112 protein-coding genes and 6 pseudogenes (1 of these 118 cut by a window edge) are annotated in these 115,343 nt (G+C 53.1%); 28 read left to right on the forward strand and 90 right to left on the reverse strand.

Annotation, left to right across the window (positions count from 1 at the left end):
* Positions 1-121: 121 nt before the first annotated feature.
* From araA to SD70_RS00545, 4 genes and pseudogenes are all read right to left on the reverse strand, one after another.
* Positions 122-1,606 (reverse strand): L-arabinose isomerase, encoded by a 1,485-nt coding sequence (araA, locus tag SD70_RS00530; protein WP_041044755.1) that lies wholly within the window; start codon positions 1,604-1,606, stop codon positions 122-124.
* Between the two features lie 16 nt (positions 1,607-1,622).
* A pseudogene (locus SD70_RS00535) lies at positions 1,623-3,312 on the reverse strand (ribulokinase).
* An 18-nt stretch (positions 3,313-3,330) separates the two neighbouring features.
* The gene (gene araD / locus SD70_RS00540; RefSeq protein ID WP_041044756.1) at positions 3,331-4,035 is read right to left on the reverse strand and encodes an L-ribulose-5-phosphate 4-epimerase; all 705 of its coding nucleotides are present in this window, start codon (positions 4,033-4,035) and stop codon (positions 3,331-3,333) included.
* 145 nt (positions 4,036-4,180) lie between these two features.
* The gene (locus SD70_RS00545; protein WP_041044757.1) at positions 4,181-5,284 is read right to left on the reverse strand and encodes a GntR family transcriptional regulator; all 1,104 of its coding nucleotides are present in this window, start codon (positions 5,282-5,284) and stop codon (positions 4,181-4,183) included.
* 160 nt (positions 5,285-5,444) lie between these two features.
* Here SD70_RS00545 and SD70_RS00550 point away from each other — a divergent pair, with 160 nt between their 5' ends.
* Entirely contained in the window at positions 5,445-5,789 is a 345-nt protein-coding gene (locus SD70_RS00550) for a YojF family protein (protein WP_041044758.1), read from the forward strand.
* 26 nt (positions 5,790-5,815) lie between these two features.
* Positions 5,816-6,469 carry a bacillithiol biosynthesis deacetylase BshB2 gene (gene bshB2, locus SD70_RS00555; RefSeq protein ID WP_041044759.1) on the forward strand — a complete coding sequence of 218 codons (654 nt, stop codon included), beginning with the start codon at positions 5,816-5,818 and terminating at the stop codon, positions 6,467-6,469.
* Positions 6,470-6,653: 184 nt separating this feature from the next.
* Here bshB2 and SD70_RS40100 read toward each other — a convergent pair whose 3' ends face one another.
* From SD70_RS40100 to SD70_RS00605, 12 genes and pseudogenes are all read right to left on the reverse strand, one after another.
* Complete coding sequence (locus SD70_RS40100) at positions 6,654-6,740, reverse strand: putative holin-like toxin (protein WP_394297926.1); 87 nt, start codon at positions 6,738-6,740, stop codon at positions 6,654-6,656.
* A gap of 169 nt (positions 6,741-6,909) precedes the next feature.
* Positions 6,910-7,857: an aminopeptidase gene (locus tag SD70_RS00560; protein ID WP_041044760.1), complete on the reverse strand. Its 948-nt coding sequence runs from the start codon at positions 7,855-7,857 to the stop codon at positions 6,910-6,912.
* Positions 7,858-8,069: 212 nt separating this feature from the next.
* Positions 8,070-8,741 (reverse strand): AroM family protein, encoded by a 672-nt coding sequence (locus tag SD70_RS00565; protein ID WP_231570966.1) that lies wholly within the window; start codon positions 8,739-8,741, stop codon positions 8,070-8,072.
* Positions 8,742-8,785: 44 nt separating this feature from the next.
* A pseudogene (locus SD70_RS00570) lies at positions 8,786-9,732 on the reverse strand (DUF1177 domain-containing protein).
* 25 nt (positions 9,733-9,757) lie between these two features.
* On the reverse strand, positions 9,758-10,792 hold the full coding sequence (locus tag SD70_RS00575; RefSeq protein ID WP_041044868.1) for a DUF917 domain-containing protein: 1,035 nt from the start codon (positions 10,790-10,792) through the stop codon (positions 9,758-9,760).
* Positions 10,793-10,830: 38 nt separating this feature from the next.
* A complete protein-coding gene (locus tag SD70_RS00580) occupies positions 10,831-12,441 on the reverse strand; it encodes an OPT/YSL family transporter (RefSeq protein WP_041044869.1) in 1,611 nt (536 codons plus the stop codon).
* Between the two features lie 80 nt (positions 12,442-12,521).
* Positions 12,522-13,283 carry an IclR family transcriptional regulator gene (locus SD70_RS00585; RefSeq protein WP_041044761.1) on the reverse strand — a complete coding sequence of 254 codons (762 nt, stop codon included), beginning with the start codon at positions 13,281-13,283 and terminating at the stop codon, positions 12,522-12,524.
* Between the two features lie 112 nt (positions 13,284-13,395).
* Positions 13,396-14,055, reverse strand: a complete 660-nt coding sequence (locus SD70_RS00590; RefSeq protein ID WP_041044762.1) for an aspartate/glutamate racemase family protein — start codon at positions 14,053-14,055, stop codon at positions 13,396-13,398.
* 143 nt (positions 14,056-14,198) lie between these two features.
* Positions 14,199-15,743, reverse strand: coding sequence for a PucR family transcriptional regulator (locus tag SD70_RS00595; protein WP_041044763.1), 1,545 nt, complete (start codon positions 15,741-15,743; stop codon positions 14,199-14,201).
* A 220-nt stretch (positions 15,744-15,963) separates the two neighbouring features.
* Entirely contained in the window at positions 15,964-16,050 is an 87-nt protein-coding gene (locus SD70_RS40105) for a putative holin-like toxin (RefSeq protein WP_394297927.1), read from the reverse strand.
* Positions 16,051-16,124: 74 nt separating this feature from the next.
* Positions 16,125-16,721: an MFS transporter gene (locus SD70_RS00600; RefSeq protein ID WP_231570967.1), complete on the reverse strand. Its 597-nt coding sequence runs from the start codon at positions 16,719-16,721 to the stop codon at positions 16,125-16,127.
* A 4-nt stretch (positions 16,722-16,725) separates the two neighbouring features.
* Positions 16,726-18,159 carry an FAD-binding oxidoreductase gene (locus SD70_RS00605; protein ID WP_041044764.1) on the reverse strand — a complete coding sequence of 478 codons (1,434 nt, stop codon included), beginning with the start codon at positions 18,157-18,159 and terminating at the stop codon, positions 16,726-16,728.
* A 438-nt stretch (positions 18,160-18,597) separates the two neighbouring features.
* Between SD70_RS00605 and SD70_RS00610 the strand changes: the two genes are divergently transcribed.
* Positions 18,598-19,233: an FMN-dependent NADH-azoreductase gene (locus SD70_RS00610; RefSeq protein ID WP_041044765.1), complete on the forward strand. Its 636-nt coding sequence runs from the start codon at positions 18,598-18,600 to the stop codon at positions 19,231-19,233.
* A gap of 97 nt (positions 19,234-19,330) precedes the next feature.
* A complete protein-coding gene (locus tag SD70_RS35630) occupies positions 19,331-19,492 on the forward strand; it encodes a hypothetical protein (protein ID WP_156157820.1) in 162 nt (53 codons plus the stop codon).
* Between the two features lie 95 nt (positions 19,493-19,587).
* Here SD70_RS35630 and SD70_RS00615 read toward each other — a convergent pair whose 3' ends face one another.
* The 16 genes from SD70_RS00615 to SD70_RS00680 form a co-directional block, all read right to left on the reverse strand.
* Positions 19,588-19,980 carry a VOC family protein gene (locus SD70_RS00615; RefSeq protein ID WP_041044766.1) on the reverse strand — a complete coding sequence of 131 codons (393 nt, stop codon included), beginning with the start codon at positions 19,978-19,980 and terminating at the stop codon, positions 19,588-19,590.
* Between the two features lie 24 nt (positions 19,981-20,004).
* Positions 20,005-20,508, reverse strand: a complete 504-nt coding sequence (locus SD70_RS00620; protein ID WP_041044871.1) for a DinB family protein — start codon at positions 20,506-20,508, stop codon at positions 20,005-20,007.
* Between the two features lie 174 nt (positions 20,509-20,682).
* Entirely contained in the window at positions 20,683-21,588 is a 906-nt protein-coding gene (gene rbsK / locus SD70_RS00625) for a ribokinase (protein ID WP_041044767.1), read from the reverse strand.
* Between the two features lie 26 nt (positions 21,589-21,614).
* On the reverse strand, positions 21,615-23,720 hold the full coding sequence (locus SD70_RS00630) for an ADP-ribosylglycohydrolase family protein (protein ID WP_041044768.1): 2,106 nt from the start codon (positions 23,718-23,720) through the stop codon (positions 21,615-21,617).
* Positions 23,721-23,734: 14 nt separating this feature from the next.
* Positions 23,735-24,457 (reverse strand): ADP-ribosylglycohydrolase family protein, encoded by a 723-nt coding sequence (locus SD70_RS39615; protein WP_331436701.1) that lies wholly within the window; start codon positions 24,455-24,457, stop codon positions 23,735-23,737.
* Positions 24,346-24,894, reverse strand: coding sequence for an ADP-ribosylglycohydrolase family protein (locus SD70_RS39620; RefSeq protein ID WP_331436702.1), 549 nt, complete (start codon positions 24,892-24,894; stop codon positions 24,346-24,348). The genes SD70_RS39615 and SD70_RS39620 overlap by 112 nt, the downstream gene beginning before the upstream one ends.
* A 197-nt stretch (positions 24,895-25,091) precedes the next feature.
* A complete protein-coding gene (locus SD70_RS00640) occupies positions 25,092-26,579 on the reverse strand; it encodes an extracellular solute-binding protein (RefSeq protein ID WP_041044769.1) in 1,488 nt (495 codons plus the stop codon).
* Between the two features lie 28 nt (positions 26,580-26,607).
* Positions 26,608-27,492: a carbohydrate ABC transporter permease gene (locus tag SD70_RS00645; protein ID WP_041044770.1), complete on the reverse strand. Its 885-nt coding sequence runs from the start codon at positions 27,490-27,492 to the stop codon at positions 26,608-26,610.
* Between the two features lie 16 nt (positions 27,493-27,508).
* Positions 27,509-28,411, reverse strand: coding sequence for an ABC transporter permease (locus tag SD70_RS00650; protein WP_041044771.1), 903 nt, complete (start codon positions 28,409-28,411; stop codon positions 27,509-27,511).
* Positions 28,408-28,740 (reverse strand): DUF4387 domain-containing protein, encoded by a 333-nt coding sequence (locus SD70_RS00655; protein WP_041044772.1) that lies wholly within the window; start codon positions 28,738-28,740, stop codon positions 28,408-28,410. Before SD70_RS00655 ends, SD70_RS00650 begins: the two co-directional genes overlap by 4 nt.
* 2 nt (positions 28,741-28,742) lie before the next feature.
* Positions 28,743-30,071 (reverse strand): acyclic terpene utilization AtuA family protein, encoded by a 1,329-nt coding sequence (locus tag SD70_RS00660; protein ID WP_052486928.1) that lies wholly within the window; start codon positions 30,069-30,071, stop codon positions 28,743-28,745.
* A 54-nt stretch (positions 30,072-30,125) separates the two neighbouring features.
* Positions 30,126-32,060 (reverse strand): ribokinase, encoded by a 1,935-nt coding sequence (rbsK, locus tag SD70_RS00665; RefSeq protein WP_041044773.1) that lies wholly within the window; start codon positions 32,058-32,060, stop codon positions 30,126-30,128.
* Between the two features lie 125 nt (positions 32,061-32,185).
* Positions 32,186-32,362, reverse strand: coding sequence for a hypothetical protein (locus SD70_RS35635; protein ID WP_156157821.1), 177 nt, complete (start codon positions 32,360-32,362; stop codon positions 32,186-32,188).
* 28 nt (positions 32,363-32,390) lie between these two features.
* A complete protein-coding gene (locus SD70_RS00670; protein ID WP_041044774.1) occupies positions 32,391-32,816 on the reverse strand; it encodes a hypothetical protein in 426 nt (141 codons plus the stop codon).
* A 19-nt stretch (positions 32,817-32,835) separates the two neighbouring features.
* Positions 32,836-33,381, reverse strand: coding sequence for an NAD(P)H-dependent oxidoreductase (locus SD70_RS00675; RefSeq protein ID WP_041044775.1), 546 nt, complete (start codon positions 33,379-33,381; stop codon positions 32,836-32,838).
* A 157-nt stretch (positions 33,382-33,538) separates the two neighbouring features.
* Positions 33,539-34,393 (reverse strand): DMT family transporter, encoded by an 855-nt coding sequence (locus tag SD70_RS00680; RefSeq protein WP_041044873.1) that lies wholly within the window; start codon positions 34,391-34,393, stop codon positions 33,539-33,541.
* A 130-nt stretch (positions 34,394-34,523) separates the two neighbouring features.
* Here SD70_RS00680 and SD70_RS00685 point away from each other — a divergent pair, with 130 nt between their 5' ends.
* Positions 34,524-34,964, forward strand: coding sequence for a type IV pilus modification PilV family protein (locus SD70_RS00685; RefSeq protein ID WP_041044776.1), 441 nt, complete (start codon positions 34,524-34,526; stop codon positions 34,962-34,964).
* Positions 34,961-35,533 (forward strand): PulJ/GspJ family protein, encoded by a 573-nt coding sequence (locus SD70_RS00690; RefSeq protein ID WP_041044777.1) that lies wholly within the window; start codon positions 34,961-34,963, stop codon positions 35,531-35,533. Before SD70_RS00685 ends, SD70_RS00690 begins: the two co-directional genes overlap by 4 nt.
* A 56-nt stretch (positions 35,534-35,589) precedes the next feature.
* Here the strand turns inward: SD70_RS00690 and SD70_RS00695 are convergent, their stop codons facing one another.
* The 10 genes from SD70_RS00695 to SD70_RS00740 all read right to left on the reverse strand — a co-directional run bounded on the left by SD70_RS00695 (position 35,590) and on the right by SD70_RS00740 (position 45,505).
* Positions 35,590-37,236 carry a hypothetical protein gene (locus SD70_RS00695; RefSeq protein ID WP_041044778.1) on the reverse strand — a complete coding sequence of 549 codons (1,647 nt, stop codon included), beginning with the start codon at positions 37,234-37,236 and terminating at the stop codon, positions 35,590-35,592.
* On the reverse strand, positions 37,233-37,943 hold the full coding sequence (locus SD70_RS00700; RefSeq protein ID WP_041044779.1) for a hypothetical protein: 711 nt from the start codon (positions 37,941-37,943) through the stop codon (positions 37,233-37,235). Before SD70_RS00700 ends, SD70_RS00695 begins: the two co-directional genes overlap by 4 nt.
* Before the next feature lie 8 nt (positions 37,944-37,951).
* Positions 37,952-38,509 carry a PilN domain-containing protein gene (locus tag SD70_RS00705; RefSeq protein WP_041044780.1) on the reverse strand — a complete coding sequence of 186 codons (558 nt, stop codon included), beginning with the start codon at positions 38,507-38,509 and terminating at the stop codon, positions 37,952-37,954.
* Complete coding sequence (gene pilM / locus SD70_RS00710) at positions 38,506-39,660, reverse strand: type IV pilus biogenesis protein PilM (protein ID WP_197080889.1); 1,155 nt, start codon at positions 39,658-39,660, stop codon at positions 38,506-38,508. The genes SD70_RS00705 and pilM overlap by 4 nt, the downstream gene beginning before the upstream one ends.
* 31 nt (positions 39,661-39,691) lie before the next feature.
* Entirely contained in the window at positions 39,692-40,495 is an 804-nt protein-coding gene (locus tag SD70_RS00715) for a prepilin peptidase (RefSeq protein ID WP_082053019.1), read from the reverse strand.
* 24 nt (positions 40,496-40,519) lie between these two features.
* Entirely contained in the window at positions 40,520-40,915 is a 396-nt protein-coding gene (locus SD70_RS32650; protein WP_052486902.1) for a type II secretion system protein, read from the reverse strand.
* Positions 40,916-40,974: 59 nt separating this feature from the next.
* The gene (locus SD70_RS00725; RefSeq protein WP_041044782.1) at positions 40,975-42,189 is read right to left on the reverse strand and encodes a type II secretion system F family protein; all 1,215 of its coding nucleotides are present in this window, start codon (positions 42,187-42,189) and stop codon (positions 40,975-40,977) included.
* Between the two features lie 94 nt (positions 42,190-42,283).
* Positions 42,284-43,942: a GspE/PulE family protein gene (locus SD70_RS00730; RefSeq protein WP_041044783.1), complete on the reverse strand. Its 1,659-nt coding sequence runs from the start codon at positions 43,940-43,942 to the stop codon at positions 42,284-42,286.
* Between the two features lie 149 nt (positions 43,943-44,091).
* Positions 44,092-44,715, reverse strand: coding sequence for a bis(5'-nucleosyl)-tetraphosphatase (symmetrical) YqeK (gene yqeK, locus SD70_RS00735; RefSeq protein WP_052486903.1), 624 nt, complete (start codon positions 44,713-44,715; stop codon positions 44,092-44,094).
* Between the two features lie 295 nt (positions 44,716-45,010).
* Positions 45,011-45,505 (reverse strand): DinB family protein, encoded by a 495-nt coding sequence (locus SD70_RS00740; protein ID WP_041044784.1) that lies wholly within the window; start codon positions 45,503-45,505, stop codon positions 45,011-45,013.
* A gap of 359 nt (positions 45,506-45,864) precedes the next feature.
* On the opposite strand from SD70_RS00740, the gene SD70_RS00745 reads away from it, so the two are divergent.
* Positions 45,865-47,160, forward strand: coding sequence for a hypothetical protein (locus tag SD70_RS00745; protein WP_156157822.1), 1,296 nt, complete (start codon positions 45,865-45,867; stop codon positions 47,158-47,160).
* A 284-nt stretch (positions 47,161-47,444) separates the two neighbouring features.
* On the opposite strand, the gene SD70_RS32655 is transcribed toward SD70_RS00745, so the two are convergent.
* The 5 genes and pseudogenes from SD70_RS32655 to SD70_RS40110 all read right to left on the reverse strand — a co-directional run.
* Positions 47,445-48,077 carry a LytR/AlgR family response regulator transcription factor gene (locus tag SD70_RS32655; RefSeq protein ID WP_052486905.1) on the reverse strand — a complete coding sequence of 211 codons (633 nt, stop codon included), beginning with the start codon at positions 48,075-48,077 and terminating at the stop codon, positions 47,445-47,447.
* 181 nt (positions 48,078-48,258) lie between these two features.
* Positions 48,259-49,269: a response regulator gene (locus tag SD70_RS00755; RefSeq protein WP_041044786.1), complete on the reverse strand. Its 1,011-nt coding sequence runs from the start codon at positions 49,267-49,269 to the stop codon at positions 48,259-48,261.
* Entirely contained in the window at positions 49,241-52,297 is a 3,057-nt protein-coding gene (locus tag SD70_RS00760; RefSeq protein ID WP_041044787.1) for a hybrid sensor histidine kinase/response regulator, read from the reverse strand. Before SD70_RS00760 ends, SD70_RS00755 begins: the two co-directional genes overlap by 29 nt.
* Before the next feature lie 339 nt (positions 52,298-52,636).
* Positions 52,637-53,104, reverse strand: coding sequence for a polysaccharide deacetylase family protein (locus SD70_RS34395; RefSeq protein ID WP_197080890.1), 468 nt, complete (start codon positions 53,102-53,104; stop codon positions 52,637-52,639).
* A pseudogene (locus tag SD70_RS40110) lies at positions 53,046-53,210 on the reverse strand (polysaccharide deacetylase family protein); the annotation flags it as partial. The pseudogene SD70_RS40110 and the gene SD70_RS34395, both read right to left, overlap by 59 nt.
* Before the next feature lie 43 nt (positions 53,211-53,253).
* On the opposite strand from SD70_RS40110, the gene SD70_RS35640 reads away from it, so the two are divergent.
* The gene (locus tag SD70_RS35640; RefSeq protein WP_156157824.1) at positions 53,254-53,427 is read left to right on the forward strand and encodes a hypothetical protein; all 174 of its coding nucleotides are present in this window, start codon (positions 53,254-53,256) and stop codon (positions 53,425-53,427) included.
* A 128-nt stretch (positions 53,428-53,555) separates the two neighbouring features.
* On the opposite strand, the gene SD70_RS00770 is transcribed toward SD70_RS35640, so the two are convergent.
* The 4 genes from SD70_RS00770 to SD70_RS00790 form a co-directional block, all read right to left on the reverse strand.
* Positions 53,556-53,792 carry a hypothetical protein gene (locus SD70_RS00770; protein WP_041044788.1) on the reverse strand — a complete coding sequence of 79 codons (237 nt, stop codon included), beginning with the start codon at positions 53,790-53,792 and terminating at the stop codon, positions 53,556-53,558.
* Between the two features lie 254 nt (positions 53,793-54,046).
* Positions 54,047-54,877 (reverse strand): carbohydrate ABC transporter permease, encoded by an 831-nt coding sequence (locus tag SD70_RS00780; protein WP_052486907.1) that lies wholly within the window; start codon positions 54,875-54,877, stop codon positions 54,047-54,049.
* Entirely contained in the window at positions 54,877-55,758 is an 882-nt protein-coding gene (locus SD70_RS00785) for a carbohydrate ABC transporter permease (RefSeq protein ID WP_041044790.1), read from the reverse strand. Before SD70_RS00785 ends, SD70_RS00780 begins: the two co-directional genes overlap by 1 nt.
* A gap of 7 nt (positions 55,759-55,765) precedes the next feature.
* Positions 55,766-57,151 (reverse strand): ABC transporter substrate-binding protein, encoded by a 1,386-nt coding sequence (locus SD70_RS00790; protein WP_082053023.1) that lies wholly within the window; start codon positions 57,149-57,151, stop codon positions 55,766-55,768.
* Positions 57,152-57,341: 190 nt separating this feature from the next.
* On the opposite strand from SD70_RS00790, the gene SD70_RS00795 reads away from it, so the two are divergent.
* A complete protein-coding gene (locus SD70_RS00795; RefSeq protein ID WP_041044880.1) occupies positions 57,342-58,016 on the forward strand; it encodes a L,D-transpeptidase family protein in 675 nt (224 codons plus the stop codon).
* Between the two features lie 722 nt (positions 58,017-58,738).
* Here SD70_RS00795 and SD70_RS00800 read toward each other — a convergent pair.
* Complete coding sequence (locus SD70_RS00800; protein WP_041044791.1) at positions 58,739-59,446, reverse strand: hypothetical protein; 708 nt, start codon at positions 59,444-59,446, stop codon at positions 58,739-58,741.
* A 292-nt stretch (positions 59,447-59,738) separates the two neighbouring features.
* Between SD70_RS00800 and SD70_RS00805 the strand changes: the two genes are divergently transcribed.
* The gene (locus tag SD70_RS00805; RefSeq protein ID WP_041044792.1) at positions 59,739-60,518 is read left to right on the forward strand and encodes a gluconate 2-dehydrogenase subunit 3 family protein; all 780 of its coding nucleotides are present in this window, start codon (positions 59,739-59,741) and stop codon (positions 60,516-60,518) included.
* A gap of 14 nt (positions 60,519-60,532) precedes the next feature.
* Positions 60,533-62,247, forward strand: a pseudogene (locus SD70_RS00810) (GMC family oxidoreductase).
* Between the two features lie 150 nt (positions 62,248-62,397).
* Here the strand turns inward: SD70_RS00810 and SD70_RS00815 are convergent.
* Positions 62,398-62,601 (reverse strand): twin-arginine translocase TatA/TatE family subunit, encoded by a 204-nt coding sequence (locus tag SD70_RS00815; protein ID WP_041044793.1) that lies wholly within the window; start codon positions 62,599-62,601, stop codon positions 62,398-62,400.
* Between the two features lie 27 nt (positions 62,602-62,628).
* Complete coding sequence (tatC, locus tag SD70_RS00820; RefSeq protein ID WP_041044794.1) at positions 62,629-63,357, reverse strand: twin-arginine translocase subunit TatC; 729 nt, start codon at positions 63,355-63,357, stop codon at positions 62,629-62,631.
* Positions 63,358-63,576: 219 nt separating this feature from the next.
* Between tatC and SD70_RS00825 the strand changes: the two genes are divergently transcribed.
* Both SD70_RS00825 and SD70_RS00830 read left to right on the forward strand, forming a co-directional pair.
* Positions 63,577-63,945, forward strand: coding sequence for a c-type cytochrome (locus tag SD70_RS00825; protein ID WP_041044795.1), 369 nt, complete (start codon positions 63,577-63,579; stop codon positions 63,943-63,945).
* Positions 63,946-64,126: 181 nt separating this feature from the next.
* On the forward strand, positions 64,127-64,339 hold the full coding sequence (locus SD70_RS00830; protein ID WP_041044796.1) for a hypothetical protein: 213 nt from the start codon (positions 64,127-64,129) through the stop codon (positions 64,337-64,339).
* A gap of 139 nt (positions 64,340-64,478) precedes the next feature.
* Here SD70_RS00830 and SD70_RS00835 read toward each other — a convergent pair whose 3' ends face one another.
* Together SD70_RS00835 and SD70_RS00840 are read right to left on the reverse strand one after the other, a co-directional pair.
* Entirely contained in the window at positions 64,479-65,897 is a 1,419-nt protein-coding gene (locus tag SD70_RS00835; RefSeq protein WP_082053024.1) for an arsenic transporter, read from the reverse strand.
* Positions 65,898-65,956: 59 nt separating this feature from the next.
* Positions 65,957-66,997, reverse strand: a complete 1,041-nt coding sequence (locus SD70_RS00840) for a YeiH family protein (protein WP_041044797.1) — start codon at positions 66,995-66,997, stop codon at positions 65,957-65,959.
* 172 nt (positions 66,998-67,169) lie between these two features.
* Between SD70_RS00840 and SD70_RS00845 the strand changes: the two are divergent.
* A pseudogene (locus SD70_RS00845) lies at positions 67,170-68,050 on the forward strand (LysR family transcriptional regulator).
* Positions 68,051-68,245: 195 nt separating this feature from the next.
* Here SD70_RS00845 and SD70_RS32660 read toward each other — a convergent pair.
* From SD70_RS32660 to SD70_RS00890, 10 genes are all read right to left on the reverse strand, one after another.
* Positions 68,246-68,632, reverse strand: coding sequence for a carbohydrate ABC transporter permease (locus SD70_RS32660; RefSeq protein ID WP_331436703.1), 387 nt, complete (start codon positions 68,630-68,632; stop codon positions 68,246-68,248).
* Positions 68,593-69,078 (reverse strand): carbohydrate ABC transporter permease, encoded by a 486-nt coding sequence (locus tag SD70_RS32665; RefSeq protein WP_052486909.1) that lies wholly within the window; start codon positions 69,076-69,078, stop codon positions 68,593-68,595. Before SD70_RS32665 ends, SD70_RS32660 begins: the two co-directional genes overlap by 40 nt.
* Complete coding sequence (locus SD70_RS00855) at positions 69,075-69,953, reverse strand: carbohydrate ABC transporter permease (protein ID WP_041044798.1); 879 nt, start codon at positions 69,951-69,953, stop codon at positions 69,075-69,077. The genes SD70_RS32665 and SD70_RS00855 overlap by 4 nt, the downstream gene beginning before the upstream one ends.
* Before the next feature lie 76 nt (positions 69,954-70,029).
* Positions 70,030-71,319, reverse strand: a complete 1,290-nt coding sequence (locus SD70_RS00860) for an ABC transporter substrate-binding protein (RefSeq protein WP_041044799.1) — start codon at positions 71,317-71,319, stop codon at positions 70,030-70,032.
* Between the two features lie 161 nt (positions 71,320-71,480).
* On the reverse strand, positions 71,481-71,879 hold the full coding sequence (locus SD70_RS00865) for a helix-turn-helix domain-containing protein (protein ID WP_197080892.1): 399 nt from the start codon (positions 71,877-71,879) through the stop codon (positions 71,481-71,483).
* Positions 71,855-73,042, reverse strand: a complete 1,188-nt coding sequence (locus SD70_RS32670; RefSeq protein WP_052486911.1) for a response regulator — start codon at positions 73,040-73,042, stop codon at positions 71,855-71,857. The genes SD70_RS00865 and SD70_RS32670 overlap by 25 nt, the downstream gene beginning before the upstream one ends.
* Before the next feature lie 15 nt (positions 73,043-73,057).
* Positions 73,058-74,797, reverse strand: coding sequence for a sensor histidine kinase (locus tag SD70_RS00875; RefSeq protein ID WP_041044800.1), 1,740 nt, complete (start codon positions 74,795-74,797; stop codon positions 73,058-73,060).
* A 140-nt stretch (positions 74,798-74,937) separates the two neighbouring features.
* Entirely contained in the window at positions 74,938-75,720 is a 783-nt protein-coding gene (locus tag SD70_RS00880) for a ChbG/HpnK family deacetylase (protein WP_041044801.1), read from the reverse strand.
* A 258-nt stretch (positions 75,721-75,978) separates the two neighbouring features.
* Positions 75,979-76,290, reverse strand: coding sequence for a DUF4387 domain-containing protein (locus tag SD70_RS00885; RefSeq protein WP_197080893.1), 312 nt, complete (start codon positions 76,288-76,290; stop codon positions 75,979-75,981).
* A 5-nt stretch (positions 76,291-76,295) separates the two neighbouring features.
* Positions 76,296-77,657, reverse strand: a complete 1,362-nt coding sequence (locus SD70_RS00890; protein ID WP_041044803.1) for an acyclic terpene utilization AtuA family protein — start codon at positions 77,655-77,657, stop codon at positions 76,296-76,298.
* A 356-nt stretch (positions 77,658-78,013) separates the two neighbouring features.
* Here SD70_RS00890 and SD70_RS32675 point away from each other — a divergent pair, with 356 nt between their 5' ends.
* Positions 78,014-78,442 carry a DUF1980 domain-containing protein gene (locus SD70_RS32675; RefSeq protein ID WP_052486912.1) on the forward strand — a complete coding sequence of 143 codons (429 nt, stop codon included), beginning with the start codon at positions 78,014-78,016 and terminating at the stop codon, positions 78,440-78,442.
* A gap of 10 nt (positions 78,443-78,452) precedes the next feature.
* Here SD70_RS32675 and SD70_RS37410 read toward each other — a convergent pair whose 3' ends face one another.
* Positions 78,453-78,608, reverse strand: a complete 156-nt coding sequence (locus SD70_RS37410) for a hypothetical protein (protein ID WP_231570969.1) — start codon at positions 78,606-78,608, stop codon at positions 78,453-78,455.
* Positions 78,609-78,612: 4 nt separating this feature from the next.
* Between SD70_RS37410 and SD70_RS32680 the strand changes: the two genes are divergently transcribed.
* Positions 78,613-79,068 (forward strand): TIGR03943 family putative permease subunit, encoded by a 456-nt coding sequence (locus SD70_RS32680; RefSeq protein WP_052486913.1) that lies wholly within the window; start codon positions 78,613-78,615, stop codon positions 79,066-79,068.
* Between the two features lie 304 nt (positions 79,069-79,372).
* On the opposite strand, the pseudogene SD70_RS00900 reads toward SD70_RS32680, so the two are convergent.
* Together SD70_RS00900 and SD70_RS00905 are read right to left on the reverse strand one after the other, a co-directional pair.
* A pseudogene (locus SD70_RS00900) lies at positions 79,373-80,008 on the reverse strand (CobW family GTP-binding protein); the annotation flags it as partial.
* 71 nt (positions 80,009-80,079) lie between these two features.
* Positions 80,080-80,532: a Fur family transcriptional regulator gene (locus tag SD70_RS00905; protein WP_041044804.1), complete on the reverse strand. Its 453-nt coding sequence runs from the start codon at positions 80,530-80,532 to the stop codon at positions 80,080-80,082.
* A gap of 646 nt (positions 80,533-81,178) precedes the next feature.
* Here SD70_RS00905 and SD70_RS00910 point away from each other — a divergent pair.
* Positions 81,179-82,426 carry a D-alanyl-D-alanine carboxypeptidase family protein gene (locus SD70_RS00910; protein ID WP_052486914.1) on the forward strand — a complete coding sequence of 416 codons (1,248 nt, stop codon included), beginning with the start codon at positions 81,179-81,181 and terminating at the stop codon, positions 82,424-82,426.
* Between the two features lie 30 nt (positions 82,427-82,456).
* Here the strand turns inward: SD70_RS00910 and SD70_RS00915 are convergent, their stop codons facing one another.
* The 3 genes from SD70_RS00915 to SD70_RS00925 form a co-directional block, all read right to left on the reverse strand.
* Complete coding sequence (locus tag SD70_RS00915; protein ID WP_041044805.1) at positions 82,457-84,691, reverse strand: heavy metal translocating P-type ATPase; 2,235 nt, start codon at positions 84,689-84,691, stop codon at positions 82,457-82,459.
* 93 nt (positions 84,692-84,784) lie between these two features.
* Complete coding sequence (gene copZ / locus SD70_RS00920; protein WP_041044806.1) at positions 84,785-84,988, reverse strand: copper chaperone CopZ; 204 nt, start codon at positions 84,986-84,988, stop codon at positions 84,785-84,787.
* A gap of 16 nt (positions 84,989-85,004) precedes the next feature.
* Positions 85,005-85,337 (reverse strand): metal-sensitive transcriptional regulator, encoded by a 333-nt coding sequence (locus SD70_RS00925; protein WP_041044807.1) that lies wholly within the window; start codon positions 85,335-85,337, stop codon positions 85,005-85,007.
* A 246-nt stretch (positions 85,338-85,583) separates the two neighbouring features.
* On the opposite strand from SD70_RS00925, the gene SD70_RS00930 reads away from it, so the two are divergent.
* Positions 85,584-86,174 carry a sterol desaturase family protein gene (locus SD70_RS00930; RefSeq protein WP_041044808.1) on the forward strand — a complete coding sequence of 197 codons (591 nt, stop codon included), beginning with the start codon at positions 85,584-85,586 and terminating at the stop codon, positions 86,172-86,174.
* 39 nt (positions 86,175-86,213) lie between these two features.
* Here the strand turns inward: SD70_RS00930 and SD70_RS00935 are convergent, their stop codons facing one another.
* The gene (locus SD70_RS00935; protein WP_041044809.1) at positions 86,214-88,082 is read right to left on the reverse strand and encodes a copper resistance protein CopC; all 1,869 of its coding nucleotides are present in this window, start codon (positions 88,080-88,082) and stop codon (positions 86,214-86,216) included.
* Between the two features lie 233 nt (positions 88,083-88,315).
* Here SD70_RS00935 and SD70_RS39625 point away from each other — a divergent pair, with 233 nt between their 5' ends.
* From SD70_RS39625 to SD70_RS00945, 3 genes are all read left to right on the forward strand, one after another.
* Complete coding sequence (locus tag SD70_RS39625; protein WP_331436704.1) at positions 88,316-88,972, forward strand: family 43 glycosylhydrolase; 657 nt, start codon at positions 88,316-88,318, stop codon at positions 88,970-88,972.
* Positions 88,969-90,150 (forward strand): RICIN domain-containing protein, encoded by a 1,182-nt coding sequence (locus SD70_RS34400; protein WP_331436705.1) that lies wholly within the window; start codon positions 88,969-88,971, stop codon positions 90,148-90,150. The genes SD70_RS39625 and SD70_RS34400 overlap by 4 nt, the downstream gene beginning before the upstream one ends.
* Before the next feature lie 145 nt (positions 90,151-90,295).
* Complete coding sequence (locus SD70_RS00945) at positions 90,296-91,132, forward strand: helix-turn-helix domain-containing protein (RefSeq protein ID WP_231570970.1); 837 nt, start codon at positions 90,296-90,298, stop codon at positions 91,130-91,132.
* 2 nt (positions 91,133-91,134) lie between these two features.
* Here the strand turns inward: SD70_RS00945 and SD70_RS00950 are convergent, their stop codons facing one another.
* Positions 91,135-91,494, reverse strand: coding sequence for an ArsR/SmtB family transcription factor (locus tag SD70_RS00950; RefSeq protein ID WP_041044886.1), 360 nt, complete (start codon positions 91,492-91,494; stop codon positions 91,135-91,137).
* Between the two features lie 185 nt (positions 91,495-91,679).
* Here SD70_RS00950 and SD70_RS00955 point away from each other — a divergent pair, with 185 nt between their 5' ends.
* Both SD70_RS00955 and SD70_RS00960 read left to right on the forward strand, forming a co-directional pair.
* Complete coding sequence (locus SD70_RS00955) at positions 91,680-92,651, forward strand: cation diffusion facilitator family transporter (RefSeq protein ID WP_082053030.1); 972 nt, start codon at positions 91,680-91,682, stop codon at positions 92,649-92,651.
* 128 nt (positions 92,652-92,779) lie between these two features.
* Positions 92,780-93,745 (forward strand): FTR1 family iron permease, encoded by a 966-nt coding sequence (locus SD70_RS00960; RefSeq protein ID WP_231570971.1) that lies wholly within the window; start codon positions 92,780-92,782, stop codon positions 93,743-93,745.
* A gap of 110 nt (positions 93,746-93,855) precedes the next feature.
* Here the strand turns inward: SD70_RS00960 and SD70_RS00965 are convergent, their stop codons facing one another.
* Positions 93,856-94,722 carry a sigma-70 family RNA polymerase sigma factor gene (locus SD70_RS00965; RefSeq protein WP_041044812.1) on the reverse strand — a complete coding sequence of 289 codons (867 nt, stop codon included), beginning with the start codon at positions 94,720-94,722 and terminating at the stop codon, positions 93,856-93,858.
* 198 nt (positions 94,723-94,920) lie between these two features.
* Here SD70_RS00965 and SD70_RS00970 point away from each other — a divergent pair, with 198 nt between their 5' ends.
* Together SD70_RS00970 and SD70_RS00975 are read left to right on the forward strand one after the other, a co-directional pair.
* On the forward strand, positions 94,921-95,415 hold the full coding sequence (locus SD70_RS00970; protein WP_041044813.1) for a carboxymuconolactone decarboxylase family protein: 495 nt from the start codon (positions 94,921-94,923) through the stop codon (positions 95,413-95,415).
* A 101-nt stretch (positions 95,416-95,516) separates the two neighbouring features.
* The gene (locus SD70_RS00975) at positions 95,517-96,074 is read left to right on the forward strand and encodes a DJ-1/PfpI family protein (protein WP_041044888.1); all 558 of its coding nucleotides are present in this window, start codon (positions 95,517-95,519) and stop codon (positions 96,072-96,074) included.
* A 613-nt stretch (positions 96,075-96,687) separates the two neighbouring features.
* Here the strand turns inward: SD70_RS00975 and SD70_RS00980 are convergent.
* The 9 genes from SD70_RS00980 to SD70_RS01015 form a co-directional block, all read right to left on the reverse strand.
* Positions 96,688-97,845: an oligosaccharide flippase family protein gene (locus tag SD70_RS00980; RefSeq protein WP_269432389.1), complete on the reverse strand. Its 1,158-nt coding sequence runs from the start codon at positions 97,843-97,845 to the stop codon at positions 96,688-96,690.
* On the reverse strand, positions 97,794-98,213 hold the full coding sequence (locus SD70_RS39065; protein WP_269432390.1) for an oligosaccharide flippase family protein: 420 nt from the start codon (positions 98,211-98,213) through the stop codon (positions 97,794-97,796). The genes SD70_RS00980 and SD70_RS39065 overlap by 52 nt, the downstream gene beginning before the upstream one ends.
* 88 nt (positions 98,214-98,301) lie before the next feature.
* Positions 98,302-98,829 (reverse strand): YfiT family bacillithiol transferase, encoded by a 528-nt coding sequence (locus SD70_RS00985; protein WP_041044814.1) that lies wholly within the window; start codon positions 98,827-98,829, stop codon positions 98,302-98,304.
* 25 nt (positions 98,830-98,854) lie between these two features.
* A complete protein-coding gene (locus SD70_RS00990) occupies positions 98,855-99,439 on the reverse strand; it encodes a class I SAM-dependent methyltransferase (protein WP_041044815.1) in 585 nt (194 codons plus the stop codon).
* Between the two features lie 326 nt (positions 99,440-99,765).
* Positions 99,766-100,644 carry a sugar phosphate isomerase/epimerase family protein gene (locus SD70_RS00995; protein WP_041044816.1) on the reverse strand — a complete coding sequence of 293 codons (879 nt, stop codon included), beginning with the start codon at positions 100,642-100,644 and terminating at the stop codon, positions 99,766-99,768.
* Between the two features lie 69 nt (positions 100,645-100,713).
* Positions 100,714-102,408, reverse strand: a complete 1,695-nt coding sequence (locus SD70_RS01000; protein ID WP_041044817.1) for a glycoside hydrolase family 13 protein — start codon at positions 102,406-102,408, stop codon at positions 100,714-100,716.
* 28 nt (positions 102,409-102,436) lie between these two features.
* Complete coding sequence (locus SD70_RS01005) at positions 102,437-103,267, reverse strand: carbohydrate ABC transporter permease (protein ID WP_041044818.1); 831 nt, start codon at positions 103,265-103,267, stop codon at positions 102,437-102,439.
* On the reverse strand, positions 103,264-104,193 hold the full coding sequence (locus SD70_RS01010; RefSeq protein ID WP_041044819.1) for a carbohydrate ABC transporter permease: 930 nt from the start codon (positions 104,191-104,193) through the stop codon (positions 103,264-103,266). The genes SD70_RS01005 and SD70_RS01010 overlap by 4 nt, the downstream gene beginning before the upstream one ends.
* 97 nt (positions 104,194-104,290) lie before the next feature.
* Positions 104,291-105,679, reverse strand: coding sequence for an ABC transporter substrate-binding protein (locus SD70_RS01015; protein WP_041044820.1), 1,389 nt, complete (start codon positions 105,677-105,679; stop codon positions 104,291-104,293).
* 457 nt (positions 105,680-106,136) lie between these two features.
* On the opposite strand from SD70_RS01015, the gene SD70_RS01020 reads away from it, so the two are divergent.
* Positions 106,137-107,060, forward strand: a complete 924-nt coding sequence (locus tag SD70_RS01020; RefSeq protein WP_052486915.1) for a LacI family DNA-binding transcriptional regulator — start codon at positions 106,137-106,139, stop codon at positions 107,058-107,060.
* A gap of 143 nt (positions 107,061-107,203) precedes the next feature.
* Here the strand turns inward: SD70_RS01020 and SD70_RS01025 are convergent, their stop codons facing one another.
* The 3 genes from SD70_RS01025 to SD70_RS01035 all read right to left on the reverse strand — a co-directional run bounded on the left by SD70_RS01025 (position 107,204) and on the right by SD70_RS01035 (position 110,422).
* Positions 107,204-108,061, reverse strand: coding sequence for a carbohydrate ABC transporter permease (locus SD70_RS01025; protein ID WP_052486916.1), 858 nt, complete (start codon positions 108,059-108,061; stop codon positions 107,204-107,206).
* Between the two features lie 22 nt (positions 108,062-108,083).
* The gene (locus SD70_RS01030; protein ID WP_156157826.1) at positions 108,084-108,971 is read right to left on the reverse strand and encodes a carbohydrate ABC transporter permease; all 888 of its coding nucleotides are present in this window, start codon (positions 108,969-108,971) and stop codon (positions 108,084-108,086) included.
* Positions 108,972-109,048: 77 nt separating this feature from the next.
* Positions 109,049-110,422 carry an ABC transporter substrate-binding protein gene (locus SD70_RS01035; RefSeq protein WP_082053032.1) on the reverse strand — a complete coding sequence of 458 codons (1,374 nt, stop codon included), beginning with the start codon at positions 110,420-110,422 and terminating at the stop codon, positions 109,049-109,051.
* Positions 110,423-110,774: 352 nt separating this feature from the next.
* Here SD70_RS01035 and SD70_RS01045 point away from each other — a divergent pair, with 352 nt between their 5' ends.
* On the forward strand, positions 110,775-111,806 hold the full coding sequence (locus SD70_RS01045) for a substrate-binding domain-containing protein (RefSeq protein ID WP_052486917.1): 1,032 nt from the start codon (positions 110,775-110,777) through the stop codon (positions 111,804-111,806).
* Between the two features lie 374 nt (positions 111,807-112,180).
* Positions 112,181-113,095, forward strand: coding sequence for an ArsR/SmtB family transcription factor (locus SD70_RS01050; RefSeq protein WP_041044824.1), 915 nt, complete (start codon positions 112,181-112,183; stop codon positions 113,093-113,095).
* A gap of 98 nt (positions 113,096-113,193) precedes the next feature.
* On the opposite strand, the gene SD70_RS01055 is transcribed toward SD70_RS01050, so the two are convergent.
* The 3 genes from SD70_RS01055 to SD70_RS01065 form a co-directional block, all read right to left on the reverse strand.
* On the reverse strand, positions 113,194-113,994 hold the full coding sequence (locus SD70_RS01055; RefSeq protein ID WP_041044825.1) for a TrmH family RNA methyltransferase: 801 nt from the start codon (positions 113,992-113,994) through the stop codon (positions 113,194-113,196).
* A 212-nt stretch (positions 113,995-114,206) separates the two neighbouring features.
* Positions 114,207-115,127, reverse strand: coding sequence for an N-acetylmuramic acid 6-phosphate etherase (gene murQ, locus SD70_RS01060; RefSeq protein ID WP_041044826.1), 921 nt, complete (start codon positions 115,125-115,127; stop codon positions 114,207-114,209).
* 64 nt (positions 115,128-115,191) lie between these two features.
* Positions 115,192-115,343, reverse strand: partial view of a carbohydrate ABC transporter permease gene (locus SD70_RS01065; protein WP_041044827.1) — the 3' portion only. It continues 673 nt past the right edge of the window; 152 of the gene's 825 nt are visible here — the last part of the coding sequence; the start codon falls outside the window, past its right edge — the gene reads right to left on this strand; it ends in the stop codon at positions 115,192-115,194.

Below are 115,343 nucleotides of genomic sequence, written 5' to 3' on the forward strand. Positions count from 1 at the left end.
GACGCAAGCACTCCCTGCCCAAGCCGGTTACGTTCCCGCAAAGAGCCGGCACCGCGGGGGGAAGCGTCATTCTGGCGACGGTGGCCTTATCTTTCTCATACACGTATTTCGAGCTCGCCGTTTAGCGCAGCCTCCACGCCATGTCGTTCAGACGCAGTTCGTTCCGGAACGCCAGCGGGTTCGTGTCTTTGTTGATAACGACGTATTCGAGGCCGGCCATCTCGGCAAAATCATGCAGCTGCTCGGTCGCGACAACGTACGAAAATCCGGTATGGTGCGCACCGCCGGCGCGAATCCACGCTTCGACGCCGTCCTTCAGGTTCGGCTGCACCCGCCACAGCACGCGCGCCACCGGCAGCTTCGGCATCGGTTGCTGCGGTCCGACGGCTTCCACCTCGTTCACCAGCAAGCGGAAGCGGCTGCCCAGGTCGATGATCGAGGCGTTAAGCGCCGGTCCGGAGCGTCCGTTAAACACCATGCGCGCCGGGTCCTCCTTGCCGCCGATGCCGAGCGGATGAACTTCCAGCCGCGGCTTCCCGGCCGCGATCGTCGGACAAATTTCCAGCATGTGCGCGCCAAGCACGAGCTCGTTCTCCGGATCGAGATGGTACGTGTAATCCTCCATGAAGGAGGTCCCTTCGTTCCCGGCGATAATTTTCATCAGGCGCACAAGCGCGGCCGTCTTCCAATCGCCCTCGCCGCCGAAGCCGTAGCCTTGCCCCATGAGCCGCTGCACGGCGAGGCCCGGCAGCTGCTTCAAGCCGTGCAAGTCCTCGAATGTCGTCGTGAACGCGCCGAAGCCGCCTTCTTCCAGGAAGGAGCGCAGCCCGAGCTCGATGCGCGCTTGATAGCGGATCGCTTCAAGCGCGGCATTTTCGCCGGGGGTCGGCAGCTCGTACAGCTCCGCGTACTCGTCCATGAGGCGGGCGACGTCCGCATCGGAAACGGCGTTCACGCGCTGCACCAGATCGCCGACGCCGTAACCGTTCACCGCCCACCCGAGCCGGAGTTGCGCTTCGACTTTATCTCCTTCGGTGACGGCCACCTGCCGCATGTTGTCGCCGAAGCGGGCGACCTTGAGGCTGCGGCTCTCGGCAAAAGCGACGGCGGTGCGCATCCAGCCGCCGATGCGGGCGCGCACAGCTTGGTCTTCCCAATAGCCGACGACGATTTTGCGGGCGACGCCCATGCGCGCGGCGATGAACCCGAACTCGCGGTCGCCGTGCGCCGCCTGATTCAAATTCATGAAATCCATGTCGATCGTATCCCACGGAATGTCGCGGTTGTACTGCGTCGCCAGGTGAAGCAGCGGCTTGTGCAGCTGGGCGAGACCGGCGATCCACATTTTGGCCGGAGAGAACGTATGCATCCAGGTCAAGATGCCGGCGCAATCGTCGTCCGCATTCGCCTCCACCACGAGGCGGCGAATGGCGTCGGGAGTCGTCAGCACCGGCTTGAACACGATTTCGTATGGGATGGCCGCATCTCCGTTCAGCCCGGCCGTTATGGTGCGGGAATGGGCCTCGACCTGCTGCAGCGTGTTCGGGCCGTACAAGTGCTGGCTTCCGGTAACGAACCAGAAGCGGTAAGGTTTTATCGCAAGCATGAGGGCATAAGCTCCTTTATGATGGATTGGATTCGTGCGCGGCCTGCTCCTTTAGCGCCTTCAGCCGCTTCATGACGTCGTTCCCGCCGCGCCCGAAGTAGTCGTGCAGACGGGTGTATTCCTCGTACAGCTTGTCGTAGACGGCCACGTTCTCGGGAATGGGCTTGAACGCCTCTTCCCGCACCCGGCCCATGCGCTGCGCCGCCTCGACGATCGAGTCGTAGCCGCCCTTCGCCTTGCCCGCCGCCACAGCGCCGAACATCGCCGCGCCGAGCGCCGGCGTCTGCTTCGAATCCGCGATTTTGATCTCGCGGTTCGTCACGTCGGCGTATATTTGCATGAGCAGCCGGTTTTTTTGCGGCAGTCCGCCGCAGGCGTACAGCTCTCTGGCGGCGACGCCGCTGGCGTGGAACGCGTCGACGATTTTGCGCGTGCCGAACGCCGTCGCTTCCAGCAGCGCGCGGTAAATTTCTTCCGGCTTCGTCAGCAGCGTGCAGCCGACGAGCAGCCCGCTCAAATCGGTATCCACGAGCACCGAGCGGTTGCCGTTCCACCAGTCAAGCGCCAGCAGCCCGGTCTGGCCCGGCTTGTAGGCCGCAGCCCGGCGCTCCAGCCACTCGTGCACGCTGACGCCGTCTTTTTTCGCCGCTTCCTTCACATAGGCCGGCACCGCTTCCTCCACATACCATTCGAAAATGTCGCCAACCGCCGATTGGCCGGCTTCATAGCGAGATAACCCGGAATAATGCCGTCCTCCACGACGCCGCACATGCCTTCGACCCGTTTCTCCTCCGTGCCGAGCAGCATATGGCAAATGGACGTGCCCATCGCCATCACCAGCTTGCCCGGGGGCGACGACCGCCCGACGCCCGGCACGGCCGCATGCGCGTCGACGTTGCCGACGGCCACCGCGGTGCCGGCCTTGAGTCCCGTCAGCGCGGCCATCTCCGCCGTCAGCTCGCCGGCCTTCGTGCCGAGCGGCGCGATCGCGCCGCGCAGCTTCGTCTCCGTGAGCCGTTCCAGCCGCGGGTCGAGCGCTTTGAAAAACTCCCGGCTCGGGTAGCCTTCGCGCTTATGCCAAATCGCCTTGTAGCCGGCTGTACAGCTGTTGCGGACGATTGCGCCCGTCATCCGGTACACGACCCAGTCCGTAGCTTCGAGGAACAAATCCGCCCGCTCGTAAATGTCCGGCGCCTCGTTCAAAATTTGCCACGCTTTGGCGATCATCCACTCCGACGAAATTTTGCCGCCGTACCTCGGCAGGAACGCTTCGCCGCGCGCCGCCGCGAGCTCGTTGATGCGATTCGCCTCGTCCTGAGCCGCATGGTGCTTCCACAGCTTGACCCAGCTGTGCGGATTCCGCTTGTACTCCGGCAGCAGGCAAAGCGGAGTGCGGCGGCATCGACCGGCAGCATCGTGCATGCCGTAAAATCGATGCCGACGCCGATCACGTCCGCCGGATCGACGGCAGCCATGCGCAGCACCTCCGGCACGGAGCGGCGCAGCACCTCAATGTAGTCGCCCGGATGCTGCAGCGCCCAGTCGTGCTCCAGCTTCACGCCGCTATCCGGCAGCTGCTCGTCGATGACTCCGTACGGATATGGCGTGACGTGGTCCGCCAGCTCCGCGCCGTTGTCCAGGTCGACCAGCACCGCCCGCCCCGACTGGGTGCCGTAATCGATGCCGATCGCGTATTTGTTCGTCATAAAGGCCCGCTCCTTTCCTTAATTCGTTCCGGTCTGGCCGTAATACGCGTTCGCCCCGTGCTTGCGCAAAAAATGGCGGTCGAGCAAAGCCTGATCCATCGGCCGGAGGTCCGGGTTCAGCGCATACGCCCGGTGCCCGATCTTGGCCACTTCCTCCAGCACGACCGCGTTGTGCACGGCGTTATGCGCATCTTTGCCCCACGCGAACGGGGCGTGGCCGTGTACCAGCACGCCGGGCACCTGGAGCGGATCGAGCCCCCGCTCGCGGAACGTCTCGACAATAACGCTGCCGGTCTCGCGCTCGTAAGCACCTTCGATTTCCTGCCGCGTCATCGGCCTCGTGCAGGGAACCTCGCCGTAAAAATAATCGGCGTGCGTCGTGCCGAGCGCCGGAATGCCCCGTCCCGCCTGCGCCCAGCTCGTCGCCCACGGCGAATGCGTATGCACGATGCCGCCGATGTACGGAAACGAGCGGTACAGCATCACGTGCGTCGGGGTATCCGACGACGGCTTCAGCCGGCCATCGACCACTTCGCCCTCCAGGTTGACGACAACCAGATCGCCCCGCTTCAGCTCCTCGTAAGGAACGCCGCTCGGTTTAATGACGACGAGTCCCCGCTCGCGGTCGATGCCGCTGACGTTCCCCCACGTAAACGTCACCATCCGGTAACGAGGCAAATCCAGGTTCGCTGCCAGCACTTCCTCCTTCAACCGTTCCAGCAAATCGCCATCCTCCCCTTCCTCGCAATCGAATCGTTCCCCCTCATTATAAACTTGTACGTACATTTAATCTATATGCTGCTGAAAATAAAATAGACCTGTACACACAAGTTCGGTGTACAGGTCTATTTTGTGCAGGATACAGGGGTTACGGCTGCCCGTACGCCTGCGTCGATTCCCTTACGATCAGCTCGGGCGCGTATACCGTATCCGATGCGGCTCCCGGACCGCCGGCCATTAGCGCAGCCAGCGTCTCCACCGCCTTTACGCCGAGCTCCGTTTTCGGGTGCGACAGCGTCGTCAGCTTGATCTCCGTCGCCGTCGCCAGCGGCGAATCGTCGAAGCCGACGACCGACAGATCGCGGGGCACGTGCAGTCCGGCCTGGCGCACCGCCTCCAGCAGCGTCACCGCCAGCTCGTCGTTATAGCAGACGACCGCCGTCGGCCGCTGCTCCTGCCGCAGCATCGCTAGCGCCGCCTCGTAAGGCTTCGTCCGCTTTTCCCCGGTATGATAATGGACGACGGCGGCCGGCTCCAGCGGCACTTCATATTGCCGATGCGCGCGCAGGAACCCGCGCAGCCGGTTCACGCCCTGCAGGTCGTCGGCTTTGAAAAATCCGGCGATGCGCCGGTGGCCGAGACGGATCAAATGCTCGGCGGCGAGGAAGCCGCCCAGCTCGTCGTCCAGCTTCACGCACGGGACACCCAGCTCCGGATACCGCTCGTTGATCATGACGACCGGAATGCCGCGGTATTGCAGCGTCAAATAATGATGCAGGTTCGGATTGCCCAGCGCGCTGCGGGTCGGCTCCACGATGAGGCCGGCGATCGGTTGACTGAGCATCATGGTCAGGCTGTCCGTTTCTTTATCCTTGTCGTTGTCCGTGCTGGACAGCAGGAGGCCGTACCCTTTGCCGCGCAGCGCCGACTCGGCGCCGCGGACGATATGCGGGAATATATAGTCGGAGATGTACGTCGTAATCATGCCGACGGTTTGCAGCTCCGGGCGGGCCCCGCCGCCGGCGCCGCGCTGCGGCGAAACGAACGTGCCCTTGCCCTGCACGCGGTACAGCCACCCTTCCTGCTCCAGCTCGCCCAGCGTCTGGCGCACGGTTTGCCGGCTCATGGCAAACTTGGCGGCGATTTCGTGCTCCGAAGGCATTTGCTCGCCCTGCTTCAGCTGGCCCGACTCCAGCCAAGTCATAATTTCTTGCTTCAATTGCCGGTATTTCGGCACAGCTTTGTCTGTCATCGTCCACCTCTGCTATCTGTCAATATATCCAGTATACCACAAGCATCTTGTATGTACATCTCGCGCCGCTGCGCAAGTTCGGCAAAAGGTGGACAACTGCGCGAAAAACAGTTACAGTCTGTTTATAGAATAGAGAGACCATTACCGGGAGGGATAAACGATGCAACCTATCGCCCCGCAAGCTGTTCAGCGCATCCTTCAGGGGCTGAAGGATCAGGACATATACGTATGCCTGGAAATGACGACGGGCGCCTACGCCGCCCATCGCGACAGCTCGAAAATGACCGCGGCCACGTTCGTCAGCAACGGCCGCATCCGCTTCTCGCAAGGCTCCATCGCCGGCAGCGGACCGTACCGCGTCGGGCTTAAGACGGAGACCGGCTGGGTATATGCCGAAGGCCTTACGCATTGGGACGAATCCGAAGCCGAGCGGCTCATTCTTGCCGGCCACGACAGCGACGGCAAGCTTGTCGTCGGCCTCATGCTCGGCAAAACGCCGTTCTGAACGCATTGTACAAGGAGGGAAGCAATATGGAACGACAAAGACACGTGCTCGTCGTGCTGCCCCATCCCGATGACGAGTCGGGCCGGGCCGGCACGCTGGCCTCGTATATTGATCAAGGCACACCGGTTACTTACGTATGTTTGACACTCGGAGAAATGGGACGCAGCATGGGGAATCCTCCGTTCGCGAACAGGGTGACGCTGCCCGCCATCCGCCAAAAGGAGCTGGAAGCGTCGTGCCGCAGCATCGGCATCACCGATCTGCGCATGTTCGGGCTGCATGACAAGACGGTCGAATTCGAAGACCAGGACGCGCTTGACGCTCGCCTTCGCGCGGTTATCGACGAAGTGAAGCCGTCGCTGATCATTACGTTTTACCCCGGCTACAGCGTTCATCCTGACCATGACGCGACCGGCGCCGCCGTGATCCGCACAGTAGGGCGCATGCCTGCTGCGGACAGACCGGCCGTGCACTGCGTCGCCTTTGCCAAAGGCTGCGAAGAAGTGCTCGGCCCGCCGGACGTCGTGAACGACGTAAGCGGCTATTTGCAGCAAAAATGGGGCTCCTTCCAGGCGCACCGCTCGCAATTCGCCATGTTTTTCGGCAACCAGTCGCTGCAGGACAAAGAAGTGCAGGAGCGGCTTCGCACGGAGTCGTTTTGGACTTATCGGTTCGAATAACGGCCGTGAAACGATCCGTATAAAACGATCTTCTCGCTCTTGCGCGGCTAGAGTTACGATGATATGCTTATATTAACAAAGAGACGGTGCGCCAACACCGTCCCCTGCATACAGACTTGGCGGATAACTCCTCCGAGTCGGAACTCGACAACAGTAACCCGTCTGGCGGTCAACCAGTGACGGGTTACTTCCGTTTTACGTAGGTCAGCAGCGCCAGAACAAACATTCCGAACGCGATCACTTCGACGAACGTGAAGTTATGCATAGGCATACCCCTTTTCCGGAGGAGCCTATCCCGCACAAGTTGAGCTGTATACAAAGCTAGTATATTAAAATTTGGAAGAGTCGCCTATGTGCGGCTCTTTTTGAATTTGCGTTGAGACGGTCCGTCAAGTGCCATGCTGCTCGAACCGCCCAGCCGCTCCGAACAAGCCTCCGGCTCAAATTTCCAGCTTCCCGCCATCCATAATTTTCCTGCCGTCGATGTACACGTCCGGACTTGTCACCACACCGTCGATATGGACGCCGGCTGCCACCGTGCCGCCGAACGTATTGTTGCTGCCGAAGGCGACGTGGATCGTGCCGTACACTTTCTCATCCTCGAGAACGACGCCGGTAATTCTCGCTTTATCGTTCGTGCCGATGCCGAACTCCCCGAGCAGCCGTCCGTCGCCTTCGCCGAGCGCATTCAGCAGCCAATCCGCCGCCTCGCCTTCGGCTTGGACAATCCGTCCTTGCTCCACAGTCAGCAAGAGCGGCGAGCTTACTTTTCCGTAGTTGGCCAGCGAGCCGTCGATCAGAATTCGGCCTTCCGCCGATCCTTCCAGCGGCGCGATGTACCCTTCCCCGGACGGCAGGTTGCCGGATTCCCCCGGATTCAGGTATACCCCGGTGCTCGGTACGCCGCGTCTGCCGTCGATCGAGAACGTCAGGGCGTGCCCGCCTTTCTCGATGCGGACTTGCTTGCCTTGCGTCAGCATGCCGGTTACTTTCTCGGTCAGCTCCTTGACCCGGGAATAATCGGCGGCGATTGCGCCTTCCAGAAACATGTCCTCCGTTATGCCCGGCATGGTGGCCAAGCGGGCGCCTGCGGCGGCCGCCGTTTTGCGCGCCTGCGTATGGGTCAGCGAATGTTCGGTGATGCACAGCACGACCTGCGAAGCGGCCATCGCCGCGGCGATCGGTGCAGGCGGCTCCTGGCCGGAGCGCTCCCTCTCCTTCATCACGGCAAGCATCGCTTCCGCTCCAATGCTTTGGCCGGCCGCGTACACCGACTCGGCCAGCTCCTTCTTGGCGTCGTCGGCGACGATGAGGAACGTTTCGCCGGCCTTCAGGCCGAGACAGTTTTGCAATACGTTTTTACTGATTTCGACGAGCTGCCGGTTCATCTGCTTCACCTATCCTATCGAATTCGGAAGTTCCGGTTGCCCGAGAAAGGCGGGGCGGAGGATGGAAATGTGGGTCGGAGAGCGCCTTTGAACTCGTGTTCCAACCTTACATTCCAATTCATTGGACACGAGTTCAATGAAGCCGGAGACCCACATTTCCAATCCGGCAGCGCAGCCATACTTTCCCGGGCAACCTGGAAGTACCGCTTCTATTAAATCATTTCGGACACCAGTTTGGCCATAAGCGCGTTGGAGAGGATGACCGGCTTGCCGCTGATCCTGCGCACAAGCTCGCGCGCCTCCTCCGTATAGCCCATGCAGTCCAGCAAAATCAAGTCGGCCTTGTCCTTCAATTCGTTCGCCGCTCGATGAAAATTATCTTCGTCGTTCTTATACGGCGACGCAACCCCGAACACCGGATTCATGCCGAGCGGGGAGTATTTCGGCTTCAAATTGTCCGTCTGCTCCGGAAGCGGCACCATGACGCCGAGGCGGCGTCCGCCCGCCATTGCCTTGACCGCAGGCGGAATGATCAAATCCGGCTCGATCAGATGGGCCGTATTCGTCTTCAGCCCCGGAAACACGCCCGTGCACAGAAGCAAAATATGGCGAATTCCCGCGTCCTCCAGCTCATGGATTTTTGTCTGCAGGATCGGCTGAATTTTCTCGCGCGAAAATACGGCCGATTCGCCTGTCGTAAGGCGCGACGTCAGGACATAATCCCCGGGCTCGGGGGCCAGATTCGCCGCAATGTATGCCTTGGTAAGTCCATCCAGCACGCCGGCTTGAACCAGTTCGGCGCGGCCCTCCAAATATCGCTCGATGATCGGTGCCACATCCGTTCGGGGCGCCTGGCCAATCGTAATCATACCCAAACGTTCCACTCCGCATTCCTCCAGTCGGAACCGGGATGAAAAACTCCCGGCGCTTAAGCGCGCGGGGAGTTTTCGCCGCCGGTCTGCAAAATTTTCATGGAGCCGTACAGCTTGACCATGCGTTCGAATTCGTCCTTATCGTAAAAATGGGCGGTGCCGCCGGTAAATTCCTTCGCCACTTCTATGGAGAAACGAACGGCGGAAGCGATGTCGATCTCGTGGCTGGCGCCCGTTCCGCAGCCCGGCACGGCCGATTGAGCGGTAACGGCGACGCCGACGACAGGAGCGTCGGTAGCTACGCACGGCTGCAAAATGGAGTTGATATGATACAAGTCGTTGCCGTACGGCGTAATGTCCTGCATCGTGATCGGGAATGTGACGGCCAGCCGGCCTGTCGCCATTTCCATAATGCGCACCAGATCCTCGCTGACGCGAAGGATGTAGCCTTCCTTCACGGTCGGCGAGATGGCAATGCCTTTCTGGTTGATGATGCGGTTGCCTTTTGTCGTGTCATGGACAGAATCGCTTCCATCTCCGGCGTCACTTCATGATTGTTCATCGTCAAAATATCGACCGGCGAATCCATGAAGTCCACCGGTTCGTGCGGGCGGGTCGGCGCATCCGGGCAAATGTGCGTGCTGACGATGACGTCTCCTTTCAAGACGTCGCCCTTCGTCTGCATGTCCGCCAGCTTGAGCGCCGCGGCAACGGCGGCTACCGCGCCGTCGGCGTCGGATACGATGCCGATTCGGCTCGGGCGGGCGCCGATGCCGCCGAGACGGCCGATGATGCCGAGAGTCGGGGCGCTGCCGCCCTTGCTCTTGCCTTCCGTTCCGTGAATGACGATTTTGACGAAGTCGGTGCTGCCTTTTTCTCCTGTCACTTTGTTTACGGTAATGGATACGTTCGGATAAGCGGCGAACAGCTCCATGATTTTTTCCCCGTTAACGTAGGCGCTGTCCATCGCTTCCAGCACGGTCATGGTTTGTTTCAGTGTCATTTCTCTCTGCCTCCATCCCAATTTGTTAAGCCATATACGGTATAACCGGTTTATTGATGACGTCCTCGACCGGCTTCATCAGCTTCTCGTTGTACATCGTGGTGCTAAGCAGCAGGTTGCGCTTCGGAACCGCGATGACGGCCACTTGCTGGCCCTTTTCCATGGCGGCTGTGACGATCGGCCTGGCCGTCTTCGCGTCCAGCGTCATGATCAGGTCCGGGAACGTGGCCAGCCTTTCGCCGTCCTTTTCCAGCGTCATGTATTCGTTCCAGAACGTCATTTCCACCTTGCCGTCGATCCGGACGATGCCTGCGTCGAAGCCGCCGCTTGTCTCCAGCGTGAAGTCCGTGACGGTGCCGGCGGTGACGACTTTGCCGCCGAGCTTGGCGATGGCGGCGTCGATCGCCGCTTCGCCTTTGTGCGAAAGCAGCGCCTCGCCGACGGCGATAGCTTGCGAGATCGCGCCCGGCGCGCCGTTTTGCCTGGCGTAGTCGGCCGTTACGGGGTTGCGTGCTACCGCGACGAGCCCGCCCGCTTCCACGGACGCTTTACGGATCATGGACGCTGCCCGCTCCAGCGGCCCGGATATGCTCATCTCGACATAATTCGCTTCATTACCGCCGACCGCGGCTTGATGGGACACGTACCCTTCCACCTCGGACAGGTTCATCGAGCCCATGGCGCCGGTCGGATGGGCCCGTCCGTTGCAGGCGAAGTCCGCCAGCGGAATGCCGGTGATGGCCGACTGGAACCAGCCGTTGACGGTAGTGCCCGCTCCGTTCTCGTTCGTATGCAGCCCCCGGATCGGCCTCCCGATTTTTTGCGAGAGCAGGTCCAGCGCTTTGGCGTAATGGACCGGCATGACGAACCGGTCTTTGGCCGCCGGTGCGCCCACCATGGATACGGTGACGAGCAGGTCGCTAGCTGCGAACTTATCGAACGGAGTCAGCTCGAGCTGCCCGATCTCCAAAGCGAGGCGCGCTATTTTCAAGCCGTCCTCGATCCAGCCGCCGCCCCCTCCGCCCAGCACCGCGCCGCCGTAAACCGCGTATTCCGCCATTTGGGCGTCTATCTTGATGTTAACCACCAGGGGTCGCCTCACTTTCTGAATTTAAATACCGAGTTGAAGAAGCTGTAGAGCGCGTCTCCCGCGATAAAACCGGCCGCCATGATGCTCATCGGGCCTTCGGCTTCCTTTTTCCAAATGCGCGTAACGACAATTCGGATCGCGATGCCGGCAAGCACTGCCCAGCAGGCGCTCGGCGTCAAAATCAGGAGGCCGGTGGCGAACAATACGCCGAGCTGGCGGCTCGGTCCGCCGATCAGCTGGACGAGAGCCCCCGGAATGGCCCACAGCAGCAGCTGCTTGGCGATTTCCGGCGAAGCGCCGGCTTTGATCGTCGAAACGTACACCTTATCGATCGGCGGAACCAGGTTTTGCGCGAAATACGTTTTATAGGTGACGATAACCGTCAGCAAAGCTACGCCGAAAGCGATCATCCCCGTAATGTACTGCTGCTTTCTGCCGGCGAGCTCGTATTCGCGGTTCGCCCCGTTGCCGCGCAAAATATGGCCCGTTTTCAGGTCATAGCCCATGTCGGCAAAAGCGGGACCGGTCGAAGCGCTGAAACCGGCCAGCAAAGCGAGGGCTACCGGCGGGAAGCCGATCAACATGCCGAACAGCAGCGTGATGAAGGCGACGGCAAAAGCCGGGAACCAGCCGGAGTGCATCGCCGCAATGCCGACGATCAGCTCGTGCACGAAAGCCGCGAATGCCGCGAAGAGGAGGAAGCCGATCAGCATGCCGAGCGACATTTTCGTCAGCAGGCCGCCGCCAAGAGCAATGATGAGCGCGACGATCAGGTAAGCGACAAAGCCGAACCCCAGCGCGCGCTTCGCTTCGTTGATCGGCCGCGTCAGCGCGGCTTCCCCGGATGCGGCTGCCGTTTCGAGAGCCGCCTCGTTACCCACCGGTTGCTTCTTCTGTTTCTTGAAGATCAGGAGCGACACCTGAATGAGAGCGACGATACCGGCGCCGATCATGATGCCGTGCGCGATATACAATTTATTGACGTCGACATTGAACCATGGAATGGAATATTGGCGGATCATCAGGCCGATGCCGAACATGGTCAGCGCCCAAATGTTGCCGATGAACGCGACGCCGAACGCCGACATCGAAATGTGGAACCAGGAGCCGATGAGGCCTATGGCCGTGCCGAGACCGAGCAGCCCGGCGCGCTTGCCGCCTTTGTCGCCAGCAAGAATCGATTCGGCCGTCGCGACGCCCGGAGCCCATGTGCCGGATGCCGGGAACAGCTTGGAGTCGAAAATTTTATACAAAATGCCGGCGTCCACGAACATCGCCAGCGCGGAGCCGATCAGCATCGGCACGATCAAATCGGGCGTCCCCATCGCAAAAGGGATGCCGATCGGAATGAGCAGGCTGTTCGCCGCGCCGAAGGTGGCGGAAGAGATCGAGGTTTGCACCAGATTTTGGCGGTGGATCGATTTGTACTTGTTGAAAATGGTAATCGGGATGCGCGCGATCAGCATCGCCACGAGCGCCCCGATAATCGCCGTATTCGGCGTGACGCCGAGCGTGGTAACGATCTGCATGCCGATGATGGCGCCGAGCACGCCCGTAACGACGTTCAGAATGAGAGCGAACGGCTCAAAAATACTCGGGTGCTTCTTGTCTTTGTCCACCTGCTCCGCTTGCACAACTTGCTCTGCTTGTCGATTGTCCACAAACACTCCTCCGTTTCATTTTTACGATCTGCGCCCGGTCAGGCGAAAAACAAAAGATGCTGCAAAACTTGCTGAACTTCGTCCCTCGCACTTCTGAGCAATTGGAGCGTATGCGCCACGTTCTCCTGCGGCATCCGGTATTCCGGTCCGGCCACAGTGAGCGAAGCGGTCACTTCGCTATTGCGGTTGAATAGAGGAACCGCAATGCCGAACACCGAATCGGAATAATCGCCCAAGGAATACGCCCATCCCTCCTGTCTGATGTTTTGCAGTCCCGCCAGGAGCTTGTCTTTGCCGGGGAAAGATTTTGGCGGTTTGCCCGCCTTCAGCCCTTCTGCAATAATGCGCTCCTGCTCCCCTTGCGTTAGATAAGCCATAATGATTTTATTGGATGCCCCGGCATAAAGCGGGGTCCTACTCCCGACAGCAAGAGCGTACTTGAGCAATTGCGAGCTTTCGTAAATATCGAGGCAAACTCCCTCGCGCCCGTCCAGCCAAGTGAGGAATACCGATTCCCCCGTCGCTTCGGAAAGCCGCTTCATAATCGGGCGAATCCGCTCGGCCAGTCCGAGCCGGTCGCCCGCCATGGCGCCGAATTCGATAAACCGCAAGCCCAGCCCGTATTTGCGGGTTTCTTTGTCCTGCTCCAGAAACCCGTGCTTATGATAAGTGGCCAAAATGCGGTATACGATGGAATGGCTCATCTCCATCTCTGAGGCGAGCTCGCGGACGCCCCATGAAGGATGCTCGCGCGTAAACTTATTCAATACGGCCAGCGACTGGTCCAATGTTTTCAGCACGTTCCCAACCCCCGTACCCGTATGCGAACCAGCGGTTCTCTAATTGCCGAAAAAAAGCGCCTGCTGCCGGCCCTAGCTTCGCTTCGGCCCAGCCGGCTTATCGCAGGCGAATTTAAACAGCCGACCGCTCGTTGCTTAATTGTCTGTACAAGGCGGATGCGAACAGTCCTTCCGCTTCGACCGCATCAATCACGATCACGCCCAGTTCTTTTCTTAAAACATCGGCCAGTCCGATCGTGGAGAAGCCCGTGCAAGCGAAAACGATAACTTCCGTTCCTTGCTCCATCAGTTTGCGCGCCGCCTCGGTTGCCTTCTCGCGTCCGGCCGGAGTCATCAGGTCGGTCGTGTTCGTGACTCCTTCCGGACGGATGGAGTTCACCAGAAGGTCGCCCAGCAAGTTTTTCATAACAGCCGGCACCTCGTCGGTGATGCCCATCACCCCGACCTTTTTGCCGATGGAAAGCGCCATATGCGAAGCCGCGCTGCCGGCGCCGACGACGGGAATGGACACATTGTCGCGAAGCTGCTTGATTGCCGGGTCCGCGGCGCAGCTAATGACGAGCAGCTTGCAGCCTTCGGCTTCCAGGCTCCGGCCAAGCGCCACGATTTTCGGAGCGGCTGCCTGCTCCGTCTCGTCGTTAAAGATGCCGAGCGGCTGGTCCGGAATGCACCTGCTCATGACGGGCACCCCGTAGCGATTGGCAATGATGTTGCCATGCTGTTCCAGCACTTCGGTGTTCGTCGTGGTCAACACGCGTATTACACCTATCATGGCTATTCATCCCTTTCCTGTTGCGTGGACTGGGTGGATCAAGTGATATTCAAATTGTATTCGGTTTCAAATGTGACAACAATGTGTCGAAACGCCAAAACAAACAAAGACCTATTGTGCTGAGTGCACAAATAGGTCTTTGTTCAATCCGCTTTTTTCAGAAGATAAAAAGCTGCGCACAGATAGTAGACGAACCGGTTCAGCGCGTTGTCCAGATCGATATCGCAAATCTCCTTGATCCGGTCGATCCTGTATTTTACCGAGTTGCGATGGACATACATCCGGTTAGCGGTTTCAATCAGGCTGCCGCCGGTCGCCAGATAATAATATAACGTGGTGACGAGGTCCGTTCCGTTTTCTTTGTCATATAGTGACAACTTGCCTAATTTCTTCTCGATCAGCGGCTCGAAATTGACGTGCTCGGAAGATTCGATAAGCAGCTGGAACATTTCCACTTCTTCGAAGGTGAACATGTGCCTGTTTTTATCAAGACGCGACCCGAGCGCGATCGCTTTCCTGGCTTCGATATAGCTGCGGTTGACTTCCCACAATGGACGCTTGCCGCCGAAACCGCTGCGTACCTTGCCGCCCTGCGCAAGTGACGGGCCTATAATTTCGCTCCACTCCCCGGCTTGTTCCCTGCCGGGAGCAGTCTTCTTTGCGAGGCCGCTTCTGCCCGAAGCGAGCAGCAGTACGAGCCTGTCCGCCTGCTTTTGGATATGGAAGCGCACTTTCCGGTTTGCCGATTCCCGCTGGACGAGCTCGCTCACTTGCGCGAACAAAGCCGCTGTTTCATCCAGCACGGCGGCGTCCCCTTCGATCATGCACACCTCCCACAGCCACTCCGGCTGCAGCCCGAGCTGCCGGCCTTTGTTTTCCACTTCCTGGCGGGACAGCGGCAGCCCCATCAGCAGCTCTTCAACAAAATTTCCTCTTAGCCGCTGTTCCGTATCATGCGCAATTTTCCTGCGCATAAGCTCCAGCGAAAATACGAGGCGAGCCTGCTCGATGCAGACAAGTTCCAGCTCGTCAAGATGCTCCTTGCCCACGACCAGCCGGCCGACGAACTGCTTATCCACCACGACGTCCCATTGCCGGCTTTTCGGCGAGGGCTCGTAGGGAGCCGTTGTAGGTGAGGATACAAGCAGCTCGCCGTTGTTGCCCACGATCCAGATCGGACATTTGACAAGCTCGGCTACATTATCCGCCACAACCTGGATGCCGCTGTTGTTCAGCACCAGGTTGGTCAGCGTTTTGTAAACCTCTTCAGACCTGCGGAGCAGGGCGGCCTGCTTGTCCAAAATTTGCTCCATCACCGTGTAAGTGATGTCGATATACGGAATCCCGTTCGGGATCTGAATAATCGGCAAATTGTACCGGTTGCCGAGATCGAGCGCTTCCTGCGGAATGCCGGTCATGAACCGCTCCGGCTTGATGCCAAGCGCCGCCGCCCCCGCTTGCGCCAGCTGTTCAACCAGGTTTAGCAGCAGCGCGGGATCGTGGCGAATGGAGTAGCCGGTAGTCAGGATAAGCTCGCCTTCGCGCAGCCAGCCCGTCACATCCGGCACTTCCATAATATCGATGTAGCGGACGATGCGGTCCAGCCCTTTTTCGCCGCTGATCAGCTTCGAGTCCCGCAATATAGGCAGCTTCAGCAAGTCCTTGACAGTAAGCCCTTTGAATTTCATGTTCTTCACCTGTTTCGGGCATAGTGTTTGCGCTTGACCTTATTGTAGCATAAAGCCGCAAGATTGCTGGGTGCCGATACTTGCACGTTTGGATTTGCAGTGATATGCTTAATCTACAAAGAGACGGTGCGCCAACACCGTCCCCAGTATACAGGCTTGGGAGGCACTCTCCTAAGATCGGTGAAGAGTAACCCGCCTTGGCGTCCAACCAGAGGGCGGGTTACTTCCGTTTATTCGTGAACGTCAGAAGCGCCAGCAGGAAATTGCCAAACGCAAAGAGTACGACGAACATTTGGAAAGTATCCATAGGCGCCACCTCCTTTCGAGGAGAGCGCCTCGCCCCAAGTTGAGCTGTATACAAATCTATTATACCAATTTCTGCTAGAGCTGCCTATGCGCAGCTCTTTGACTTTCCGCCGCCGCGGCGCGTCCCGCGCCATGGCGCCCATACCGCCAAACAGCCCAGGCGCTAAGCGCGTACAGCAGCGCGCTTGCATAAAACAGCGCATCGATCGTCAGCCAATCGATCAGAAATCCGCCGAGGATGACGGCGAAGCCGGAGGCGGCCGACGTCCAAAAATGGAACGAGCCGATGACAACGCCGCGGCTGCCATGCTGCGTATGGTCGGCAATAAGCAGCCGCTCGCTCATTTTTTGCATGGCGTTGCAGATGCCCATCACGAGCTGCAGGACGAGCACCAGCCCGTACGACATCACCCACGGGAACGCCAGCATGACCGCCGCCATCCCGAGCGAGCTCGCGGCCAGCATGCGTACGCCGTGGCGGTCGAGCCGCGGCGCGAGCCATTGCGATACGGCCGCCGAGCTGACCGTGAAGACGGCAAACGCCAGCCCGTACTTGGAATAGCTGTTGCCGGCGTTTTTCAAAAACAGCAAGTAGTAAGGATAAATCATGCCGGCGGCCAGCGTAACGATGCTTTGCGAGCGAATGAGCCATTGTGCGTTCAAGGCGTTCATAGTGCTACTCCCCTCTGTAATTCTCGTAAAAATAGTTCATAAACAGATGCTCAGGGTCGTACTCATCCTTCTTGTTGAAAAATACGCCATAGTTCGGATACATAGCCCGGAACTGATCGAGGCTCGCGTATGGCGCATAAGGCAAGTAGTACGTTCCGCGATGCTTCATAACGGCATCCAGGATGCGCTGAACGCTCTGCTTCATCTGCGTCTGCCCCTGCTCCGTGAGCGGCACGTTAAACAGGCACACGAGCGCAAACATATCTTCTCTCGCATACGATAGCTTGGCTTCCTCGTCCCGGTTCACGTAGCGCACGGTAATGTTCAATAGATTCATAGATTCACTGCGCAGCACGGCCTTAAAATCTTCCACGAAAGCGGATAGCTCGTCCGGCGGGATGAAATATTCCTGCAGCAGGTCGTTCTTCCCCGCCTCCCGATATTCCATAAACCCCGATTCGGAGCGCATGGCGTTGTTACGGCTGATCACGGTGCCTTGCTGCGTGCCGAAGAAACGTTTTTGCAAGTCCCAGAACACGTTTTTGCCCCAATCGAACGACCGGTTCAGATTAAACATCAGCTTGGTTGGAATGACCAACCGCTCGCCCTCGTTCAGCCGATCGTGCCCTCGCAACGGAATCGAGCGGTCCACCGTATAGTTGATGGCATACATGTCGGTCAAAAAGCTGTCCGGCGCCACCGAAATGCGGGCGAGATGGAGACGGATGTCCGGATTGGACTTGACCCGGTTTTGAAAATAGGCACTGTACTCGCCGACGCTCATCCGGTCACTCGTGATCCGGTACATTTCGTCATCCGCAAGCGTCAAGGTGACATCCAAAATGATGCCGAACAACCCGTAGCCGCCCAGTGCCAGCGGAAACAGATCGGCGTTCTCCGTGCGGCTCACTTGCTTGATTTGGCCGTCTGCGGTCAGCAGGCGGAACGACTCTACGCTTTTGATGAGCGATCCGTTTCGGATATCCCGGCCATGCGCGTTAATGCTGATGGAGCCGCCGACGGTAAAAATGTTTTGCGACTGCTTCGTTTTCACCGCAAGCCCATAAGGGTTAACGGCGTCCTGCACGTCTTTCCACGTCGCTCCGGCCTGCACGCGCACCGTTTTCCGTGCCGGATCGACGGCGAGGATGCGGTTGAAGGAAGTCATGTCGACGACGATGCCGTCCTTGTAGTACGTATGCCCGCCCTGGCTGTGGCGCTGGCCCGCGATGGACACAGTCAGCCCTTTCTGCCTTGCTTCCTGCACAATGGCAACTAATTGCCGCTCCTCCTGCCCCTTCACGACTCGCTCCACCTTCACCGGATGGAGCCGGCTATAGTCCGTAATCGCATACGGATCTTGATCGGGGACGTCGTTACGGACGTAAACGTACAAACTGAGCGCCGCAAGCAGCAGCAATGCGATGCTTTTTTTCATTGTCACCTCGGTATGTATACGTTGATGTGCCAATCCCGCCCGGTGCTGCAATGGGGATTGGGGGATTGGCCTACTCCCGATTGTAAGCGGTTCGGACATGGTTTGCCACAATCAATATGGAGCGGCTCTCGGGCTATTGGAAAACATACAATGTTTTTCTGCCTATAGCCCTCCATGGAGCATCGGCATTGGAAAGCGTCCAGTCAAATCGCCCTCTTACACTGCAAGGCTGCGTTCTAAACGCCATTCCGTTGGACAAAATCCAGTGGAAGCGACAATAGAACGCTCAACCAGGCAAAACACTGTACAAATTCCAATGCGGTTTCGCCGAAAAATGCCGTACCCGCAGGCATGCATATATATTCCTGAAAATGGAACTCTAATGGTTGGAATCCGGTCACTAACATGAAAAGCGATCAGAAAGGGAGTTCTCAGCCAATGGCAACCGTACTGTACGTTACCGCGCATCCTCACGACCATACGAACTCGTTCAGCATGGCTGTAGGGAAAAGCTTCATTGACGCCTACCGCGAGGCGAATCCGGGCGACGAAGTGGTTCATCTGGATTTGTACAACATGAACATTCCGCACATTGATGCCGACGTGTTCAGCGGCTGGGGCAAGCTGCGCTCGGGCACTGCGTTCGAGCAATTGTCCGCCGGGGAAAAAGCCAAAGTGGGCCGCCTGAACGAAATTGTGGACCAATACGTGGCAGCCGATAAATACGTCTATGTGTCCCCGATGTGGAACTTCTCGTTTCCGCCGCTGCTCAAAGCTTACATCGACGCGATCTGCGTCGCCGGCAAAACGTTCAAATATACGCCGGAAGGCCCGGTCGGCCTGCTCACGGACAAAAAAGCGGTGCACATTCAAGCGAGCGGCGGCATATATTCCGAAGGTCCGGCGGCCAGCTTCGAATCCGGATACAGCTACTTGCGGAAAATTATGATGTTCCACGGGGTGCCGTCGTTCGAAGGCATTTTTGTCGAAGGGATGGCGGCGATGCCGGATCAGGCCGAGTCCATTAAGGAAAAAGCAATCGCCAAAGCGGTGGAGCTGGCGAAGCGATTTTAATGCGGCGAGGGGCTATAATTTCGCAGCAAAACGTGATAATATAGGGGCAGAAAACGCTTTCATTGCATGAGGTTTAACAGCCAGGAGGGGTGCACCTATGTCAAACGCCGATTTCCCGACCTATTATGACGGCTCCGCTCACGCCGAGTTCGCCCGGGAACTAACCAACGGGCTTGAAGCCCGGCCTGCGGAAGAGCAAGACGCCGAGGAAGAATGGCGCCGCTACATCGGGGCCAATCCGTATACGCAGGAGCGGTAAGAAGAGCAGAGAACTGCAATTTCGCGGGAGGGCTTCGGCCCTCTTTTATTTTTTCAGTTCAACCATAAAGCATAGGGAGATAGATTTCATAATGGCTATGAAAGTTGCTGCGCAATCTCCCAGACATGTCCGGCCGGGTCGGAAAAGGTTATCGTACGAACTCCCCAAGGCCGGTTGATTGGACCGCTAAGAAGTACGAGGCCCTTTGCTTTCAGCTCGCTGCAAACTTCGTCTACGTCTTCGACGAAAATGGTGAATTGAAAACGGGAGCCCGATTCCAGGCTGGCAACTTTCCTTGGAGCGATCAATCCGTACGCCTCCGAAATTTTTAGAAGGTTTATGCTCATATTCCCGAAATTGAATACAGAGGAGTTTTCATCCTCATATACGGCACTCATTCCAAATATGTGTCGATAAAACTCCCTCGACCTTTGCAAATCCTCCACAAACAATGTAATTACATTTACATTCGTAGATCCTAAATTCATACTTACACCCCCTTTTCCAGATGCCTAGCACAAACCGATCCTTTGCTCCAACTCGGCTTTCTGACGCAGATGGTGGCGAAAATGCATATCGGCCATTTCGAACCACTCCTTTGCATTGAGCCACCCGAAACCTTCATGTTTGACTTTGTAATTGGGGTTTATCGCACTAATTTGCGCCTCCCATTGAGACATGCTTTTGAGCACAAGATCAAGTCCTTGCAAAAGGTCATCGACTGTCTGCTCATTGTTCGGATTGTTCGCTGGGCCGTCTGGCAGCTTGATTTTTATAGGCGGAAAGGAATGATTGATGAACATCTCTTTGCCCGCTTCCGTCTTACCCTCATGATTTTCTTCACTTGCCGACGCACATCGCCGCACTTGATCGAGGTAATCAAGCGCGGTCGCGATCATATGGTCATACATCTGGCCAATAGACCAAACACCTTTCTCAGATATATGCCGTAATTGCTCGGGCGAATAACGCTTTAATTCCGTCTTGTAATAATCAATTATTTCTGCATACTGCATGTTGTCTCCCCTCAATTTGTTATGAAATGCATTTTGGTTAAGCATATCATAGACGAGTTTTTGATATTTCTTATAATTTGCTATTCTTCGGAATTCGTAATTCTTTTCACTGAACGGACTTGAAAAAAGCAAGGGCGCCGCTTCGGACAGCCCTTGCTTTTTGACATTGTTCCCTTACAACCTCATAACATCGGCAATCTCCGCCTTGTAAGGAATCGCGTTCTGCGCCCCGAGCCGGGTGACGGAGATTGACGAGGCAAGCTGGGCGATGTCCACCGCTTCGTCGATCGTTTTGCCGGACGTGATCATCGCCGCCAGCGTGCCGGAGAACGTATCCCCCGCTGCGGTCGTATCGACGGCTTGCACTTTCCGCCCTTCCTTGTACACGTTCTCGCTGCCGTTAAAGTACACGAGTCCTTTCTCGCCAAGCGTGATGAGCGGATAGCGAATGCCCTTCGCCCGCAAAACGTCCAGCGCGGCAAAAGCGTCCTCGATCGTTTGCACATCCACGCCCGTGTACGTGCGGCACTCGATTTCGTTTGGAGTGAAATAGTCGACGCCGCGCAAAACTTCGTCATCGAGCGGGACGGCCGGCGCCGGGTTGAGGAAGACCGGCACCTTCCCTTTGAGCAGCCGGATAGCTTCGTACACGGACTCCAGCGGGATTTCCAGCTGCAGCATGACGGCCGCGGCCGAGAGCAGCTCGTGCTTGTAGCCGCGAATATAGTCCGGCGTCACTTTGTTGTTCGCGCCGCCGTCGAGAATGATGCAGTTGTTCCCCTCATACACGGTGATGGCGGCGACGCCCGTCGTGACGTTCGGCTCGACTGCCAGCAAGTCGGTGCGCACGCCGAATCCGGCAAGGCTGTTCAGCAGCGACTGGCCGAAAATGTCGTCGCCGACTTTGCCGAGCAGCCACGTATCGGCTCCCATTTTGGCGCAAGCTACCGCCTGATTGGCTCCTTTGCCGCCCGCGGACAGGAAAAATCCGCTGCCCGTTATCGTCTCGCCGATTTCCGGCATCCGGTTCGTCCGCATCACCATATCCATATTGGCGCTGCCTATCACAATAATTTTCATATGGCTCCTCGATTCACCGATAAATTCTATATCTCTGTCACGCGGATATCGCTAAAATACGTGCGTGCGGCGCCCAGCGTGCTTACGCCGTACATGCCGTAACCGAACGTGTCGTCCGTATGCCGCAGCACCTGCTCCCCGTCGATGCACAGCGTAATGGCGCTGCCCTGCACGGTGACCTGAACATCGTACTCCCGGTCGAACTGCCAATCGTAACGGCAGCCGGCCAGCTTCGTAAAGCCGAAGTTGTTGATGTAGAGCGACACTTGATTGTCGCCGTCCAGTCCGGCATGATAGCCGCGCATCGCGCCTTGCGCACGGACGGCCACCAGATGCGAGGAGCCGTTCTGCGGGTTCACCTTGACGGAAACGGAGTAATCGGAGGCGAAATAGTTGCCCGCATAAGCTTCGCTCGGCTCCGCGGTCATGAGGTACATCGCGCCGTTCTCGATGCTCCACGCGCCGTGATTGTGGGCGAACGGCGTGACGCAGCCGAAGCTCATCGCTTGCTTGCGGAAGTCGATGCTGTAGGACGCTTTGCCGAAAATGCGGAATTCGTCGATAAAGATGCGGCCGAGGCTTTTCGGCTTGCGCGTGGAATACGCCTCCAGCACGATCCCGACCTCGTCGATCAGCTCGCCTTCAGTGTCTGGAATTTGAAACTCGACGTCAAGCCATTCGCCGTTCACGAGCTTGACGTAGCCTTGCACGAGCTCTTTTTTGCTTTTGGCCAGCCGCACGTAAGGAGCGATGCCCATCGTTTCGTTGCCGCCCCACTGGTCGAGATAAATTTTCATCGACACCGTCTGGCCGGAGTACGCCTTCGGCGAGAAAACCGGCGAATACCGCTCGTCGCTGAAATCGTCGCGCGTGTAAAACGGCTTATAGTAAACTTTCGATTTTTCGCCGCGGTTCATGCGGTCGAACAGCACTTCCAGCGAGCCGGTGCCGCGGTATGCCCGCTCGGTCGAATGCTTCGCCCGGCAGTAGAACGGGTCGGAAATGCGAATGTTGTGCGTCGAGCCCGGCAGCTCGAAATCGAAATAGATGTCGCGCTCCGTGAAGCTGTCCAGCAGCTCTTGCGGGCATGACTGCTTCGCCAGGCGGTAGCCCAAAATCGCCAGCTCCTTGGCGTACGTCGGGATGTCGAGAATGTTCAAGTAGCCGGAAATGCCCGACATGACGATGGAATCGTTGATCGGCTCCCGGTATTTGCCCGCGATGCCTTCAAGGCCGCATGCGACGCCGAGCACGGTGCCGACGTTGCCCGCGTTGCAGTCCGTATCCCAGCCGCACATCGTGGCGATTTCAACGGTCCGGTTAAAATCGCCCTGGCCGTAAATCATCGCCAGCACGCAGACGCCCGCGTTCGGGATAATGTGGCAGACGCCTCTGTATTTGTCATAGCCCCAATCCCGCTCAAGCATATCGCGGCACGCCCGGAAATCGTCCGGATGCTGCGTATGGAACTCGAGCACCGCTCTCGCCACTTGCGCATAGAGGGAATCGTGCGGAATTTGGCCGAGGCCCGCCGCCAGAATGACGTTGATGTCGCTCGTTTCAAACGCCTTGGAGATGGCCGCGCAAAAAAATCTCGCTCCCAGCACGCCTTCGCCGTCATGCGACACCCGCGCCGCAGCCTCGCCGAAATCGGCGGCTTTCGACGGGTTGCACGGATTGACGAGACCCCACGTATCGATAAAAATTTGCCCGCCGATTTGCTCGGCGATAATTTTTCCGTTTTGCCGGATCGAACCGGAGTCAGGCGCGGGAATGCCGTTTTTCAAATTGATATAGGCCGTATGCTCGGTGCTGACGCCATAGCCGCCCCACCAAAACATGCCGATGCCTTCGCGGGAATAGTTCAGCCACGCGCGGGCTACGTCGTTCGGCGTAATGTCGCGGTCCGTCGCATCGTCGTACAGCGCCCGCAGGAAATAGTACGGTCCGTTCGCATCGTCGTCGGCGGCGAAATTTTTGAATTCCTTGACGTAGTCCGTAATGTCGCCGTACGTGCTTTTTATTCTTTCATAAGTCCAGATGGTCGGCTCGACCGGCGCACCCAGCCTTATGCCGATATTCATGCCCAAATAACCGGCATACACTTTCTCCAAATAGTTCGAAGGGATCACAAAGCGCACCGCCTTTACATAATCGAACGAATGTGCCGCTCACGTTGCCCGTGCAAGCCGATGTCTTGCCGAATGATGAAAGATGCCGCTTCGATGAACCGGCTGCACGCGGTTTCGATGTCTTGCTTGTTCACTTGCTCCAATACGGCGATTTCCGCCTCGGGAATCGCTTGAACGCCGTGCATCGCGCCGAGGATGGCGCCGATCATGACGCCGATCGAATCGGTGTCGCGGCCGGAGCTTACCCCGTCCTTGACCGCCTCGAGCATGTCGCCGTCGTGGATGACGATGTAGGCGAGCGCCATCGGCAGCTCCTCGATCGAAAACAGGCGGCTTGGCGTGTAATGATTGGACGGCATTCCCACTTTGTCGATGCTCCGGTTCACCTCGTCGCCCATCGGCGAATAGGCGGCTATCGTCCCATGCAGGCGACGGACGACTTCGTCCCGGTCCTGCTTGCTGCCTCTGAGCGTCAGCGCCGTCTCCACCATATCGTGAATGGCTCGCTTCGTCCCGTCTTTGGCATACCGCAGCGCCGTGTCCACGATATCCATGACGGTCGCGCCCGGCTCGAACGCTTTGGCGACGCAGCAAGCCATCACGCCCGCCGCTTCAAGACCGTAGCTCAGTTGATGGCCCGATGCGAACAAAATCGCCTCGTCATAAGCCGCTTTCGGGTTGCAAGCGTTGACGACGCCGACCGGTGCGATGTACATCGCCGCCCCGCAGTTGACCATGTTGCCGTAGCCCCCTTCGCGGGGCTCGCAATTCGCGAGCACGTGACGGGTAAAATATGCTTTTCGGGATAAAACAGCCGGTCCAAAATGAGCGCTTCTTTCCCGAATTCCGGAATATATCTCGGCCGAAAGGCGATTTCTTTCACAAATTCGCCCGCAAGGTCGTACGCGTCCAGGTGGCGGCGCTCCGTACAGTATACGTTCATCAGAGCGAGCGTCATGAGCGTATCGTCGGTGACGATGCCTTCGCCCCTCATTCTGCCGAGCCTGGCGGTTTCCGGCCAATCCGCCTTCCACCATTTCGTCAACGTCGTTTCGACGCGGCCGTATTTCTCCTTGATGTCGGCGTAGCGCATTTTCTCGACGACGGCGCCCATCGCGTCGCCGAACGCGGTGCCGTAGACAACGCCTTTCACTCGATCCGCGAATGAAATCATGTTCGTTTGATTCACCTCCGGCAAAAGAATAAGAATGTGGGGCTAGAGCGCCCCACACTAGGCTGATGCTTGCGAGAAATAGCGCTGTGCTGCGGATTCGGAATATGGGGCGAGCCCCATATTCCGATCCTCCGCGCCGCACTTTCTCGATAACTGGAGTGAGGGGCAAATAAGGCCTCAAACCTACTGCGACTTCGTTACTTCAGCGTCTTGTTGGCGTAGTCGGTAACGTCTTTGCCGCCGGCGGCGTTCCAATCTTGCACGAACTTGTCGAAATCGGCGGCCGTTTTCTTGCCGGTTACCATGTTGGCCGCAAATTCTTTGTAAACCGCGGTGGCGGCGTCCCACTTGGCAGCCAGATCGGCAGGAATGACGAAGGCGTTGTCCTTGCTCGACATCTTGTTGAACATATCCAGCGATTTTTGCGCCGGCTCCGACAAGTAAGGCGTCGACGGATCGAATTCTTTGTCCGGCTTGAAGTTGCCGGTCGATTCCACGAAGTGCGGATACCAGGCGGCGAATTTGTCCGTCAGCTTGATTTTGCCGTTTACGATTTGGTACTCGTCGCCCTCTACGCCTAGCTTATCCAGCATTTGGCCTTTCGGGCTGGCCAGGAATTCCAGCACGGCGAAGGCGAGGTCTTTGTTCTTCGACGTTTTGGAAATGGCGAAGCCGCGGCTTTCCTTGCTGACGTCGACCGGTGCGTAGCCTTGCGCTTTGCCCTTGGCCGGCGGCAGCGGCATAATTTTCGCGCCCGGTCCGTTCTGGCCCGTCGATTTCGTATTGTAGATGTCGATAACTTTACCCTGCGTGCCTGCGATAACGCCGGCTTGGCCGTCGTAGAACGCTTTTTCCTTCGTATCGAACTTCTTCGTCTGATATTCCGGGTCGAGCAGGCCTTCCTTGTACAGCTTGTTGTAGAACGTCAGCTTGTCTTTCTCGAACGGCGTCGTTCTGCCGAACGCGTACTTGCCGTCGGCGCCCTTGATCCAGGTCGATGTCAAGCCGAAAGCCTGGTCGAACGTGACGTCCAGCTCATCAAGCGTGCCTGCCGTCGTGTAGCCGAACTTGGCGCCGGCTTTTTCTTTCAGCTCTTTGAAGAAGGCGTAGTAGTTGTCGATCGTCGGATCGGCCAGCAGCGCTTTGCCGGCAGTCGTTTTGTCGAACAAGTCCTGACGGACGACCGGGATCTTGGTGTTGATCGGCGCCAGCCATACGAGGTACGGGTAATTCTTCATTCTTTCCTTGTTGTAGTCGGTCATGGATGCTTTGACGTACGTCGATTTATCGATGTAAGGCGTCAAGTCTTCGAGAATTTTTTGCGTAATGGCGAAGTTGTAGTCGCCGCCCTGGAAGTAGATCAGGTCCGGAATGTTGCCGCTTTGCAGCAAGAGGCCGAGCTTCTCGGAATACGTGCCGCTTTGGACGGGAACGATTTGCAGCTTGACGTTTTTGCCTTCCGCTTTCATCCCGTCTTCGATGCCTTTGATGAGTTTCTGGGCGTTCGCGTCGTCCGGCGGCAAATCTTTGTCTACGATCGTCAGCGTCACCGGTTTGTCGCTCGCCGCCGCCGGAGCTTGCTGCTGCCCCGCCGCGTCCACTGACGGCTTGCTGCCCCCGCCGGACGAGCACGCCGTGGCCGTTACCGTTAAGGCCGCAAGCAGTACGAAAAGCGTCTTTTTCATTCTGTTTTTCCTCCCTGTTTGTGTGTATTTATTCTTTAATGCCGCCTTCCATTACTCCGTTGGTGTAATACTTCAGAATAATGGGGTAAAGCATAAGAATCGGAATCATGGCGATGACGATCGTGGCCGCCTTCAAGGCGGAAGAATCGAGCTGCGCGATATGGTTGTTTTTCAGCAGATCGACCGCGCCGACGAGCGTCGTCGTGTCCCGTTCCACTACGAACTGCCGCAGGAGCACTTGCAGGACGGTGTTTTCGCGGCTGGACAGGAAAATGCTCGATTTGAAAAACTCGTTCCATCTCGCAATCGCGTAAAACATCCCGATCGTCAGTAGCGGCACGCGGGCGAGCGGCATTACGATACGCCAGAACATCGTCATATGGCCGGCCCCGTCCATTTTCCCCGCCTCGAGCAGCGAATCGGGAATGTCCTCGAGAAACCGCATCATGATGATCAAGTAGTACACGTTAATGGTGCGGTACAGCACCATCGCCCACAGGCTGTCGAGCAGATGCAGGTCTTTGACGACCATGTACTCCTGCACGATCCCGGGCTCGAAGATCATGATGACGATCAGGAAAATCATGATCGGCGTTTTGCCGACGAGGTTTTTCCGCGTCAGGACGTAGGCGGTAATCGTCGTAAAAAACAAGCTTAGGCAAGTGCCGATTGTGGTAATGAATAGCGAATTGAACAAGGCCCGGCCGACGATCGGGTTGCTGAGCACGACCTGGTAGTTGATGAGCGAGAACCCTTTCGGCAAAATGTCGTAGCCGTGCAGCAAATGCACTTTATCCGGATTCGACAACGATTTGGCGATCAAGTTCATGATCGGCACGAACATCGTCAGCGCAATTGCCGTCAGCACGATGCCGATGAGCAGCTTGGAAACGGTGAATCTTCTGGCTGCCACGCCTATTCCTCCTTTCTCACCATGCGCCTTTCGAGGTCAATTTTTTGGAGATGAAATGGGTCGACAGCACGAGAATGACGCCGATGACGCTTTTGAACAAGTTGGCCGCCGTCGCGAACGAGTATTGGCCGTTGAGGAGGCCGACGCGGTAAACGTACGTATCGATGATGTCGATCTGGCTGTTCACCGCATCGTTCGTGAAGTTCAGCACCTGATCGAGACCTGCGTTCATAATGAAGCCGACGTTCAAAATGAAAATCGTCACCATCGGGATGTACAGATGCGGCAAAACGATGCGCGTCACGATGTGCCACCGGTTCGCTCCGTCGACGTAGGCCGCTTCGTACAAGCTTTTGCTGACGCCCATGATCGCCGCCAGGAAAATGATCGAGTCCCAGCCGATGCTGCGCCACGCTTCGCTGGCCACGAGCACCCAGCGGATCGAATCTTTGTCGGTCAGAAAATCGTGGCTCGGCAAGCCGAACACTTTGAACAACGAGCTGACGGCGCCCGTGGATGGAGACAAAAATTCGAACCAGACGCCGGCGATAACGACCCAGGATAAAAAGTGCGGCAAATAGGAGACGACCTGCACCGCCTTGCGGAACTTGCCGTTTATGAACTCGTTGAGCATCAGCGCAAACAGGATCGGAAACGGGAAAATGAGAAACATCTTCATCGCGCTGATGATGAGCGTGTTGGCCAGCACCTTGGAGAAAATGGGGGTGCTGAACAAATCTTTGAAATATTTGAACCCGACATAGACGTTGTCGCCCAGGATGCGGTATTCGTAAAACGCCAGCTTCATGCCGATAATCGGCCATACGTGAAAGATGACAAAGTAAGCAATGGCCGGCAGCAGCATGAGATAGAGCACTTTATCGGACCACATTCGCTTCAGCTTCGAGTTTGCGTTCATCGGCAGTCACCCCCTTGTGATAGATCAAGCTCCAGCTCCAGCAGCGGCGCGTGCTGCTGCGCGCCGTACACGTCCCGGTCGAGGAACGTGCCGGAGGACACAGTTCTCGCGAACGTAATTTTGAAGCCGAGCGCCTGGTCGAAAAACACGATATGCGCGATGCGCTCCGGGGCGATGTTGTACAGCTTGGAGACGAGCGCTTTGTTAATGACCCCGGAGTCTTTGATTTTGTAATATAGCGCCGGATCGGCGAACAGGGCGTCCACCGTAATTTCGAACGGCCCGCTGTTTTTGCTTCTGAGCACGGCCGCAGCTTCGCCTAGTTTCATCGTCACACCTCTGCATATTCGCAGCGGAACATTTCGCATCCGTCTGCGACTTCCATTAAGTGATACACCGAAAACTCGTACACGGCGCCGAACGGCACGTCGCTCGGAGCGAACGGGAACGCCAGATTGCCTGCCGTCGATTTCCTGCCTTCGTAGCCGTAATGCAGGAAAGTGGAGCGCACCGTAGAGCATATCGCATTCGCCAGCTCCTGCGTAGCGGCAACGACTTCGAACACGACGCCGAGCTCGTGCGCCGGCTTGCGAATCGGCTCCAGCTCGCCGAGCACGCCGTTCAGCCCGTAGTTGATGAAGTTGATGCTGTACTCGCCTTGCGGAATTTCGCTGTAGTAGTCGTGCACTTGCTCCTTGACCAGCGCCTCCACCTCTTCGATGCGTTCGATCAGGAGCGGATCGCGGACGCCGGCCACGACGAACGTGCGGTATGCGACTTTCATTGCGCCTTCGAGCTTGATTTTGTATACAGGCGTCCGCTCGATCCGGCTCCCACGCACCTCGACGCTGCCGTCGCCGAGTTCGGTGAACTCGCAGTTCTCCAAATTCAGCACCGTGCCCGGTCCATGCAGCAAATACGGATGGTCTTTCTCGTAAAACGTATGGGCGGCCACGGACACGGCCGTACATTTCCGCTTCTCGCTGAGGGGCTTCACGACGAAAGATTCGCGCTTCAAAATGCCCAGCATGCAGTCCTTCGTCGTGCCCGGATCGGCGCAAAGCGCAGCGCATTCGAGGATTTTGCCCAGATGGTACGCCAGCGCCGCATCAAAGCCATGATGCATGGCGACTGCGGCGAACGGCGAAGGGTCGTAGGCGCGCCCGCAGATGATGATGTCCGCTCCGGCTTCGAGCGCCTGCATGATCGGCTCGTGCCCCATCTGGGCGACGATCCCGGTCGTAGCCTCGAGGCGCTCTTTTGTAAGCGGCTTCACCGCAACGCCGAGCGGTTCGCATCGGCCTTCGGCCAGCTTCGCCGCCACCACCGCGTGCGGAATGTCGGCCCAAATGACGGCGAGCTTGATGCCGCTTATTCCCCGTTCCTGCAAAATCTCCATCACGATCGCTTTGGTCCATTCCACATGGACTTTGGCGCCGCTTCCTCCGGCGGAGCCGATGATGACCGGAATGTTCGCCTTTACGCCTTCGGCAATGATGATCTCCAAATCTTTTTTGCACGCCTGCCTGCTGACGATCGCCGTGCCGGCGCCCAGTTTATGCGGTCCGGCGTCGGTTGAGCCGGCGTCGACGACGATGGCGTCGGGCCGATGCTCCATCCCTCTCATGAACGAGTCTTTCGGAAACCCGTAGCCGAGCATGCCGCAGGGCGCCAATATGGTAAACTGCTGCGCTGTCAATCGTATCTCCACCTGTCACAAATACATTTTGATCGTTTCTTTGTCGGGAAGCGACGGCTGCGCGCCTTCCCGGCTGACGGTAATGCCGGCGGCAATGCTGGCGAACGTGATCGCCTCCGTAATCGGTTTGCCTTCGGCGAGCGCCACCGTCAGCCCGCTGATGAACGAGTCGCCGGCCCCCGTCGTATCCACCGCCTTGAACGTCGCTGCCGGGAAATATTGCTTCGTGTCCTTGTTGACGAGCAGGCAGCCTTTGTCGCCGAGCGTTACGATGACGTTCTGGAAGCTCTTGTCGAGCAGCCGGTACGCTTTCTCCTCGATCGTCATCTCGCCCGGAATCATCAGATCGATCTCCGTCTCGTTGGGGACGACGAGGAAGCAGTCCCGGAAATGGCTGTAGTCGATTTCCCGCGCGGGCGCGGGGTTTAAGATCAGCTTGACGTTTTTGCTGCGGCAAACCTGCGCCACGTATTCGATCGTATCCATCGGAATTTCCATCTGAATCAGGCAGTAGGACGCTTTATCGAAAATCGCTTCGTAAGTTTGGACCTGCTCCACGCTAAGCCGGGAGTTGGCGCCGGGGTTGACGACAATATTGTTGTCGCCGTTGTCGGAAACATAGATGTACGCGTTGCCCGTCGGCAGCATATCGTCGAAGACGACGCCGCCGGCGTCGACGCCGTTTTTGATGAGGCTGTTGTATAGCTCGCGCCCGTACAAGTCGCCCCCGACGCGGCCGATCATGTACACCTGGCCGCCCAGCTTTCCGGCTCCGACCGCCTGGTTCGCCCCTTTGCCTCCGGCCGCGTTCTTGATGTCGTTCGTCAAAATCGTTTCGCCGACGCGGGGGATGTGCGAAACCTTCATAATAATGTCCATGTTCAAGCTGCCAACGATGACGATTTGCTCTTTTGGCGCATCGCCCGCAGCTTTCGGGGCGGAAGCGCTTTGCCTCAATTGGAGCGACGGCTCGGAGACGAGCTTCTTCTTTTCCGCCGCTTCGTTCTTAATGTGCTTCAGCAAAGCGGCACAAGCCTCGTAGCCCATCTCATAGGACGGATAAGCGACGGACGTTAACGCCGGCGTCAACAGCTCGCACACGTACGAATCGCCGAAGCCGATGACGGAAATGTCATTCGGTATTTTCAGCAGCGCCTCGCTTGCGGCGATATAGGCGCCGCAGGCGATAATGTCGTCGCCGGTGACGATCGCCGTCGCGCCTTTCGACAGCAGTAAGTTCGCTCCCTCAAAGCCGGCTTGCTTCAGATCGGTGATGGCGCTTTCATAAACGAGATTTTTATCGAACCCGACATTGTGGTCGTAAAGCGCTTTCTTGTAACCTTCAAGCCGCTCCTCTGCACCTTGCCCGGTGGGCGGCCCGCCGATAAAACCAATCAGCTCGTGCTTGTTCTTGATCAAATACTCCGTGGCCAAGTACGTCCCTCGCGCATAGTCGAAATGCAGCTGGCACACCGCGTTGTCATAGCTTCCGGGACCGACGACGACGACCGGTATTTGATTGTCGTTCAGCAGCGCGATGTCGTCTTCGCCAAAGCCGGCCGACGGAGCGATCAGGAGGCCCTCCACGTTGCGTTCCTTGAGCGTCTCCACATATTTTTTCTCTTTGCCCTCGTCCGCGCCGGTGCTGCAAACAATGACGCTCATCCCTTCGTTGTAAGCGCATTCTTCAATGCCCCGGACAAGCGGCTTGTAAAAAACGTCCGCGACGTCCGGCACGACGAGACCGATCGTCGCCGTCTTGGCGGACATGCGCTTCATCACTTTCTGGTACGGAACGTAATTGTTGTCGCTTATAATTTTCGCGATCTTTTGCTTCGTCTCTTCGCCGATATCCTGGTCTTTCCGGTTGAGCACTTTGGAAACGGTTGCAATAGAGACCCCGGCAAGCCGGGCAATGTCCTTGATTGTGAGCGAATTCATGCTACTCATAGCCGATTACCTCGAGCAACGAAGTTGGAAATCATTTACGAAATTATTTTACTAAAACGTTTTCCTTGATTCCCAAGTTAGCACAGCGCTGGCAAAGTGTCAACGAAAATTTTGTCGAATGCTTGTCACACAAAGCTTTCCGGCTCGTCCGCAGCGGCATCCGTTCCGGCAGCGGGGTATTGCTCGGCGGCAGGCCCGGCTCCGGCATTCGCTCCCGCGGCTGCAAAATTTCTGACCGCCTGCCGGTAATCTTCGTCGCTCATGGAATAGCCGTTATGCTGCTCCCGATTTTGTTCGGCCATCGTCATTCCCTTCCTTTCGTTGGTAGTGTTATTTCCGTTTGGACAACGTTCTGAGCGCTTCCCGGTAAGCGTCATCCTTGCTTTGCTCGGGGTTCCGTCCGTCGTTCGCTTCGCCTTGCCCGGGCGCCGGATCGTGCCCGGAAAAGCTTCTCAGCGCCTGCCGGTACTCTTCGTCGCTATGCCGCACCGGACCGGCTGTCGCAGCCGCTGGCGGGACGGCTTCAGGCGGAGCGGCTTCCCGTGCTGCGGCTCCAGCCTGCGGCACGGCGGTCTCAGCCGCAGGCCGAACGGCTTCGGCTTGCGCAGCTTCCGGCGCTATGTCCGCCGCGTCGTTCCCGGCCTCCTCCGCCGGCCTCTGTTGCCGATTCGTATTGGACCGCTTCATAGCCGCAATATTGAAAATGATTAGAAACAGCACTCCGACGATCAGGAAAATCGCAAGTCCGATTAACATCGCCTTCCCCCTCCCGCCTCTACGGCCGTGCCGACAGCTTGCCGGCCACTTCCGCCACTCGTCTGCCCAAAGCCCGTCCCAATGCGAGATCCTGTCCGGTAGGCATATTCGGCGGGTCGTTCGGCGACAGCTCGACCGGACACGTCACGCCGACGCCATAATAAGAACCGTAGAGGGCGTTCTCCGGAATGTTGCCGGGCAAGCCGACAACGATCATGCCGTGGTGAAACATCGGTGTAATCAGATTGAGCATCGTAGCCTCAATGCCGCCGTGAATCGTAGCCGTCGTGCAAAATACGGCGCCGACCTTGCCGACGAGTTTGCCTTGCGCCCACAAATAGCCGAGCCGGTCGATCCAGCTTTTCAGCCCGGCGCTAATCGTCCCGAAATGCCCGGGGCAGCCCCAAACGATGGCGTCCATCCGCTCCAGATCGTAAATATCCGCATCTTTTACGTGGCGTATCGACACCTCCGCTCCGTTCACCTGTCTCGCTCCGTCGGCTATCGACCGGGCCAGCGCTTCCGTGTGCCCATTCTCGCTATCGTAGACCACATAGATGTTCATCTGATAAGCTCCCTGTACCTGTAATCGGTTATGTGCGGAACACTTTCTGGCTACAGGATAATATTTGAATTTGCGCCCGATTATATGCGTCTTGCCGCATTTTGGCACAGCAAAAGGCAGGCGCCGCCGCGCCTGCCCTTGTATATTTCTCGTACTGCTATAAAGTTGCCAAAATGGCGCCTAAAATCGCAACCGCCCCGCCGATAAGCGTCATGCCGGAAATATGCTCGTGCAGCAAAACGACGCCGAAGACGACGGTCCAGACCGGCAGCAAATTGATGTAGGGAGCCGCCTTGCCGGCTCCGACCGTTTTGACGCCGGCATTCCATGCCAAGTAGGCGACGACCGAGGCGAGCGTGCTGACATAGAGGACGCATACCCAAGCCATAGCGGTCATGTGGATCATATCGGGCCGTACGGTACCGATGCAGCTCAAAGCGCTGAACAGCGTGCCGTACAGCGACGCGCCGGCGGTCATCGTCAGCGAATCCATGTGTTTGCCGTACTTTTTGCCGAGAACGGTATACAACCCCCACGCCAATGCGGCCAAAACGATCGCGCCATCGCCGGCCAAGGAGCCCTCGACGGGCGCGGCGTTTTTCCCTTGGAACAGCAAAATAACGCCGACGATCGAGACGACGGCCCCGATCCACGCTTTCGCTTTGATTTGTTCCTTCAGCACGATCGGGGTAAACAGCAAAATCGCTATCGGGATGCCGGCGGAAATCATCCCCGCCCGCGACGCGCTGATGGTCCGCAGCCCGATATAATTTAAAGTAGAGAAGGCAAACACGCCGAGGAAACCTAGGATCGCAAACTGCTTCCACTTGGCAAGCACCGGAATGTGCCCGGACTTCAAGCGGATCATGCCGGCGAGCAGCACCGTCGAAATGGCCCACCGCACCGTGTTCAGCAATGTCGCCGGGAGCGCCGGCGCCAGAAATCTTCCGCATATATAGTTGCCGCCCCACAGCAGCGTCGCCAGCACCAACAGCCCGATGCCTCGTTTCATGATAACCATACCCTTTCTGTGCAAACGCCATTGTCCGGCCATGGGCCGCCCCCGGCTCTCTTTTTTTCCACCGTCCCATGATATTTTATTATATAATAAAAACTACGACGAACTAGTAGGACGGGCTAGTATGATCAGCACACAATGGCTGAAAAAAGAACGAGGACTCACTCTCATCGAAGTGCTCGCTGCGATAACGATACTTGGCATCATCGTTACGGCATTCGTGACGATTTCCGGCTATACCCAGCTATCGTTCAACAGCAGCGACAAGAAAGCGGCCGCCTTGCGGCTGGCCGAGCAGAAGCTGAAAGAGATCAGAAGCTCCATTCCGCAAGATCCCCCGATTCCGAATATCAATACGCAAAATGCGCAAATCCTCGGGGTGTCCGGCCCCCACGTCACGTTCAATATTACCGTCAACGAAACGGATCTTTCTCCCTCATCGTATCCGATACCGATCCCCGATCCGAACTGCGTGTCGGTTGAAGGCATCGTTATTTTGAACAATGCGGGCGTCTATGTTTCGCGGCTCATTACCGTCACCGTCTCCTGGGGAGGAACGCCATGAAGGGCGAAAGAGGAATCACATTGCTGGAAGTGCTTGCCGCTGTGACCATTATGGCCATGGTGACGGGCGTGGCGATCATGCTGTTTTCCTCGGTGATGGCGCTTTGGAACAATTCCGCGCAAAAACAGGCGGACAGCTTTCATACGAATTTTACGATGAATACGATCTCCCGGGAACTTGCCGACGCCACGGAGATTTATGTCGCTTCGGCGAATGAACTCCGTTACAAAACGTCCCCCTACGCAGGAGCCCCCCGGTACGGGGCCTTCATCTATTCCGCATCCGGCCATACGCTGACGCTCTACGATATAACCGGCACGAGCAATATTCAAGCAACCGGCACGTACGCGAAAAGGATGACGCTCGCCGACAACGTGCAGTCTTTTGCCGCAAAAAATGCCGGCGGGACGGCGCTCAGCACCTCCCCGCCGGCATACCTCAACCATGGCGAGCTGTTTATCGTGTCCGTTACTTTCGAGAACGCCACCATTACCGCAAACGGTCAAAAAGTGACGACAAATCAAACGATCGATGCGAAAATCAAGCTGCTCCTGCTGCCGGCCTCCTGACGGCCTGCAGCCGCAACCGGGTCCGCTCGGAACACCTCTGCTCCGAGTGGACCTGGTTACGGGCATTGCACCGGATTGTTGGCATTGCCAATTTTGGTCGGCGTCCGCGAAAAGTTCGTGCCTGTCGTGATAATGTCCGCTAACGTACGCGCTGTCAGGGTAATGCTTTTACCGCTCACTATCGCGTTCGGATTGTTGCTCGGATTGCTCAGGTCGATCGTTTGGTTGGCAGTCATCGACAAGCTTCTGCCCGCGTTCAGATTCGTCCCTTTGGCGCTAATATACGTTCCCGCCTCCATCGTAATGTCGGCGTTTCCCGTACCGGTGTCAAAGCCGGCGCCATCGATGACGATCGGACCTTGGCACGCTTTTAAATGGATGTTGTCCCCGTTCGCCTTCGTCTGAATGTCCGCACCGATGTAAATCCCCTGTTGCGCGTTATAATCGACGGCAAGGTGGTTGACCGTATTAATTTGCCCGTAGCTTGTAGGTATGAACAATACCCCTTGCGTCGAAATGGCTCCCGTGTTCTGCAAATCCGTCTTCGTAAACGATTGCTGGACCCCGTTCGCATCGTAAGTGATCGCCAAAGCCACGTTCGAGGGAACGGTCTGAACGACGCTGTACGTTGTCGCCGCGTTCGTTACGCTGAGTGCGGTCACCTTTAATTTGTAGTCACCGACGGGAACCGTAGCAGGGACTTGCAGCAGCACATTCGCGGCGTTGCTGAAGATCGTTCCGCTCTTCGACACCAGCGGCGAAAGCGAAGCGCTTGCGTTCGTGACCAGTTCCACCGTAACCGCAGTATTGTCCGGGTATCCCGTCGTGACAATTTTAACGGCCACGAATTGTACGCTCCCCGCCTGATTCATGTTCGGGGTAGGCGTAACGCTGCTGATCGTTCCGTTGAAGGGCGGCGTGATCGTATAGGTAACGGAAGCGGGAACGGCCCCTGGCGCGGAAGCCTGCAGCCGATAAGTTCCGGCCGGGACTGCGGCCGGTATCGTCAGCGCGACGTTGGCGGCAAGATTTTTGAACGTCCCGCTCCCCGCCACCGGCGGCGACAGGGATGAGCCGTCGCTCGCCTGCAGCTCCACGGTAACGGCCGTATCGTCCGCGACACCGCTCGCCGTAACCGCCACGCTTACGGACTGCGGGGTACCCGCCACGCTGCTTGCCGGCGTCGGCGTGACGGAAGTGATCGTGCCTGCCGTGGAAGGAGCGACGAAGGCCGTCAGCACTTTTTTGTAAAACAGCGTCTCCCCGCTATCCCGAATGCGATTATGATTCGTATCCCCGGAGATCGCCGCAACGACGACTTTATAGCTGCCGTTCGGATCGATCGAATTAGCCGCAACGATCTTGGCCGGATCGAGCACATCCGTATCGGGAGTGCCGGCGTCGACCGCGTATTGCGCGTAATCGACGGCGGTTCCCCCGGGATTCGCAACGGACATCCAACCGTAGCGGCCCGTCTTCAAATAAGTCAGCTTATCGGCGCTCGTGCCCGGATATTTGACAAACGCCTGCAAGCCGCTCACGGCCAATTCGGTCGTTTGCTTCTGAGCCCCGTCTTTTTTGTTCGCCAGCTCCGTGCTCGTCGTCATCAATAAAATGCCGGGAACGAACACGGCCAGCATCAGCACGATCAGGATAACGTAGGGGAGGCTTCCTCGTTCGCTCCGAATCAGCTTGACGATCATGGTTTACCACCCGATTGCCCGGCATTGGCATTCTGCGGCAGAACATTCTTGAAAATGGAGCAAGTGAGCGAAAGTTTGAACGGCAGGGTTTGGATTTGCAGCGGATTGCTTGCCGCGCCGGGGCCGCTGCCGGAAGTTAACTGCCATTGCCGGACCGTCGTGATGCGATCGATTTGCTGAAGCTGATTGATGAAAAGAAGGAGCTGCGCATACGTCCCATCGACATCCAGCTTCACTTGCCTTTCGGCAATGGCCGGGTTCGCCGCTTGAGCTTGAGGCGTTGCCGTCTGAGCCTGGGGGGCTCCCGCCTGAGCCTGGGAGGCTGCCGCCGGCGGCGAAGCCGCCTTTGCGTTCGCAGCCGGGCCGTCCATGATGGAGACGTTCAACACCTTTGCTCCCGACTGTTTCTCTATGTCGCTCAAGCTCACCAGGAACGCAGGCAGCTCGTCCTCCGCCGGCAGCTGCTTGGCAAGCCGCTCGCTATCCGCCGCACTGGCTCTGGCTTGCACCGGCTGGCTTTCCAACGTTTTCCTCTGCCTTGCCGCCATCTGCAGCTGCTGTTCCAGCAGCTGCCGCTTGGCTAGCTGCGGCAGCAGCATGCCGGCAAACAAGCCTGCGTTCAACAAAACGCCTGCACAAACGACAAGCAAAAAGATGACCAGAGGTTTCCGGGCGTATACCGTGATGAGCTGCGTCATTTTTTTCATGTCTACCCCTACTTCGGTTGCGCAATAGCACTCAGTTTAACAGTGATCGATGCCTGAAAGAAAGGAACGCTCGCTTTCGGAGCCACTTCCTTCTCCAGGCGATGAATATCCTTGACGGCGGCTTCTGCAATGAGCGGGTTGTGCTGCAGCTTGGCTACATAATCGGCAAGATCGGTTACCGTGGAAAATTCGCAGTTTGCGGTTACCGAATTCAGATCGGCCGCATTGGCGTCCACCATGCGGGCATTGGCGGGCAGGCTGGCGATGATCGCGTCCAACACGGGGCTCCAATCGCGCCGGCTCGTTTTCAGCTTTTGAATTTCCGCAGCCAAAGCGGCGGTATTTTTCGTCAAAGGGTCGACTTCCCGTTCTTTCCGGAGCCGGTTTACTGTCGCCTGCGCCAGATCGGCGTCGTGCCGAATAACAGCGTTGTTCTTGGCGAGCAAGTAGCTCCAAGTGCAGATCAACGCTCCGGCGATGACGAACAAGGCGACGAGCAACATCAGCAAAGGAATATAGAAGCGCCGCAATAAAGGAACTTTGGGGAGCAGGTTGATGTTGTTCATCGCTGTTTCCCCCTCAGCGCAAGGCCGATCGGAACGGCTAGCGCAGGGAATAATCCAGCGGCATCCGCTTGTTCCACAGCGATGTGGCCGGGCTCAAACACAACAGGCTTCTGCTCAAGCCCCTGCTCCAGCCGCTGAACGATATCCTGAAAACGGTCAACATCCCCGGATACGACGATCTGTTCGAACGTGGCGCCGCGATTATTCAGCGTATAGCGGTAAAAGTTCATCACCCGGTCGATTTCGTCGGCCAAATCGTCGCAAGCGTCCTGCAGATCCGCTTCCGCATCGAAGCGAATCGGCTCGTTGTGCGACATTTTTAATTGGCCCCGGTCAAATATGCTGATATCCGTTGCGTTTTCGTTAATATCTACGATAACGAATGCGCCCGTTTGAGCGGACATATGCGAATATTCGAGTGCCCGGTAAAGCGACATTGCTTTAATTTCCATGCTGAGAGGCTTCAGTCCGGCCTTCCGGACGACGGAAGCATATTGTTCGATTAGATCCAGAGAGGAAGCGACGAGCATAACGTCGCATTGGCGCATCGACCGCTCCCGAGGGGCTGACGAATCCGGCAAGTCCCGGTACGGCAGTTGTTCGGGTTCGCCGTCTTGGGCGGAAGCTGCGGCCTCGGCAAAGGAGGAGGCGGAGTCGCCCGGTTTGCCAGAGGGATGGACGGCTGGCTTCGCCGTCATTAACGCCGGTGCATCGGGCTCTGCGTCCAGCTTTACAAAATCGTAATAGGGACGTTCAAACGGCAGGCGAACGTTGTGCTTCACTTCAAAATCGACAATCTTCCGAAGCGTTTTGACAGGAAGGTCGGGAAGCTTCAATAAACGCACCATCATATGCTGGCTCGGAATGACGAGATGAACTTCCTTCGTACGGACGTTCATCTTCTTGGCGATGCTTTGCAGAATGGAACAAACCCGGGGAACGTCCGTTATTTTTCCATCCTCCACGCAATCCGGGAGAGGTTCAATGTGAAAATTCGTCAAACGGTACGCCTTGTTGCGGCTGGCAGCGATTTCGGCGATTTTTAAAGCCTGGTCGGTAATTTCTAACCCCAAGGCCGGACGGACGGCCTTCCGGGGCGATGGACGAAAGGCGGTAGACTGCGGTTTCTGCACGGATCTTCTTCGTCTCATTTCCATCGTACCTCCCCGTTGTCATGCTTCGTTAGCGGAAAATGAGTGCGAAATACAGGTCAAGTATCCGGTCCCCCCAGAAATATGCACAAAATGCCCCCGCTGCGATGAACGGCCCGAAAGGAATCGGCTCGTTTCGCCGAAAGCGGCCCCGGGCCAGTTGGATGACTCCGAACAGCGTGCCGAAGAGGCTGGCGGCAAAGACGGATAGCAGCGTCAGCTTCACGCCCAAGACAAGGCCGATGAAAGCGAAAAGCTTGACGTCTCCGCCGCCCATGCTTTCCTTGCGCAAAACAGCCGTGCCGAGCAGTCCGATCATCAGCAGCAGCCCGCTGCCCGCGAAAAAAGCGAGTGCATAGTTCCACAGCGGCAGCGGATGAATGAAGAGCCGCAGGACGAACGCTGCGGCCATTCCGAAAAAGACGACTTTATCGGGTATGATCATTCGGCTCAAATCGGTGAGCGTAATCACAAGCAAAATCGAAACGAACAGCAGACCGACGGCCAGCTCAGGCGAAAACCCGAGCTTCCATGCTGTGACGGCGAAGAGCGCCCCTGCCGCCGCCTCGCCTGCTGCGTACATCGGGGAAACCGGCGCGCGGCAATAGCGGCATTTTCCCCGCAGAAACAAATAGCTCGCGACCGGAATCAGATCCGCCGGCCCGAGGCGATGCTCGCAATGCGGACATCGCGACGGCGGCCGCACGATCGACTGCCCTTGCGGAATGCGGATCGCCACGACATTGAGAAAGCTCCCGATCGCGAGGCCAAACAGGCAGGCGACAGTGGTAAGAAATGCAGGATGGTCGCGGTATAATGCGATGATGGTGTTCATGCTAGTTGGATGTGGCGTGTGAGATTACCAGGTGGTAGTTTCATCTGTCGATGAATAATAAGCAATCGTTAATCCTGCAGCGGTATTGGCCACTGTCACATGGTTGAGTGGTGTCCCGGTGGAATTTTGCGGGATGTCTCTCAGGTAACCGCCGCTAACCAGTTGGACTGCAGTAATTGATGTCGGCGTGACAGTAAGGTTCATGTTGGAATCCATGACGTATCGTTGGACCGCTTCCGTGATGACCTGCTGCGACGTAGCCGTCGAGGCTGTCTTAGACTTATTGAACGAGCCGATTACAGCAGCCCCCGCAACGGTAGCCACAATCCCCATGATGATGACGACCGCCGACAATTCAATCAGTGTCATTCCCCTCTGATTTTTCGTAAAGCGCAATTTTTTTCTAAGCAATGCGTACATGTTTTCCTTCTCCCTTCATTTTTCCATAATCATGTATATATGAATTGCAAGTGAAACCGTTAGGCATGCATGTTGTTGATCATCGTAAACGACGGCAACATCACTGCCAACACGATAAGTCCAACGATGCCGGCGAGCAGCACGATCATGAGCGGCTCCAGCAGCGACTTCAGGCGATCGGCCATCGTATCGACATCGTTCTCGAAATAGTCGGCCACCTTCTCCATCATGCTGTCGATTTCTCCGCTGCTTTCCCCCGCTGCTAACATCTGCACCACCATCGGCGGGAACAGCCAGCTATCTTTGAACGGTTCGGCAAGCGAATCGCCGCTGCTGACCGCTTCCCGCGATTCGCGGATCAGCTTGGCCATCGCTTCGTTGCTGACGACGGCGGACAAGATCGTCATGATGCGCGGCATCGGTATCGATGCGGCGAATAAGGAGCAGAACGTGCGGCTGAATCGCGACAGGGCGCGCTTGTGCCACAGCTTGCCGAACACGGGCATTTTCAGCTTGGCGAGATCGAGATAATAGGCGCCTTTGGCCGTACCCCGAATCCATCTCAGCAGCAGGGCGAGACCCGCCACGATAACCGGAAGCAAATACCAGAAGCGTTTCATCCAGCCGCTGATGGCGATGACGATTTTCGTCGGCAGCGGCAGCTCCATATCCATCGCTTGGAAATTCGATACGAACCGCGGAACGACGAACGTCATCAATATCGTCACGACGATAACCGTAACTACCGAAACAGCCGCCGGATAAATCATCGCGGACTTCACTTTTTCTTTTGTGTAGTGCTCCTTTTCGTGAAAGAAAGCGAGGCGGTTCAGCATGTCATCCAGCTTGCCGCTTACTTCCCCGGCGCGAACCATGTTGACGAACACGTCGGAGAAAACGTCAGGATATTGCGCAACCGCTGTCGAAAACGGCGTTCCGCTCGCCATCTCCTCGTATATGGAACGCAATATTTTGCGGAACGCTTTGCTCTCGCTATGCTCGCCCAAAATGCGTACCGCCTCGACGATATGAATGCCGGATTTGTACATCGTGGACAGCTGCCTGCAGAAAGCGACAAAATGATCGCTCTTCACTTTGGGCCCGCCTAGATGGATTTCTTTGTACAGGATGCTTTCCCCCGGATCGAACAAATCGATGATCCAGAGTCCTCTGCGCTTGATCTCTTCCATTGCCAGTGTCAATGTCGGAGCATCCAGCCGCCCTCGCGAGTAGTTGCCTTTTGCGTCGACGGCCACATAACGAAACCTTGGCATGGCTATCATCACCCCAACAGCGGGTTTATCGTGAATGGAACGGCTGCATTCTATCTATATAAACGCGCTGATAGATTTATGTCGCAAGCATTTATTACTCGTTACTTGTTACCCGGAAAATTTCCGATAAGGTAGTGAGACCCGCGGCCGCTTTCTCCAGCCCGTCTTTCAGAATCGGCACCATCCCTTTACGCAACGCGTGATGCAAATATTCGTTGTCGGGCCGCTTTTGCAAAATCATGGAACGCAAAACGTCGTCAACCAGTAAAACTTCGTGGATGGCCAGCCTTCCTTTATAACCGCTGCGCCCGCATTCTCTGCATCCGTTCCCTTTGCGCAAGGTCCCGGCTTCGATGCCATGAGCCCGCAGCAGCGTTTGTTCTTCAATCGTGGGCGAATCGTCGCAAGCGCAGTGAGGACAAACTTTGCGGACTAATCTTTGTGCGACGATGCAATGTACTGAGGATGAGACGAGAAACGGTTCCACTCCCATATCGATCAATCGTGTCAACGCGTTAACGGCGCTGTTCGTATGCAGCGTGCTGAGCACCAGATGGCCGGTCATCGCCGCCCTGACGGCAATTTCCGCCGTTTCGGAATCCCGGATTTCGCCTACCATCACGATATTGGGATCCTGGCGCAATATGGCCCGCAGACCTTTGGCGAAAGTGAGATCAGTCGCCGCATTGACCTGGACCTGATTGATGCCGGATAACTGGTATTCTACCGGATCTTCTACGGTGATGATGTTAACTTCGTCGCTGTTCAGGCGCGATAGCGCCGAATATAGCGTCGTTGTTTTTCCGCTCCCGGTAGGCCCCGTAATTAAAACGACGCCGTGCGGTCGGCTGATGCCCTTCACGAATTTTTGCAAATTCGATTCGGAAAATCCGAGTTTCTCGATCTCGGTAAGCGAATTGCCCAGATCGAGAATCCGCATGACCACTTTCTCGCCGTGAATCGTCGGCAACGTGGAAATCCGGATGTCGACGCGGCGAAACTCGATGTCCATCTGCACGCGCCCGTCCTGGGGGAGCCTTCGTTCGGCGACGTTCAAGTTGCCCATAATTTTGATTCTCGCAACGATGACGCTCTGCATGTGAAGCGGAAGCGACCTTTCGGTTCTCATCATGCCGTCCACCCGATAGCGGATACTTAAACCGTCTTCCTGCGGATCGATATGGATGTCGCTTGCCCCCATATGTACTGCCTGCAGGATGATTTGGTTCACCGTTTTCACGACGGGCGAATCTTCTTCTTCCGGCTCGTCCAGCGGCTCCGCCCATTCCTTCGCCTGCAAATTTTCCATGATTTGCGCGACGGATTCCTGAAGGCTGTAATGGCGTTTGATGGCACGCAGCAGCTCGTCCTTGGAGGCAATAACCGGCTCAATGCGATATCCGGTATTCATGCGCAGTTCGTCGATCGCAAAATAATCGAGCGGATCGGCCATCGCCACGACCAGCTTATTGCCCTCCGTTCGGACCGGCAGCACTTGGTGCCGTTCCGCGAGATGCTCCGAAACGATATTGACTACTTTCGTGTCGATTTTATGCCGGTAAAGCTGGATATGCGGGATGCCCAGCTGCAGGCTAAGCGTTTCAATCAGTTGCTGCTCCGTGATGAAGCCGCGGGCAATCAATACGTCGCCAAGGCGCATGCCGTATTCGCGCTGTTCCTTCAACGAAATCTGCAGCTGTTCGTCTGTAATCAGGCCGGCTTCTACAAGCAGATCCCCGATTTTTTTGCGCACGGCCTGCGCTCACCCCCCCGGCTGCATCTGTCAAATAGGACTTACAGTTCATACTGCTGCGTCTAACTGAGACTATATTCCTAATTTAACCATATCAGCATAACATCGGTCAATTCAAATGTTTGCAACGATTACGTAATATTTTTTTCTCACTGCACCATCACCTTGCCCTTAAGCTCCTCATACGCTTCCTTAAGCCACGGATGTACAACTTTCAGCGTCTCTCTTCGTTCCCATAAGTAATTGATGTAGGCAAATGCACCGTGGGCCGGCGACTTGTCCAGGCTTCGCAGAAGCTCCCGAATGTACGGCGGTTCCCCCGATTGATCCCACGCAATTTTATCCGCCACAAACAATACTTGGTCCAGCAATGTCGAACCGCGCCTCAACGTCGTGTGGCAACCGACCGCATCCAATATTTCCGTATCCGTGATGCGGAAAATATCCCGCGCCATCGCTTTCGATATTTTCTGGTGAATAATCATCGGAAAAGCTTCTTCCTCCGGTAAAACTTCAATCTCCAGTTCTCTCGCCACAGCTATCCGCTCGTGATTCGGAAAAACAGCGCTAATATCGTGCAGCCATCCCGCCGTTTCCGCAGCGTCGGCGTCGGCATGAAACAGGATTGCCACCCTTCTCGCTTCGTTACCTACGTCGATGCAATGCCCGGCCGTCTTCGGGCAGTTATTTGCGGTCAGAAACAAGCGAATATCGCTTTTCAGGTTTCCTGTGAATGGCACGTCCCTTGTAAGCTGTTTCAGGATTGGATGCATGGCCCGCCTCGTTCCCTTCCGTTATAGGTTATAGCGTCCTGGCCCTGTTCAAATATTCCGCATAATGGTTGATCAGCACTTGCTTCTGCTGCGTTATTTACTCCCTGCTCCGTCAAACGATAGGTATAGCATCTTCCCGTATAATCCGAACGTTATAACCTATTCGCGAAGCACGACTATAATCCCTGTCTATCCTCTCTCACGGAGGACGGAGCACGGAGCCGGATGCACGCAAAAAACCGGCTCCTGTCGTACAGGAACCGGCGAATGCCACTTCATATAGTCCTTGTATCACTTACTGAAAATAAGGCTCCATCTCGCGGTCGAAGCGGATTTGTTTGGCGAGGCTCGAAATGATCCCCAGATGCAGCGCCTCGTGAATGAAGGCAAAGCCGAACACTTCTTCAGCCGTTGCAAACGCCAGATTGCCCATGGCAAACGGGGGATTTAACGTTTTGGCGAGCGATTCCGGAGAAATTTTCGCCAGGCTTTCAAATTGAGCAGACAGCTGCTCCAGCAGCGCTTCCTTGGACGGCGGCGTTACTTGCCAATCGGCTGGCTTCGTTCCTGTAACGAACAATGAATTGTAGTCGTCCGGCAGCCGGTAATCGAGCGGTACGGCCGAAGACAAAAACCAATTCAGCATCGTCACCTGATGGCCGATATTCCAACGGATCGTATTGTTGGAGCCGCCCGGCTGCACATCAAACCATTCTTCCGGGATGGCGCTGACAGAACCGATAACGAGCTGACGTACCGTTAATGCGACTTGGATACTGGACTTAGACATGCGGATCTCCTCCAAAGTTCAATTTTGCTTGCTTCTCGCAGGTTCATCCTACCTCCCGGATTACTGCCATACCCACACATTTTACTGCCGTTTCCTGCCAATATCGCAAATCGGCACCTTCTGGCAGCGAAAAGCGCCCGGACAAAAAGCGGGCCATTACCGCCGCTGCGTACAGTAATGGCCTGCTTGTTTCGCCCAAGTTCAATGAGATACAATGAGGTGTGAATAGAATGGAAGCCCCATCCAATTGGCAATTGGGGGAGGAAGGGAGCACTGCGGGGTTGTTAGCCGTTCAATTGTTTTTTTGGGGATTTGTGTGCTGGCTTGGTTTATACATGATTTATCGGGAAGCCAGGAACTTGCGAGTACTGCTGTCGGGACTTTGTATGCTTGCATGCGCGGCCGGCATGGCAGCCGATCTTTTATTCGGTTATTGTTACGATTTGCCGTCAGGGGGCAACCTTCTCCGCTTGCAAGATTACGCTTACTACTTGTCGCTGGCAGGCTGGTATGGAGCATTGCTGAGCGGCTCTGCTGAAAGCGGCTCCCCTCGCCGGGTATCGTGGCGGGTCCTTTGGAGCTTCGGGCTGCCTCTTGTAACTATCCTCAGCGGTCTCGGATGGATGCTGACGCAGGATCCGGACAAGTATGCCGCCGCTTTTCACGCGGTAGTACTGATTTCGCTGCTCTTTATTGCGGCAGGATCGATCCGGGAAGTACGGTTTCACCAAGCGGGAATCGGCATACCGGGTTGTTTCATTCTGTTCATGCCGCTTATTGTATACACCGGTTTTGTCACCGCTTCGTTCGCCTGGCCTTTCGGCTCCTTGCATCGCTTGCAGTTTTTTCTCTACGGCTTAAGCCTGATTCCTTCAGCCATCCGACTGATGATCGGAGAAATCAGGAAGCAAGGGGAGTCGTGGCTTCCCGACTTTTTTCGTTCGCTCGATTACTCGCTGTTTTTCACCTTGTTGTTTTCCGGACAAGTGGCAGTGGCGATTATATGGGGCGGCGAACTGAACTTCAGGACGCTCCTGCTGCTAATGGCCAGCGTGGCCATCTCTATCGCTTTTCAGGTGTACAGCTATCCGATCCGATCCTTGCTGGACAACATTGCGTTTGCGACTTTTCCTAATTTGCTGAACAGACGTGCGGAGCTGCGAATCGTGGAAATCGCCCAAGTCCGGATCGATGAAGAAACGGCGCCCGAGCAAATTAGCGACGAAGAGCTGTTTCAATACATTCGGCGAGCCCTCAGCCATCTGGGTAATTTACAGAAGCTGGCGTCCAATCCGCTCACCCGTCTAACCGTCATTGAGCGCAGGCTCAAAGAGCGCGGCGCGCCCGACGGAGTGCTCGAACGCGCGGTAGAATTGAAAAATTTGCTGACCGAAACCATTTTGCAGATGAAGCCGAATCCGGACAAACTGTTTGACACGGCGGACGATTGGCGCTTTTTCAACGCCTTGTACTTTCCTTACGTCATCGGGATAAAGCCTTACAGTATCCGTTATGCGGATGAGAGATTGGACGCCCACGCCAAACATGCCCTCGATTGGTTTCGGACCTGTGTCCCCGAGCGGACTTGCTACAACTGGCAAAACGCCGGCGCGCGCCTCATTTCACTTCATATCAAGGAGAAGATTGCCTTGTAAGCGAGCAGGAAGGGGCGGCTAGCCCCCGTCCTCTCACAACACCTGGGATGCGGATCCGCACTAGGCGTTTCCAAAAGGTTGACAAAGCTCCAAATAACGAGAAAGCAGACTTTTCAGCCCTTTCGCTACCAGTAGGGACGCCATAATTCCGGCAACATTCGAGCGCCCGAAACGTACCCGCAATGTTGCGCCATCGCATCCTGGTACGGCTGTCGAATGGAGACAGCCAGGTCCACTTGGGCGGCGTGACCGTCCCGTACGGCGTCGGCTGTTCGGGATTTGCGTTACCCTTCAGAGCATATGGGTTTACCCAGAACTTCCGCCAGACGTTCCTTGACAACAGGCTTCAGCAAATATCCGGCAAACTTGGGGCGCTCTCCTTCATGCAAATACTTCTGGCTGGCAGTGACAAAAACGATGCTGGCGTCCGGACACCGTTCCCGAAGTAAGGTGGCGCCGACCAATCCGTTAATCCCGGGCATTTCAACGTCGAGGAAAATTAGATCGGGATTGAGTTCGTCCGCTTTATCGAGCGCTGCCGATACGTGTGTAAACTTGCCCAGAACCGCCACTCCACCGATTTCCCGCAACAGGATTTCCAAAACTTCCGAAGCCATGTCTTCATCGTCGATCAAAACTGCTCTGCGCACTGAGCCCTCCCCGGTCAGGTTCCATATCTTACAAACGATGATCCTAGCCCCGCTGTCCGAAACCCTGGCGTTCTGACGATAATTGCCGTAAATTCCGCGCTTGTAATCGCATTTATCGAGCTCGTACTGCTTGTTGTTCATTCCGTTCACGGCCAGACACTGCGCCAATTCGCCGATGCTTGTAATGGGCGAATAGCCCGAGACATCATCATATGTTTGAACATTGCGATGATAGCCTCCCCTCCGGTCAACGGAAATTTCGGCCATCAATTTTTGCACTCATTATATCAGACCGTCTATGAACATATTCTGAACAAATAAAGGAACCGCGAAATTTGTCCTTCGCGATTCCCCATGGACTGCTCGCATTGCTCCCCGGCTCGGTTCGACCGTTATCCGATCGTCCCCCGCCTAGGCGGTTCAACCAGTCGGCCGCCGTGACGTTCCGCTAATTCCCCAAATGCTGCTTCAGGCGATCATAGTGCTTCTCCTGGTAAGGCTCCAGTTCGATCAGCTTCCGCAGCAGTCTTTCCCTGACCGAACCGGAAGCTCCTTCCAACGCCTGTTCGAGACATTGGACATACGTGGTCCGGATATCGTATATCCGGCTATTCGCCCACTCGTAATGCTCGATCTCCAAATAGTCGCCTCGGTAAAGAGCGAACAGTTCTTCCGCATCTCCCGGCTGACATCCTTTTTTCATCAATTGTTCCAATCGCTCATAATCGCTCGCTATCCGTTCTGTACGCATCCAATAACGTTCATCGCCGAACACGACCATATCGGGGCATCCGGCGGATTTCAGCGCCTTGCGCAAATTGTACAATGTCGTATGGAACAACGTTTGGGCGCGGTCCGGAGCCGTATCCGGCCATAAATGATCGATAAGATGGTAGCGATAAACGGGGGTGCCGCCATGATGCCATAAATAGGCGAACATTTCCTTCGTTTTCTTCGTCCGCCACGTAATCAAACGGCCATCGGCGTTATACAATTCCATGCTTCCCAGCACTTTCAGCGACAGCTTCCCGCTCCCCGCATGACCGGCATCTTTACCGTCCTTGCCAGGCAGCTCGCCGTTTCGCTTCGCGTCTCTCGCGTGCAGGTACACGTAACGGGATACTGCTTTGGCCAGCCGATCTTTGGCAACCGGTTTGAGAAGGTATCCGATCGCATTTGCCTCGAACGCTTCTACAGCGTATTGATGATGCGCGGTCACATAAATAATCTCTGCGGCAGAACATTGGGCCAACAGGGACTCAGCGGCCTCCAGGCCGTTTGTCCCCGGCATCTCGATATCGAGAAAGATCAGATCGGGCTGCAAGTCTGCGCACTGTTCCAACGCTTCGGAAATGCCCAGGAATTTGCCGACAACCGTCACTCCGCCGATCTCGAGCAGCAAAATTTCCAACACGGCAAGGGCCAATTCCTCATCGTCGATCAATATCGCTCTCAGCATCGTTCTCCTCCGTCAGACGAAAAGTAATTTGCGTTCCTTGGCCCGATCGGCTGCGAATAGCCAACTTCCGCCCATACATCATTTGCAGTCGGCGATTCACATTGTCGACCCCGATTCCGGCGGCTTGTCCGTTTTCCAACACGGACAATTTCTGTTCATCCATGCCGACACCGTCGTCCTCTACGACAATATCCACACCGTTGTCCCCGCGCCGAACAATAATGTCCACGGTGCCGCCTTCAGGCTTCGGCCCGATTCCATGACGCACTGCATTCTCGACAAGCGGCTGCAAGGTGAGCGGAGGGAGCATGCTATGTACTCCCTCATCGATAGCGTAACGTACCCGAAGCCGATTGCCGAAACGCAGCTGTTCAATTGCGAGGTATGCTTTGACCAGCTCCAACTCCCGTTCCAGAGGCACGGTTTCGCTCCGGAAGGCGAAAGTGAATTTCGCACGGAGATAGGTCGTCAAATGATGGATCGTTTCTCTGAGCTTGCTCATATCCTTGTAACTGAGGCCAACCAAAGCGTTCAAGCTGTTATACAGAAAGTGAGGCGTAATCTGCGCCTGCAAAAAGTCCATTTCCCTGCGCACCGCGTGCTCGGAAGAGCTTTTCATCGCCAGCAGCGATTGCACTCTTGCCTTAAGTTCCGCCAGCTCGAAAGGCTTCTGCAAAATATCGTTCGCTCCGGCCGCGAAGGCCGCCACGATATCGCCCGTCTGTCCCGAGGCGGTCAACATCAGCACCGGAAGCTCGGCCAATCCGTGCAACGACCTGATTTCCCGGCATACGTCCAAGCCGGAAACGCTAGGCATCATCAAATCGAGCAGAACCAAATCGGGCTTCGGCATACGAGTCAACGCCGCCAGCGCTTCTTCACCGCCTCCCACCGCCGTATAAGCATACTTCATGGAAGATATCGCATCCATTGCGACTTTCAAGTTGGAAAGCTCGTCGTCGACGATCAGAATGTGGTAAGGCACCATTTGATCGGCCGCCGCCACGCGCGAAGAAGAAAATACGGTCGGCTCCGCCCGGCGGCTGGACGTTGCTGCGGCCTCGTTCGCCGCTTCCCGCGCAATCGGCAAGGTGAACGTAAAGCGGGAACCCCGCCCTACCTCGGATTCCACCTCCAGGCTGCCTCCCTGCAATTCAACAAGTTCCTTCGAGATGCTGAGGCCGAGCCCGATGCCGTCGCGCGAACCCGCCCCTTCTTCGCCGTATTGAAAGAACGGCCGAAACAGATGGATCAACGCCTCCGGCGGTATGCCTTTCCCCGTATCGGCAATAGTGACGGCTAATGCGTTCCCTTGCCTTTCCGCCGATATGGTCACTGTCCCCCGATCCGTATACTTGAGCCCGTTCTCCAATAAATTGTGCAAAATTTGCCGCACACGATTTTCATCGGCTTCTACAAGGGGTAGCGAGGCCGGCAGCTCGTTTACAAGCTGAACTTCCCTTTTGATCGGCTCGATCGATAACGTTTCGATCACGAAGCGAGTCGACATGTTGATGTCCACAGGCTTTGTCTGAATGGAAAGTTGACCGTGACGGATCCGATTCATATCAAGAATATCGTGGACTAGTCCGGCGAGCCTCCGCCCGATCAGATGAAGCAGCCGGATATTTTCGCGATGCTCCGGGGGCAGAGGCTTTTCCCGGTTGTCCAGCAGCGCTTGCGATAAATTGATGATGCCGTGCAGCGGGGTACGCAGCTCGTGCGACGTCTTGGCCAGAAACTCGTCCTTTTGGCGATCGTAAACGAGAAGTTGATTGGCTAATCGCTCGCTCCGCTCAACCGCCTCGCGTATCCGCTCCGACATAAGAAACGACTGCGACAACACGAGAAGCAGCGGCGTGACGATCATATAATACGGATTGTCAAGCGCCAGCATGTAGCGAGTGTGGGCATAAATCCAGCTGACGACAAGGAAGAAAACGCCCAGCAAAATATAATAGACGTGAATACCGCGGTGCCGGCCGCGGAATATGCAAACAAAAATGAAGGAAAGAGCAAGGATCTGCAAAACCATCCCCGGCCAATAAGTATCGAGCAAATAATCGTTCGGGATGACGGCCAGCATGGCAAGAAATGCGTATGAAACCTGACGCAGCCGCTTAAAAAATACGCTGTCCTTCTCGCCCAAGTACAGGTACACATACAGGACAAAAAACATCATAGAGAAGCCGGGCAGGATAAAGATCATTTTCTGCAGCCACAGAAAGGAAAGAGACGGCCAATAAGTCGACATGACAATTTCATTGTCGATGCTAAAGAACAGCCCCATTGTCAAACAGAACAAACTGAATAATACCAGATAAGGTTCCTTCCGCCATCGTTTGAACATGCCGGCGAAATAAACCGCGAACACGAGCATCGTCGTGATCACAATCATATCGGCCAAACGGGCGTCGTCGCGCCTGGCCAATACGTCCCCCGTCAAACCAAATTCCGGCGCTTGCACCAATCCGCCAGCCAAGTATCGAAAGCTGGCCACCTGAATGATAATCTCTACTGTACTTGACTCCACTTTGGCGGAACCAAAAAACGGAACGTTGCTGGGAACAAATCGGTCCGCTGCCAAGTCCGGCCGCCCGTTGCCGCCGAGATCCGCCCCTCCCATGTAAATGTGGCTCGACATGCGGATCTTCTTTCCTCTAAGACTGTAAAGAGCAGGTTCATTCGTTTGAATACGCAGACGATACGTGCCCGCGCCAAATCCGCTGCCAGAGAACGCAAGGCCCTTCCAATTTCCGGGAACCCGGACGATTCGGCGCTCTGTTTGCAGCTTTTCCCCGCCGGCAAGGAAATCGCGGGGGCTCAGCAGCTTGTTTTCGTAAAACTCCCATTCTCCTCGCAGCGGAATGATGCCCTGTTTCGCGAAATTCCACTGTCTCGCATCCAGCATTCCTCCCCGCGCCTCCGGGTATTGGGCCGATGGGCGAAGCCAGCCGTAAACAAAAGCGGATGTCATGGCGGCAAATACGCCGATCATGATAACCAATACAGTTAATTGTTTGCTCATTGTATCGTTTACCGGTCCCGAATGTTGTGTCAGTCTCGATTTAATGATAGCAAAAAATGAATGGCACCGGGAATTTTTCGTACATTCAGCCTCCCACGTCTCTCGGTTACAGAACTGCGGCGCGGGACTGGAAAGAAAACATATACGATCACATCACCTTGGCCTTAAGCTCCTCATACGCTTCCTTGAGCCACGGATGTACGACTTTCAGCGTCTCTCTTCGTCGCCTACGCCGAAGCAATGCCCGGCCGCGTATCAGGAGCCGCGAATCGGTGAAATCGCCCAAGTCCGGATCGATGAAGAAACGGCGCTGCCGCTCGCAAGCGGCAACGCCGTACGCTATTTGTCGGAAAGAAGCTCCGGAACTGTAACGAATGCATACCCGTTTTTCTGAAAATACGAGATGATTTGCGGCAAAGCCGCGACCGTATTGCTTAAGTTTCCGTTTTTACCGCCCGCACTGTGCTGCAGGACGATGCTGCCCGGCTTACCTTCTTTGCGTACGGCGGCGAGAATTTGCGCAACGTTTTTCCCGTCCCAGTCCATCGTGTCTACCGACCAGCCGATCATGAGGTGCCCCGTCTCCGCGGCAGCCGTCGTAACGTCCGCGGATACGGCCCCGTACGGCGCTCGAAACAGCGTCGGTTTGGCGCCCGTCAGCCGCTCCAATACAGTGTCCGTTTCGTAATTTCGTTCTCGATCCCGGCGGCGGAGAGCTTCTCCAATCCGGATGATCCCAGGTGTGGTTTCCGACGGCGTGCCCTTCGTCTTTGATCCGCTTGACCATATCGGGGTATTTTTCCGCATGTTCTCCGATAAGGAAAAACGTCGCATGGATATGATCCTTCCGCAAAATATCCAAAATTTGCGGCGTATATTTGCGGTCCGGGCCGTCGTCAAACGTGAGAGCCACTTTTTTCCCGGCGCTTCGGACATCGTAGACGACCGAAGTTTGTTTGAACGCGGCGGAAGCCGGCGTGTACGTCGAGTCGGAAGCTGCGCCTGCGCTGGCGGCGGAAGGCTGGGCCGGCTGGGCCGGGTCGGCCGCCGGTGTTGCGGCTTGCTTGTTCGCACAACCGCCGAGAAGGATCGCGTTAACCATAAGTGCCATGAACAATCGTCTCATCTGAATCTCTGCCTTACTCTAACTAGATTTATATGCCAATTTTCATTATACGACACAGTTCTGCATTTGTCGCGTTTGGAAGATTGCATGAAAAACCCGGCTCTTCACGAACGAGAGCCGGTTTTTTCAGCGTCATGCGCGGCGGCGCTTGCGGCGCCTGAACACGAGCACGTTTCCTCTGAACGCTACAAGCACAAAACCGCTCCGCAGCAAACAATTGACCGCGGGAATTAACCGCTTGCCGACGACTAACAGCCGCAGGCAAGGAGCGGCGCTGCCGACGATGCGGACCGCCGCGATTGTCCTCACGCCGGTTATCGGCTCCCGGGCAAACCGGATGGTCACTGTATCGATTCTGCGCAATATCATGATGATCCCTCGCTTTCTATGAATCTATTACATTCATATGCGAGAGAATCATAGAATGCCCCGGCACCCGCCACGGGACCGCGAAGCAATCCCGGCGCCTCGCCCCGGTCGACGAGGACGAACGGATAGCCGCGCAATTTCAGCAGCAAAATTTCTTCGTTATACGTTTCCGCATCGACCGGTAAAATGAATTTGCAAATAAAGCGGCTGCCGGTCATGCTTCATAGCGAGGCCCAACCATTCAAAGCACAGCATTATCCTTTCACCGCCCCTTGGGTTAATCCTTCCACGATAAATTTTTGCGCCAGGGCAAACAAAACGATCGTCGGCAGCACCGAGAGCACCGTACCGGCGGACATCGCGCCCCAATCGACGTTGAATTTCAGCACGAACGAATTCATGGCGACGGGCAGCGTCTTGAGCGCTTCGTTATCGATAAACATGACGGCCAGAAACAGCTCGTTCCAATTTTGCACGAATGCGAAAATGAACATCGAGGAGATGCCGGGCAGCATGATCGGAATAATGACCCGCAGCAATGCCGACAGCTGGGAGCAGCCGTCGATCATCGCCGCCTCCTCCAGATTGGACGGAATGCGCTGAAAGAAGCCGCGCAGCATAATGGTGGAGAACGGAATCAAGATGACAGTGTACATCAAAATCAAGGAGATGCGCTGATTCAGCAGGTGCATGCTGGACATCATCATGTACAGCGGCGCCAATGAAATAAAGCCAGGCAGCATTTGCGTCACGAAAAAGCCGAGCATAATTTGCCGGTGCCCGCGGAAGCGAAACCGCGCCAGCACGTAGGCGCTGCAAATGGCGATCACCATCACGATCAGCGCCGAAGTAACGGAGACGAGCAAGCTGTTGGCGATATACACGCCGAATTTGGACACTTTGAAAATGTTCACGTAATTTTGCAGCGTCAAGTGCTCCGGCCAGTACCGGACCGGCAAGCTGAAAATTTCTTTCTGCGGCTTGAGCGAGGTGATGACGATCCAGTAAAGGGGGAACACCATCACCAGAACATAGAAGGAAAGGAAGGCGACCTTCATGATCCGATAGCCGTACCGCCGTCTCATTAAAAGTCACCCACTTTCTCCGACTTCGTCACCATCAAATAGAACAGCGTGTACAGAAACAGGATGACAATCATGATGACGCCGACGGCCGAAGCGGCTCCGTAATCGCCGTCATAAATGATTTTATTCAGCATGAACGACGACAAAATGTGCGTCGCGCCGGCCGGGCCGCCGTTCGTCATGCCGTAAATAAGCGTCGGATCGTTGAAAATCCATATGACCCGCAGCAGCGTTGTGGCGATAATCGTCGGCATAATGTACGGGATCGTCACGTAGAACAGCTTGCGATAGCCGTTCGCGCCGTCGATGCTCGCCGCTTCGTACAGCTCGGAAGGAATCGACTGCAGGGCGGCCAGCAGCATAATCGTGAAAAAGGCGATCCCGTACCAGACGTTGGCCGTAATGACGGACGCCATCGCCCATTTCGGATCCGACAGGAAGCCGATCCGGTTGTGAATGAGGCCGAGCCGCAGCAGCAGGTCGTTGATGACGCCAATTTGCGAATTGAACAGCCATTTCCAGATGAGACCGATCAGGAAGCCGGACAACGCCCAAGGATAAAAAATAAAGCCCTGATAGACGCCCCGTCCCCAAAACCGTTTGTTCAGCACGAGCGCAAGCATAAACCCGAGCAGAAACTGCAGAAGCAGGGAGCAGAACACCCAGTACACGCTGTTTTTCAGCGCCGCCAAAAATTGCGGATCTTTGAAAGCATCCGCAAAATTTTGCAGGCCGACGAAGTACACTTGCTTCAGATTGAACAGCTTGTAGTTTTGAAACGCCATCGCTACCCCTTTGAAGAAAGGGTAGTACGTAAAGACAAGGACGAGCAGCAGTGCGGGCAGCAGGCCGGATAGTATGAATTTCTGGCGAGCGCTCACGTCGTCATCACCTTTTCTGATCGAGCCAGAACTTATCCCATTCCTTCAGCACATCGTCCGCCGACCTTTTGTCGAGCAAATAAGACTGTTGGCCTTTCATGCTCACGTCGTTCCAGCTGCCGTTGCCCGGATATTTGAACGGCGGCGTGTACGTGACGTAAACGTCGGCTTTGCTCGTCATGTCGAGCAGCGTTTTGTACGGTCCCGTCTGGAAATACGAGTCGGAGGCGGCCGAAGTGTGGATCGGAATCGTGCCGAACGCTTTGGAGAAGTCCGTATTTTCCTTCGGGCTCGATATGAACGATATAAACTTCCATGCCTCGTTCTTGTGCGCGGAATAGGCGGTTATGCCCCAGCCTCCTGCACCGGTGCTGACGAGCGCCTTGCCGCTTGGGCCGACCGGCATCATGGCCGTGCCGAGCGTTTTCGGGTCCATTTTGTCCTGCAGCACTTTAATCGCATCCGGGTCCTGCAGCAAAATGCCGGTTACGCCCGACGTGAACGCCTGAACCTGGTCCTGGAAGCCCCAGTTGATCGAATCCGGCGGCGACGCCTCTTTGTAAATTTTTTTGTACAGCTCCAGCGCCTGCTTCGCTTCCGGCGTTCCGTAAGTCGTCTTGCCGTCTTTCGTAAAAGGGGCGTCGTCCAGGTTGATGGCCGCGGCGTTATAGTCGTAAATCATCCGGTCAAAGTTGCCGTTCGCTCCCGGGCCGCCGCGGAACGAGAAGCCGTAACGGTTTTGCTTCGGATCGGTAATTTTTTTGGCGTCTTCGTACAGCTCTTCCCACGTTTTCGGCGGGGTCAACCCTTTTTCGTCGAACCAGTCTTTGCGGTAAAACATTTGCCGCTGGTAGAGGGCGTTCGCGATGAAATACAGCTTGCCCTTTGTCGAGCCGACGGCTTTAGCCGTCCCTGACAGCGTCTTGCTGTCGCTCCAGCCGGATGCGAACGAGTCGAGCGGCTCCAAATAGCCGTTATTGACGTACTCGGCGATGTTGAGATCGCGCACCTCCAAAATGTCGAGCTCCTGCTTGGCCGCGAGCATCGTCCTGATCTTGTTGTCGGCCTGGTCGAACGGAGGGGAGATGAGTTCAACGGTGATGTTCGGATTTTCTTTCTGAAACCGGGCAATCATGTCCTGCAGCAGCTTGGTGCGTTCCGGGCTTGTCAAGCTTTCGATCATGCGCAGCGTAACCGGCTTGCCCGCCGCTTCGCCGCTTTTGCCGCCATCTCCGGACGCCGCCTTGCTGTCCGCAGGCTTGCTGTCCGCTGGCGCCGCACCGCCGCCGGAACTTCCCTGATCTGCTCCTTTCCCGCTACAGCCCGCTAAAGCGCCCAGCAGCGTAACGCCGGCAAGCAGAGTCGTCCACCCTTTAACCGCGCCCGTCCCCATGTACATGCCCTCCCAAAATGTACTAAACTATATATCGTCTGCATTGTCTGCATTGTCTTAAGTCAATATATATTCATCCTGGCAAGCCTTTATGTTGTCCGCGGCGCGCAGTTGCGAAGTCATGATTTTCAAAACATTCGGGAACTATAACGAAACGAGCGAAACTAACCACATTTGCGGAGACTTCACCATGAGAAAATTCATTTGCGTGCTCGGGCTGATGTGCATCATTGCGTTAGGCGCCGGGCCCGATTCGCTTATGGCCGCGCCGGGGACGAACAACAACGCCCGCCAGGCCCACATCGTCATCGACCCGTTAAAAAACCGCCTGACGTTATACATCGACGGTTCGGTTTACAAAACGTATCCAATAGCTTTAGGCAAACGGGAAACTCCTACTCCGGTAGGGGATCTGAAAGTCATCAACAAATATAAAAATTGGGGATCGGGGTTCGGCACCCGTTGGATCGGGCTCGATGTACCGTGGGGCACTTACGGCATACACGGCACGAACAGGCCTTCCTCCATCGGCAGGGACGCGAGCCACGGCTGCATTCGGATGTTGAACAGGCATGTGGAGGAGCTGTACGAACTGGTGGACGTCGGCACTCGCGTTACGATAATGGGGCACGTGCTGGGAGAGCCGCAAATGGAAGCAAGGCGGCTGGCCAAAGGGGCGAGCGGTGCCGACGTGCAGCTGATCCAGCATCTGCTGCGCAACGCCGGTTACTTTCACGGCGTTTGCAACGGCAAATTCGGCCCGTCCACGGAACGGGCGCTCAAAGCGTTCGAGCGCGACCATAAGCTCCCTGTGGACGGCGTCATGAGCCAGCACGATTATTTGGAGCTTGGGCTGGTAGAATAAGAAGCTGCGCTTGCGATCTAACGGCAAAGCAGCCACCGGGTCCACTTGGAGGCTGCTTTGTTTGTATGCCGGTACTGTCCGTTGTTTGCTTGCTTGAATTGATCGTTTGGAGGCCGAGGGAGGATAAAGCGAAAATTCAATTTACCCGGATGAACATATCGAATTCGTTTTCACTATCTTCACCTTTAAATCTTTCGTCATATACTTCAAAGCATACATGTCGTATTGTTCGTAATTGTTTGCTGCTAGCCAGTCGAGATGTTGAAACAACCGATGCGAGCATTGCATTACCTGGAATTGCTCCCTCTATTTCGTGCTGAAACCGTCTGTCCCACTCGTTACCTCCGTTTCCTCCCGCTAATTTCGCAGATTTCCATATATTGTCGGCTTGATCCGAGGATTTGATGGTGGTTTACCCGCTATATTGTTCGATACGCACTGTTCCCGCCAAAATAGCGTGAGGATTTCCTGGCTCCCCAAGAAGCAGTGCTGCGCTGCGGATTGGAAATGTAGGTCTGCGGCTTCATTGAACTCGTATTCCTCGACTATGAAAACATGGTGGGAACCAACTTCCGCTCCGCCTTCCCCGGGCAGCGTGAGGATTTCCCGTATCCGTTTCCTGCGCAGCAAAAAAGCCAGCCTCGCACCGTCATGGAGCAGGCTGGCTTCAGCGGCGTCCGGGATTTGCCCGGACGGGTGCGAGCAGACGCGGCGTCCCGCCGCTATTTGCCGCCGGTCAAGGTCAGCTTTAACAAGGTGCGAACGTTGTCCGCCACAGCTTGCGGCGAAACGGACCCCTCGCTGCCGTTCGCCCGAATGCGGCCAATCGTATCGACCGCTTGCGACCCTTCCACTTTGTACACTTTCACATTGCTTCCCAAAAATTGCTTGATTTGCACTTCCGCTGCATCCAAATTGTCGTCGCCCGCCGGGCCGGTGCCCGACGTGCCGACGCTCTTGCCGGGTTCCTGGGTTTTGCCCGACATCCCGCTCGTGCCGCTCAGCACTTGCTGCTGCATGGCATCGTACGTGGAAGAGGCCGGCCGGCGGCTGCCCGTAGCAAGAATGACCATGTCGTCGAGGGCGAGCACTTTCACGTCGCTGATCCCGGCGCCGCTCAGCCTCGATTCCAGGTGGGACGAAAGCCCTTCGCTGTGCAGCCCGGAGCTTCCGATCACGCTGTACACGGAGCTTCCCATTCCGTAGCTTGTCCCGCCGTGCTCGTTCGTCGTGCGCACTTTCGGCGAGCCGACGCTGGGAATGACGGATGCGTCGTTGATATGGGTATGCCCGTCCATGGGCTGGGAAACAGGCGGAGCCGGAGCGGCCGTCTGGGCTTTCACTTGGTTTTGCGCAGCTCTTTGCTGGCAGGCGGGCAAGGCGATCACCGCTGCAAGACCGAGCGCGGTCAGCATCGCAGTTGCTTTCATCGTGCTTCCTCCATTTTGATTTAAGTTTTCAGACTGTCCAAGAAACGCGGAGCGGAGGATGGGGCGGAGAGCGTAGCATGCTTTTGAACTCGTGTTCCGGCCATATTTTCAAATTCGAGGGACACGTATTCAAGGAAGCCGGAGACCCACATTTCCCATCCGCAGCGCAGCCATCGTTTCTCGGGCACCCTGAAGGTTTGTGCTTATATTGCCCTCGTTTGGCATGTATATCCGTCGGTTTTTGGCAAAAAATACAGCATAAGTCGCGACATATTACCGGGAGGTGAATGCAATGGACAATCGTGACAACAATGACAAGCCGGGCAAGCCGAAGGTAGATCAACCTTCCCGCCGCAAGTTTCTGATCAATACGGGATATGTGCTCGGCGGCGCGGTAGTGGGCGGAGCGATCGGCGCTCTCGCCAGAAAGCCCCTGGCGCCGGCACCGGCACCGGCCAAGCCCAGCGCACCGGCGGCGGCCGAGCCGCGAAACTTTAACCGTGCGCTCATGTTTTTCAACCAGGAGCAATTCGGCATTTTGAACGCCGCCGTGGAACGGCTGTTTCCCGCGGACGAGAACGGCCCCGGCGCCAAGGACCTCGGGGTAGCTTATTTTATCGATCACCAGCTGGCCGGCGATTACGGCTTTAACGCGCGGGATTACATGTCGCCGCCGTTTTACGCCGGCGAGAAAGTGCAGGGCTATCAAGGTCGCCTGAAAAGACGGGAAATTTACGAAATCGGCCTGCGCGAAATGGACAACTACAGCCAGGCTCAGTACGGCAAAGGCTTCGCGCAGCTGACCGGCGACCAGCAGGACGCCGTGCTGAAAGCGTTCGAATCCGACCAGGTGAAGCTGACGACGATATCGGCGAGCGGCTTTTTCCGGCAGCTGTTAAGCAACACTTTGGAAGGGGCTTACAGCGACCCGCTGTATGGCGGAAACATCAACATGGCCGGCTGGACGATGCGTAATTACCCGGGAAATCAAATGAGCTACGCCAACATTATTGACAAAGACTTTACGAAAATGCCTCCAAGCAGTCTCCAGGATCATATGACCGCTCATTAGCGAGGAGAGATAACATGGCCAAAACATTGCCAAAAGTAGACGTTGTCATTGTCGGCGTCGGTTGGGGCGGCGGCATCATCGCCTCGGAGCTGACCAAGAACGGCTTGACCGTCGTCGGACTCGAGAGGGGAAAGGAGCGGAAAACGGAAGATTACTACATGGTGCACGACGAGCTGCGGTATGCGCTGCGCTACGAGCTCATGCAGGATTTGTCGAAGGAAACGGTCACGTTCCGCAGCAACGAAAAGATCCGGGCTTTGCCCATGCGCCAGTACGGGTCGTTTTTGATCGGCACCGGTCTCGGCGGGGCGGGGGTGCATTGGAACGGCCAGACGTTCCGCTTCCTTCCTTACGATTTTCAAATTCGCAGCAAGACGGCGGAACGGTACGGCGCGAACAAAATCCTGCGGAAATGTCGATTCAGGACTGGGGCATTACGTACGACGAGCTCGAACCGTACTACGATAAATTCGAGAAAATGGTCGGCATTTCCGGCGAACCGAACCCGCTTGGCGGAAAGCGCTCCGCCGGTTACCCGACGCCGCCGATGAAGAAGACGCCGTCCATGCAGATGTTCATCGATGCCGCGACGCGCCTGAAGCTGCATCCTTATATGATGCCTTCCGCCAACTTGTCGACGGCGTATACGAATCCGGACGGCATCGCCCGCGCCCCATGCCAATATTGCGGCTATTGCGAACGTTTCGGATGCGAGTACGGGGCGAAAGGCGATCCGGTCGTCACCGTCATCCCGGTCGCCAAAAAAACGGGGAAATTCGAAATTCGCACCCATTCGCAAGTAAGACGAATTTTACATACCGGCAACAAAGCGACCGGCGTGCTGTACACGGACGTGACGACAGGCGAAGATATCGAGCAGCCTGCCGACATCGTGGTGCTGACAAGCTATGTGTTCAACAACGTCCGGCTGCTGCTCATGTCCCAGCTCGGCAAGCCGTACGACGCTTCGACGGGGCAGGGCGTCATCGGCAAAAACTACGCTTATCAGGTCACGAAAGGCAACGCCGTCGGCTATTTCGAGAACAAGCAGTTCAACAATTTTGCCGGGGCGGGCGCGCTCGGCACGACAGTCGATGATTACAACGGCGATAACTTCGATCATTCGAACGTCAATTTCATCCACGGCGGGATGATCTCCTTGACGCCGACCGGCTACCGGCCGATCCAGAACAATCCGGTGCCGCCCGGCACGCCGGCTTGGGGCAAAGATTTCAAGGCGAGTTCCATCAAATACGCGAACCGCGCGCTGACGGTAGGCAGCCAAGGCTCGTGCATGTCGTACAAGCACCATTATCTCGACCTCGATCCGACGTATAAAGACGCGTTCGGCGACCCGCTGCTGCGGATCACGTTCGACTTTGAAGATCAGGACCGCGAGCTTGCGAAGTTTTTGGCGCAAAAGAGCGCTGACATCGTGAAGGAAATGGGCGCCAACAACATTAACCAGATGAAGGATCTGGGTCCTTACGATATTACCACCTATCAGTCTACGCACAACACGGGCGGCGTCATTATGGGCTCGGACCCGGCAACGTCGGCCGTCAACACTTATTTGCAAATGTGGGACGTCGACAACTTGTTCGTCATCGGCGCCAGCGCATTCCCGCACAATTCCGGGTACAACCCGACGGGAACGGTCGGCGCTCTCGCTTACCGGGCCGCCGAAGGGATTCTCGCCTACCGGAAAAAGGGCGGCTTGCTCGCCTGACAAGGATAAACGGGTTACGCCTAGGAGGAACCTGCTTCCTTCGTCCTTTAGGACGAACGCGTTTCCCGCAACGGAATCAGCAAAAAAAGACCGGAGAGCGATGCTTGCAGCAAGCGCGTCTCCGGTCTTTTTATTTTGCTATGGTCATTGTCAGAGCAGCTTGCGCGGCCGCTCGCCGAACTCTCCGCTCAGCTCGTCTTTGTCGTCGTCGACGATGCCCTTGGTGGAATTGCGGAACTCCCTGAGCGTATCGCCGAAAGCCCGCCCGAGCTGGGGAAGCTTGGCCGGCCCGAAGACGACGAGAGCGATCAGCAAAATGATGATCAATCCGGAAGCGCCGATATTGTTGAACATGGGAACCTTCTCCTTTGGCTTGACAGTTTAGTTTGGCGCGGCAACGAGACGTTTGCGGTAATACCTGGCGGCGACGGCGGCGCTGACTTCGAACAGCAGCAGCAGCGGGATCGTCACCGACAAGTGCGAGACAAAGTCGGGCGGCGAGATGCAGGAGCCGAGCACGGCGAGCGCGACGTACGCGTATTTCCTCGCCGTTCTCATCCTGGCGGGATTCAGAATGCCGAGCCTTGTCAGAAACAGGATGACCAGCGGCATTTCAAATGCGGCACCGAGCGGGAATACGACGCCAAACAGAAACGAAAAATAGTCGCCGATCCCGTACGTTTCGACCGCCCCGATCGTCCCGTTCATCGATTTCATGAAACGGAGCATCATCGGAAACACTACCCAATAGGCGAACGAGATCCCGGTTACGAACAGGGCGAAAGAGGCAGGGACGTAGAACAGCGTGCCTTTCGCTTCCTGCTCGGTGAGCCCCGGCCGGACGAAAGCCCATAATTGGTAAAGCAGCACCGGAAGCGTGAGCAGCGCGGCGAAGACAAAGGCACACCGCAAGTAGACGAACAGTCCGTCGGTAAAAGAAAATACGTTCCACTCGACGGTTGCCGCTACGGGCTGCGACTTCAAATAGCGCAAAATTTGCGGAGCCGCGTACAGCCCCCCGCACATCGCTGCGAGGAAACAGCCGATGACGACAATGAGCCGCTTTCGGAGCTCGGACAGATGCATGACCAATTCGCTATTTTGTTCCAAGAACAATCACCGTTTTCTCACAAAGACTTAGCGTTCCGAATCCGCGGCGAGGAACATGCTTATTATTTCCAGACGCCGAATAGTTATGCCTGGTCTTTGCTCGTTTACACTTGCCCGATGCCAAATATTTGCTGGCCCCATGCATGCTGTCTGCAATTATGGGCAATCTAACAATGAATGCAAAGCTCATTTCACGACATCAGAATCGTCGGAGGCACTATGAAAAAACTTCAATTATCGGTAGCTGGCCTAGCGATAGCCGTTTGCCTTTCAGGCTGCGGGACCAACCCGGCCCCTGCGCCTGCCGCTCCGGCTCCGGCCCCCGCTGCTCCAGCTCCTGCGCCCGCCGCAGGCGGGACGACGACGGTAGACGCACAGGCGATTTACAAGCAAAATTGCATGAGCTGTCATGGAGCCGACCTGTCGGGAGGCGTAGGACCTAACTTGCAAAAAGTCGGGTCGAGGCTGTCGGCGGATCAAATTACGGCTCAAATTGCCAACGGCAAAGGCGCCATGCCCCCGTTCAAAGGAACGCTGAAGGACCCGGACATTGCCGCTTTGGCTGGGTGGTTAGAAGCGCATAAGTAACATAAAAAACGATGACGGAAGCCGCATAAAACGCGGCTTTTTGTCTTTATGGGATTCGCTTGACCCTAACACCGGTGTCAGGGTTTAGAATGAGATTATCTCGAGAAGAAGGGCGGGCGGAGCTGAAGTAAGGTACCTGAAATGATGTTTCCTATCCAACTGAAAAGGAAGAGAACGCTTTATGGATATTACGCCGCAAGAAAAATCCATGATCAAGGCTTTCCGCGAGACTGGCTTACCGCCTTTATTTGTGCTCATACGAGTCAGAAACGATATTGCAAACGATATTGAAAATGTCGAAGAGAGCCAAAGAGATGTTATTGTTAAAACATTGGAAAAATACATCGGCCCGCTGTGGGAAGACCATCAAGAAGCGAAAACGAACCTAACTTAACAATGCTGCGCCCGATACCGGGGCTTCACAGGGCGAGCAGTGGGCGATTTTAGGCCGGAAGCAAACTGAATGCCTAATTGCACGGCTATTCCGTCCCAGCAAAAAACTGCGCCCGCACGGCGGCGGCGCAGTTTTTTGTTTAGTTTCGCGAAGAAGAGACCTCGCTTTTGCCTTGCTTCGTTCGGGCGAGCGCTTTGGCGGCTGCGGCCAAAGCGATTGCCGTTACGGCGATGATGGCCATCCACAAGACGGCATGATGGCCGGAGCCATGCATGATGCGCAGCCATACATACAGTCCGGTAAGGGTGATAAACAGTGTCGGGACCGTCAGTACAATGCCCGTTTTCAAATAGTTGCCCCACGTAATTTTCACGTCTTTGCGGGACAGCACATGAAGCCAGAGCAGCGTTGCCAGCGAACCGATCGGCGTAATTTTCGGCCCCAAATCGCTCCCGATCACATTCGCATATACCAAAGCCTCGCGGATAGCGCCTTCGGTCGCCGTCCCTTTGACCGCCAGCGCATCGATCATAACGGTAGGCAAGTTATTCATTATCGAGGATAAAATCGCCGCAATGAACCCCATGCCGACGGCGGATGAAAACAAGCCTCGATTGGCGACGGCTTGAATGATGGCTCCGAGCGCATCGATCAGCCCTGCGTTGCGAAGGCCGTATACGACTACGTACATGCCGACCGAAAAAACTACGATCGTCCAAGGGGCTTCTTTCAGGACGCGTTTCGTTTCAATCGCGGGGCTGCGCCGCGCGGCTAACAAGAGCGAACCGGCGGCAAGGCCGGCCACCGCCGATATCGGGACATGAAGGAACGGGCTGGCGAAATACGCCGCCAGCAGCAACACCAGAATGGCCCACGAGAGCCGGAACAGCTTCATGTCTTTGATCGCTTCGCGCGGCGGCTTCAGCTGCGCCGCATCGTAACGGCCGGGGATGGCGCCGCGATAAAACAACATCAGCACCAGCAAGCTCGCCGCCACCGAAAACAAATTCGGCACGATCATGCGGCCGGCGTACTGCCCGAATCCGATTCCGAAATAATCCGCGGAAATAATGTTGACCAAATTGCTGATGACCAGCGGCAGCGATGCCGTATCTGCGATAAATCCGCCGGCCATAACGAACGGCAAAACCGTCTTACTCTCAAAACGAAGCGCCCGCACCATGGCGAGCACGATCGGAGTCAGAATGAGCGCCGCGCCGTCGTTGGCGAACAGCGCGGAGACGGCAGCTCCGAGCAGAATAACGTAAACGAACATGAGCTTGCCGTTGCCTTTCGCCAGCCGCGCCATATGAAGTGCCGCCCACTCGAAAAAACCGATTTCATCCAGCATGAGCGAAATCACAATGATCCCGACGAAGGCGAGTGTCGCATTCCATACAATGCCGGCAACTGTGCCGACATCCGCAAAGCTGACTACGCCGGCGCATAGAGCGAGTACGGCTCCTCCGGCGGCGGACCAGCCGATGCTGAGCCCTTTCGGCTGCCAGATCACCATCGTCAACGTGAGCAAAAAGATAAGAAGCGCAATAAGTGCCATGCATGCCTCCAAGGTTTATTCGAAACATGCAGCTAGTATATAATAGGGCGCTAATATGATCAATTCAATCCGAACAGATGAACAAGGCCGAAGCCCAAGCCCGACAGCAAAACCGAACCGGCGAGCCCCGCGAAGAACGATTTCATGCCGAGGCGGCGGAAGGTTGCGATGTCTACGTTAAGCCCAAGGCCGGCCATCGCCATGGCGATCAGCAAATAAGCCGCTACGACCACTTGATTCGCTGCGGGAGCCGGGATCACACCCAGCGTGTTGATGCCGCTCATCGCCAGAAAACCGAGAATGAACCACGGCATCGGGATCGATTTCCAGCTTGTTTTGGCTGTCTGCCCGTTCTCCATATGCGTCGCCCGGTTTGCCCAGATGCCGATCAGTATGGCTACAGGCACCAGCAGCGCAACCCGCGTCAGCTTGACGATAACCGCCAGATCGACCGCATCTTTCCCGCCGGGCGCCGCTGCAGCGATAACGTGTGCGATTTCATGCAGCGTCGCTCCGGCGAAAATGCCGTAGCCTTTGTCCGACAGTCCGAGCACAGGGAAGAGCAGCGTATACGTCAGGGTGAAAATCGTGCCGAGAATCGCTACCGTGGCGGCGCCAACAGCCGTCTCGTCATCGCTTGCCTTGATCTGCGGCGATATCGCCACGACGGCCGCCGCTCCGCAAATGGCGGTGCCGCAGGCAGTCAGAATGCCGAGTCTTTTATCCACGTGAAAAAGCCGCGTAATGCCGTAAACGACGAAGAGCGCAAACGCAATATTGATGACCGCAATCGCCAGCACCTTCGGCCCCGCCTGCACGATATCCATAAGGTTGAGCCGCATTCCGAGCAGAATGATGCCCAAGCGAAGCAGCTTTTTGCTGGAGAAAGCTATGCCGGCAATCGCCCGCTCCGGCACGCCGATTGCCGCTCTCCAGGCAATGCCAAGCAATATCGCAATGACGAGCTGGCCCATAATGCTTAAGAACGGCAAGCCCGCCAAAAATTTCGCCGTAACGGCAAGCAGCAACGTTAATCCGATTCCTTGCGCAAAACCGAAGCCTTGTTTCTTTCTCAACGGAAGGGCGTATGCCTTTGCCATTGTCCTCACTCCCCTTGTTGTCATCGCGCGCGGGTTTTACGGCTTCACTATACGGCTTCGCATGCGGAATGGGAAATACCGATCTGCTATTCGAATCATGAGAAAAACTTATGATTGGTTTGCCGACTCGGGGGAATGAGTATAGAATGGGAGAAAACAAGGGGGGCTTCGCATGATCGTCGAAACGCTTCGCGTGTTTGTCACGGTGTCGGAGCAGCGCAATTTCTCCCGCGCGGCGGAAATGTTAAACTTGTCCCAGCCGGGCGTCAGCTTGCATATACGCAATTTGGAAAACGAGTTCGGAACCAAGCTCATGCATCGTTCGCCCAAGCATGTCCAGTTGACCGAAGCCGGGGACATGCTATATAGCGCGCGAAACAAATTCTCGCTTTGTATGAGGATGCGAAGCAGGACATTTTCAGGCTGCAGGACAGGGTGACCGGATCGCTCCAGGTCGGGGCCAGCTTCACGATCGGGGAGTACATTTTGCCGCGGCTGCTCGCGGAATTCGCCGGCCAGTATCCGCAAGTCGAGATGAGCGTGACGATCGGCAACACGGAGGAAATCAGCCAGGCTGTGCGGGGAAACAAGCTGGATCTGGGCCTGGTGGAAGGCAGCGTGACGGCGGCCGACCTGATCGTCACCCCTTACATGAAGGACGAAATGATTTTGATCGCGGCCGCCGGCCATCCCCTCGCTTCCCTCCGCATCGCCGGTCTACCGTTGCTGCAAAACCAAGTGTGGGTGCTTCGCGAAAGCGGTTCCGGCACACGCGCTTTCAGCGACCAGTTCATCCGGCAAGCCGGCCTTGCGGTGAAACGGTCTTATGTATTTAACAGCAGTCAAGGGGTAAAAGAAGCCGTAGCCGCCGGACTGGGCATAGCGATTTTGTCCCGGTGGGTTGTGCGCAAAGAACTGGAAGCAGGCGAGATTTGCGAAATCGCCATCAAGGGAAGCCGCTTGGAACGGGACTTTTCGCTGATTCGGAGCAAGGACCATGCGGCAACGATGGCGTGCAGCGTGTTTATACAAAAACTGCTTGGAAGAAGTTAATCCGCGGTTATCGCGCGTACATACCGACGAAGAATCTTTCGAAAGCCTGTCTCTCATAATGAGAACAGGCTGTTTTGTTGGATCCGCTCGATGCGATGGCGCTGCATCAACCGAATGCTTTTTTGTAAATCGGTTGCTCGTACACCTGCTTCCAGAGATCAAAAGGCATATCGTCCGTCACTCTCCCGTCTATTCTCAACCTTTAACCGCTCCTGCAACCAGACCCTGAATGATATATCTCTGCATGAACAGGAAAAATATGATAATCGGAATAATTGAAATTGAGAGCGCTGCCATAATAAATTCCCAGTCATTTGCATAATTACCGAAAAATACGCTGACAGCGAGTGGAATGGTACGGTATTCATTGGAGCTGATCATGACGAGCGGAAGCATGAAGTCATTGTAAACTGCAAGAACTTTAATGATAGCAATTGTTGTCGTAATAGGCATCAAAAGGGGCAGAACAATCCGGAAATACATTTTAAAGGGCCCACAACCGTCTATATGTGCGGATTCTTCCAATTCAACGGGTATTGATTTTACAAAGCCGTGATACAGGAACAAAGCGCTAGGAACCAAAAGCCCCAGTACATGAAGACAAGGCCGTGCAATGTGTTTACCAGGTGGAAATCTTTCGCAACCTTAAGAGCAGGAACCATAATGATTTGAAACGGAATCACCAACGAGGACAGAACGAAATAAAAAATGAACCGGCTGATTTTCCCCGGACTTCGGACGAGTCGGTACGCTGCGGCTGAACTTGCCAACAATACACCGATCACGGAACTTACGGTGACGAGTAAGGAATTGAGGAAGGCGCGAGGATAATTCATCAATACCCAGACCTTCGAGAAATTTTCTAACGTCGGCTCATTCGGCATGGAGACAAGAGATTTCATAACTTCGGGATACGTCTTCACACTATTAATAAGAATTAGAAATATCGGATAAAGTGTGAGTGACGCAAATATGACAAGCAGAAGCTCAAGCGCCAATTTTCCGGCTCCGTATCGCGATGTTCTCATGCCTCTACCTCTTTTCTTTTCAAAATGGCAACCTGAACAACGGAAAACAGAGTCAAAATGAGGAAAAATATGACTGCCTTAGCAGATGCATAAGAGAACAAATCTTTGCTGAAGGCATCCTGGAAAATTTGGTACGAAATGGACTCAGTCGTTCCGTACGGTCCACCCATTGTAAGCGAGTAGTTAATATCGAAAGATTTAAATCCGTTGATGATGGAAAGAAACAGACAAATCGTGATGGAGGGACGGATCAGGGGCAGAACGATGCTCCAAAAGCGTTTTATCCTTCCCGCTCCGTCAATTTCTGCGGCTTCCATCAGTTCATGAGACAGTCCTTGCAGCCCTGCCAAGTAAATAATCATGTAGTAACCGAGAGTATGCCATACTGTAACGATGATAATTGCCCAAAAAGCATATTTCGGCAAAGCTAACCAGCTTGAATGCAAAATGCCGATACCTGTCAGTTCTCCGATTTGCGGAAATAGGCGGGTTATAATAAAATTCCAAATGAAACCGATAATGACCGTCCCCATCACGGTAGGTAAAAAAAACGCCGTACGAAGCAAATTTCTCGACTTCAACCCTACATTTAACGCAACGGCCAATATCAACCCCAAGACGTTAAGCCCGATAACCGTAGCTAATACATATTTCAAGGTGAAAGAGATAGTTCTGGCAAAGTCCGTATCTGTCAAGACGTTTCTGTAATTTTTCCAGCCCACCCAATGCGTATGGCTGTTAATCCCGTTCCAATCTTGAAAAGAATAAATAATCGAACGTATAAAGGGAAGAAATATAAAGAGTAGAAATAAGATTAGCATTGGACCGACAAATGCAATATAAACAAGAGACTTCCGATAAATTTGTTTATTCATGCTGCTGCTCCTTTTAAAAATGCTCTGAAACTGATCAGGACCCGGCTGCTTACATGCCGAGCCCTGATTTTGGAAGCTATTTATTCAGTCGCTGTGTCCAAATATCCTGCAATTGCTTCACCGTTTGGTCCTTTGTCGCTACACCGGCGATATAGGCTTGAAGCGGTTTTGAAATATCCGTATTGAAGCCGGACGGCCAAAGCTCGGTGCCGAAGTTGTCGTAGGTTTTGCCTGCTTTAATGTAAGTGTTCATGTCTTTGTGCAAAGGTCCAATCTGGCTCGCGTTAAGATCATCAAATACCGGCGCCACCTTTAATGTTTCCACAAGATATTTCTGACCGTTGTCATGCAGCCAATTCAAAAACTTTTTGCTTTCCTCCAAATGTTCGGAGCTTTTGTTGATTACGAAGTTGCTTGTGCTGGCGACCATCAACTTGGTTTCGGAAGCGTTATCGCTCAGTGGTACGGCGAACAATCCCATATTCAAATTCGGATTTTGCTTCAGAAGCGGAGCGGTATACCAAGTCCCTTGTTTGATCATTGCCATTTTGCCGCTGGCGAAATCCTTTTGTTGCTGTGTGAAGTCATAGGCGATAGAGTCTTTTCCAAATCCGTAATCGTCAGTCAAATCAAGCAGAGCAAAAAAGTTATTTATATTGGATAAATCCTTGATCTGTTTTGTGCCTTTGTTCAGCTGATCGATAAACCCATTCTCATCCTGTTCATGAGCAAAGGTTACGCCAAAAAGGTGCATCAGAAAGCCCCAGTTTTTCCACGCCTCACCGAACGGCTGGATTCCGGCCGCTTTCAATTTTTCGGCTGTCTGCTTCAGCTCCGTCAGGGTAACCGGAACATTCGTAATCCCTGCTTTGGCAAACAAATCTTTGTTATAAACAATACCGTTCCCTTCAATCTGTAGCGGAAAACCCAATTTCTTTCCATCGACCGTGATGTTGCGAATGCCTTCCGGCAGTACATGCTTCGCCCATGGCTCGTTCGATAAATCCGCAAGCTTTTCGGACCAAGCGGGAATATCTGCAGGGGACAGATAAAAAATATCCGGAGCGTCACCTGCGGCAAACCTGGTTTTGAGCAAGGCAGCCCCATTATCCGGAGGAATTTGAAAGTCCACTTGCACGCCCGGATGTCCGGCTTGATAATCGCCTACAATCGTTTTTACGGCTTCCGTATCCTTAGGAGTCAGTCCCATGACTTTCAGGGTGATCGTTTTGGTCTTGGACGAGCTTGCACCTGACCCCGAATTAGCGTTTCCCCCTCCATCGCTTGATTGCTTGCCCATGCACCCGGTAAGAGCCGTAGCGACAATAAGCGACACAGCCAACACCGAAAACCATTTCTTTCTCATTTCGTAGCCCCTCCTCAACATTCTCGACACATGAATATTGTAAATTCCACAAACTTGAGCGGACAGGTAGAATCGTCTTATAAAAAAGGAATATGTGACTCACTGCCCTCCTCTTAAAAGGCAAGCCCGATCCGCTGGAAATCGCAGGTCAGGCTTGCCAGTTATTTGTTTTTATATTGTTTGCGGAACTGCATAGGGGATAATCCGGTTTGCTTCTTGAAAACTTTGCCAAAATAATTTTCATCCTCATACCCGATAGAACCGGCTATTTCAGATATCGGAATATTGGAATGGATCAGCAACGATTTAGCCTTATCGATCCGAAGGTCGGTCAGATAAGTGATAATGGTCGTATGAAACTGTTCTTTGAATATTTTCGCCAAATAGCGCGGGCTGAAATGAAAGATTTCCGATAATGTGGTTAAAGAAATATCCTTCTTGTAATGCTGTTCGATATAACGGCGGATTGCTTCGATTCCGGATGCTGCCGAGTGATCGCTTCCCAGTGATTCTGCCATTTCCCAACAACGATGCATCAGCTGCGTCTTCCATTCGTCCAAATCGCTGATCCATAAGGAAATAAGCCAGTCGCTCCGTTCCTTGTCCGTTTGATGTAAACTTTGCGCTCGCTTGAGCAGGAGGTTGGCTTCCATCGCATATACTTGAAGCTCCTCCAGGCGCAATGATCCGCGGGATTCAGCGACTCCACAAACGCTTCAATGATCTCCGTCAGACCGGTCTTATTTCCTTTCCGAATGGCATTGATCAACGGGATCTCCCGATCCGCAAATCGAGGCAACTCGCCAATAATAGAAGGGCTCTCCTTCATAAGCTCTCGCTTCAACAAGGAAGCGCGAGCTTCCGCCATTGCCGGAAGCATTCGGGTGTAATCCGTAATTCTCACGTAAGTCCCTTGCAAAACATCAAGCCCTAATGTCTCCCGCCAAACACGGCTTAATTTATCCAAATACCAGCTATATTCATTCACAATTATATCGGATTTTGCAGAAGCTGTTATCAAGACCCAATGATAATCGTCCATCCTGACTAAATAATGAGGACCGTACGATTTCAAAATATCGTGTGCGATATTATTGACTGCAAAATGAAACAACCCGATATCTCCCGAAAATTTCTGATAAACCAGCTGGTGTCTGTTCCTCGGAAGAATGCATGATACGTATAAATTCTGTAAAGGCAGTCCTGTTTTATGAAACAAATGACGCACGGTCTGGTCTTGAAACGATGTTTCTCCTTTAAGATATTGGCTCCATTTCTGCTCGTCCAGCAGCGAGTCGGCAAGATGAAGCCGGTGTCGGGTTTCTATTTCGTCTTTCGTTTTACTTTTGGTTGCCTGATATGCCGTTACGGCACGGGAAACCGCACCTTCCAAATCCTTCGTCTTGAACGGCTTCAGAATATAATCCACGCCGTTTGCCAAAATCGCCGCGCGTGTATAACTGAAATCGTCATATCCGCTGACAACGATGACTTGGGTGTCCCATCCTTCTTCTCTCAGCATTCGCAACAGGGCAATACCATCCATACGGGGCATGCTCATATCGCAAAACAAAATGGCCGGATTATGCTCGCGAATCAGCTCCATGGCCTGTATTCCGTCGTCGGCCATCAGCCGTTCGCTAATGCCGAATCGCTCCCAATCGACATCAAGCTCGATACCTTTACGAACATGGTCTTCATCGTCGGCGATGACTACTTTCATTGTCTGTCCTCCTTCTTAACGCAGGAACGGGATATGAAGAGCGACTATCGTAGACTCATACGGAACACTCTCGATCTCCCAGTCAAACTCCGGACCGTAATAAAGCTGCAGACGATGGAGCACATTGAGTAATCCGATTCCGGCATCCGATTTTAGCCGATAGTCGGCATACCCCTGCTTCAACCGCTTGATCGCCTCGCCTCCCATTCCTTTGCCGTTATCCATGATGCGGATATGGAGGTTTTCGTCTTTTTCGATGCGAATATGCACGGTTCCGCTGCCGTGGCCTTTCTCTATTCCATGGATGATGCTGTTTTCCACTATCGGCTGCAACATCATTTTCGGCACCGGGAAGTCCAGCAGCTCTTCAGGGCAGGAAATCGTATAGGATAATTTATTTGCAAATCTTCCTCCCTGAAGGGACAAGTAATTTTCGATATGCCTCAATTCCATCCGCAAGCCCACTACTTCCGTATTGTGATTCATGCTATATCGGAATATATCGCCAAGTTCGGAAATTTTGTCTTTGATTTCCCGGACGCCGTGACTTAAAGCCAATGTTCCGATGGACTGAAGCGTATTGTATAGAAAATGGGGGTTGATTTGCGACTGCAGCATTTTCAAACGGGCTGTGGATAGCTCCAGCCGGTTGCGGTATTCTTGGTTGATCATCATATCCAATTGTTCAACCATGTCCCGGAAACGCTGCTCCAATATACCTAACTCGTCCGCAATTCCCGTATTCGCTTCCAATTTGAAATTTCCCGTCTCCACTTTGGCAATGCTTCTCACAATCCGTTTAATCCGCAAAATGATGTAATAAGACAACAGCGTTGCTAACGCGACGACAAAGGCAATCGCTATGAATTGAACGATCAACGAACGGCTCAGTGTCTGGTTTGCTGCTTTATTTATCGTAGATTCCGGCACAAATCTCACCATGGTCAAGGGCAATTTCTTAAACTGATCCGTTGTATAAATAAAAACCCCCTTCACCCCGTTCCACTGGCCGCTTATGAATCCTTCCCGATCTTGCAGGGTTGCCGCGATACCAATAATTTGTGCATCGCTCTCATGTTTCCGGTGAGGGACGGAACTGAACAATAATTGCGGCTTTTGCTGGATAAGGAAAAATTCCGAACTCCCTTCCGAGGGATCGGAGATCCCGCCAACGATTGCCGCAATTTCACTTTGACCTACATAGAGGGAGGTCATTCCTAATACCTTTGAACCGGGATAATCGATTAATAGCTTATTTACCAATAGCACATTGTCATTTCCGATTTGCGAAACCTGAAATTCCTTGTCTATATCCCAATCGCCATTCTGTGTTTTCGGAATGCTGATACCCGGAGATTCGAGATTGATTCCGTTGCCATTAACAGTATAGTTTTGTCCGGATAAAGCACTCTGATAGTTAACAGCCTTCAACTCTAAATGGCTGGCGTAAATTTTATTCATTTGTTCTGAAATGTATAAAGATTCATAAGGCTTTCTTTCGGGACTTTGCAAATACTTCATCAAATCCTCGTCGTTGTATAAAGACACTGCTAAAGTGGATAATTCATTGAAGTATCTTTTGATTTCGTTCATTCCAATCTTCATGGAATGTTCGTTTAGCTCAATAATTTGCCGTTTCACGGAATTGCTGTTTGATTGATACGCTATCATATTGGAAACAAAAAAAGGGATGACTGCGGCAATCAGCATCCCGACCATTAATTTCGCTAACAAGCTTTTTTTGATCCAGTCCATAACAAATCCTCTCGGTTTGATGAGCTGAGACGCTTTCAATTATTGTAGTACACAAGTATGATATGCGAAAGCGGAAATCGTTTGCCAATGGAAAAACAAGCCCCTTTTCGCCAGTTCGAAAAGGGGCCAAGGCTTACGAGTTACACAACTGGTACGATAGGCGCCTCTGCCTGATCAATGCGTATGGGGGTTACATGATATTTTTCACACAGGCGCATGGTCTCGGGACTGGAGACAAACTCGGTATCCTTATTTCTTCTATAAGCGTTATACTCCCCGCAAAGTCTGGTTTCCTCCGTGTCTAGAGCAGGATGTCCTACATAAATATATTGTCCTGCTGGCAATTTCTTCAACACGCTTTCGAAAGCGCCAGGAAGCATAGAAATTTCGTCATAGAGCGGAAATGGTCTGTAGAAACAAGCCATCGTTCCATAAACACCGATATTTATCAAACTGTTTTTGGCAGCCCACTCTCTCATGGCTTCGCCCAAGGAAGGCACATACCGTCCAGGCGCCATATGAAAATCGACATACCGGATGTTAAATCCTAAATGAAGTAATTTATCCAGCTGCGCTTGCATTTCGAGCATGATTTCAACGATGACGGGAGGATGAAAATAGAAGTCTAAAGTCCTTGGATAAAACCAACCGTTATCTGTGACCAGGGATGGAACCTTACTCGGGTCCGAAACAGGTCCCCATTTCAGTTGATCCCACTCAGAATTAATCGCGGCATGAAGCCCAAAACAAATGTCATTCCTCTTGGCGAACATTTCAGCAGCTTCCTCAACAAAAAGCCCAACTGCCATGACAGATACGTTTTTGATAAATCCGTTTGCGATCGCCTTTTCAATAGCCAGATTGGTACTATGTGTGCTTCCTAAGTCATCCGCTCTGGTAATAAGCTTGATCTCTTGATTCATCACACTACTCCCCTTTTAACGCTTAAAAGTCCTTCATCTACAGCACTCCGACGGCTATTGAAGTAAAGCTTTTGGTTATCGAGTTGATCTGATCTGGATAAGCAGAGAGGTAAAGTTCCCATCACCCTTCTGTCACGATTTTATTGTGGCGGACGATAACCAGAGCAGATGATATGCCTTGCTCCTCAGGCGTGCTCCGCAGAAAATGCCATTCAAAGGACATGTGCTTTTCTCCTTCCACCGCACTTGTACTTTAGCTCATAATTCTAATTCAATACCTAAAAGCGGAACATGCTGCTGGGCGCCATAAACATCCGTATCTCCGGGGTTCCCGGAAGGCACCGGACGCACAATTGTCGCCTTGATTGCATTGGCAGGCTTGAATTCAATAATCGAGAAAACTTTTTCGTGGGGAATGTTGTACAACTTTGAAATAAGTTCCCTATTGATGATTTTTTTGCTGCAGATCATTTCAAACATATCCCGATCTTTGAAAATGATATCGAACGTAAGTTCAAACGGACCTGAATTTTTGCTCCTTATTACTTGCGCAATATCTTTAAGTTTCATATTCATCAAACTCCGATGTCTAGAATTTCAATTGGGAACAATTCATTCGGGTCTTCAACCTCAATCAGGTGGTAAATGCTAAATTCGTATACTTCTCCAGCTTTAAATTCTGAGGGTGAGAAGGGAAATGCGAGATTGCCTGCTGTAGATACTCTTCCTTCATAACCATAATGCATCAACGTCGATCGGGCAAAACTGCAGATTGTGTTGGCTATCTCCTGGTCCTCGGCAATCACATCAATTACAATGCCGAGTTCATGACTCTGTATATCCCTCACCGGTTCAAGGTTACCCATTATGCCGTTTTTCCCGTATATTTTAAATCCAAGGTTATATATCATTCCAGATTCTTTGAAATTATTGTGGGTGATCTCTTGCACTGCCTTCAGTATATGGTCTAACTTTCCGATCATTACCGGGTCGCGGGTACCGGCAATGGAAACTGTCCTATAGCCGGATTTCTTTACACCCTCAAGTTTGACCGTATATTTTTCCGAAGGCAAGAACACGCTTCCGGTAACTCTGACACATGAACCATCAATCTGTTCGAATCTGGTGCCGGTCAGGTCCAGCACACCACCTGGACCTGGGAGTTTGTACGGGTCCGTTTTTTCATAAAGGGTGTGCGCAGCTACGGAAAGAGTAGTACATTTACGTTTATCGGTTAACGTTTCCACCTTGAAATAATCGCTGCCAAGATAACCGAACATGCAATCGCTCGCACTCCCGGGAGTTGCGGCAACACAAGCGCATTCCAGTATTTTTCCAAGGTGCAGCGCTAGTCCTCTGTCATATCCCTTCTTTACGGCAAGCGCTGCGAAAACAGCAGGATCATACGATCTTCCTGCCAATATGACCTGCACACCATATTCAAGCGCCTTTAAAAACGGTTCGATCCCCATCTGGCCGACAATTCTTACCGTTGCTTCCAATTGTTCGGTTGTCAGTTCCGGTGCAGGGTATAAACTCGAAAGCCTTCCCTGTTCCATGCATGCAGATACATAATCCGAGCTTGTCTCCGCCTGTATGATAGCCATTTTGAACCTCAAATCTTTTTCGCGCGCGATCTCCTTTATAATTTCAAGGTTCCATTCCAGATGCGGATTTCCACCGCATCCGCCCGCCGTGCCTATAATGACAGGAATACGCTGTCCAATAGCAGCAGTTAGTATGATTTCCAGATCCCTCTTTACCGCTCTTCTGTCGGTAAATGAAATCCCGGAACCGAGATAATAGGGTCCGGGGTCTGTTGAACCCGCATCGACAGCGATTGCATGCGGACGTTTCCCCATACCGTTTTTGAAAGATTCGACAGGGAATCCGTAGCCCAGGATGCCAGTCGGAGATAATATCCGAAATTCCTCCATTTCATTCGCTCCTCTTCATGATGTTATAGACATATTATATTTCACAACCTAAATCGGACAGGTAAAATCATCTTTTCAAAAAGGAATATTTGACTTTATTTGCGGATCCGAATTGTGCTCAATTGAAAGTTCTGTAAAATGATAGGCAAGGGAGGGACTTACAATGGAACTACGGCATTTACGTTACTTCGTTACCTTTGCGGAAGAATTGCATTTTAGCCGGGCCGCTGCCAGTCCTATATACTTGTCCTAAGCCATGCCTTATAATAAACGGTAATTCTTACTATTGCGGAGGACATCCGGGTCGCCGGTTTTCGCACGATGGATGTTGACCGAAACTGCAACGGAGGGCCCTTATGAAAACGGCCAACAATCGCGTCTACGGCATTCATTATTTGCTAAGAGCTGCTATTTTGTTCGGCTTCTCTACCTATATCGTTTACCTGGTAAAAACGGACAATTTGGTCTACTTCATCGCCCCGCGCATGCAAGACTATGTGAAATGGACCTCCGTCGGCCTTTACGCCGTTGCGGTATTCCAGGCGTACACCGGAATCCGCTCGCTTTGGGGCGACCGGGCAGCGTGCGGCTGCGGGCATCCGCCTTCCGGCTCGGGGCTTCGCAGCTTCGTCGTTTATGGCTTGTTCGCGGTTCCGCTGCTTTTTGGCTTCCTTCTCCCTAACGTCGCCATGAGCAGCGCCCTTGCCGATAAGAAAGGCATGAACCTGACGACGGCCGCGGCAAGCAAAAAGCGGCCGCCCCATCAGCACAGCCGCAGACCATAGCGGCAGCCGCTCAGCCCTCGACGAGCGGAAACGGCACAGCTGCGCCGGCAACGGCCCAGACACCCGTCCCATCGGCCGATTCGGCCCCTTCGAGCCAAGATTCGAGCCCGGCCGGCACCTCGGCCAAACCAAGTTCCGGAGCGTCAGCCGCAGACGAGCAGCTCAAGAAAATGTTCGCGCCGCCGGACGAGTACTCGGAAGATTTCTCGCAAATGGGAATGATCCTGTATAAACGCGGCATCATTGACGTCAAGCCGGAAATTTTCATGGAAACTCTCTCGACGATCGATATTTTCAAACAAAACTTCTTCGGCAAGAAAATCGAATTAAGCGGCTTCGTGTACCGCCAGGACGATTTGCAGCCGGATCAGCTTATCGTCGGGCGGTTCGCCGTCTCCTGCTGCAGCGCCGACGCATCCCCATATGGCGTTCTGGTCGAGTTTCCCAACGCGAAGGCCTTTGCCAAAGACACGTGGGTCAAGGTGACTGGCACGATCGAGAAGGGCCATTACCACGATAACGATATTTTCAAGGTAAATGCCGCGAAAATCGAGAAAATTGCCGCTCCGAAAACTCCTTATGTATACCCCAACATGGATCCGGTAACGGAGCTGAAGAAGGAATAAAAGCTCGTTTTCGGTTTGTTGCATAGCGAGTGCGGCCTGGCCCCTTACGGTCTGCAATTGCAGGAAATCCTCCCGCTAATTTGACCGGAATCCCGAATGAAGGCGGCGTTAGCGGGATAACCTCCTGCAAAATCGGCTGTTTACTGCCACCTCCCAGGAATTTGATGAAATTAGCGGCGGTTTTTCCATGTAATTGAATAACATCGTTTCAACCAGCATCATGAACAGGAGGAATTCCAGTTAAGCTAGGCCTCGACGGTAACTCTTATTCAGAGTCCTTCCACGAAGCATGAGCCTGCTGTAAGCGGCAAAACCGGGCAGATGCGCGCATCCGCTCCTCGCCGAGCTCATCCGGCTCCACTTTATCGCACTTATTCAGCACCAGCACATCGCAAAATTCGATTTGGCTGATCAGCAGATCGACCACATCGCGCATATCGTTGCTTCCAACCGCCTGCCGGAGGTCGAGCAGGCTTTCCCCAGAAGCGTAATCGTGCCAGAAACGGTTCGCATCCACGATCGTGTCCATGCAGTCCAACCGGCAAAATTGGGACAAGTCGATGCCGTGCTCCTCATCGATATAAGTGAACGTTTGCGCAACGGGTACCGGCTCACCGACACCGGTCGACTCGATCAAAATATAATCGAATCGCCCCTCCTTGGCCAGCCGCTCCACCTCTCGCAGCAAGTCTTCCCGAAGCGTGCAGCAAATGCACCCACCCGCCATCTCAACGAGCTTCTCGTCGGTACGGGACAGTCCGCTTCCGCCGTGAACCAAATCCGCGTCAATGTTGACTTCGCTCAAGTCGTTCACGATGACGGCGACTCTGAGCCCTTGCCGGTTGTTCAGCACGTGATTCAACATCGTCGTTTTCCCCGCGCCCAAATATCCGCTCAACACCGTTACCGGAATTTTGTGTTCGGATTGCAATTGTTCCATAGCCCTCTTTTGATATGTGTAATTTTTACGATTATGGACGAATGAAAAACCGAGCTCGGCTCGGCCCGTTATTACGTCGGTTGCTTTGTTTCCTTACGGCGCTTCGCGGCGCATTCGGGACAATACCCGTACACCTCGAAACGGTGGTGCATCACTTCGTAATTACCAGGCAGCTCCGACAAATTCGGCATCGGGCAGTAGTCAAACGTGACGGTCTTCTCGCAGTTCATGCAAATCAGATGGTGATGGTGATGAGTCAGGCAGCTCGCGCGAAACTTAAGTCCGTCGTTAAAATAAAACTGCTCGAATACGCCCGCTTCGCTCAGCTGCCGGAGATTGCGGTATATGGTGTCGAAACTGATCCCCGGATATTTTTGCCGCATATGCTCATAAACGTCTTTCGGCGATAAGTATCCTTCGGTTTCAGCGAACAAAGCGGCCATCATTTTGCGCTGTTCGGTTATTCTCCAGCCTTTGCTCGCCATCCCCTTAATAATGCGTTCCACCGTGTTCGTATTTGCCATTTTTGCTTCCTCCGCACAATAGTCGCTATGCTTCCATAGTGCAGCATTACGTTGCGGGAGTCAAGCAATCGAATCGCAGCGCTGATATCGCTCGCGAATGGCGCCTGTTAATAAATAATAAAAATTACGAATAAAAGCGGCAAGTCGTCCCTGTCGTCTGCATAAGATGAACATGGAGGTGACATAAACCTGTCTATTCCCGCGGCTATCGGGCATGGCGCCCTGCATTCGCTTGAACCCGGCCTGGCATGCGATGAGGGAACGGCGCAGGCCGCGCCAATTGGAGATAGCTGTGCCGGTATGGCAGAAGGCTTGAGCTTCCGCCATGGGCAGTCGAAACGATGCGGTTCCCCTCAGACTGCCCGAGAAAGTATGGCTGCGCTGCGGACCTAAGAATGTGGATCTCCGGCTTCCTTGAACTCGTGTTCCCTCGAATTTGTAAACATGGTGGGAACACGAGTTCAAAAGTTTACGCTTCGCTCCATGGCCCAAATTCCCATCCTTCGCTCCGCCTTTCCCCGGCACCTGAGTTTCTCTCCTGTTAAGCAAAATATTCATCTTTCTTTAAGGATCAGAGCCTATAATTAATATCACACCTTGCCTAGCGGAAGGTTATATTGTTCTGTACTTATTGGGAGGATAGGGAATGAAGAAAGTGGCAGTCATCATCGTTATACTCGCAGTTTTATCAGGTCAAGCAGGAGTCGCTTATGGAGAAGACAAGCCGCCGGCTATTTATAGCGGAACGGGTGTTGTCATCGACAGTTCGACAGGCGAGATTCTTTATCAAAAAAACAAAGATGAACAAGCGTACCCTGCCAGCTTAACCAAACTGATGACCGCCATCCTTCTGGAAGAACACGCCGCGGACGGAGAGTGGATGACAGCAAGCAAAAAGGCGACGCTGCAAGAAGCCAGCAATTCTGTATTTAATTTAAAAGTCGGCGAGAAGATGCAGAAAGAAGAGGCCTTGAAGGCATTACTGGTCATCTCGGCCAATGACGTGGCCATGATGATTGCCGAGCATATCGGAGGCGATGAGGCCGCTTTTGCCGCAATGATGAATGAAAGGGCGGCATCGATCGGAATGAAGCATACCCACTTCGTCACCCCTAACGGCCTGCACGATCCCCAGCATTATACTACCGCCTACGATCTGGCCCTGCTTGCCAAAGAGGCCATGAAATACCCTGCCATTATGGAAGCTATGGGAACCGAGCGGACCGAAGTGAAGACGGACCAGCGGCAGGTGCTGATCAAAGATCGGGCTCTCATTTTTCAAAATCCGCTGGCTTTGGGCGGAAAAACGGGCTTTACCGACCAGGCGCATAATACGTTAATCGAATATATGAAAAAAGACAATAAAACGGTAATTGCGGTTGTTTTGAAATCAACGCGTCAAAAAGAATATCCGGATGTACAAACAATAGGCAATTACGGACTCGACCATATCGATGTAGAGCGAACGTTTCAAAAAGGAGAACGCGTTGCCGAAACGACCTTTTATGGCGCTGCCGTTCAAGGTGTGCTTGGCGATTCCTTCGTGTTGACGAAACCGAAAAACAAAGCCGCCGATTTTACGTACATTCCTGTTTTCACGCCATGGCAAAGCGGGCAAACGGCAATCAAAGCCGGTGAGGTGATCGGCGCTTATCAAATTAAGAAAAGCGGAGAGCTCCTGGCGCAAATCCCTATTGTCTCCGCCACGGAAGTCGTCCGTGCCGAACCTACCGCTATCGTCAATGACAAAGCCACGCGCCGAACCTCATCAAGTTGGCCGTATTGGGCAGGCGCCGGCATATTGATAATGGTTTACGGCGCATTCCGCCTCATCAAAAAGAGAAGACAACGAAAGCCGGTTTCGACGTTCTCCCATAAAGAATATGACGCCTGAAATCAGGCGCCATTGCTTCGCTTGCGCGAGTTACAGCTTGACCCGCTGCAACCGCAGCGCGTTCAGTACAACCGATACCGAGCTGAGCGCCATGGCGGCTCCCGCTACCCACGGGGCGAGCAGTCCGACGGCTGCGACCGGGATGCCGAGCGTATTGTAGCCCAGCGCCCAGAACAGATTTTGCTTGATGTTGGCCATCGTTTTGCGGCTCATGAAAATGGCTTCGGCGATACTCGTCAGCTCGCCGCGCATCAGCGTCACGTCCGCGGCTTCCATGGCAATATCCGTCCCTGTGCCGATCGCAATTCCGACATCCGCGGTGGCCAGCGCCGGCGCATCGTTGATGCCGTCGCCCACCATCGCCACGATTTTGCCTTCGGCTTGCAGCTTCTTCACTTCTTCGGCCTTGCCTTCCGGCAGCACTTCGGCCAGCACGCGGTCGATCCCGACTTGGCTCGCGATCGCTTGCGCTGTCCGCATGTTGTCGCCCGTAATCATAATAACTTCGATGCCCATCTGTTTCAGCTTTGCGACCGCTGCCTTCGATGTTTCCTTGATCGTATCGGCAACCGCAACGATGCCGGCGTACCGGCGGTCGATCGCCGCCAGCATGGCCGTTTTTCCTTCGGTCTCCAGCCGCTCCATCGCATCTCCGGCTTCGCCGAACGGGATGTTTTCGCGCTGCAGCAGCTTCCGGGTACCGACGAGCACTTCCTTGCCTTCCACAACGGCCCGAATGCCGTAGCCGGGGATCGCTTCGAATTGCTCCGCTGCCGTCAGCGCGATGCCTTTGCCGGCAATGCCCGCCACGATCGCTTCCGCGAGCGGGTGCTCGGACTGCTTTTCGGCCGAGCCGATAAGGCGAAGCGCTTCGGCTTCGTCTACGCCTGCAAGGAGAACGTCCGTCAATTCCGGCTTTCCTTTCGTCACCGTACCCGTTTTATCGAGCACGATCGTCTGCACCTTCTGCATCGATTCCAGGTGCTCGCCGCCTTTGAACAGGATGCCGAATTCCGCCGCGCGGCCCGATCCGGCCATAATCGATGTCGGGGTAGCGAGGCCAAGCGCACACGGGCAAGCGATGACGAGCACGGCAATCGCCTTTTCCAGCGCGGCGGCGAATTCGCCGGGAGTTACCCAAATGAACCAAACGAGGAACGTTACGAGCGCGATCCCGACGACGATCGGCACGAATATGCCGGAGATGACATCGGCGATGCGCTGGATCGGCGCTTTCGAGCCTTGCGCTTCCTCCACCACTTTAATGATTTGCGCCAGAGCCGTTTCTTTGCCGACGCGGGTAGCTTTGATTTTCAGGCTGCCGTTTTTGTTCACCGTCGCTCCGATGACGGGATCGCCGGCCTTTTTCTCGACCGGAATGCTTTCGCCGGTCAGCATCGATTCGTCGACAGCCGACGTTCCTTCCGCCACTTCGCCGTCAACCGGGATTTTGTCGCCCGGTCTGACAAGAACAATGTCGCCGATGATCACTTCATCGACTGCGACGGTCATCTCTTGGCCGTCCCGGATCACAAGCGCCGTTTTGGCTTGCAGGCCCATCAGCTTCTTGATCGCTTCCGAAGTACGCCCTTTGGCCAAAGCTTCGAACAATTTCCCTAAAATAATCAAAGTGATCAGAATCGCGCTTGTTTCGTAGTACATGTCCGGCGCATGGCGGTGAGCATCTGTCGCTGCCGCCCACTGAATCGTTAAATACAAGCTGTAGAAATACGCGGCGGATGTGCCGAGCGCAACGAGCACGTCCATGTTGGCGCTTTTGTTCCGGAGCGCCTTATAGGCTCCTGCATAAAACTGGCGGCCGATAATAAACTGCACCGGAGTGGCGAGGGCGAGCTGAACCCACGGGTTCATCAAAAACTCCGGCAAATAAATCCACGACGTAAACGAAAAGTGGCTGACCATCGCCCACAGCAAAGGCAGCGAAAGAACGGCGGAAACGGCCAGCTGCAGCTTTTTATGGCGGATTTCCCGCTCCTTATAGTCGCCCGCCGCCGCTTCCTCTTCCTTGCGAATGGCTTGGTAGCCGAGCGCTTCGATTTTTTGCTCCATGGCGGCGACGTTGATCTGAGCCGGGTTATAGGTAACGGATGCTTTCTCCAGTGCAAAATTGACGTTGGCAGCGGACACGCCTTGCAATTTCTTCAAGCCCTTTTCTATGCGGTTCGCGCAAGCCGCGCACGTCATGCCGGCGATTTGCAGCGTCGTTTGTTGCTGCTCCAGATGTTGTTCCAATTGTTTTTCCATCGTTGATCCCCTCGATCATATACCTCATGGGGGTATATAGAATTGAAAAAAAAGAGCGGTGATGCGGAGAAGCCGCACATGGCGGCTCGGGCTTTACTTCACGACATCGTAGCCTTGCTCTTCAATTGCTTCTTTGATGGCATCGAGCGACACTTTGGACTCGTCGAATTGCACCGTCACCGAGCCCGCGCTCAAATCCACTTTGCCGGAAGCACCAACTTGTTTGACGGCGCCTTCCACCGAATTGACGCAATGTCCGCAAGACATCCCTTCCACTTTCAACGTTACTGTTTGCATATTTCATCTCTCCTTATCATTTGATTAATTTGTTCATCGTAATCATAAGCTCTTTGACGACTTCGTTATCGCCTTCCTGAATGCGCTCAATGACGCAGCTGTTCAGGTGGTGCTCGAGCAACATTTTCCCGACGCTGTTAAGTGCCGATTGAATGGCGGCGATTTGGTTGAGCACATCGTCGCAATACGTATCTTTTTCAATCATCGCCTTAACGCCGCGTATTTGTCCTTCGATGCGATTTAGCCGCGCCGTGAGGTTGCTCTTCGTTTTCTCGGAATGATGGCTTTTGCGTTCGCTGCCGGTATGGCAGTGTTCTTCGTGAAGCTGGGCTGCATCATGCAGTTCCATTTGCATGACCTCCTTGCATTATCAATATACCATACCCCCATAGGGTATATCAAGCGGTTTGTTAAAATTTTTCTCCCGTCCTATCCTGGACATATTTGTAGTATCATCCTTTTGGAATTAAATGCTATAATTTATTATAAGCATTCCAGGTTGCCCGGGAAAGGCGGAGACCCACATTCTTAAGTCCGCAGCGCAGCCATACTTTCTCGGGCAGCCTGAAGCATTCACTATTTGAGGTGACCCGCTATGCAATATGTGCGTGAATTTTGTTCCCACCGTCTCATTATATTTTTATTGGCGCTGTTTTTGGTTAGCGGAACGATCGTAGTTTTCGGCGAAGGCGCTCCCTCTAGCTGGATTGCTTTTGTATGCGGCATCGTTTTGGTCGTTTTAACGGAATATTTGGTTCATCGCTTTATTTTGCACGAATTTCCGAAGCTGATTCCCGCCATGTATAAAGGGCACGAAGCCCACCATCAGCATCCGACGGATACCGAGCATCTTTTTGGGCCGGTGCGCTACGACCTCGTATCTTACGTCATTATTTTTGTTTTGCTATGGCTGCTCGGCGGCAGCCTTCATCTGGCAGCCAGCCTCGTATTCGGCGCCGTCGTTTGCCAGCTGTTTTATCAGTGGAAGCATTTCATATCCCACCGTCCGATCGTGCCGCTCACTCCGTGGGGAAGATGGATGAAAAAGAAGCATTTGCTCCACCATCATCTGGACGACCACGCCTGGTACGGAGTGTCCAACCCTGTCATGGACGTCCTCCTCGGCACGAACAAACCCGATACAACGCGCAAACCGGCGAACCGCCATAACCATACCAGCGTATGAGACAAAGACCAGCGGGCTTAGCTCCGCTGGTCTTCTTTGTTAATGCCTCTCTACGCCCGGGACGCGTATCTCGAACGGAAACGCGGCTATGCTTCCATCCTCCTTCGCTGCCGTTACTTCCATGTAAATCGTTCCCGGCGAGTGAAGGACGGTTCCCGTCAAGCCATATTCCCCGTTCCCGAGCGAAAAGGCCGTATCTTCTTTCCGCTCGTTGGGCGGCATGGACAGCGCAATGCGCACCCGTGTAAAGTCTCCCCGATCAAACCGGATGCGGATGTCGTTCGTGCCGGTTTGAAGCGGCGTTATGCTCGCCGATGCCCGAACCCCGTCGGCAATAACCGTTTTCGGCACAATGCCCTGCTCCGCTTCGCGCGGCGACTGATCGACGGCAACCGCCGCCGCGGCGAGGGCGATCCAGCCCGCCAAAAGCTCGATTCGCAAGTTTCGCACAAACCTGGCGGCCAGCGCCGCCAACCTCGCCAGATGCCTTCGCTGCCAATAGCCGAGGGCTGCAATCCCAAGCAAGCTCACTCCCTTGACGATGACCATTTTACCCCAGTTGCTTGCGCAAAAGCTTTCCAGCGTAAACGCCGGCACATATTTGAGCGTCATCCAAACGCCCGATGCAGCTACAACAATGACGCTGGCAAAGGCCCACTTGCTGAAGCTTGCCCCCGCTCGGCGCAGCCAGCTTTCGGCCTCATCTTGCGGAGCCATAAGGAGAAGCGCGGCAATGCCGCCGCACCAAATAGCTGCCGCAAAGATATGCAGCGTGCCGAGCGCGATGCCAACGTAACCGCCGTATACCGGCGAAACCGAGTGCCCCGTGAACGCCCATGCCGCTGCAGCCAGCAGTAGCAAGACGAGCCTGGTCTTGCCGGCAAACAGCCAGAATCCGGCCGACAACAGCGCCATTTGCAGCAGCGGCACCCAAAAAAACGGGAAGGAAATCAATTCGCTCAGCCGCACAGCTTCATGCTCGGTTCGCGATAGCCATAGGTCTACTGCAAACCCCAGTATCGCAGTTGCGAATAACAGATAACTCGCTTTTCTTATCCGTCCTGAATCGCCTGTTCCTCTTGCAATCACAACTTGAAAAAAAGCTATGCCTGCCAGCATAAGCAGACCTGCATAGGAAAGCCAATGGCCAAGCGCCTGCAGCTTGTTTACGGAAAGCAGATGATCCGCCGGAATGGAGTTCCCGGTCTGTATCGGCGTATACGCTCCCACGGCGAAATAATAAACGTCGGGTTTCTCCTGGTGTCCGATCCCGGCGTACACATGAACGGAATACGTGCCCGGATGCAGCGTCTCTTTCACTTTCACTATATGATGCTTGGAATCGGCAGGATCTATCGCTGGCTCTTCCAGCGGCACTCCTTTTCCCTTGTCGTCAAAGACGCCGAACGCTGTAATTTTGGCCTCTTCCGTATACCACAAGTGAAGCTCGGCCGGCGAAGAAGAGGCAATTTCCCCGTCGGAGGGGCTCATCCGCGCAAGCTGAAGGTTGTCGAATCGTTCCTCCGGCGAAGGATTCGGATTTTTGACCTCGAATTGGAAGCTGCTTTTAAGCGGATGGCTGTCGATACTGATCACGCTGACGGTGACGGTATATTTTCCGGAAGGAAGCGGCTTTTTGAGCTTGGACATGACATGCTGACGGTCGCCGGGGGCGAACTCGGGAGGCTCAAGCAGAACGTCGGCCTTCTTATTGCCGGCAACCGTAATGGAGTCTTTATAAATGTCGACATAGTCGCCGAACCACACTTCGATCGCCTGCGGGGATTGGTTCATAACTTCTCCCGAGCTTGGCGACGTCTTTTCGATCGACGAATGGCCATAAGCCGCCTGCGGCAAAGCGGTCATGGCGAGAAGGCATATGATGACGAACAATCTAGAAATGCGCATGATTTCCTCTCTTTCATACTGCTGGCAAAGGTCTATTTTATAGTACTAGAAATCATGCAGCGGCACATGACTCAAGCGGGCCATTCCGGGCATGCGGAATCGACCGTCGAATCCGGCCAAATTCAAGCTTGTTTCGCTTCGGTTTGCAGCCGTTTTCGTGAACGCCGGCAACCGTTGGCGATGTAAAATATAGACCTGCAACCGTCTTTAATTTATTGGAGGTGTACGAAAGAATGAGGTTCAGCAAAAGTTTGCTTTACAAAGTAACGCTGCTTACCGTGCTATTACCGCTGTTGTTTGCGTCTGCGCTCTCGGCCGCATCCACGTCTTCCTACACGAACCCGATCAATACGGCCGGTGCGGACCCGTATGTCATGCTGCATTCGGACGGCTACTATTATTTTACCCGCACATTAGGCAGCAGACTGGATTTATGGAAATCGAGGTCGCTCATCGGAATAGACCTCGGCGAAAGAAAAACGGTATGGACGGCTCCTCCTAACCTGAAAGATATTTGGGCACCCGAAATCCATTACATCGACGGAAAATGGTATATGTACTATACCGCAAATACGGGATGCGGCGACAATTGCCGCGGCATTTACGTGCTGGAGAACGCTTCTGCGGATCCGCTGCAAGGCACATGGGTCGATAAAGGCAGAATCAACACTCAATACTCGGGGCTGGACGGTACAGTTTTCGACCAGAACGGACAGTTGTACTTTTTATATGCGGCATACGGTAATTGGTCCGGCGCCCACGGCAGCGCTATCGCCATTGCGCCGATGTCCAACCCCTGGACGTTGAACGGGGACAACGCGATTTTGACGAAGCCGGAGTTCGACTGGGAACAGAAAGGAATGCCCGTCAACGAAGCGCGGTTATTTTGAAGCGGAACGGGAAAATTTTTCTCATTTATTCCGCCAGCACTTGCTGGGAGGACGATTATGCTCTCGGCATACTGACGGCCGGCGATGACAGCAACTTGCTCGATCCCGCATCCTGGACCAAATCGGCGGAGCCGGTCTTCGCCAAATCGCCGGAAAACGGCGTTTATGCGCCCGGCCACAATTCGTTCGTACAGTCGAAAGACGGCACTCAGGATTTGATCGTGTATCATGGGAACAACGGTCCCGGTCAAGGCTGCGGTCCCCGCCCGTCCAGAGTGCAGCCGTTTACTTGGAATGCTGACGGTTCTCCGAATTTCGGCATTCCGACGAACGGCCCTCTCGCCGTGCCGAGCGGCGATTACCGGATCGAAGCCGAGCACGGAATTGCCGTTAAAGCCGAAGTGAAGGAGGAAAAAGAGGCGTCTAACGGCAAGGCTGTACGAATCAACAACGAAAACAGCTCCCTGCTGTTCAAAGATGTGAACGTTCCGGAGGAAGGGTCTTATACCCTGACTGTCCGCTATTCGAATACGGCCGGACCTGATGCCGCCGAATATGTATCGGTGAATGGAGCCCCTGCGGCAACAATCGCCCTGCCGCAGACGGGCAGCAACAAATTTGCTGCGGCTTCCATGCAAATCGAGTTAAAGAAAGGGTATCGAAACACGATTGAATTTACGAAAGGCAAACATGCCGTCGAGATCGACTACATTGAACTTTCCGGCAACAATGCGTTCTCGCTCAAGTCCGGGGCCGAATACAGCCTGATCAATCCGAACGGCGGCAAAGCGCTCGATGTCACGGGGGCAAGCACAGCTGACGGCACATGGATTCAGATGTGGGACGATTCGGATGGAGGCGCCTCCCAGCGCTGGAAAATTGCCGATGCCGGAGACGGCACCTACTCGTTAATCAATCCGAACAGCGGAAAGGCGCTCACGGTTGCAGATCCGAGCGCACCGTGGGGAAGGGTGGCCATCTCGGACTATCAAGGGCTCGATACGCAAAAGTGGAAAATCGTCGATAAAGGGAACGGCTATTGCAAATTGATCAGCGTAAAAACCGGTAAAGCGCTAGATGTAGGCGGAGCAAGCATCGACAGCGGGGCCGGGGTAGGAACGTGGCAAGATTTGCCGGGCGGAGTCGCCCAGTTTTGGCTGCTTTACAGATTAAACTGAAAGCAATGACGCAGCAGACCCCGCACAAAGCGGGGTCTGTTTTCGCGACTGCTTCCATTTTCTTGTAAGCCCTTGCAAACTGCATTACAATATCAGGTAAAATCTAATTGGCAAAGGCAAGGGATTATGGATGGGAAACGGATTTGTGAGAAGCATCGATCATTTCGCGCCTCATGTATTTCCGGCCGAGCAGGGAGAAGGGCTGTTTCGCTCTCATTCGCATGAGTCCGACGAGATTACGCTCATTTTGAAGGGCGAAGGTTACTATACGTCGCAAGGACAAAACGTACCGGTTGCCGCGGGAGATTTGATCTTGATCCCTTCCGCGCTTTTCCACGGATTCGTCTGCTTGAAAGCGTGGAAGGGAATATCCGTGCACTATTCCGGCACTGAAATTCCGGCCTACTGCCAGTTCCTTTTGGAGCATGCATATCAACAAAATCCCGGACAGATCTTGATAGCCCGGCTAAGCCGAACGCATTTGGCTAGAGTCGTAACGGCAATACGGCTAATGGAAGAGGAATCGTCGCGGGAACGGGTTCACGATTTATCCTGCGACCTGATGCGCAATGCGCTTGAAACCGTTCTGCTCTCGTACCATATGTCTGCCGCGGGTGCGCCGCGCTTGTCCAAAACCAACGCCGCAACGGAGCGCGACGACACGGAAACGATACAAGACGCTTTGCAAGAAATTCACCGCACGTACCATACCCCCCTGAAAATTGCCGATTTAGCGGCGCGCCATTTTCTCTCGGAGAGCATATTCCGCAAAAAATTTGCGGCGTATACCGGCGTCTCGCCGAAACAGTACATCATATCGCTTCGGCTGAAAGAGGCCAAGCGCCTGCTGCGGCATACGCACAAACCAATCGAATTCATTTCTTCCGAAGTCGGCTTCACTTCCTCCAGCCGCTTTCATGATTTGTTCGTCAAGCATGTGGGGGCAACTCCGCTCGAGTGGAGAAAACAAGCTAGGCAATAAGGTTAGGCATGCTTCACATGCTGCAGCATTTGATGAAAAATTTGCTCAACGTGCTCGTCGTCGAGCGAATAAAACACGGTTTTGCCTTCTTTTCGCCTTTTCACGATGCGAAGGTTGCGCAAATACCGGAGCTGGTGCGAAATCGCCGACTGTCCCATATCGAGCACTTGCGTCAGGTCATGGACACATAATTCTTTCTGGGCCAGGGCATAAATGATTTTGACTCGAGTCGGATCGCCGAGCGCCTTAAAAATATCGGCCAGACCGGAAGCGGTGCTGTCCGGAATCATCTCGCTTTTTAACAATTCGATGCTGTTCGTCAAGGTGCCTTCGCACGGATCTTCGCAACGCTCTTCGAGCATTTCGCTCACAGGATCACCGCCTTCAATGCGTCTATGCTTCATTGTACCCACTTTTGTCGACAATTCAATATTTGCTCATATATTATACAGACGTCTTGAAAAACGACCCTCGCTGCATTACAATGTAACCATCACATGAGCAATTGTTCATATATTGATTTGTTTTCAATCGGGAGGTTTTTTCCATGTCCCAGCATCACGACCATCATCATCACGATCATGAGCATTGCCGTCACGGACATTCTCATGGCCCTGGAGGCCACGTTCACGTCGCCCAAAGCAAATTGAAGATTGCCGTATTGCTCGGGTTAATCGTGCTCGCGGCGGAAACGATCGGCGGTTTATGGGCGAACTCGCTGGCGCTTCTTTCCGACGCCGGGCATATGCTTACCGATGTGGCGGCGCTCATTGTCGCATTAATCGCGATGAAGATTTCCGCCAATCCCCCTTCGCGGGCCATGACTTACGGATACCATCGAGCCACTATTTTAGCTGCGCTCTTCAACGCGATCACATTGGTCGTCATTGTCATTTATATCGGCTTTGAAGCGTATAAGCGGATGCTGCATCCGGAGCCGGTGCAAGGGGCTGTCTTGTTTGTTACCGCCGCGCTCGGCATTGCCGTCAACCTTTACATCGGCCTCGGCATGCGGGACCACGCGGACAATGTGAACGTCAGAAGCGCGATGCTCCACGTGTTCGGCGATGCCGCGGCTTCTGCCGGCGTCATCGTCGCGGGCGTCATTATGTACTTTACGAAATGGTATATTCTCGATCCTATCTTGAGCGTTCTTATCGCCCTGATCGTTGCCGCCGGCGCTTGGCGCGTCATGAAGGAAACCTATGTGGTGCTGATGGAAGGGACGCCGATGGGCATCGATTTCGATGAAGTCGTCAAGGCGATTCAAGCCGTCCCCGGCGTGAAAGAAATTCACGATCTGCACATCTGGTGCTTAACCTCGAATCGGAACGCGATGAGCGGCCATATCGTCGTCGATGGGGACGTTACCGTGCGCGAAGCGCAGCACATCATTCGCGAAATTGATGCAACGGTAGCGAAAAAATTCAAAATTGGACACTCCACTTTGCAAATCGAAGACGACGCTCACGCTCATGACAACGAAATGTTCGGCATCGACCGAAACTGGAATCACTAATACTACTTAATAATGATTCTTATTTAGCCGAAAAGTATTGCTGTATGCCCCGATATGCCCTATAATCGTTTTCAGTGATAATGATTTTCATTGTCGACTAAAACAATGAGTCCATGAGGGTGTTCAGCATGAAATCGTTAAGCTTTAAAAATGCCGCGCTTGGCATTATGGCTCTCGCCATCGTCGGTGTCCTCGTCTGGCAAGGCATTACCGCCGATGGCGCGCCGGACCCGAGTGCAAGCAATATTTCTCCGGGTACCGCCATTCTAAATACGGCTATTCTCATTTTCCGCGAAGGGCTGGAAGCGATCCTTGTTTTATCGGCGATTACCGCCGGCCTTGTGCGAAGCAAAAAGGATTCGTGGAAGCCTATATTCGTCGGGTCGGGCATATCGTTTGGATTAACGATCGTCACTTGGTTTGTAGTCGTGGGCATTATTTCGCTTGTAGGGAACACGACGTCGGAACTGAACATCCAGGCGGCAACGGGCCTGCTGGCGAACATCGTGCTCCTGATTATAATGAACTGGTTTTTTCACAAGCTGTATTGGACCGGGTGGATTTCGCTGCACAATAAAAAGCGCCGGCAAATTACCGACGCCCCTGTCGATGTCAACGTAAGCGCCTCGACCTCCTATTGGAGCCTTGTCCTCGTCGGATTGACGTCCGTTTATCGGGAAGGCTTCGAGGTTGTGCTTTTCCTGCAAAACTTGCGCTTGCAGGCAGGGAACCACGTCATTTTGATGGGCGCGTTAATCGGGTTGTTCTTTACCGGCATCGTCGCGGTGCTGACCTTCGTCGCTCACCAAAAGCTTCCGTACAAAAAAATGCTGATCCTGACCGGCGCGCTCCTCGTCGTCGTTCTTCTCGTCATGACCGGCGAAACCGCACAGGAAATGCAGCTGGCCGGATGGATCCCGACTACGGAACTCGGCTTCCATATCCCGGACTGGATGGGCGTTTGGTTCGCGTTGTTCCCGACTGCCGAAACACTCATCGCTCAAGCCTTCGCTTTTGTTTTCGTCGTCGGCTCCTATGTCTTCTTGCAGTTCGTCCGAGTGTGGAAACCGAAATTGGCCGAGAAGCTCGGTTAGTTTCTATGAAAATGCCTCTGCAAGTGCTTGAGCAGCACTTGCAGAGGCATTTTTGCGTGCGGCGACGGATTCGCGCCCTCGTAACCCGCGGCGGCTCTTATAAAGGGCGATCAATCGCGGAACACCTTTAAATCGAGCTGTCGTAGGCGCGCGGGGTCGGAGATCAAGTCGATTTCAGCGATTTTCCCTTGCCTTATTGTAAATTCGAGCACGTAGAGCAGTTTGCCGCGAGGAGCCGCGATAACTCCCACCGACCCGTTCACGAGGGCCGGCTGCGCGGCCTGCGCGCGTCCCGACACTTGCTTGGCCAGTGCTGTCGCGCCTCGAGTTACTCTAGCGGCCCCTGTCTGACGGTCGTCCCGAAGCACGACGTCCGGATCGAGCGCCGCTACCAGCGTATCGAAATCGCCGGCGTACGCCGCGGCAAGGAAAGCGTCGACAAGCTCGCGCCCGCGGGCAAGATCGGCTTCGGACGCCGTTTCAGCCCCATGCACCCGGCGGCGTGCCCGGCTCGCAAGCTGTCTCACCGCGGCATCGGATTTTCCCACGATAGGGGCAATCTCGGCGAAGGGCATGGCGAAAATATCGTGCAGCACGAATGTGATGCGTTCCGCAGGCTTCAAATTGCCGAGCACGACCAGCAGCGCAAGACCGACAGAATCGGCCAACAGCGCTTCTTGCTCGGGATCGCTCCGTTCCCCGCCGTTTGCTAACGTCTCGGGCATGTGGACATCTATCGACTCTTCTCGTCTTGATTTTCGCGACCGCAGCATATCGAGACAAACTCTCGAGACAACTGTCGTCAGCCATCCTCGCAGGTTTTCGACATCGCTCGTATCCGTGCGGCTGAGACGCAGCCAAGACTCCTGCACCGCGTCCTCCGCCTCGCTGAGCGAGCCCAGCATCCGATAAGCGACCGCCTGCAGATGATTCCGGTGCGCTTCGAACCGCTCCGCCAACCAATCAAGTTCGCTCATTCTTCACATTCCTTCTTGATTCTAAAATCACCCTCATATGTACTGACGAACGAAACTCGGCCAATGTGACAAAAAGACAAGCATCCGGTGCTCCTTCGCTTCTATTGCAGACCTGTCACATTCCCGAGGTCCCGATCCGTCATCGTAGTGAAGGGCCGGACGATCGGTTCCGATCAAAAAAACGAAGGAGTGTTTCCCATGCAATCAAGAATGAAAAGTCCCGCTGTGATCGTACCCGAAGCGATGCAAGCGTTGCAAGCGCTCGGCAAAGCTTTGTTCGCTTCGGCAGAGCAAACCGGCGTTCCGAACCGAACACTCTTCCTCGCCTATGTGCGGGCTAGCCAAATCAACGGAGACAGTGTCTGCGTCGATCTGCATTCGCGCAATGCCTTGGCGGCGGGCGATACGGCGGAGCGGCTTATGACCGTGGCGGCATGGCGGGAAACGCCGCACTTCTCCGACGCGGAACGCGCCGCCCTGGCGCTCAGCGAGGCGGTTACCCGGCTCAGCGACCGGACAGATCCGGTGCCTGACGAAATCTATAACGAGGCTGCCACGTATTACGACGAACAGGCGCTGGCCACTCTGATCGCCGGGATCGCCACAGCCAACCTGTGGAATCGCCTTAACGTCGCGACCAGGCAAATGGTTAGCGATTCGGCTGCTTCCGCCCCTCGGGAAACGTCCCGGTAAAACGCGACATCGTTCAACATTTTGCACCTCTTTACAGCCGAACAACCTCCGCCGCAAAATAGAGTATGGGATATCAAACCAATTGGAGGGACGTGAAAGCTTTGTCCAAACAAATTTTGATCATCACGGGCGATGCGGCGGAGGCTCTCGAAGTGTATTACCCTTATTTCCGGGTGCTGGAGGAAGGCTACAAAGCCGTTCTGGCCTCGCCGACGAAAAAAGTGCTGCGCACAGTGGTTCACGATTTCGAGGGATGGGATACATACACGGAAAAGCCCGGATACCAGTTGGAATCTCACGTCTCCTTCGCCGATGTCGATCCTGCGGAATACGACGGACTCATTATTCCTGGCGGCAGAGCCCCGGAATATATTCGTTTGGACGAAAACATCCCACGCATTGTCGGCCACTTTTTCGAAGCTGGCAAACCTGTAGGGGCGATTTGCCATGCGGCGCTAGTGTTAAACGCCCTGAAAAACAATCAGTATTTCGAAGGCCGCACGCTGAGCGCCTACACCGCTTGCCGGTTCGATGTGGAAACGCTCGGCGCGACCTACGCGGCCGAGACGCTTTGCGTTGACGGCAACATCGTGTCTGGGCACGCTTGGCCGGATTTACCGGGATTCATGCGGGAGTTTTTGAAACTAGTGCGCGGTTAAGGCTGATAAACGGTAGCTTCGTCAAGTTGATGCGAGATAGCCGCCCTTCTTGTTCCAATTCAGCGTCGTTTGAGCGTATGACGTTCAGCCGGACGGGTTAGATGAGCAGCAGCGAACGAATTCGCTAATCAACGACTGTCCTGACGCTGTCCGGAGCAGATTTTGCCGGAATAAACGTTTAGAGCCCGGAAATTCGGTACATAAAGAACAAAATTCTTTATGAGCGTAAGTCAGGACGTTAAACGACGTTATGCGACCTTTTGTTCCGGATCAGCGTCACCAAAGTCTCTGATTTAAGAACTCGGGCTATATCAGGGCTAGGAGCCGCGAAAAAAGGAAGCCATGGCTGGCTTACGGCCATGGCTTCCTTATACGTTGTTAGGCCAAAAAAAATGAGAAGTTGACGGATGAAAGCCGAGGTACTGGGCATATCGTATCGTATAGTGGGTCGGCAAAGCAACGTACAGCATACAATCGCCAATTAAGGAAACTGCCGTAATGAGTGCAATTGCAATTACCGGTCGCAAGCTGTTGCCGGCTTTTCGTGTTCTGTGACAAGATTTTGCTCCTCCGCTTACGCCTTTCTCGGCAGCTGAATATTTAGTGAAAACGCCTAGTTAATTACCTTCGAGCGGCGGAACGCGTTGGTCGTGAACAGCGCCACAAAAAAAGCGAGCACGGATACGGCAATCGCCCCTAGAGCGTTCAATACATGATTGAAGCCGGACTGCTGCATGAAGGAATACATCCCCAAGCCGCATATCGCCATAACCATCGCACTTGCCGCAGTTTTAACGACGATCCGGGCATCCATATAAAATCCGATCGATTTGGAGACGGCCGAGAACTGGAGCAAGGTCAGCAAAAAAACGCCGAACCCAAGGCCTAAGGCAACCCCTTCAATCCCTGATTTGGATGCAAAAATAAAAATGGCGACCGCTTCGAAAAAGCTCGTGACCATAAAGTTCCACATCACCGTGGCCGCTCTTCCCAGCCCAAGCAAAATAGACTGGAACGCCGCCTCGAAATAATGGAAAAAGAAGATGGGCGCCAGCAGTTTGACCAGCGCTCCCGCCTCCGGACTGTGGTAAAGAAAGTCGGCTAACGGAGTGGCCCATAAATATAAAATAACCGTGCTCGGAGTTCCTACAAACAGCGCAATTCGCATCGCCTGATCCATTCTATGGTGCATCAGCAGCCCTTTTCCGGACGCTTTCGCTTCGCTTATAGCCGGGATGAGCGCTGTGGAGAGCGAGCTTGTAACAAAGCCCGGAATGAAGAGCAGAGGAAACGCGCAGCCGAACAGCAAGCCGTATTGCTTGGTCGCTTCCGAAGCGCTAATGCCCGAAATCATTAAGCTTTTGGTGACGAGCATAGGCAGGAACGCCCCGAAAATCGAATGAATAAACCCGTTGCCTGTCGTCGGCAGGCCGATATGCAGCAGCTCCAGCAGCGTTTGCTTTCCTTGCCGGAAATAAGGCCTGACGACCGGCAATCTGCCCTTTTGCGTGAAGTGCCTTTTGAATTTCGCAAGCACGTATAAGAGACCGGCGCCCTCGCCAATGACGCTGCATATCATTGCCCCTGCCGCCGCATACTCAAGGCCGTAGGGAAGAAGAATCTGCACTAAACTGATCGTAGCCGCCAATCGAACCAAATGTTCGACGACCTCCGACATGGCGATGACGTTCATATGCTGCTTGCCGCGAAAGTAACCTTTTAAGACAGCGGAAATGGCGACAACCGGCGCAATAGGCGTAATGGCCAGCATAGCGTAGTAAGCCTTTGGTCCGTTAGAAATACGGATGCGACATATTTGGCGCCAAAAAGAGCGAGGAGAGTAAGGATTACACTAAGCGTGCCGGTTACTGCGAGAGAGACTGCCACGATCCTTTTGATTTTGCCGGAGTCGCCCTTGATCTCCGCTTCCGATACCAGCTTGGAAATGGCGACCGGCAAGCCTAACTCCGTCAAAGTAATGACGAGCGGAACTAGCGGATGAGCCATCATAAGCAAGCCGATGCCTTCCGCACCTAACAATCGGGTTAGAAAAATGCTATTTGCAAAGCTTACGATTTTCAACAGCAATGCCGACGCCGACAAAATGACGGTACCGCGTATAAACGACTGTTTCTGCAAATCGTGTCATCCCCGCTTTGTGGACTACCCCTCCTTAAAATATATTCTCAGGACGCCGAAACATGCTTCCCGGCAAAAAAGCTTTGCTCTATAGCCAGCCCATCCGTTTTTTAAGAGACGCAATTTGCGCGAGATGATGGTTCCCATGCCAAGCATACCGCTCCGTCGCGGCATCGAGCGTCATGACGCCGTTTGTCGGAGACGTAAAGGTGCGTTGAAACTGTTCCGGCGATAGCTGCCGAAGCAAATCGACAAACCGTTTCCGAAGCGCTTCGATGAGTGCGATCGAGGTTTCGACAGGCGTATCGCTATAGTCGCTAAGCTCCGCCCATAAATCTTGCCGGTAAGTGCCTGCCATTGGAGTGTCCTCGGTGAGAGCCCTTTTGAACCGGATATAGGCGTTCATGTCGTTGTCGGCTAAATGATGCACGACTTGCTTCACGTTCCACCCGCAAGGCCGATAGAGGGTCAGCAGTTGTTCGCCCGTTAAAGATTGTACGGTCGTGCGAAGCAGGCCGGGCATTTGCCGGATGTCCTCAATCCATTTGCGGCGGTGCTGGTCGGTTGGATGCTCCGCGGCAACAAATTTTCCAATGGGATAGGACCACTCTTCCATTTGCTCACTCTCCTCAGCGGTGTGCTTAAATATGTGCAATGATGTAGTAATGTTCGAAAGATTGCTTCCCGCTCGCGATTACAGTAAATCCTATGATTCGCAGTAAATCTAGCAAATAGGTGTCGCTCAGGCGCTTCTCTAGCGGCGGACCAAATTCCCCATTGGACTCGGGGTCGAACTCCGAGATGAATATGCGCGTACCGCTCGACGGGATCGTATTTTTAAGATTTTGCAACAGTTGGTTCGGTGAATCCGCATGGTGGAGTATATCGGTCAGCATGATCACATCGAAGGAGCCTAACTGTTTTAAATCAGTCTCCGCGGCATCTCCTACGAAAACTTCAATTTTGCTATGTATCCGGGACAGTTCTTGTAACAAATACTCGGCAGCTTCCTTCGATTTCTCAAGTGCTGTCACCTTCCCTGCGTCCCCGACCTCATCTGCATATCGTAAAGTAAACAAGCCGGGACCGGGACCTATATCCAAAACCGAATCGCCCGGCTGCAATCGAATTAATTTTAGCCATTCATCTACAATCGGCAGCCGAAGCAGCTGTCTCTTTCTTACTTTTTCCCAACCTAATGCAGACAAGTCCTTATGGAACTCCATGTTTTCAACCACTTCCTTACCAGCCGAATGTAATCAACGTATATATTATAAAGCCAAATGAAATCAAAACGGATAAACAATTCGTAACCTTCATCCAATCTGGCGTATGTTTATGCTTGTTCAGGTAACGACAATATCCTTCGGACAATCCGCATCCGTAGAACAAAACGGACGTTAATCTGAATGAAAATCCCCCCAAAAAAACAACCAGTAACAGCTATGGATTTTGCCGTTACTGGTCTTCTACTTATAAAAAATCGTAAGCGTCAAATCGGTATAGTCATGTGCTCCAGACCTGCGGAACTAAGCGTTTAATCTTCCGATGATTACCCCGCATTGAATTCAATGTTTGAGAATTTATGAAAAGCATTCATGCTTGTTTTAATAGACTCAATTTCATCAAGCTGAGAATGATCCTGTTCGAGCAAAATATACTCAAGATTAGGTGCAGCTCCCGCAGCATCGATAATGCTCTGAATCGGGAGAATACCCGTTCCGATCTCAGTAAAGCATAGCGGATTCTTCGTCATAGTAAATATAGAGTCGGTAATATCCCGATTTGGATCGACTACGCCGTCATACATAACAATTGGCTGCGGCGCATGTTGCGGAAAGTCTTTCTGATGAAGAAGCACCAAGCGCTCCCTATACTTCTCGATCAAATGCAGCGGGTTCTGCCCACCTCGAATGATCCAGTAAGTATCCAACTCTATAAACACCAAAGACGGGTCCGTGTTTTCCATAATAATTTCGTAAATCGTCTTATTTCCAATTTTTTGAAACTCTTGATAATGATTATGGTAATAGTACCGCATTCCGCGTTCTTTGCACATTTCCCCCACTTTGTTGAAAAGGTCGCAACGACGCAGTACATAATCAAGGTCGTTATATGGGTAAAACTCTATATCGCATCCGATTTGTTTATTACCAAGCGCTTGATGATAATCTAAAATCGCCGGGAGGCGGTCTAGTTTTAAAGGATTGATATGAGAGCCCACGATGGATATTCCCAAGTTATCCAGAACTTCCTTCATTTTATTTGCAGGAACCCCAAATCCAAAACCGTCGTCTGTGTCGGCATTATGGTTTGCAGCCTCTACAAATTTATATCCCGCTTCAGCAATTTTGGCTAAAGCACCGTATGGATCGGCTTTCATGGCCTGACGTACTGAATAAAGCTGTATTCCTACTTTTAATTTCGTCACTGATATGTCCTCCCATTTTACGTGCTCAACCATTTGTTTAGGAACTCTCATCTTTACTTACATCTTAAGCTACAAGCGGCTGGTCTCTTCATGCAATAGATATACGCGTGCTTCATATGGCTTTAGTGTAATTGCAGGTGCCAATTTTTCTTCCACTTCATAATTACTAATTAACAATTCTTTAACAGAAAAATGATTTACCTTGTCCCACCGAAACTCCTGAATACTTGCCGCAAAATTGGCGATTACCAGTAAGGTCTTATCCTCTTGCTTTCGAGTATAGGCATATATTTGTTCATGATCATCAAGAATTAGTTCATATGAACCGTATACAATAATTGAATATTTTGTTCTTAGTTGTATTAAGTTTCTGTAATAATTAAATACCGAGTTCGGATCATCAATCTGCTTCTTAACATTAATTTCCTTATAGTTCGGATTCACTTGAATCCACGGGATCCCCGAAGTGAAGCCGCCATGAGCGCTCTCGTCCCACTGCATCGGCGTTCTCGCATTATCTCTGCTCTTTTTATGAATCATGACTAACAATTCATTCGGATCTTTCCCAGCTGCGATTGATTCTTTATACATGTTTAATGTTTCAATATCTCTATATTCGTTGATAGATTCGTACGCAACGTTAGTCATTCCAATTTCTTCACCTTGATATACGAATGGAGTTCCTTGCAACATATGCAAACAAGTTGCAAGCATTTTCGCTGATTCAGCGTGGTACTCAGTATCGTTGCCAAAACGGGATACTTGGCGAGGTTGGTCGTGGTTGCTTAAATATAAGCTATTCCAACCCTTTCCTTCCAACTGTTTTTGCCATTTTGTCATAACACGTTTAAAATCAAGCAAGTTCCATGAATCGCCTGCCCATTTCCCACCCGTCCCAGGATCTGCTTCGATATGTTCCCATTGAAACAACATATCCATGAAGCCATTCTCCTCATTCGTATAACGGATTGCTTCTTCAGGTGTGGCGCCAGGTGTTTCACCGACCGTCATAATATCGTATTGGGAAAACACTTTTTCTTTCATTTCCCCTAAAAATTGTTCTAAACGTGGACCATTTAAATAAAATTGAGTTGCCGGTTGGTATTGATTCTCTTTTACTATAGGGGCGTCAGGGAAGCTTGTGACCTTGGAAATCGTCGTAATCGTATCCATACGAAATCCATCTATCCCTTTTTCGAGCCAAAAATGCATCATGTTAAAAATGTCGTTTCGAACTTGTGGGTTTTCCCAATTTAGGTCAGGCTGTTTTTTACTATATAAATGAAGATAGTATTCTCCAGTCTGTTCGTCGAACTCCCAAACAGAGCCACTGAAAACAGACTCCCAATTATTCGGCCTTGCACCGTTATTTCCCGGTCGCCAAATATAATAGTCGCGATATGGATTGTCTTTCGACCGCCGTGACTCAATAAACCACTTGTGCTCGTCAGATGTATGGTTGACAACGAGATCCATCACCAGCCTCATTCCACGATTATGTAATTCTCCGAGTAAAGCATCAAAATCCCCCATCGTTCCGAATTCTTCCATAATATTATAATAATCACTTATATCGTAACCGTTGTCATCGTTTGGCGACTGGTAAACAGGGGAAAGCCAAATAACATCTACCCCCAGTTTTTGCAAGTAATCTATTTTGGAGATAATTCCTTGAATATCGCCGATACCGTCGCCGTTAGAATCTTTAAAGCTACGCGGATATATTTGATAGACGACACTTTCTTTCCACCATTTTTTTTGCATGTGCTTTCTCCTCTTTTGTGTATTGGCGTTAACCTTTGACTGCCCCAGACGTTAGGCCAGAAACAACCCATTTCCGAAAAACAATCGTTATTAGAATGATTGGCAGGATAGCAACTATGGATCCAGCAAAGATAGTTCCATACGGGATATAGAATTGGCCATTAAAAAGCGCTATTCCAACAGGAATTGTCCTCATCTCTTTGGATTGATTGAATACCAGAGCCATAAAAAACTCTGTCCAAGTAGAGATGAATGTAAACACCGTGGCTGTGAATAGACCGGGACGAGTTAGCGGTACAAAAATCTGATAAAAAGTCTGAAGTACGGTCGCGCCGTCAACCCGTGCCGCTTCGAATAAGTCCTTGGGAAGTTCCGCGAAATAATTTCGCAAAATCCATATGGCGAAAGGTAAATTGAATGCGGTATACGGAATAATTAAAGCCTGGAAGCTATTCAACCAACCTAGTGTCCGAAGTAACATGTATAGCGGTGTAACTACTGCTACAGCAGGAAACATAGAAATAATCAGCAAGGCCATCATAATTATTGTCTTCCCCCTAACTGGCAGGAGGGCAATGGCAAAGGCTGCTAAGCTTGATAATATAATTACTAAAGTTGTTGATATAACAGAAATAATGACACTGTTTCTTATATAAATTCCAAAGTTATACTTTTGGAACGCTTCCATATAATGATCGCCGGTCCAACTTTGCGGCACCAATGAAGGCGGATATAACCCTAACTCAAGATCCGGTTTGAAGGAAGTAATAACCATCCAAATCATGGGAAGTAAAATAATACCCAAAAAAAGTATAAGTATCACATAACGTAGTCCTGTTCTCCATTTGGGCTCATTCATTTTCTATCCCCCGAAACCATTTTTTTAAATACCGAGAAGAAAGCAAGACTAATGACAAGTACAATAAGCACGGTAGTCACTGCTACTGCGGACCCTGGGCCAAAACTCAAGTTTTGAAACATGACCTTTTGACTTAATATGGCCAAGGATTGCGTAGATGTTCCGGGTCCGCCCTGTGTAAGAACAAACGGTAAATCAAACAACCCAAACGCTTGCAAAATCCGGAACAAACCAGCCAAAGCAACGCTTCCGCTTATCAAAGGCAATGTGACACGCCAAAACATTTGCCATCTATTTGCACCGTCAATATATGCGGATTCATAGAGTTCAACGGGAATCATTTGCAATCCGGCCAAGGATATGATCACTACAAAAGGAGTCGTTTTCCAAATGTCGGCAATCATTAATGCAATCACAGCGGAACTGCTTGAACCTAACCAAGTAATCGGCGCTGGAATAATCTGGCTAATTTGAAGGATGTAATTTAATAAACCATATACGCCATTATAGATATAAGACCACATTTGGGCGGATATAACGGTTATAAGTGCCCATGGAATCAACATGACGATCATAGATATATTTTTCAATCGCTTAATTCCGTTTATCGACAAAGAAATAAGTACTCCCAAAACCAATTCAATTGCTACTGTGACTATCGAAAAATAGAAGGTAAACCAGACTGCTTGCCAGAAAACAGCGCTTTTCAACAAGATCCCATAATTTTTCATTCCGGCAAAAGACATTGTAAAACCGTTTGTAGTCAAAGAGACGTTGTTCAAACTCATCCATACCGAGTAGATGATTGGGAAGATTGTAATGATTGCGATAACAGCAAGTGCCGGAACCATCATCCAATGACCTGCTCTACGTTCTTGACGTTGAAGAGAGTTATTTTCCTCGGATGCGTTGTGCGTTCTCTCCATCTTTACTGCTCCTTATCCGGATAGAGATGGTTTTCCCCGTCCATAATTTAGTTTTTACGGACAGGACAAAGTCCTGTCCGTAAAAACATATTTGAGATTACAAACCGCTTCCGCCGCTAACTGCCGATTCAATTTGCTTTTGGGTATCCTTTATAGCTCCTTCAACGTCCGCCCCGCCAGTTAAAATTTTATTGAGGTTTGTGTAAATAGCACTGGAAACTTGAGCATATTGCGAAGTTTTTGCCGGACGAGAAATAAAATTGACTTCACTTACAATGTTTGTTACCGGACTAACTTTTTTAACGTCGGGATTGTTTTGAACTGCTTTATTGGTTGGAACTATTGAATATTTCGTTGCTAAAAGACTTTGTGCTTCTTCACCGGTTAAAAAGTCAATGAACGCGAGAGAGGCTGCAAGATTTTTCGTATGCGGATTAACTTGCAGGTTATATCCACCGATCGTTGCAAATCCTTTCTCCCCTCCTTCAAATTTGGGAAGAGTCATAACGCCGACCTTATCAACCACTTTGGAGCTTCTGGGGTCGTTTGCACTGAACCATGCATAATCCCAATTGCGAAGGAAGGCCGCTGCACCTGCGTTAAATGCGTCCATAGCCTCGTTCTCATGAAAGGTTACGACAGATTTAGGAGAAACCCCGCTATCAATTAACCCCTTCATGAAATGAATTGCTTTTCTGCTTTCGGGAGAATCAAAAGTTGGCTTCCCATCAGCACTCATTACTTTTCCGCCTGCTGAAGTCAAGTATTCCATAAAATCACATGTCAAGCCTTCATAAGAAGCTCCTTGCCATACAAAGCCAAATTTGACATCGCCCTTTTGCTGGAGAAGTTGACCGTATTTCTGTACTTCTTCCCACGTTTTAGGCGGTTGCAGCCCCTCTTTTTCCAACAAATCTTTTCGGTAATACAAAAGTCCAGAGTCAACGAAGAAAGGCGCAGCGTAAATGTTTCCTTTGTAAGAAGCACCGTCAACAAGTCCGGTGGCAAACCTGTCAAAAAATGATTTAGGCAAATATTTATCCAATGGCATGGCCAATTGCGCTTCTGCAAATTGAGCCGGCCAAATGACGTCTCCTAAATAAACATCGGGTGTTTCGGAACCGCCGCCGATCTGCGTTGTCAGCAATTGGCGCATCGTATCTGTATTACTGGGCAATTCTTGAAGAGTAACTTTGATGTTTGGGTATTTTTCCTGGAACTTATCAATCAACTCTTGTCGCTCATTGCCATGGGCAATAGGGTAAGCACCCCAAACGATGGAACCGCTTGCTTTCGTAAAGTCGATATTTCCCGGGTTCTCTTGTTTTTTGGAAGCATCCTTTGAGACGTTTTGTTCTTGAGCGCCAGAAGCGCCTTTAGATTGACTGGCATTATTGCTAGTTTGACATCCGATCAAAGGAACCAATAACAACGTTGTGGAAATGAGTCCAACAGTCATTTTTGACAACTCCAAAGATCTCTTCATATGCTCCCAGCCCCTTTTTAAATGGATATGTAGTTCAATTTGCAGACCTCCGCGATTCCCTGATCCCAGCTAAGAAACTTTCCTTCCTCTTCTCCAATTAAGCAATGCACACGAAATTTTCATGTCTTTCCCCTCCTGGCGTTAGTATAAATTCTATATTCCCTCGCAAAAATACACTTGAAACAATCACCTCTTTACATGTATTTTCATAAAACGTTTTCATTTCAATTTGAATATATTTCATCGCAATTCCATTGTCAAGAATTAATTTTCATTCAGAACAATGCATCACTTGACAACACACATAGTGAAACACTATGATTTTTAATGTAAAATCAATATTTTTTCTGTAAAAGTTCTTTATTATTTACATTAAATTTCATAAAATAAACGCGTGGAAACGCCATCACTTTTACATCAAAATTATTTGCTTTCAACGGAATTCGGAGGATACTGCATGTCGACTATACAAGATGTAGCCAAGTACGCTGATGTCTCAATAGCAACAGTTTCGAGAGTTCTTAATAACCCTGAAAAGGTTAGCGAAGAAACAAGAGAGCGTGTAATGGAAGCTGTAAACAAGTTGAATTATTTCCCCAACGAAAAAGCAAAATCATTAAGCTCCAAAAATCAGAATCTGTCCATCGGTGTTATTATTCCTGATATCACCACTTTTTATTTTGGAGAGCTGTACAAAGGAATTAGCAGGACTGCATTACGTCACAAAACACATGTTTTACTGCATGATCTTGACAATGAGGGCCCACAACAGCAGCAAATTCTGGATACTATGGTTTTTTTGAAACAATACAGAGTAGATGGGATTATTTTGGCCAGCCGTTTTATAACAGAGGAGTACGGGGACGTCATCAAACGATTAAAAATTCCTGTTGTGTTGGTTCTTGGCGATCATGCCAATGCAAAGATCCCTGCTTTTAAAGTCGATGATATTAGAGCCTCTTTTGAAGCTGTCGCATATTTGGTCGCAAGAGGGCACAAACGAATTGCCATGATCTCTGCGTCACCGGACAATATGATTGTCGGGCAACCGAGGTTGGCCGGATACAAAAATGCTATCGATTATTATCAACTTCCCTTTCTCGATCAACAAGTTGCTTACGGAAATATGCGTTACGATGACGGCTATTCCGCAATGAAGGAATTATTATCATCTAGAGAGATTACGAAGATTACTGCCGTGTTTGCAGCAACAGATGAAATGGCTATTGGCGCCATGAGGTGCATAAACGATTGCGGCCTGAAGGTTCCGGACGATATTTCGGTAATCGGTTATGATAATCTGGCAGTATCTAACATGGCAGTCCCAAAAATTAACCACGGTTTCGCAACCTTTTTGAGGATATCGGTGCCGAAGCTGTAAAATATTTAATTAATGTTCTTGAAAACCCTCGTAAACTGTTGGATAAAGGAACAAACTTTTTGCCTTATAGAATCATCGAAAGAGAGTCTGTGTCACATATACGACCAGACTTTTAGTCGATTCTTCCATTGCTTTTTAAGTGCTCAATCTTTTGAAGCATGAACAACAATCCCTTGAATAAAGTACTTCTGCGCCGTAAAGAAAAGAAGCAATGGCGGAATAACCGAAACAACGGCGGCGGTCATCAAAATATTCCACTGAGTAGCGCCATAGGACGAAGTGAAATTCGCCAAACCTAACGCCAGAGGAAACTTGTTTGTCGTATTGAGATAAATCAGCGGTCCTAGCAGGTCATTCCAACGGTACATAAACTCCATAATCCCTGCAGTGGCCATGGCAGGCAAAGAAAGTGGGATGATAATCCGAAAGAAGATCGTAAAATAACCACCGCCATCTATACTTACCGCTTCATCCAGATCCTTGGAAAGTCCTATATAGAATTGCCGCAAAAGAAAGATGATGAAGGCGCTGCCAGTAAAAGCGGGAATTACTAACGGCAAATAAGAATCTACCCAGCCTAGTTTCCTGAAAAGCAAATACTGCGGAATCATAGTCACCTGATAAGGCAGCATCATTGTAGCCAAAACCAATGCAAATAGCGGATCTTTCCCACGCGCTCTAATCCGGGCAAATCCAAAAGCTACCAGCGAGGAGGATAAAACGATACCAAACGTAGATATGATAGTGTATTCTACCGAATTCGACAGGTATGTACCCAACGGGTAATCGCGAAAAATTTTCATGTAATTCTCCCATTGGAATACTTTCGGTATCCATTGCGGCGGAACGAGGTAGATAGCACCCAGTTCTTTAACAGATGTGAGAAACATCCAACACAGAGGAAACAGGAAAACAATACTGAATAAAAATAATAAGAAGTAGACCAATACAATTCCAGGAACGGAAAGTTGACCATACGAATAACTCTTCGAAGGCTTCATCTCAGATCCCCCTTGTAGTTTTTTAATAATGGACATATCGCTTGGAGACCTTCAGAGCAAGCAATGTCATGGCGAATGTGATAACAAACAGAATCCAAGCTTGTGCAGAGGCGTAACCCATTCGGAATTGGGAAAAGGCATTGTCAAAGAGATAATATACGTAGAAATAAGATCCCCAATCGGGCCCCCCTTTGGTGATCACAAACGAAGGTACGAATATCTGTATCGCCGCAATCATAGTCATGATCCCATTAAAAAGTATGACTGGCGAAAGTAACGGAATCGTAATCGCAAAAAAACGTCTAAACGGATTTGCACCGTCAATCGCAGCAGCCTCGAAGATCTCTGCTGATAAACTTTGCATACTGGCTAAATAGATAACCATGGTACCACCTATACCGGTTAACGTGGTAAGAACTAATGAAGGAATGACCGTTGAGGAACTGCTAAACCACGCCGGCCCCTTAATATGAACGAGCGATAAAACGTAATTGACGATACCGAAATCAGAATTCAGCAGCCACGCCCATAGAAAGCATATAGCGACACCCGAGACGACGGACGGTGCATAGAAAATCACTCGGAAAACACCGATCCCTCTCACCTTTTGATTGAGCAGCAAGGCAAGCAGTAACGCCAATATATTGACGAACGGCACAGCAAGAACGGTATAGTATAAAGTTGTTGACAGAGATTTGTAAAACAATCGATCATTAAAAAGATGGACGTAATTATCAAACCCGATAAAATTCGGTGCAGTCAAAACATCATATTTCGTGAAGCTCAGAACCATAGAAGCGAAAATGGGGCCTCCTGTGAGTAGGATAAAGCCGATTATCCAAGGCATAATGAAAAACCAGAACATTTTTTCCCCGCTAAAAATAGATTTTCGAGTCCTTTTCTCAGTCACGCGTCTCACCCTTTCTTTTCATGCTGAAGAAAGGATATCCCTTCGTGGGCTGCACAAAGGGATATCCAATTCAAAGCTTACTTCAAAGCATTAAGTCCGGACTTTATTTCTTTCAGTGCAGTATCAATATCTTTCTTGCCGTCATACACGCTGTTAAGAGGTTGCAAAATTGCGTTATTGATGGCATTGAAGTTTTTGATAAGATGATTTGGCGACTCATTAGCGATGGCAAGCGAACCCTCATGAACCTGTTTGATCTGTGCAGGAGTCATATCCAAATTTTTTGCCATCATCTCGTACCACTGTTTCAGAAGTTCCCCATTGGCGGGAGTGGCGTTTGTGACTTCCATAAATCGTTTTGCACCGCCGTTTGGATCCGTAATGTGTCTGACAAATGCCCACGCTTCATCCGGATGTTTTGTCGCTTTGAGGATATTGACAGAGTCTATGAACATTGTGGTTCGGCGATTCTCAACCGTATACGGGAGCGCCGCTACGCCCCAGCGGAATTTGGCCGGCTTATTTACCCAGAATCCACCGCCGTGCTTCATGTGCATGGCCACTTGTCCAGTGAGGAACGGTACGCCGATAGCGGAGATGGAGTTTAAATCGGCAGTCGAAGGATGAACCTTGTATTTTTGAATCAGATCAAGATGAGCTTGAATACCACGACGAACACCCTCATCCGAAACGGTGGGCTCGCCCATCATATTCGTTTTGTAGGCTTCTGGCTTGAAATAATCGCCACCAAACAGCCAAGCATCCGCAGTTTGCGGGAATAGTTCGTCGTAGACTCCGAAGACGCGCTTTTGTGCGTTATCCATATTCTTTGTCAACTTCTTTGCAACTTCAACCATTTTATCCCATGTCCACGATTTATCGTTCCAATCCGTTGGAGGATAAGAAATGCCTGCCTGGTCAAATAAATCCTTATTGTAGAAGAGATAGGAACCAAGGGCGACAATTGGAATTCCATATGTTTTGTCACCCGATCTATAAACGTTCATGATGTCATCGCCGATGCCTTTAACTGAATCGGGATCTTTTTTTATGTAGGGCGCCAGATCGAGCAGTTGATCCTTGTAAGTGGAGAAACCTGAAAATCCCCAGTTCGTCACAAACACATCAGGGACATCCCCACCGGCAATCATTGTCTGCGCTTTCTGGTCAACTTGATCTTCGGGGACGATGATAAGATTGATTTTCACATTCGGGTTCTTCTCTTGAAAACCCGCTATCATCTCTTTCTGCCACTCATTCATAATAGGATCACTTCGTACCAGCCAGTTTAACTTGACGGTCTCTTTGGGGGAATTTGGTGAGGACGTCTTTGCGGAAGTTTCGGAAGTATTACTTGCAGCCCCGCCACCATTGGTACTGGAACAAGCCGACAAGATCATCAAGCAAAAAACAAGGAAAAATGAAGCGATTTTACGATTGAACAACTTCATGTCCTTTTCTCCTCTCGAGGGTATTTTCTTACTCCCTCATAAAGTAACCGCTTACATCATATTCGATCAGATGATCACCACCTCATACAAAATGTAATTTACATTAATCGATTACAGAATTTAATATACTAAATCCATCTGCCACCGTCAATAAATTATTTGTGCCTCAGTCAACCCTGCAGCATCTGCGTCAATCCTCGCTCAGCGTTAGAGCACAATTCTAGAACTTTTGTTATGAGCCACTTTTTTTGTAATTTACATGCAAAAATAATAAAAATATTGTAAAATAAAGACGAAGCGAAGAATGAGTACTGAACCATGAGATTTATTTATACATATGGAGGGTAATAATTTGGCAAAGATTCAAGATGTGGCCAAGCTCGCGGGTGTATCGACCGCAACAGTTTCCCGGGTGCTGAATAATCCGGAATCGGTAAAAAATGAAACAAGCAGACGAGTAATGTCCGCGATAAAAAGTTTGGACTATACGCCAAATCGTGTCGCAAAATCTTTAAGTTCAAAGGCCCAGGATATTACAGTAGGGGTCATTTTCCCCGATATTGCAACTTTTTATTTTGCGGAGTTGTACAAAGGCATGAGTCGAGAGGCACGCGAAAACAATATCAATATTTTGCTTCACGAACTGGAAGAAGGGGCAAATGCTCGAGAAGAAACTTTAATGAATGCCTTGCATTTTCTTAAAAAAAGCAATGTGAGCGGTATCTTGCTATCTAGCCGATATATACCGAAAGAATACGACCAAGCAATAAAGCGTCTGGGCATTCCGCTTGTCATGGTCTTAAGCAGTCATGAGGCCGGAAGTATTCCAGCTTTCAAGATTGACGATAAGAGGGCCGCTTTTGATTCAGTAGCTTATCTTGTATCAAGAGGCCATCAACGAATAGGTATTATCTCAGCAATTACGAACAACCATAATTCGGGAGAATTAAGACACCAGGGGTTTCTGCAAGGGATTCAATATTACAACTTGCCTCTCTCCCCCGAACAAATTGTTTACGGTAAGATGCGTTACGATGACGGGTATAAGGCGATGACAGAATTATTATCAAACCACCATAAAACAAAAATCACGGCAGTTTTTGCGGCTACTGACGAAATGGCAATAGGTGCAATACGGTGTGTAATCGATAGCGGGTTAAAGGTTCCGGAGGACATTTCAATAATCGGTTATGATAATTTATCGATTTCGGATATGACCATACCTAAACTTACAACGATTTCCCAGCCTTTTTATGAAATTGGAAAAGAAAGCATGAAACACATGATCGAAATCATTAAAGAACCTGACAAGGGACAAAAGTCTGGGAACCATTTTTTAGCGTATCAATTGGTCGAAAGAGAATCAGTAAAAGAGTTAACTTGAGTGTGAGCTATATAATATGGTAGGGTATCTCCTTGGTTATGGAATCTGGAAAGTTCCGAGGGTACCCTACCTTTTCTTTATTTGAGAAGGCTGTAAATCTTGGCAAGCAAACTAACGTACGTCTCCTTTAAAAATTGCGAAAAAACTTGCATTCCAATCCGTGTCAACTCAATTTAAGAAATTTAAGATGCCGCCCGAAATGTATGATCCCGGCCGCGCATCGCTTCGCCACCATTTGATCCTATAATTCATATTTTGTACCCCTTGGGCATTTTCGCTCCGGCAACAAATATCAAACGATGCCACTTCTCATTTTCATCTATTTGTTTTATGATTTTGTAAAATATATGTTTATCAGAGAGGAAGCGCAACCTTTGATCCACATTAAAGATTTAAAGTCAGGACTGGGTATCTTTAAAGCGTTAAGCTCTGATATCCGCCTTGAAATATTGGAGCTGTTGAATCATTACGACAGCTTAAATTTAAATGAAATAGCCGAGAAGTTGGGGTTGTCCAACGGGGCCATAACCATGCATATCAAGAAGCTGGAACAAAGCGGCTTGATCGGCATCACGACCGCGGTGGGGAAACATGGGATTCAGAAGATTTGCTACATTAACGAAGAAATGCTGACCGTGGAGTTGAAAAACCGAAGCGAAGTGAACGTTTACGACGTGGATATTCGGGTCGGCCATTACATTGACTATTACGCCGATCCCACTTGCGGGCTGGCGACAAAGGACAGCATCATCGGAGAATTTGACAATCCGCGCTATTTCGCCGATCCGCAGCATATTAACGCCGGCATCGTTTGGCTTTCGAAAGGATTTCTGGAATACCGCATTCCCAATTACCTGAAACCGAACCAGAGCTTCAACGAACTTCAATTCATTATGGAACTAGGTTCGGAAGCCCCCAGCTATAATAATGATTACCCGTCGGACATCGTCTTTTACGTGAACAACGTTAAAGTTGGCGCATGGACATCGCCAGGCGATTTCGGCGGTGAGAAGGGGAAATATAATCCGGACTGGTGGCCGCTCCATCTGAACCAAAACGGCTTGCTTAAGCTGTTACGCATTAACGAGAATGGCACGTTCATTGATGGCTGGCGCATTTCGGATGTAAAGATTACTGACGTTAACCTGAAACATAACGAAGACATCAAGTTTAAAATTGGCGTGGCGGAAACCGGAAACGTCGGCGGACTGACCATATACGGGAAAAACTTCGGCAATTACAATCAGGATCTGATCGCCCGGGTTCTGTTTAACATCAACTCCAAGTAGGGCTGACCGCAAAGAAGGGGCTGCCGGAATGGTGAGACCATTCCGGCAGCCCTTTCAACTTTTAAGCGACATAGCAACTAACGTGAGGGAGTCCCGCTCTACCCCCGCGCATGCCTTCTTTGCCGAGACGCCTCGAACAGCAGCACCGTCGCCGCCATCGCCACGTTGAGCGATTCGGCCTGGCCGTGCATCGGAATGATGACCGGGTCGGTGACTAGCGAGGCGGTGCGTGCGGACATGCCCTGACCCTCATTGCCGAAAACGAGCCAGACCGGCTGCGTCAGGTCCGTCTCGTAGCACGAGCGCGCCGCCTGCAGGCTGGTGCCGACGATGCAGGCCCCCGCCTCGCTCGCCCGCGGCAAAATGTCGCCGAGATCAGCCTCTACGATCGGCAGATGAAACAGCGATCCCATCGTCGAGCGGATCGTCTTCGGATTGTACAAGTCGGCGGTGCCGCGGCCGAGCACGACGCCGTCCGCGCCGACCGCATCGGCGCAGCGGATAATGGTGCCGACGTTGCCGGGATCTTGCACGGCGTCGAGAACGACGACGAGACTGCGCTTCACGCGGAAAAATTGCTCAGCGCTAAAGGGCGTGCGCTCGACGACGGCAAGCACGCCTTGCGGCGTCTGCGTATCGGCGAGCTTGGCGAGAACCGCTTCGCTCACGGCGATCCATTCAACGCCGGGCTCCGCGAGCTCCCGCAAGCCCGGAGGCACACTGCGGCCGAGCGCATACAGCACCGAGACGACCGGCGCGCGCGAGCGAAGCGCTTCTTCGACGAGGTGCGGACCTTCGACGAGATAGCGCTGCTGGCTGTCGCGGCCTTTCCGTTCGCGCAGCTGCGCCCATTCTTTGACGCGGGGATTTTGTACGGAAGTAATTTCGGATGCGGGCATGGAAAAGGGCACCTTTCTGACCGTTCGGACATTTTCCTCATTATAATCAACTAACAGCGCGTCTTCAACGCAAGAAGAAACGGCCATAGGCCGGCAGTTCGGGCGGTCCCCGCTTCTCGCACGGAATCGGCCAAGGATTGAGTGCGCGCAATATACTTTCCGATGAAGCAAGCCGAAGAGCCGGTCGCAAGGACAGGCTCTCCAATAACGTTTTATGCGCGGCGCTTGCTCTCGAGCAAGCTGACGGCGGCGCCGAAATGATGCCCGCTTGCCGCAAGCGCCGCTGCCGCTTCGGACAACGGGATGCCGAAGCGGAGCATCAGGATGGCGGCGCGCGCATCGCCGTCCGCTTCTTGGCACACCCGGCGGGCCGTAGCGTCGTCGGCCCCCGTCGCCTGCCGGATAATGCGGACGACGCGCTCGCGCAGCTTGCTGTTGGTCGCCTGCACGTTGACCATCAGATTGCCGTATACTTTGCCCAGTTTGATCATCGCCGCCGTCGAAATCATGTTGAGCACCAGCTTCTGGGCGGTTCCCGCTTTCAGCCGGGTCGAGCCGGTAATAAGTTCGGGACCGACCGGAACTTCGATCGGCATATCCACCTCTCGGCTTAACGCCGTGCGGCTGTTGCAGCTAATCCCGACCGTCAGTGCTCCGATCCGTTTCGCCTCGCGTACCGCGCCAATGACGTACGGCGTGCTGCCGCTTGCCGCGATGCCGACCACCGCATCCTGCGCGGTAACTGCTGCCGCTACGTCAAGAGCACCGGCCTCACAATTGTCTTCCGCATTCTCGATGGCTCGGCGAATGGCCGCTTCGCCCCCGGCGATAATGCCGGTGACGAGGCTCGGATCGACGCCGAACGTCGGCGGGCACTCGGAAGCGTCGAGGATGCCGAGCCGTCCGCTCGTACCGGCGCCGACGTAAAACAATTTGCCGCCGGCCTGCATGCGCAGGACGATGCTCTCGATCGCCGCCGCAATGTGCGGAAGTGCGGACCGGACAGCGGCCGGTACAGTCGCATCTTCCTCGTTCATGAGGCGCACAATGTCGGCAACGGGCAAACTGTCCAGCCCGTCGCTTCGTTCGTTTCGTTGTTCCGTTATCGGTTCGAAATTGGCTTCGGATGCCACTTACGGTCCCTCCTTGTCGTCCGTTCCTTTTGCAGCTGGAAGACCGTTTCGATCTGGCGAGCCGTTATTTGACGGCCCCTGCCGTCATGCCGTCCATGAACTGCCGCGATGCCAGAATGAACAAGATCAGCATTGGCAGCGAAGCCAGAGTCAGCCCGGCAAACAGCATGCTCCAATCCGCCGAATATTGGCCGAATAGGGACATCATGCCGACAG

Origin of the sequence: Gordoniibacillus kamchatkensis (assembly GCF_000829455.1) — a bacterium.
GTDB lineage: Bacteria > Bacillota > Bacilli > Paenibacillales > NBRC-103111 > Gordoniibacillus > Gordoniibacillus kamchatkensis.

Bases quoted from the DNA above. Each gene is read 5' to 3' on its own strand.
- SD70_RS00935 (WP_041044809.1), bottom strand. From the start codon at position 88,082: ATGCGCATTTCTAGATTGTTCGTCATCATATGCCTTCTCGCCATGACC.
- SD70_RS00950 (WP_041044886.1), bottom strand. From the start codon at position 91,494: ATGCTCGAAGAGCGTTGCGAAGATCCGTGCGAAGGCACCTTGACGAAC.
- SD70_RS00740 (WP_041044784.1), bottom strand. From the start codon at position 45,505: ATGTCTAAGTCCAGTATCCAAGTCGCATTAACGGTACGTCAGCTCGTT.
- SD70_RS00990 (WP_041044815.1), bottom strand. From the start codon at position 99,439: ATGGAGTTCCATAAGGACTTGTCTGCATTAGGTTGGGAAAAAGTAAGA.
- SD70_RS01010 (WP_041044819.1), bottom strand. From the start codon at position 104,193: ATGGAGAGAACGCACAACGCATCCGAGGAAAATAACTCTCTTCAACGT.
- SD70_RS00685 (WP_041044776.1), top strand. From the start codon at position 34,524: ATGATCAGCACACAATGGCTGAAAAAAGAACGAGGACTCACTCTCATC.
- SD70_RS00640 (WP_041044769.1), bottom strand. From the start codon at position 26,579: ATGAAAAAGACGCTTTTCGTACTGCTTGCGGCCTTAACGGTAACGGCC.
- SD70_RS00595 (WP_041044763.1), bottom strand. From the start codon at position 15,743: ATGAAATTCAAAGGGCTTACTGTCAAGGACTTGCTGAAGCTGCCTATA.
- SD70_RS01015 (WP_041044820.1), bottom strand. From the start codon at position 105,679: ATGAAGAGATCTTTGGAGTTGTCAAAAATGACTGTTGGACTCATTTCC.
- SD70_RS00955 (WP_082053030.1), top strand. From the start codon at position 91,680: ATGTCCCAGCATCACGACCATCATCATCACGATCATGAGCATTGCCGT.
- SD70_RS00605 (WP_041044764.1), bottom strand. From the start codon at position 18,159: ATGAAAAAAAGCATCGCATTGCTGCTGCTTGCGGCGCTCAGTTTGTAC.
- SD70_RS00550 (WP_041044758.1), top strand. From the start codon at position 5,445: ATGCAACCTATCGCCCCGCAAGCTGTTCAGCGCATCCTTCAGGGGCTG.
- SD70_RS32675 (WP_052486912.1), top strand. From the start codon at position 78,014: ATGAAAACGGCCAACAATCGCGTCTACGGCATTCATTATTTGCTAAGA.
- SD70_RS00985 (WP_041044814.1), bottom strand. From the start codon at position 98,829: ATGGAAGAGTGGTCCTATCCCATTGGAAAATTTGTTGCCGCGGAGCAT.
- SD70_RS39625 (WP_331436704.1), top strand. From the start codon at position 88,316: ATGAGGTTCAGCAAAAGTTTGCTTTACAAAGTAACGCTGCTTACCGTG.
- SD70_RS32670 (WP_052486911.1), bottom strand. From the start codon at position 73,042: ATGAAAGTAGTCATCGCCGACGATGAAGACCATGTTCGTAAAGGTATC.
- SD70_RS01055 (WP_041044825.1), bottom strand. From the start codon at position 113,994: ATGCCCGCATCCGAAATTACTTCCGTACAAAATCCCCGCGTCAAAGAA.
- SD70_RS34395 (WP_197080890.1), bottom strand. From the start codon at position 53,104: ATGCGGAAAAATACCCCGATATGGTCAAGCGGATCAAAGACGAAGGGC.
- SD70_RS40100 (WP_394297926.1), bottom strand. From the start codon at position 6,740: ATGCCTATGCATAACTTCACGTTCGTCGAAGTGATCGCGTTCGGAATG.
- SD70_RS00780 (WP_052486907.1), bottom strand. From the start codon at position 54,877: ATGAGACGGCGGTACGGCTATCGGATCATGAAGGTCGCCTTCCTTTCC.
- SD70_RS00660 (WP_052486928.1), bottom strand. From the start codon at position 30,071: ATGCTCGGCTACGGGTTTCCGAAAGACTCGTTCATGAGAGGGATGGAG.
- SD70_RS00610 (WP_041044765.1), top strand. From the start codon at position 18,598: ATGGCAACCGTACTGTACGTTACCGCGCATCCTCACGACCATACGAAC.
- SD70_RS01035 (WP_082053032.1), bottom strand. From the start codon at position 110,422: ATGAAGTTGTTCAATCGTAAAATCGCTTCATTTTTCCTTGTTTTTTGC.
- SD70_RS00615 (WP_041044766.1), bottom strand. From the start codon at position 19,980: ATGAATTTAGGATCTACGAATGTAAATGTAATTACATTGTTTGTGGAG.
- SD70_RS00840 (WP_041044797.1), bottom strand. From the start codon at position 66,997: ATGGCAAAGGCATACGCCCTTCCGTTGAGAAAGAAACAAGGCTTCGGT.
- SD70_RS01000 (WP_041044817.1), bottom strand. From the start codon at position 102,408: ATGCAAAAAAAATGGTGGAAAGAAAGTGTCGTCTATCAAATATATCCG.
- SD70_RS00655 (WP_041044772.1), bottom strand. From the start codon at position 28,740: ATGAAACTAGGCGAAGCTGCGGCCGTGCTCAGAAGCAAAAACAGCGGG.
- SD70_RS00825 (WP_041044795.1), top strand. From the start codon at position 63,577: ATGAAAAAACTTCAATTATCGGTAGCTGGCCTAGCGATAGCCGTTTGC.
- SD70_RS00725 (WP_041044782.1), bottom strand. From the start codon at position 42,189: ATGCCAAGGTTTCGTTATGTGGCCGTCGACGCAAAAGGCAACTACTCG.
- SD70_RS00890 (WP_041044803.1), bottom strand. From the start codon at position 77,657: ATGGAGGAATTTCGGATATTATCTCCGACTGGCATCCTGGGCTACGGA.
- araA (WP_041044755.1), bottom strand. From the start codon at position 1,606: ATGCTTGCGATAAAACCTTACCGCTTCTGGTTCGTTACCGGAAGCCAG.
- SD70_RS00885 (WP_197080893.1), bottom strand. From the start codon at position 76,290: ATGAAACTTAAAGATATTGCGCAAGTAATAAGGAGCAAAAATTCAGGT.
- SD70_RS32655 (WP_052486905.1), bottom strand. From the start codon at position 48,077: ATGGCCGAAATTTCCGTTGACCGGAGGGGAGGCTATCATCGCAATGTT.
- SD70_RS00805 (WP_041044792.1), top strand. From the start codon at position 59,739: ATGGACAATCGTGACAACAATGACAAGCCGGGCAAGCCGAAGGTAGAT.
- SD70_RS32680 (WP_052486913.1), top strand. From the start codon at position 78,613: ATGTTCGCGCCGCCGGACGAGTACTCGGAAGATTTCTCGCAAATGGGA.
- SD70_RS00705 (WP_041044780.1), bottom strand. From the start codon at position 38,509: ATGAACAACATCAACCTGCTCCCCAAAGTTCCTTTATTGCGGCGCTTC.
- SD70_RS00700 (WP_041044779.1), bottom strand. From the start codon at position 37,943: ATGAAAAAAATGACGCAGCTCATCACGGTATACGCCCGGAAACCTCTG.
- SD70_RS00830 (WP_041044796.1), top strand. From the start codon at position 64,127: ATGGATATTACGCCGCAAGAAAAATCCATGATCAAGGCTTTCCGCGAG.
- SD70_RS00930 (WP_041044808.1), top strand. From the start codon at position 85,584: ATGCAATATGTGCGTGAATTTTGTTCCCACCGTCTCATTATATTTTTA.
- SD70_RS00680 (WP_041044873.1), bottom strand. From the start codon at position 34,393: ATGAAACGAGGCATCGGGCTGTTGGTGCTGGCGACGCTGCTGTGGGGC.
- SD70_RS00855 (WP_041044798.1), bottom strand. From the start codon at position 69,953: ATGAATAAACAAATTTATCGGAAGTCTCTTGTTTATATTGCATTTGTC.
- SD70_RS00560 (WP_041044760.1), bottom strand. From the start codon at position 7,857: ATGAACCGGCAGCTCGTCGAAATCAGTAAAAACGTATTGCAAAACTGT.
- SD70_RS00965 (WP_041044812.1), bottom strand. From the start codon at position 94,722: ATGAGCGAACTTGATTGGTTGGCGGAGCGGTTCGAAGCGCACCGGAAT.
- SD70_RS00970 (WP_041044813.1), top strand. From the start codon at position 94,921: ATGCAATCAAGAATGAAAAGTCCCGCTGTGATCGTACCCGAAGCGATG.
- SD70_RS00600 (WP_231570967.1), bottom strand. From the start codon at position 16,721: ATGAACGCCTTGAACGCACAATGGCTCATTCGCTCGCAAAGCATCGTT.
- SD70_RS00910 (WP_052486914.1), top strand. From the start codon at position 81,179: ATGAAGAAAGTGGCAGTCATCATCGTTATACTCGCAGTTTTATCAGGT.
- SD70_RS40105 (WP_394297927.1), bottom strand. From the start codon at position 16,050: ATGGATACTTTCCAAATGTTCGTCGTACTCTTTGCGTTTGGCAATTTC.
- SD70_RS00860 (WP_041044799.1), bottom strand. From the start codon at position 71,319: ATGAGAAAGAAATGGTTTTCGGTGTTGGCTGTGTCGCTTATTGTCGCT.
- rbsK (WP_041044767.1), bottom strand. From the start codon at position 21,588: ATGAAAATTATTGTGATAGGCAGCGCCAATATGGATATGGTGATGCGG.
- SD70_RS00925 (WP_041044807.1), bottom strand. From the start codon at position 85,337: ATGGAACTGCATGATGCAGCCCAGCTTCACGAAGAACACTGCCATACC.
- SD70_RS00590 (WP_041044762.1), bottom strand. From the start codon at position 14,055: ATGATAGGTGTAATACGCGTGTTGACCACGACGAACACCGAAGTGCTG.
- SD70_RS00790 (WP_082053023.1), bottom strand. From the start codon at position 57,151: ATGGGGACGGGCGCGGTTAAAGGGTGGACGACTCTGCTTGCCGGCGTT.
- SD70_RS00545 (WP_041044757.1), bottom strand. From the start codon at position 5,284: ATGACAGACAAAGCTGTGCCGAAATACCGGCAATTGAAGCAAGAAATT.
- rbsK (WP_041044773.1), bottom strand. From the start codon at position 32,060: ATGAGTAGCATGAATTCGCTCACAATCAAGGACATTGCCCGGCTTGCC.
- SD70_RS35630 (WP_156157820.1), top strand. From the start codon at position 19,331: ATGTCAAACGCCGATTTCCCGACCTATTATGACGGCTCCGCTCACGCC.
- SD70_RS00915 (WP_041044805.1), bottom strand. From the start codon at position 84,691: ATGGAAAAACAATTGGAACAACATCTGGAGCAGCAACAAACGACGCTG.
- SD70_RS00960 (WP_231570971.1), top strand. From the start codon at position 92,780: ATGAAATCGTTAAGCTTTAAAAATGCCGCGCTTGGCATTATGGCTCTC.
- SD70_RS35635 (WP_156157821.1), bottom strand. From the start codon at position 32,362: ATGGCCGAACAAAATCGGGAGCAGCATAACGGCTATTCCATGAGCGAC.
- SD70_RS01025 (WP_052486916.1), bottom strand. From the start codon at position 108,061: ATGAAGCCTTCGAAGAGTTATTCGTATGGTCAACTTTCCGTTCCTGGA.
- SD70_RS00715 (WP_082053019.1), bottom strand. From the start codon at position 40,495: ATGAACACCATCATCGCATTATACCGCGACCATCCTGCATTTCTTACC.
- SD70_RS00980 (WP_269432389.1), bottom strand. From the start codon at position 97,845: ATGCTGGCCATTACGCCTATTGCGCCGGTTGTCGCCATTTCCGCTGTC.
- SD70_RS00675 (WP_041044775.1), bottom strand. From the start codon at position 33,381: ATGAACATCTATGTGGTCTACGATAGCGAGAATGGGCACACGGAAGCG.
- bshB2 (WP_041044759.1), top strand. From the start codon at position 5,816: ATGGAACGACAAAGACACGTGCTCGTCGTGCTGCCCCATCCCGATGAC.
- SD70_RS39620 (WP_331436702.1), bottom strand. From the start codon at position 24,894: ATGATTTCATTCGCGGATCGAGTGAAAGGCGTTGTCTACGGCACCGCG.
- SD70_RS00880 (WP_041044801.1), bottom strand. From the start codon at position 75,720: ATGAATCAAGAGATCAAGCTTATTACCAGAGCGGATGACTTAGGAAGC.
- SD70_RS00620 (WP_041044871.1), bottom strand. From the start codon at position 20,508: ATGCAGTATGCAGAAATAATTGATTATTACAAGACGGAATTAAAGCGT.
- yqeK (WP_052486903.1), bottom strand. From the start codon at position 44,715: ATGCATCCAATCCTGAAACAGCTTACAAGGGACGTGCCATTCACAGGA.
- SD70_RS39615 (WP_331436701.1), bottom strand. From the start codon at position 24,457: ATGGTCAACTGCGGGGCGGCGATGTACATCGCACCGGTCGGCGTCGTC.
- SD70_RS00670 (WP_041044774.1), bottom strand. From the start codon at position 32,816: ATGTTAATCGGACTTGCGATTTTCCTGATCGTCGGAGTGCTGTTTCTA.
- SD70_RS01020 (WP_052486915.1), top strand. From the start codon at position 106,137: ATGTCGACTATACAAGATGTAGCCAAGTACGCTGATGTCTCAATAGCA.
- SD70_RS00760 (WP_041044787.1), bottom strand. From the start codon at position 52,297: ATGAGCAAACAATTAACTGTATTGGTTATCATGATCGGCGTATTTGCC.
- SD70_RS00770 (WP_041044788.1), bottom strand. From the start codon at position 53,792: ATGATATTGCGCAGAATCGATACAGTGACCATCCGGTTTGCCCGGGAG.
- SD70_RS00575 (WP_041044868.1), bottom strand. From the start codon at position 10,792: ATGGCGGAATACGCGGTTTACGGCGGCGCGGTGCTGGGCGGAGGGGGC.
- SD70_RS00650 (WP_041044771.1), bottom strand. From the start codon at position 28,411: ATGAACGCAAACTCGAAGCTGAAGCGAATGTGGTCCGATAAAGTGCTC.
- SD70_RS00815 (WP_041044793.1), bottom strand. From the start codon at position 62,601: ATGTTCAACAATATCGGCGCTTCCGGATTGATCATCATTTTGCTGATC.
- SD70_RS32650 (WP_052486902.1), bottom strand. From the start codon at position 40,915: ATGTACGCATTGCTTAGAAAAAAATTGCGCTTTACGAAAAATCAGAGG.
- SD70_RS00905 (WP_041044804.1), bottom strand. From the start codon at position 80,532: ATGGCAAATACGAACACGGTGGAACGCATTATTAAGGGGATGGCGAGC.
- SD70_RS00800 (WP_041044791.1), bottom strand. From the start codon at position 59,446: ATGAAAGCAACTGCGATGCTGACCGCGCTCGGTCTTGCAGCGGTGATC.
- SD70_RS00695 (WP_041044778.1), bottom strand. From the start codon at position 37,236: ATGATCGTCAAGCTGATTCGGAGCGAACGAGGAAGCCTCCCCTACGTT.
- SD70_RS01005 (WP_041044818.1), bottom strand. From the start codon at position 103,267: ATGAATGAGCCCAAATGGAGAACAGGACTACGTTATGTGATACTTATA.
- SD70_RS32665 (WP_052486909.1), bottom strand. From the start codon at position 69,078: ATGAGAACATCGCGATACGGAGCCGGAAAATTGGCGCTTGAGCTTCTG.
- copZ (WP_041044806.1), bottom strand. From the start codon at position 84,988: ATGCAAACAGTAACGTTGAAAGTGGAAGGGATGTCTTGCGGACATTGC.
- SD70_RS00755 (WP_041044786.1), bottom strand. From the start codon at position 49,269: ATGCTGAGAGCGATATTGATCGACGATGAGGAATTGGCCCTTGCCGTG.
- SD70_RS00795 (WP_041044880.1), top strand. From the start codon at position 57,342: ATGAGAAAATTCATTTGCGTGCTCGGGCTGATGTGCATCATTGCGTTA.
- SD70_RS00875 (WP_041044800.1), bottom strand. From the start codon at position 74,797: ATGGACTGGATCAAAAAAAGCTTGTTAGCGAAATTAATGGTCGGGATG.
- SD70_RS00690 (WP_041044777.1), top strand. From the start codon at position 34,961: ATGAAGGGCGAAAGAGGAATCACATTGCTGGAAGTGCTTGCCGCTGTG.
- pilM (WP_197080889.1), bottom strand. From the start codon at position 39,660: ATGAGACGAAGAAGATCCGTGCAGAAACCGCAGTCTACCGCCTTTCGT.
- SD70_RS00835 (WP_082053024.1), bottom strand. From the start codon at position 65,897: ATGGCACTTATTGCGCTTCTTATCTTTTTGCTCACGTTGACGATGGTG.